101 protein-coding genes, 20 tRNA genes, 1 rRNA gene, 1 other RNA gene, 1 riboswitch and 1 other annotated feature (1 of these 125 running past the window's edge) are annotated in these 115,343 nt (G+C 34.0%); of the genes, 99 read left to right on the forward strand and 24 right to left on the reverse strand.

Annotated features, from left to right (window positions below; genetic code table 11):
* The first annotated feature begins 3 nt into the window (after positions 1-3).
* The 23 genes from rrf to HYQ40_00115 all read left to right on the forward strand — a co-directional run bounded on the left by rrf (position 4) and on the right by HYQ40_00115 (position 3,510).
* A 5S ribosomal RNA gene (rrf, locus tag HYQ40_00005) occupies positions 4-119 on the forward strand.
* Positions 120-132: 13 nt separating this feature from the next.
* Positions 133-205, forward strand: a tRNA-Val gene (locus HYQ40_00010).
* A 6-nt stretch (positions 206-211) separates the two neighbouring features.
* Positions 212-284 (forward strand) — tRNA-Lys (locus HYQ40_00015).
* A 27-nt stretch (positions 285-311) separates the two neighbouring features.
* Positions 312-393, forward strand: a tRNA-Leu gene (locus HYQ40_00020).
* Between the two features lie 14 nt (positions 394-407).
* Positions 408-480 (forward strand) — tRNA-Thr (locus tag HYQ40_00025).
* 5 nt (positions 481-485) lie between these two features.
* A tRNA-Gly gene (locus HYQ40_00030) sits at positions 486-557 on the forward strand.
* 27 nt (positions 558-584) lie between these two features.
* Positions 585-670: transfer RNA gene (locus HYQ40_00035), tRNA-Leu, on the forward strand.
* A 36-nt stretch (positions 671-706) separates the two neighbouring features.
* A tRNA-Arg gene (locus HYQ40_00040) sits at positions 707-780 on the forward strand.
* 8 nt (positions 781-788) lie between these two features.
* Positions 789-862 (forward strand) — tRNA-Pro (locus HYQ40_00045).
* A gap of 10 nt (positions 863-872) precedes the next feature.
* Positions 873-945 (forward strand) — tRNA-Ala (locus tag HYQ40_00050).
* Between the two features lie 13 nt (positions 946-958).
* A tRNA-Met gene (locus tag HYQ40_00055) sits at positions 959-1,032 on the forward strand.
* Between the two features lie 4 nt (positions 1,033-1,036).
* Positions 1,037-1,110 (forward strand) — tRNA-Ile (locus tag HYQ40_00060).
* 29 nt (positions 1,111-1,139) lie between these two features.
* Positions 1,140-1,229 (forward strand) — tRNA-Ser (locus tag HYQ40_00065).
* A 13-nt stretch (positions 1,230-1,242) separates the two neighbouring features.
* Positions 1,243-1,315, forward strand: a tRNA-Met gene (locus HYQ40_00070).
* A 38-nt stretch (positions 1,316-1,353) separates the two neighbouring features.
* A tRNA-Gly gene (locus HYQ40_00075) sits at positions 1,354-1,424 on the forward strand.
* 13 nt (positions 1,425-1,437) lie between these two features.
* A tRNA-Ile gene (locus HYQ40_00080) sits at positions 1,438-1,511 on the forward strand.
* 35 nt (positions 1,512-1,546) lie between these two features.
* Positions 1,547-1,636 (forward strand) — tRNA-Ser (locus tag HYQ40_00085).
* Between the two features lie 35 nt (positions 1,637-1,671).
* Positions 1,672-1,743 (forward strand) — tRNA-Glu (locus tag HYQ40_00090).
* A 19-nt stretch (positions 1,744-1,762) separates the two neighbouring features.
* Positions 1,763-1,852: transfer RNA gene (locus tag HYQ40_00095), tRNA-Ser, on the forward strand.
* A 28-nt stretch (positions 1,853-1,880) separates the two neighbouring features.
* Positions 1,881-1,953 (forward strand) — tRNA-Asp (locus HYQ40_00100).
* Positions 1,954-1,961: 8 nt separating this feature from the next.
* A tRNA-Gly gene (locus tag HYQ40_00105) sits at positions 1,962-2,032 on the forward strand.
* Positions 2,033-2,250: 218 nt separating this feature from the next.
* Complete coding sequence (locus HYQ40_00110) at positions 2,251-2,391, forward strand: hypothetical protein (protein MBZ6526157.1); 141 nt, start codon at positions 2,251-2,253, stop codon at positions 2,389-2,391.
* 615 nt (positions 2,392-3,006) lie between these two features.
* Positions 3,007-3,510: a CsbD family protein gene (locus HYQ40_00115; GenBank protein MBZ6526158.1), complete on the forward strand. Its 504-nt coding sequence runs from the start codon at positions 3,007-3,009 to the stop codon at positions 3,508-3,510.
* A 74-nt stretch (positions 3,511-3,584) separates the two neighbouring features.
* Here HYQ40_00115 and HYQ40_00120 read toward each other — a convergent pair whose 3' ends face one another.
* Positions 3,585-4,385: a hypothetical protein gene (locus tag HYQ40_00120; GenBank protein ID MBZ6526159.1), complete on the reverse strand. Its 801-nt coding sequence runs from the start codon at positions 4,383-4,385 to the stop codon at positions 3,585-3,587.
* 71 nt (positions 4,386-4,456) lie between these two features.
* A riboswitch (SAM riboswitch) is annotated at positions 4,457-4,548 on the forward strand.
* Here HYQ40_00120 and HYQ40_00125 point away from each other — a divergent pair.
* Positions 4,543-5,727, forward strand: a complete 1,185-nt coding sequence (locus HYQ40_00125) for a methionine adenosyltransferase (protein MBZ6526160.1) — start codon at positions 4,543-4,545, stop codon at positions 5,725-5,727. (Overlaps the previous riboswitch by 6 nt.)
* 60 nt (positions 5,728-5,787) lie before the next feature.
* Here HYQ40_00125 and HYQ40_00130 read toward each other — a convergent pair whose 3' ends face one another.
* The 3 genes from HYQ40_00130 to HYQ40_00140 all read right to left on the reverse strand — a co-directional run bounded on the left by HYQ40_00130 (position 5,788) and on the right by HYQ40_00140 (position 8,618).
* The gene (locus HYQ40_00130; GenBank protein MBZ6526161.1) at positions 5,788-6,462 is read right to left on the reverse strand and encodes an FMN-binding protein; all 675 of its coding nucleotides are present in this window, start codon (positions 6,460-6,462) and stop codon (positions 5,788-5,790) included.
* Positions 6,463-6,489: 27 nt separating this feature from the next.
* Complete coding sequence (locus HYQ40_00135) at positions 6,490-7,830, reverse strand: hypothetical protein (protein ID MBZ6526162.1); 1,341 nt, start codon at positions 7,828-7,830, stop codon at positions 6,490-6,492.
* 215 nt (positions 7,831-8,045) lie between these two features.
* Positions 8,046-8,618: a class I SAM-dependent methyltransferase gene (locus tag HYQ40_00140; GenBank protein MBZ6526163.1), complete on the reverse strand. Its 573-nt coding sequence runs from the start codon at positions 8,616-8,618 to the stop codon at positions 8,046-8,048.
* 138 nt (positions 8,619-8,756) lie between these two features.
* On the opposite strand from HYQ40_00140, the gene HYQ40_00145 reads away from it, so the two are divergent.
* The 10 genes from HYQ40_00145 (at position 8,757) to HYQ40_00190 (ending at position 24,953) form a co-directional block, all read left to right on the forward strand.
* Positions 8,757-10,367 (forward strand): LysM peptidoglycan-binding domain-containing protein, encoded by a 1,611-nt coding sequence (locus HYQ40_00145; protein MBZ6526164.1) that lies wholly within the window; start codon positions 8,757-8,759, stop codon positions 10,365-10,367.
* Between the two features lie 34 nt (positions 10,368-10,401).
* Positions 10,402-10,608: a binding site (T-box leader), on the forward strand.
* Between the two features lie 131 nt (positions 10,609-10,739).
* Positions 10,740-13,157, forward strand: coding sequence for a leucine--tRNA ligase (locus HYQ40_00150; protein ID MBZ6526165.1), 2,418 nt, complete (start codon positions 10,740-10,742; stop codon positions 13,155-13,157).
* Positions 13,158-13,175: 18 nt separating this feature from the next.
* Positions 13,176-16,037 carry an oligosaccharide flippase family protein gene (locus tag HYQ40_00155; protein MBZ6526166.1) on the forward strand — a complete coding sequence of 954 codons (2,862 nt, stop codon included), beginning with the start codon at positions 13,176-13,178 and terminating at the stop codon, positions 16,035-16,037.
* Positions 16,037-16,762, forward strand: a complete 726-nt coding sequence (locus HYQ40_00160; GenBank protein MBZ6526167.1) for an rRNA pseudouridine synthase — start codon at positions 16,037-16,039, stop codon at positions 16,760-16,762. The genes HYQ40_00155 and HYQ40_00160 overlap by 1 nt, the downstream gene beginning before the upstream one ends.
* A 210-nt stretch (positions 16,763-16,972) precedes the next feature.
* Positions 16,973-18,385: a dipeptidase PepV gene (gene pepV, locus HYQ40_00165; protein ID MBZ6526168.1), complete on the forward strand. Its 1,413-nt coding sequence runs from the start codon at positions 16,973-16,975 to the stop codon at positions 18,383-18,385.
* 1 nt (position 18,386) lies between these two features.
* Positions 18,387-19,166, forward strand: coding sequence for an RNA methyltransferase (locus tag HYQ40_00170; GenBank protein ID MBZ6526169.1), 780 nt, complete (start codon positions 18,387-18,389; stop codon positions 19,164-19,166).
* Positions 19,167-19,341: 175 nt separating this feature from the next.
* Positions 19,342-19,794, forward strand: a complete 453-nt coding sequence (locus tag HYQ40_00175; protein MBZ6526170.1) for an HD domain-containing protein — start codon at positions 19,342-19,344, stop codon at positions 19,792-19,794.
* 319 nt (positions 19,795-20,113) lie between these two features.
* Positions 20,114-21,181 (forward strand): phenylalanine--tRNA ligase subunit alpha, encoded by a 1,068-nt coding sequence (gene pheS / locus HYQ40_00180; protein ID MBZ6526171.1) that lies wholly within the window; start codon positions 20,114-20,116, stop codon positions 21,179-21,181.
* Position 21,182: 1 nt separating this feature from the next.
* Positions 21,183-23,603 carry a phenylalanine--tRNA ligase subunit beta gene (locus HYQ40_00185; protein MBZ6526172.1) on the forward strand — a complete coding sequence of 807 codons (2,421 nt, stop codon included), beginning with the start codon at positions 21,183-21,185 and terminating at the stop codon, positions 23,601-23,603.
* Between the two features lie 408 nt (positions 23,604-24,011).
* Positions 24,012-24,953, forward strand: a complete 942-nt coding sequence (locus HYQ40_00190) for a hypothetical protein (GenBank protein MBZ6526173.1) — start codon at positions 24,012-24,014, stop codon at positions 24,951-24,953.
* A 77-nt stretch (positions 24,954-25,030) separates the two neighbouring features.
* Here the strand turns inward: HYQ40_00190 and HYQ40_00195 are convergent, their stop codons facing one another.
* The gene (locus tag HYQ40_00195; protein ID MBZ6526174.1) at positions 25,031-25,978 is read right to left on the reverse strand and encodes a ribonuclease HIII; all 948 of its coding nucleotides are present in this window, start codon (positions 25,976-25,978) and stop codon (positions 25,031-25,033) included.
* Between the two features lie 156 nt (positions 25,979-26,134).
* On the opposite strand from HYQ40_00195, the gene zapA reads away from it, so the two are divergent.
* From zapA to HYQ40_00250, 11 genes are all read left to right on the forward strand, one after another.
* Positions 26,135-26,506: a cell division protein ZapA gene (zapA, locus tag HYQ40_00200; protein MBZ6526175.1), complete on the forward strand. Its 372-nt coding sequence runs from the start codon at positions 26,135-26,137 to the stop codon at positions 26,504-26,506.
* A 22-nt stretch (positions 26,507-26,528) separates the two neighbouring features.
* A complete protein-coding gene (locus HYQ40_00205; protein ID MBZ6526176.1) occupies positions 26,529-27,080 on the forward strand; it encodes a CvpA family protein in 552 nt (183 codons plus the stop codon).
* Positions 27,081-27,163: 83 nt separating this feature from the next.
* Complete coding sequence (locus tag HYQ40_00210; protein ID MBZ6526177.1) at positions 27,164-29,530, forward strand: endonuclease MutS2; 2,367 nt, start codon at positions 27,164-27,166, stop codon at positions 29,528-29,530.
* A 101-nt stretch (positions 29,531-29,631) separates the two neighbouring features.
* On the forward strand, positions 29,632-29,940 hold the full coding sequence (trxA, locus tag HYQ40_00215) for a thioredoxin (protein MBZ6526178.1): 309 nt from the start codon (positions 29,632-29,634) through the stop codon (positions 29,938-29,940).
* 256 nt (positions 29,941-30,196) lie between these two features.
* Positions 30,197-31,063: a pyridoxamine kinase gene (locus HYQ40_00220; protein ID MBZ6526179.1), complete on the forward strand. Its 867-nt coding sequence runs from the start codon at positions 30,197-30,199 to the stop codon at positions 31,061-31,063.
* A complete protein-coding gene (locus HYQ40_00225; protein ID MBZ6526180.1) occupies positions 31,064-32,746 on the forward strand; it encodes a hypothetical protein in 1,683 nt (560 codons plus the stop codon). It abuts the gene before it with no gap.
* Positions 32,747-32,906: 160 nt separating this feature from the next.
* Positions 32,907-33,815 (forward strand): ABC transporter ATP-binding protein, encoded by a 909-nt coding sequence (locus HYQ40_00230; protein ID MBZ6526181.1) that lies wholly within the window; start codon positions 32,907-32,909, stop codon positions 33,813-33,815.
* The gene (locus tag HYQ40_00235) at positions 33,808-35,085 is read left to right on the forward strand and encodes an ABC transporter permease (protein ID MBZ6526182.1); all 1,278 of its coding nucleotides are present in this window, start codon (positions 33,808-33,810) and stop codon (positions 35,083-35,085) included. The genes HYQ40_00230 and HYQ40_00235 overlap by 8 nt, the downstream gene beginning before the upstream one ends.
* A gap of 194 nt (positions 35,086-35,279) precedes the next feature.
* Positions 35,280-36,128, forward strand: coding sequence for a glutamate racemase (gene racE / locus HYQ40_00240; protein MBZ6526183.1), 849 nt, complete (start codon positions 35,280-35,282; stop codon positions 36,126-36,128).
* The gene (locus tag HYQ40_00245) at positions 36,112-36,729 is read left to right on the forward strand and encodes an XTP/dITP diphosphatase (GenBank protein MBZ6526184.1); all 618 of its coding nucleotides are present in this window, start codon (positions 36,112-36,114) and stop codon (positions 36,727-36,729) included. The genes racE and HYQ40_00245 overlap by 17 nt, the downstream gene beginning before the upstream one ends.
* On the forward strand, positions 36,707-37,222 hold the full coding sequence (locus tag HYQ40_00250) for a YfcE family phosphodiesterase (protein ID MBZ6526185.1): 516 nt from the start codon (positions 36,707-36,709) through the stop codon (positions 37,220-37,222). The genes HYQ40_00245 and HYQ40_00250 overlap by 23 nt, the downstream gene beginning before the upstream one ends.
* A 37-nt stretch (positions 37,223-37,259) precedes the next feature.
* On the opposite strand, the gene HYQ40_00255 is transcribed toward HYQ40_00250, so the two are convergent.
* The gene (locus HYQ40_00255; GenBank protein ID MBZ6526186.1) at positions 37,260-38,126 is read right to left on the reverse strand and encodes a mechanosensitive ion channel; all 867 of its coding nucleotides are present in this window, start codon (positions 38,124-38,126) and stop codon (positions 37,260-37,262) included.
* Between the two features lie 189 nt (positions 38,127-38,315).
* Between HYQ40_00255 and HYQ40_00260 the strand changes: the two genes are divergently transcribed.
* From HYQ40_00260 to ccpA, 3 genes are all read left to right on the forward strand, one after another.
* Positions 38,316-38,906, forward strand: coding sequence for a DUF948 domain-containing protein (locus tag HYQ40_00260; protein ID MBZ6526187.1), 591 nt, complete (start codon positions 38,316-38,318; stop codon positions 38,904-38,906).
* Positions 38,907-38,934: 28 nt separating this feature from the next.
* Positions 38,935-39,432 carry a YtxH domain-containing protein gene (locus tag HYQ40_00265; GenBank protein ID MBZ6526188.1) on the forward strand — a complete coding sequence of 166 codons (498 nt, stop codon included), beginning with the start codon at positions 38,935-38,937 and terminating at the stop codon, positions 39,430-39,432.
* Positions 39,433-39,660: 228 nt separating this feature from the next.
* A complete protein-coding gene (ccpA, locus tag HYQ40_00270) occupies positions 39,661-40,671 on the forward strand; it encodes a catabolite control protein A (GenBank protein ID MBZ6526189.1) in 1,011 nt (336 codons plus the stop codon).
* A gap of 301 nt (positions 40,672-40,972) precedes the next feature.
* Here ccpA and HYQ40_00275 read toward each other — a convergent pair whose 3' ends face one another.
* A complete protein-coding gene (locus HYQ40_00275; protein ID MBZ6526190.1) occupies positions 40,973-43,975 on the reverse strand; it encodes a penicillin-binding protein in 3,003 nt (1,000 codons plus the stop codon).
* Between the two features lie 774 nt (positions 43,976-44,749).
* Positions 44,750-45,724: a rhodanese-related sulfurtransferase gene (locus tag HYQ40_00280; protein ID MBZ6526191.1), complete on the reverse strand. Its 975-nt coding sequence runs from the start codon at positions 45,722-45,724 to the stop codon at positions 44,750-44,752.
* 194 nt (positions 45,725-45,918) lie between these two features.
* Between HYQ40_00280 and HYQ40_00285 the strand changes: the two genes are divergently transcribed.
* A complete protein-coding gene (locus tag HYQ40_00285) occupies positions 45,919-46,821 on the forward strand; it encodes a diacylglycerol kinase family lipid kinase (GenBank protein MBZ6526192.1) in 903 nt (300 codons plus the stop codon).
* Positions 46,822-46,906: 85 nt separating this feature from the next.
* On the forward strand, positions 46,907-47,305 hold the full coding sequence (locus tag HYQ40_00290; protein MBZ6526193.1) for a DUF2187 family protein: 399 nt from the start codon (positions 46,907-46,909) through the stop codon (positions 47,303-47,305).
* Positions 47,306-47,398: 93 nt separating this feature from the next.
* Here HYQ40_00290 and HYQ40_00295 read toward each other — a convergent pair whose 3' ends face one another.
* Positions 47,399-48,364 (reverse strand): hypothetical protein, encoded by a 966-nt coding sequence (locus HYQ40_00295; protein ID MBZ6526194.1) that lies wholly within the window; start codon positions 48,362-48,364, stop codon positions 47,399-47,401.
* Positions 48,365-48,400: 36 nt separating this feature from the next.
* On the opposite strand from HYQ40_00295, the gene HYQ40_00300 reads away from it, so the two are divergent.
* The gene (locus HYQ40_00300; protein ID MBZ6526195.1) at positions 48,401-48,847 is read left to right on the forward strand and encodes a ribonuclease HI family protein; all 447 of its coding nucleotides are present in this window, start codon (positions 48,401-48,403) and stop codon (positions 48,845-48,847) included.
* A 72-nt stretch (positions 48,848-48,919) separates the two neighbouring features.
* Here the strand turns inward: HYQ40_00300 and HYQ40_00305 are convergent, their stop codons facing one another.
* From HYQ40_00305 to gpsB, 3 genes are all read right to left on the reverse strand, one after another.
* Entirely contained in the window at positions 48,920-50,053 is a 1,134-nt protein-coding gene (locus tag HYQ40_00305) for a class I SAM-dependent RNA methyltransferase (protein MBZ6526196.1), read from the reverse strand.
* A gap of 91 nt (positions 50,054-50,144) precedes the next feature.
* An RNA gene (gene rnpB, locus HYQ40_00310) (RNase P RNA component class B) lies at positions 50,145-50,515 on the reverse strand.
* 14 nt (positions 50,516-50,529) lie between these two features.
* Positions 50,530-50,886: a cell division regulator GpsB gene (gene gpsB / locus HYQ40_00315; GenBank protein ID MBZ6526197.1), complete on the reverse strand. Its 357-nt coding sequence runs from the start codon at positions 50,884-50,886 to the stop codon at positions 50,530-50,532.
* Positions 50,887-51,242: 356 nt separating this feature from the next.
* Between gpsB and HYQ40_00320 the strand changes: the two genes are divergently transcribed.
* The 6 genes from HYQ40_00320 (at position 51,243) to HYQ40_00345 (ending at position 57,007) form a co-directional block, all read left to right on the forward strand.
* Positions 51,243-51,746, forward strand: coding sequence for a DUF3013 family protein (locus tag HYQ40_00320; GenBank protein ID MBZ6526198.1), 504 nt, complete (start codon positions 51,243-51,245; stop codon positions 51,744-51,746).
* Positions 51,747-51,759: 13 nt separating this feature from the next.
* A complete protein-coding gene (gene prmA, locus HYQ40_00325; protein ID MBZ6526199.1) occupies positions 51,760-52,719 on the forward strand; it encodes a 50S ribosomal protein L11 methyltransferase in 960 nt (319 codons plus the stop codon).
* Positions 52,719-53,468, forward strand: coding sequence for a 16S rRNA (uracil(1498)-N(3))-methyltransferase (locus tag HYQ40_00330; GenBank protein ID MBZ6526200.1), 750 nt, complete (start codon positions 52,719-52,721; stop codon positions 53,466-53,468). The genes prmA and HYQ40_00330 overlap by 1 nt, the downstream gene beginning before the upstream one ends.
* A 15-nt stretch (positions 53,469-53,483) precedes the next feature.
* Positions 53,484-54,158 carry a deoxyribose-phosphate aldolase gene (deoC, locus tag HYQ40_00335; GenBank protein ID MBZ6526201.1) on the forward strand — a complete coding sequence of 225 codons (675 nt, stop codon included), beginning with the start codon at positions 53,484-53,486 and terminating at the stop codon, positions 54,156-54,158.
* A 202-nt stretch (positions 54,159-54,360) separates the two neighbouring features.
* Entirely contained in the window at positions 54,361-56,508 is a 2,148-nt protein-coding gene (locus tag HYQ40_00340) for a bifunctional (p)ppGpp synthetase/guanosine-3',5'-bis(diphosphate) 3'-pyrophosphohydrolase (protein ID MBZ6526202.1), read from the forward strand.
* A 46-nt stretch (positions 56,509-56,554) separates the two neighbouring features.
* On the forward strand, positions 56,555-57,007 hold the full coding sequence (locus HYQ40_00345; GenBank protein ID MBZ6526203.1) for a D-tyrosyl-tRNA(Tyr) deacylase: 453 nt from the start codon (positions 56,555-56,557) through the stop codon (positions 57,005-57,007).
* Positions 57,008-57,306: 299 nt separating this feature from the next.
* Here HYQ40_00345 and HYQ40_00350 read toward each other — a convergent pair whose 3' ends face one another.
* Positions 57,307-58,590, reverse strand: a complete 1,284-nt coding sequence (locus tag HYQ40_00350) for an N-acetylmuramoyl-L-alanine amidase (GenBank protein ID MBZ6526204.1) — start codon at positions 58,588-58,590, stop codon at positions 57,307-57,309.
* Between the two features lie 645 nt (positions 58,591-59,235).
* Between HYQ40_00350 and HYQ40_00355 the strand changes: the two genes are divergently transcribed.
* From HYQ40_00355 to HYQ40_00365, 3 genes are read left to right on the forward strand one after another with little or no spacing between them, the layout of a single operon-like run.
* Positions 59,236-60,561, forward strand: a complete 1,326-nt coding sequence (locus HYQ40_00355) for a histidine--tRNA ligase (protein MBZ6526205.1) — start codon at positions 59,236-59,238, stop codon at positions 60,559-60,561.
* Entirely contained in the window at positions 60,561-62,336 is a 1,776-nt protein-coding gene (gene aspS, locus HYQ40_00360) for an aspartate--tRNA ligase (protein ID MBZ6526206.1), read from the forward strand. The genes HYQ40_00355 and aspS overlap by 1 nt, the downstream gene beginning before the upstream one ends.
* A 47-nt stretch (positions 62,337-62,383) precedes the next feature.
* Positions 62,384-63,277, forward strand: coding sequence for a deoxyribonuclease IV (locus HYQ40_00365; GenBank protein ID MBZ6526207.1), 894 nt, complete (start codon positions 62,384-62,386; stop codon positions 63,275-63,277).
* A gap of 65 nt (positions 63,278-63,342) precedes the next feature.
* Here the strand turns inward: HYQ40_00365 and HYQ40_00370 are convergent, their stop codons facing one another.
* Positions 63,343-64,164, reverse strand: coding sequence for a kinase/pyrophosphorylase (locus tag HYQ40_00370; protein MBZ6526208.1), 822 nt, complete (start codon positions 64,162-64,164; stop codon positions 63,343-63,345).
* 63 nt (positions 64,165-64,227) lie between these two features.
* Here HYQ40_00370 and HYQ40_00375 point away from each other — a divergent pair, with 63 nt between their 5' ends.
* The 18 genes from HYQ40_00375 to HYQ40_00460 all read left to right on the forward strand — a co-directional run bounded on the left by HYQ40_00375 (position 64,228) and on the right by HYQ40_00460 (position 83,097).
* Positions 64,228-64,680, forward strand: a complete 453-nt coding sequence (locus HYQ40_00375) for a transcriptional repressor (protein ID MBZ6526209.1) — start codon at positions 64,228-64,230, stop codon at positions 64,678-64,680.
* A gap of 281 nt (positions 64,681-64,961) precedes the next feature.
* Complete coding sequence (locus HYQ40_00380) at positions 64,962-65,135, forward strand: 30S ribosomal protein S21 (GenBank protein ID MBZ6526210.1); 174 nt, start codon at positions 64,962-64,964, stop codon at positions 65,133-65,135.
* A gap of 21 nt (positions 65,136-65,156) precedes the next feature.
* Complete coding sequence (locus HYQ40_00385; protein MBZ6526211.1) at positions 65,157-65,600, forward strand: GatB/YqeY domain-containing protein; 444 nt, start codon at positions 65,157-65,159, stop codon at positions 65,598-65,600.
* 123 nt (positions 65,601-65,723) lie between these two features.
* A complete protein-coding gene (locus HYQ40_00390) occupies positions 65,724-66,683 on the forward strand; it encodes a PhoH family protein (protein MBZ6526212.1) in 960 nt (319 codons plus the stop codon).
* Between the two features lie 19 nt (positions 66,684-66,702).
* Positions 66,703-68,925: an HDIG domain-containing protein gene (locus tag HYQ40_00395; protein MBZ6526213.1), complete on the forward strand. Its 2,223-nt coding sequence runs from the start codon at positions 66,703-66,705 to the stop codon at positions 68,923-68,925.
* A 17-nt stretch (positions 68,926-68,942) separates the two neighbouring features.
* Positions 68,943-69,440 carry an rRNA maturation RNase YbeY gene (gene ybeY / locus HYQ40_00400; protein MBZ6526214.1) on the forward strand — a complete coding sequence of 166 codons (498 nt, stop codon included), beginning with the start codon at positions 68,943-68,945 and terminating at the stop codon, positions 69,438-69,440.
* Positions 69,418-69,804, forward strand: coding sequence for a diacylglycerol kinase family protein (locus HYQ40_00405; GenBank protein ID MBZ6526215.1), 387 nt, complete (start codon positions 69,418-69,420; stop codon positions 69,802-69,804). The genes ybeY and HYQ40_00405 overlap by 23 nt, the downstream gene beginning before the upstream one ends.
* A 9-nt stretch (positions 69,805-69,813) precedes the next feature.
* Positions 69,814-70,719 (forward strand): GTPase Era, encoded by a 906-nt coding sequence (era, locus tag HYQ40_00410; protein ID MBZ6526216.1) that lies wholly within the window; start codon positions 69,814-69,816, stop codon positions 70,717-70,719.
* A 17-nt stretch (positions 70,720-70,736) separates the two neighbouring features.
* A complete protein-coding gene (recO, locus tag HYQ40_00415; GenBank protein MBZ6526217.1) occupies positions 70,737-71,525 on the forward strand; it encodes a DNA repair protein RecO in 789 nt (262 codons plus the stop codon).
* A gap of 256 nt (positions 71,526-71,781) precedes the next feature.
* The gene (gene glyQ, locus HYQ40_00420; protein MBZ6526218.1) at positions 71,782-72,666 is read left to right on the forward strand and encodes a glycine--tRNA ligase subunit alpha; all 885 of its coding nucleotides are present in this window, start codon (positions 71,782-71,784) and stop codon (positions 72,664-72,666) included.
* A gap of 13 nt (positions 72,667-72,679) precedes the next feature.
* Entirely contained in the window at positions 72,680-74,725 is a 2,046-nt protein-coding gene (locus HYQ40_00425) for a glycine--tRNA ligase subunit beta (GenBank protein MBZ6526219.1), read from the forward strand.
* 33 nt (positions 74,726-74,758) lie between these two features.
* Positions 74,759-76,069 (forward strand): GTPase ObgE, encoded by a 1,311-nt coding sequence (obgE, locus tag HYQ40_00430; GenBank protein ID MBZ6526220.1) that lies wholly within the window; start codon positions 74,759-74,761, stop codon positions 76,067-76,069.
* Between the two features lie 8 nt (positions 76,070-76,077).
* The gene (locus HYQ40_00435) at positions 76,078-77,925 is read left to right on the forward strand and encodes an acyltransferase (protein MBZ6526221.1); all 1,848 of its coding nucleotides are present in this window, start codon (positions 76,078-76,080) and stop codon (positions 77,923-77,925) included.
* Between the two features lie 136 nt (positions 77,926-78,061).
* The gene (gene rnz / locus HYQ40_00440) at positions 78,062-78,985 is read left to right on the forward strand and encodes a ribonuclease Z (GenBank protein ID MBZ6526222.1); all 924 of its coding nucleotides are present in this window, start codon (positions 78,062-78,064) and stop codon (positions 78,983-78,985) included.
* 16 nt (positions 78,986-79,001) lie between these two features.
* The gene (locus HYQ40_00445) at positions 79,002-79,808 is read left to right on the forward strand and encodes an SDR family oxidoreductase (GenBank protein ID MBZ6526223.1); all 807 of its coding nucleotides are present in this window, start codon (positions 79,002-79,004) and stop codon (positions 79,806-79,808) included.
* Positions 79,809-80,237, forward strand: coding sequence for a DUF1049 domain-containing protein (locus HYQ40_00450; protein MBZ6526224.1), 429 nt, complete (start codon positions 79,809-79,811; stop codon positions 80,235-80,237).
* Positions 80,238-80,242: 5 nt separating this feature from the next.
* Positions 80,243-82,576, forward strand: coding sequence for a single-stranded-DNA-specific exonuclease RecJ (recJ, locus tag HYQ40_00455; GenBank protein MBZ6526225.1), 2,334 nt, complete (start codon positions 80,243-80,245; stop codon positions 82,574-82,576).
* An 8-nt stretch (positions 82,577-82,584) separates the two neighbouring features.
* Entirely contained in the window at positions 82,585-83,097 is a 513-nt protein-coding gene (locus HYQ40_00460) for an adenine phosphoribosyltransferase (protein MBZ6526226.1), read from the forward strand.
* Between the two features lie 95 nt (positions 83,098-83,192).
* On the opposite strand, the gene lexA is transcribed toward HYQ40_00460, so the two are convergent.
* Positions 83,193-83,810 (reverse strand): transcriptional repressor LexA, encoded by a 618-nt coding sequence (lexA, locus tag HYQ40_00465; GenBank protein MBZ6526227.1) that lies wholly within the window; start codon positions 83,808-83,810, stop codon positions 83,193-83,195.
* Between the two features lie 88 nt (positions 83,811-83,898).
* Here lexA and HYQ40_00470 point away from each other — a divergent pair, with 88 nt between their 5' ends.
* From HYQ40_00470 to HYQ40_00485, 4 genes are all read left to right on the forward strand, one after another.
* Complete coding sequence (locus tag HYQ40_00470; protein MBZ6526228.1) at positions 83,899-84,147, forward strand: DUF896 domain-containing protein; 249 nt, start codon at positions 83,899-83,901, stop codon at positions 84,145-84,147.
* A gap of 72 nt (positions 84,148-84,219) precedes the next feature.
* On the forward strand, positions 84,220-84,432 hold the full coding sequence (locus HYQ40_00475; protein ID MBZ6526229.1) for a YneF family protein: 213 nt from the start codon (positions 84,220-84,222) through the stop codon (positions 84,430-84,432).
* A 376-nt stretch (positions 84,433-84,808) separates the two neighbouring features.
* Positions 84,809-86,560, forward strand: coding sequence for an ATP-binding cassette domain-containing protein (locus tag HYQ40_00480; protein ID MBZ6526230.1), 1,752 nt, complete (start codon positions 84,809-84,811; stop codon positions 86,558-86,560).
* Positions 86,561-86,562: 2 nt separating this feature from the next.
* Positions 86,563-88,350, forward strand: coding sequence for an ABC transporter ATP-binding protein (locus HYQ40_00485; GenBank protein MBZ6526231.1), 1,788 nt, complete (start codon positions 86,563-86,565; stop codon positions 88,348-88,350).
* 61 nt (positions 88,351-88,411) lie between these two features.
* Here HYQ40_00485 and HYQ40_00490 read toward each other — a convergent pair whose 3' ends face one another.
* A complete protein-coding gene (locus HYQ40_00490) occupies positions 88,412-89,038 on the reverse strand; it encodes a 1-acyl-sn-glycerol-3-phosphate acyltransferase (GenBank protein MBZ6526232.1) in 627 nt (208 codons plus the stop codon).
* 72 nt (positions 89,039-89,110) lie between these two features.
* Here HYQ40_00490 and HYQ40_00495 point away from each other — a divergent pair, with 72 nt between their 5' ends.
* From HYQ40_00495 to HYQ40_00525, 7 genes are all read left to right on the forward strand, one after another.
* Entirely contained in the window at positions 89,111-89,887 is a 777-nt protein-coding gene (locus HYQ40_00495) for a glutaminyl-peptide cyclotransferase (GenBank protein MBZ6526233.1), read from the forward strand.
* 15 nt (positions 89,888-89,902) lie between these two features.
* Positions 89,903-91,048, forward strand: a complete 1,146-nt coding sequence (gene tgt, locus HYQ40_00500) for a tRNA guanosine(34) transglycosylase Tgt (protein MBZ6526234.1) — start codon at positions 89,903-89,905, stop codon at positions 91,046-91,048.
* Positions 91,049-91,119: 71 nt separating this feature from the next.
* The gene (yajC, locus tag HYQ40_00505) at positions 91,120-91,485 is read left to right on the forward strand and encodes a preprotein translocase subunit YajC (GenBank protein ID MBZ6526235.1); all 366 of its coding nucleotides are present in this window, start codon (positions 91,120-91,122) and stop codon (positions 91,483-91,485) included.
* Positions 91,486-91,960: 475 nt separating this feature from the next.
* On the forward strand, positions 91,961-93,076 hold the full coding sequence (gene dinB / locus HYQ40_00510) for a DNA polymerase IV (GenBank protein MBZ6526236.1): 1,116 nt from the start codon (positions 91,961-91,963) through the stop codon (positions 93,074-93,076).
* A gap of 12 nt (positions 93,077-93,088) precedes the next feature.
* Positions 93,089-93,892 (forward strand): ZIP family metal transporter, encoded by an 804-nt coding sequence (locus tag HYQ40_00515; protein ID MBZ6526237.1) that lies wholly within the window; start codon positions 93,089-93,091, stop codon positions 93,890-93,892.
* Positions 93,893-93,978: 86 nt separating this feature from the next.
* The gene (locus tag HYQ40_00520) at positions 93,979-95,298 is read left to right on the forward strand and encodes a CBS domain-containing protein (GenBank protein ID MBZ6526238.1); all 1,320 of its coding nucleotides are present in this window, start codon (positions 93,979-93,981) and stop codon (positions 95,296-95,298) included.
* Positions 95,299-95,321: 23 nt separating this feature from the next.
* Positions 95,322-96,302, forward strand: coding sequence for a bifunctional oligoribonuclease/PAP phosphatase NrnA (locus tag HYQ40_00525; GenBank protein ID MBZ6526239.1), 981 nt, complete (start codon positions 95,322-95,324; stop codon positions 96,300-96,302).
* Between the two features lie 60 nt (positions 96,303-96,362).
* Here HYQ40_00525 and HYQ40_00530 read toward each other — a convergent pair whose 3' ends face one another.
* Complete coding sequence (locus HYQ40_00530) at positions 96,363-97,802, reverse strand: glucose-6-phosphate dehydrogenase (protein MBZ6526240.1); 1,440 nt, start codon at positions 97,800-97,802, stop codon at positions 96,363-96,365.
* 179 nt (positions 97,803-97,981) lie between these two features.
* Between HYQ40_00530 and HYQ40_00535 the strand changes: the two genes are divergently transcribed.
* Positions 97,982-99,298 (forward strand): DEAD/DEAH box helicase, encoded by a 1,317-nt coding sequence (locus HYQ40_00535; GenBank protein ID MBZ6526241.1) that lies wholly within the window; start codon positions 97,982-97,984, stop codon positions 99,296-99,298.
* A 57-nt stretch (positions 99,299-99,355) separates the two neighbouring features.
* On the opposite strand, the gene HYQ40_00540 is transcribed toward HYQ40_00535, so the two are convergent.
* Positions 99,356-100,261, reverse strand: coding sequence for a DUF1189 family protein (locus HYQ40_00540; GenBank protein MBZ6526242.1), 906 nt, complete (start codon positions 100,259-100,261; stop codon positions 99,356-99,358).
* A 156-nt stretch (positions 100,262-100,417) separates the two neighbouring features.
* The gene (locus tag HYQ40_00545; GenBank protein MBZ6526243.1) at positions 100,418-103,090 is read right to left on the reverse strand and encodes a YfhO family protein; all 2,673 of its coding nucleotides are present in this window, start codon (positions 103,088-103,090) and stop codon (positions 100,418-100,420) included.
* A gap of 194 nt (positions 103,091-103,284) precedes the next feature.
* Here HYQ40_00545 and HYQ40_00550 point away from each other — a divergent pair, with 194 nt between their 5' ends.
* Entirely contained in the window at positions 103,285-105,405 is a 2,121-nt protein-coding gene (locus HYQ40_00550; GenBank protein MBZ6526244.1) for a penicillin-binding protein 2, read from the forward strand.
* A gap of 100 nt (positions 105,406-105,505) precedes the next feature.
* On the opposite strand, the gene HYQ40_00555 is transcribed toward HYQ40_00550, so the two are convergent.
* On the reverse strand, positions 105,506-106,135 hold the full coding sequence (locus HYQ40_00555) for an endolytic transglycosylase MltG (protein ID MBZ6526245.1): 630 nt from the start codon (positions 106,133-106,135) through the stop codon (positions 105,506-105,508).
* A 13-nt stretch (positions 106,136-106,148) separates the two neighbouring features.
* Positions 106,149-106,547, reverse strand: a complete 399-nt coding sequence (locus HYQ40_00560) for a hypothetical protein (protein ID MBZ6526246.1) — start codon at positions 106,545-106,547, stop codon at positions 106,149-106,151.
* A gap of 254 nt (positions 106,548-106,801) precedes the next feature.
* Between HYQ40_00560 and rpmG the strand changes: the two genes are divergently transcribed.
* From rpmG to HYQ40_00585, 5 genes are all read left to right on the forward strand, one after another.
* Positions 106,802-106,954 carry a 50S ribosomal protein L33 gene (rpmG, locus tag HYQ40_00565; protein MBZ6526247.1) on the forward strand — a complete coding sequence of 51 codons (153 nt, stop codon included), beginning with the start codon at positions 106,802-106,804 and terminating at the stop codon, positions 106,952-106,954.
* Positions 106,955-107,114: 160 nt separating this feature from the next.
* Positions 107,115-107,705 carry a 5-formyltetrahydrofolate cyclo-ligase gene (locus HYQ40_00570; protein ID MBZ6526248.1) on the forward strand — a complete coding sequence of 197 codons (591 nt, stop codon included), beginning with the start codon at positions 107,115-107,117 and terminating at the stop codon, positions 107,703-107,705.
* The gene (locus HYQ40_00575; protein MBZ6526249.1) at positions 107,689-108,384 is read left to right on the forward strand and encodes a rhomboid family intramembrane serine protease; all 696 of its coding nucleotides are present in this window, start codon (positions 107,689-107,691) and stop codon (positions 108,382-108,384) included. The genes HYQ40_00570 and HYQ40_00575 overlap by 17 nt, the downstream gene beginning before the upstream one ends.
* A gap of 16 nt (positions 108,385-108,400) precedes the next feature.
* A complete protein-coding gene (locus HYQ40_00580) occupies positions 108,401-109,387 on the forward strand; it encodes an ROK family glucokinase (protein ID MBZ6526250.1) in 987 nt (328 codons plus the stop codon).
* Positions 109,387-109,782 carry a rhodanese-like domain-containing protein gene (locus HYQ40_00585; protein ID MBZ6526251.1) on the forward strand — a complete coding sequence of 132 codons (396 nt, stop codon included), beginning with the start codon at positions 109,387-109,389 and terminating at the stop codon, positions 109,780-109,782. The genes HYQ40_00580 and HYQ40_00585 overlap by 1 nt, the downstream gene beginning before the upstream one ends.
* A gap of 59 nt (positions 109,783-109,841) precedes the next feature.
* Here the strand turns inward: HYQ40_00585 and HYQ40_00590 are convergent, their stop codons facing one another.
* Positions 109,842-110,009, reverse strand: a complete 168-nt coding sequence (locus HYQ40_00590) for a DUF4044 domain-containing protein (protein ID MBZ6526252.1) — start codon at positions 110,007-110,009, stop codon at positions 109,842-109,844.
* A gap of 205 nt (positions 110,010-110,214) precedes the next feature.
* Here HYQ40_00590 and gndA point away from each other — a divergent pair, with 205 nt between their 5' ends.
* The 3 genes from gndA to HYQ40_00605 all read left to right on the forward strand — a co-directional run bounded on the left by gndA (position 110,215) and on the right by HYQ40_00605 (position 114,128).
* Positions 110,215-111,657 carry an NADP-dependent phosphogluconate dehydrogenase gene (gndA, locus tag HYQ40_00595; protein ID MBZ6526253.1) on the forward strand — a complete coding sequence of 481 codons (1,443 nt, stop codon included), beginning with the start codon at positions 110,215-110,217 and terminating at the stop codon, positions 111,655-111,657.
* 259 nt (positions 111,658-111,916) lie between these two features.
* Positions 111,917-112,618, forward strand: coding sequence for a response regulator transcription factor (locus tag HYQ40_00600; protein MBZ6526254.1), 702 nt, complete (start codon positions 111,917-111,919; stop codon positions 112,616-112,618).
* A gap of 1 nt (position 112,619) precedes the next feature.
* Positions 112,620-114,128, forward strand: coding sequence for a HAMP domain-containing histidine kinase (locus HYQ40_00605; protein MBZ6526255.1), 1,509 nt, complete (start codon positions 112,620-112,622; stop codon positions 114,126-114,128).
* Between the two features lie 90 nt (positions 114,129-114,218).
* Here HYQ40_00605 and yidC read toward each other — a convergent pair whose 3' ends face one another.
* Together yidC and HYQ40_00615 are read right to left on the reverse strand one after the other, a co-directional pair.
* Positions 114,219-115,175, reverse strand: coding sequence for a membrane protein insertase YidC (gene yidC, locus HYQ40_00610; GenBank protein ID MBZ6526256.1), 957 nt, complete (start codon positions 115,173-115,175; stop codon positions 114,219-114,221).
* 95 nt (positions 115,176-115,270) lie between these two features.
* Positions 115,271-115,343, reverse strand: the final stretch of a protein-coding gene (locus tag HYQ40_00615; protein MBZ6526257.1) for an acylphosphatase. It continues 203 nt past the right edge of the window; the window shows 73 of its 276 coding nt (coding positions 204-276); the start codon falls outside the window, past its right edge — the gene reads right to left on this strand; its stop codon occupies positions 115,271-115,273.

A 115,343-nucleotide genomic window follows, 5' to 3' on the forward strand; every position in this document is an offset into this window, starting at 1 on the left:
ATGTGTGGTGATGGTAGCAAGAAGGATACACCTGTTCCCATGCCGAACACAGCAGTTAAGCTTCTTAGCGCCGATGGTAGTTGGACTTTTGGTCCTGTGAGAGTAGGTCGTTGCCATGCATTGTTTAAACTCGGAGGATTAGCTCAGCTGGGAGAGCACCTGCCTTACAAGCAGGGGGTCGGCGGTTCGAACCCGTCATCCTCCATGTCTCGAGTCGTTAGCTCAGTAGGTAGAGCATCTGACTTTTAATCAGAGGGTCACAGGTTCGATCCCTGTACGACTCATATCTCTAAGATATATATAGAGACAATGCGGGTGTGGCGGAATTGGCAGACGCACTAGATTTAGGATCTAGCGCCTTCGGGCGTGGGGGTTCAAGTCCCTTCACCCGCATATTAATTTAATAAGCCGGCTTAGCTCAGTTGGTAGAGCATCTGATTTGTAATCAGAGGGTCGAGGGTTCAACTCCTTTAGCCGGCATCAACGCGGAAATAGCTCAGTGGTAGAGCACCACCTTGCCAAGGTGGGGGTCGCGGGTTCGAACCCCGTTTTCCGCTTTGCCAATAGAAGTAAATTCGGCTAACGCCGGGGTGGCGGAACTGGCAGACGCACAGGACTTAAAATCCTGCGGTGGGTGACTACCGTGCCGGTTCGATTCCGGCCCTCGGCATAACACATTTGTGTTAATTAATTAAATACGTGCATTGCACCCTTGGCTCAATTGGATAGAGTACCTGACTACGAATCAGGCGGTTGTAGGTTCGACTCCTACAGGGTGCGTTATATTTCGGGAAGTAGCTCAGCTTGGTAGAGCACTTGGTTTGGGACCAAGGGGTCGCAGGTTCGAATCCTGTCTTCCCGATTGATATTATGGGGAATTAGCTCAGCTGGGAGAGCGCCTGCCTTGCACGCAGGAGGTCAGCGGTTCGATCCCGCTATTCTCCATTAATATAATATTGGCGGTGTAGCTCAGCTGGCTAGAGCGTCCGGTTCATACCCGGGAGGTCATGGGTTCGATCCCCTTCGCCGCTATATAGGACCTTTAGCTCAGTTGGTTAGAGCAGACGGCTCATAACCGTCCGGTCGTAGGTTCGAGTCCTACAAGGTCCATTATAGACCGTAATATTAATATTTTTTTTGGAGGATTACCCAAGTCCGGCTGAAGGGAACGGTCTTGAAAACCGTCAGGCGTGTAAAAGCGCGCAAGGGTTCGAATCCCTTATCCTCCTTTTATAAAATTATCGCGGGGTGGAGAAGTTGGCATCTCGTCGGGCTCATAACCCGAAGGTCGTAGGTTCGAGTCCTACCCCCGCAATATATTAAATTATAAAAAAGACTTTACTACTTATTCATGCGGGTGTAGTTTAGTGGTAAAACTACAGCCTTCCAAGCTGTTGTCGCGAGTTCGATTCTCGTCACCCGCTTTTAATTTAATATGGGCCTGTAGCTCAGCTGGTTAGAGCGCACCCCTGATAAGGGTGAGGTCGGTGGTTCGAGTCCACTCAGGCCCATTAGTAATACTTAATATATAAACATTTTGGATTTTGGGGAAGTACTCAAGAGGCTGAAGAGGCGCCCCTGCTAAGGGTGTAGGTCGCTTTATCGCGGCGCGAGGGTTCAAATCCCTCCTTCTCCGTAAGTTTTATATTTGACTTATTACTATAATATTTTGGTCCGTTGGTCAAGTGGTTAAGACACCGCCCTTTCACGGCGGTATCACGGGTTCGAATCCCGTACGGATCATTAATTTTAATTTCATCACGGAGGATTACCCAAGTCCGGCTGAAGGGAACGGTCTTGAAAACCGTCAGGCGTGTAAAAGCGCGCAAGGGTTCGAATCCCTTATCCTCCTTTTGATTATAAAATTAATGTATTATCTAGGTCCGGTGGTGTAGGGGTTAACATGCCTGCCTGTCACGCAGGAGATCGCGGGTTCAAATCCCGTCCGGACCGTTTATTTTGCGGGTGTAGTTTAGTGGTAAAACTACAGCCTTCCAAGCTGTTGTCGCGAGTTCGATTCTCGTCACCCGCTTAATAGTAAAAAGAGAGTGATATTCACTCTCTTTTTTTGTACTATCTTTTTTATAATACTATTTAATGGTTCTTGAATTTTTGGTGTTGGTGAGAGAAATCTCACTGACACCTTTTTTTGTATGTACACAAAAAGCCAGTGAATTCCTACTTTTGACGAAGGCGGAGCTGAATTACTCTTTTAATTACTATCTAACTTCAATGACAGAGTTCTTTTTTATGAGCATAAACCTTACCTTTAATCGTTGGCAAGAGAGAGTTAAAGATTCGACCTTAGCTGGGACTTTAGTTGATATGCGAGGTGCTAACTACTGGATTAAGCAAACCAGCGAATGTATGAATCAGTTAAATAATGAATAAACCACCAGTAAAATGGATCATTTTTCAATAGCAAGGTAGTTAGGTAAACTATATTGGAAAAGAATTAGGAGTTGAAATAGATCAAATTCATGAGCAATGGGTCGTTATACTTACACATATAGGAAATACTTAGAAGATATAGGTGAATGTGTTATAAAGTTTAGTTTTAGGTAAAAATTCTATTTTAGAAAGTAGATACTTAAATTAAATATAAAAGAAAATAAGCTTAACATAGAAGTGTATATTGGAAACCGATGTTGTTCTAACATCTTATTAATGGTAATCTTTTTTATGTTATTTTCCTGTTACTAATTATTTTAAAAAAACATCAATTAATTTAAGTCAATTTTCTATATTCATAGTTTTTAATATTGATTTAATGATACCTCTAATGTTATAGGGATGTATTTTAATATTTAAAATATGATTTAATATAATGAAATATTGATTTAAATATTATGCTTTATTTTCTGTAACTTGTTGTTATATTGATAGTGAGGTTAACTTATATAATTTTATAAAAGCAAAATAGCTAAAAAGTGGAAGCGGTTTAATTGCCATTGAAAGTATATTTTGCTATATTTAAAATATAAATATATAGATGGAGGTATCGATATGTCTGATACATGGAAAAACTTAGAAGGACAAAAAGATGAAGTAGTTGGTAAAGTCAAAGAAGTTTTTGGCAAGGCGACAAATGATGCTGAAACTCAAGCCAAAGGTATTGCACAACAAGTCGAAGGTGAAGTGAAACAAGCAGTTGCGTCTGGGCGTGGACATGTTGATGAGATTCGAGATAATTACAAAGAACGAGCAGATTCAGCTGTAGATGATGTAAAACGTCAAGTTAGTGAAACACGTGAAAGTGTTCATACATCAGCGGATGAAAACTTAAAAGAAGCAATTGATGAAGGAAAACAGTTAAAAGAAGAGGCAGCGCGTAAAGCGGAAGAATTACGTCAGAATGCTGTCGCTGAGGGTGAACAACAACGTGAGGAAGCACGCGAAAAGTCTACTAAAGCTTATCAAGAAGCTGAAGAAATTGAAGCCCGTGTTAACCAAACAATTGATGAGACTGTAAAAAGTCGTGAAGAAACTGATAATTCTAATCAAATTTAGATTTTAAATAAAAAGAACGAATAAAATGTTAAAAGGATAACTTCCTAAGCATTTTATTCGTTCTTTTTATTATATTAGTATAAATGACTTAAACTATATAATAATGTAAAAATAACCGTCACTGCATGCATGTAATTCATTTTATTTTGTGCTTGTTTTTCTTGTTGTGTATTGACTAGCAAAGGCAACATCGTCACTGCACTTAAAACAACAAATAAGATTTGAACAATAAAAAAAGTAGAAGATGGAAGTGAAAAATAGAACCCACTCATTAAAGCTATCGCGCCAAATACTAAACTAGATTGTGGAAATCGTTTAAAGACTGTAATAGGTTGATAATTTATAATCAAATTTTTCAAATTAAACACTTCTAAAGTTAATCCTATAAATATTAATACAATAGGAATTGTATTAATTAAAAATGGTTGTGTTACTGCAAAAGTTTGTGAATTAAAAGCAATCACATTCAAAATAAAACCATTAAAGAATACAGATAGTATAAAATGATAAATCGTCCCCGTCATTTTGAATGGCATATATTGTACGTGGATGAATATAATATAAAATATAAGTAATGCATTTATAATCCAATGTGAACTTAACATGAAAATAATAGCACTAATTAATAAAATACCATCAAAAACATACAGTAAAATATTGGGAGCAACTTCAGGTGTTTCTTTATCTACTTGCAAATATAAGAAATGATCAACTAACTGAGCAAAAACTACTATTATGTATAGTAGCAACATTGGTATCCACCGTGTTGATTCGGCTTGACTAGCACCAATTATTAAACCAAAAAGAATGGATGCTAGTGGCGAAAAAAATATTTTAACGAATGGATTTTTTAAAAATCGTGTTATAAACTTCATTGACAATACCTTTCATCTATAAAAATTCGATAGTAAAACTATCATTCTTATATATATTAATGTATAATTGCATTCGTTACAATACAAAAGTCCCGATAGGGTTCACTTTATTAAAAAGTGAATATGCCTTGTAACCAAATATTAAAACGGGGGAGACATTATGAAAGAAAGAAAATTATTTACCTCAGAGTCAGTTACTGAAGGCCATCCAGATAAGATTGCCGATCAAATTAGTGATGCTATTTTAGATGCTATTTTAGCTCAAGATCCTACAGCGAGGGTTGCGTGTGAAACTGCCGTTAATACAGGATTAGTTCTTGTATTTGGAGAAATTACAACGACAGCTTATGTTGATATTCAACAAATTGTTCGTAAAAAAATAGCTGAAATTGGCTATGTTAATTTTAAATATGGATTTGATGCTGACAACGTTGCGGTTTTAGTATCGCTTGATGAACAATCACCTGATATTGCTATGGGGGTTGACGATGCATTAGAAACACGTAATGAAGATGAAAGTAGTTTAATTGGAGCTGGAGACCAAGGTATTATGTTTGGCTTTGCAACAAATGAAACTGATGAGTACATGCCATTACCAATATCATTGAGCCATAAATTAGCTCAACAATTGGCTAAAGTTAGAAAAGATGAGACTTTAGAATATTTAGGTCCAGATGGAAAGACTCAAGTTACTGTTGAATTTAATGACGATGGATCAATTAAACGTATAGACAATCTCGTGATAAGTACACAACACAGTAATGATGTGGAGCTTGAGCAAGTAAGAGAGGATGTCATCGAACATGTTATTAAACCAGTCGTTAATATAGAGTGGTTGGATGATGAAACGACTTATTTTATCAACCCTACAGGGAAATTCGTTATTGGTGGACCAGTTGGTGATTCAGGATTAACTGGACGTAAAATAATTGTGGATACTTATGGAGGGTCTGCTCATCACGGTGGTGGAGCATTTTCTGGAAAAGATGCAACAAAAGTTGACCGTTCTGCAAGCTATGCGGCACGATATGTTGCTAAGAACTTAGTCGCAGCAGGTGTAGCAAGTAAAGTTGAAATTCAACTAGCTTACGCAATTGGAGTGAGTGAACCGACATCTATCTCACTTAATACCTTTGGAACAAGTACTTATTCTGATGATAAAATCATAAAGATAATTCGTAATACGTTTGAATTAACACCATCTGGTATTATTTCTATGTTAGATCTAAGACGCCCAATTTATGCTGGAACAGCTGCATATGGACATTTTGGTCGTACAGATTTAGATTTACCATGGGAACAGTTGGATAAAGTTGAATTGATTAAATCACAATTAAACTAAATAATAAAAAAAAGCACCTAGGAAAGTTCGATTTGAATTTCTTAGGTGCTTTTTTGTTGATTAATTTTGTGCTATGGCATCTTTTACTGCTTCTATGATTGCTTCAGAAGTAAAAGAAGCGCCAGAAACAATTTCAACATCTACTGAATTTGTTTCAACAATTTGTTCTGGTATTTGTTCAATTGCTGGATCCGACAGACCATCTGTTTCACTATGGTCTGTAACTTCTACGTTAGAAATTACTCCATTCTCCATAGTCACTTCAACCGTTAAAGTATCATTATGTCCTTCAGCTGACCCCGTATATATTCCATTAGTTGTATCTCCGTCAGAAGGATCAGGGGAATCTTCTGACAAAGCATTATTAACAGCGTTAATAATTGCTTCAGAGGTAAATGTAGCTCCAGAAATAATATCAACAGCTGTTGAATTGCTTTCAACGATTTGAGTTGGAATCTGTTCAATAGCAGGATCAGAAATACCATCTGACTCTGCGTGATCTGATACGATAACTTGAGTAATTTCTTCGTTTTCAACTGTCACTTCAACTTCTAATACATCATTATGGCCCTGTGCAAAGCCATAAAATACACCATCAGAAAGTGAGTCTACTTGAGTAGTCTCACTTTCTGAATTGTTAAATACAATTTCGTTGGTGAATAGTAATGTCGTTAGAAGCCAGACAACAATTGAAACAAATATTAGTTGTAAAATAAAGGATAATTTATTGATCATATACTTCTTCCTTTCTAAATTGTGTGATTAGAAACCAAATTCGTCCAAATAAATATTATCATCAGGAACATTATGATTATCTAATAAGTTTTTAGATGCATTAAGCATTGCAGGGGGGCCACAGACAAAGAATTTTGCTGACTGATAGAGTGGACTCACTCCAATTTCTTCTAAATATTCATGTGAGATAAATCCATGTGGATATCCTTCAACTTCTTCATTGGAGAAAATAATATGATATGAGAAGTTAGGATTAGCAGATTTAATAGCTTCCAATTCATCTAACATGAACATATCTTCTTCCAGTGCAAGGCCCCATACAAGCTGAATTTTACGTTGTGAATTATTCTCATGTTGGTGTCGTAAGATACTTAAGTTTGGTGTTAAACCAATTCCTCCAGCTAGTAAAATAAATGGTGCATCAGATTCCTTTACTTTATCGGGGAAGAAATTACCGTATGGTCCCTCTAAAGTTGCAATATCACCGATATTTACATTTTTTAATGAACCAGTCCAATCACCAGCTTCTTTAATCATGAATTCAATTGAATTTGGATAATTAGATGTGATTGCACTTGATGCAGAGAATGGATGACCTTCGGTCGTTATATCTGAATTCTGGAATCGAATAAAGAAATAGTCTCCAGGCACATAGGATTTAATTGAACCTTTTTTTGGTTCAAATTCAAGAACCCAAAGAGAGGGTGTACCTTGCTTAATATTTTTTAAGACAAACTTAGGAGACATGAATATTTTGATTTTCCAGAATGAATAATAACTTAGAATTAGAACTGTATAACTAGTTAATAATGTCATAAATAGAGTATTTTCATTTAAGAACGGTAATAAGAACAGGTGAAAATAAATAGCAATAATTGCAACAATTGAGAATCTGTGTAACCACAAACTAATTTCGCGGTTAAAAACTGATTCTTTCCAACGTCTTAAAGTCGGATTTCTATCGATAAAGATACCTGATAGTGAAAAGATACCTGTAAACATGACAATAATTAATGAAAAGACTGCTAAGAAACCTGTTTGCGATACTATAGACATATCAGTAATCCATTGGAATCCATTCCATTGTATAGCAATATGAATTACTCCCATAATGGACAGAACAACACCCATTAGAGCATGTATTTCGTACATTTCAGGCATTCCAAAGTATTTTTCAATAAACCTTGGACGTGACCCCATAAATGTAACAGTTAACATCATAGTGTAAGCAAGCAAACCAGAAGAATAAGATACTAACTGAGGCACTCCCATGGAATTACTATCAATCAATATTGCGCCTAATAATGATGCGAACATAATTAAAGAAATACCTGGAAATAACCAGTCATAAATTTTTTTCGTATGCATAATTTAACCCCTTTACAAATTTATATAAAGTTTTACTTATCTCATAAATATTCAGTGATAAGTTTATTGTTATTTTAACACATAATTTTAGTGCTAAAAACCCAAAAGGTATAAAAAAATAGTCCAGGTAATAAAATAAACTTTTATTTTTGAAAGGTAAATAAACAATGGTTAGTTTTAAATTTTAAAAAAAGAATAAAAAAAGAAAGAATAATTTATTTTATTCTTTCAATTACCAATAACATTGGTGGATTATTTATTTGATTTATAAATTGATAGGAGAGAACTTGATATTTTTCCTGAGGAAGATTTTTTAAGACTTCGGTTAAGTTGTTTTTTTCAACCATCCCACTTTCATGACCAGAATATATGACAAGAATAATTTGTCCATGAAGAGCTAAGTTTAATAGTATGTCTTGCATAGATTTATATGTGCTAGAGAATACTGTTGTTAGAGTATGATCGCCTCCTGGTAGATAACCTAGATTAAAAATAGCACCTTGAATAGGTTCTTCATTGATATATTTAGCAACATGTTCATGAGATTCTAAAAGTAGTTTATAAGTTGCTTTGGTTGGGTTATTAAGTGAATTAATTCGTGAAATGGAATTCTGAATGGCTATTTCTTGTATATCAAAACCAATAAGAGTGCCGGTGAAGTCTTTTAAGGAAAGAATAAAGGCACTATCATGGCCATTACCAAGGGTTGCATCGATGAATAAACCTTTTGGATTTTTTTGAACAAGTGATTTTAATAATTGGTGACTATACTGTAAAGCGTTGTACATTTGTCAAACCTCCTCTGTTACATTCATGTTACATATATTAAGACTAAAATAAAAGAACTGAATTGTGAACTTTTTATGAATTATATTGGTTATAATAATCAAAGAAATTAATAATGTTTGATAGTGGAGGGTAATTTAGTGAAAAGTAGACATGAAATTATGAGAGCCAAGGCGAGATTAAATCAACAAAACAAAACTAAAAAGGCAATAAAACATATTAATGCTGGATTAGTGCTAATGGCTGCAGGTGCTGTCTTAAGTCACGTGTCAGCCAATGACGCTGTTGTCGTACAAGCACAAACGAGTAATCGAGTGAGTCAATCTGAATTTTTAGGATTAATTACGGATTATGCAAAACAAATTGCTGCTGAAAATGACTTGTATGCATCAGTAATGATTGCCCAAGCTGCATTAGAGTCAGGCTGGGGTAATAGTACCTTATCACAAGCACCTAATTATAATTTATTTGGTATTAAAGGTGAGTATAATGGTAATTCTGTTGTTAAGAATACATTAGAAGATAATGGGTCTGGCGATTACTACCAGATTGAAGATGCGTTTCGACGTTATGACAATTACGGTCAGTCACTGACAGATTATGCGTCACTACTAACAGGTGGTAACGATGTAAATAATTGGCGTCACAGCTTTTATGCTGGCGCACGTTATAGTAATACTAATTCATACAAAGATGCGACGGCTCATTTAACAGGGCGTTACGCAACAGATACGCGTTATGCTGACAAGTTAAACCGTATAATATCTGAAAATGACTTAACACAATATGATGTTACAGGAAATAGTACGCCTGTAGTTGCTGCACCATCAACACCTACAGCAGATAGTGAATCAACTGATGCCGGTTCGGTAGCGGGAACATACACAGTTAAAGCTGGTGACGGTTTTTGGGGCATTGCTCGTCGTTTTGGTACAACAGTCGATGCGCTTAAAGCAGTTAATGGAACGTCAAGTAATTTAATTCGTCCAGGTCAAGTAATTAAATTACCAGGAAGTTCTACAATTGTAGAATTACCAAGTACACCACCGGCAAATACAGGTAATACATCTAACAACACTGATTCGAATACTGGTGTTAGTGGGTCATATACAATTAAACGTGGAGATGGCTTATATGCTATCGCGACTAAACATGGAATGAGCTTGAACCAACTTAAATCTTTAAACGGCTTAACAAGTAATTTAATTCATCCAGGACAAGTATTAAAAGTTAGTGGAGCTTCTAATAGTAACACTGAATCTTCAAATACAGGTTCAGCAAATAATGAATCAACTGATAACTCAGCGAATAATGAAGTTTCAAATGGATCTTATTCAGTTAAAGCTGGAGACGGTTTGTACCGTATTGCTGCTAACCACGGTATGTCATTAAGTCAATTGAAATCAATAAACGGTCTAACAAGTAATTTAATCCATCCAGGACAAGTACTTAAAGTCTCTGGTAGTACTGTAAATACGCCAGTGCCATCAGTTGAAACTAATACTGAGACACAAACAAACGTTCCAGTAGAAGAAGTAACGGCACCAACTACAGTCGTTGAACAAGAGGAAACTCCTGTTATAGAGGAAGTAATAGCAGAAACGCCAGCTGCAAGTTCATCTTATTCTGTGAAAGCTGGAGATACTTTATATAGTATTGCTAGTCGTAATGGCTTAAATGTACATCAGTTAATCGAAAAAAATAATGGTTCAACAACAATCTTTGTTGGACAAACAATTGGATTGAACTAAATTAATTAATTTGATATAATTTATAAAGAAATTAAACAAAACTTTGATTAGAAATAGTAGGTATAGCAATTGTTTTAGAGAGCTTATGGGTGGTGGAAATAAGTCAAATGCTATATTGAACTCGTCTAGTTAGGTGCTTACTTGAAAAAAATTATAGAGTAAGACGTGTTGACCGCGTTAAGGTATTTAAGATGACTTGAAGTCATAAACATAGGTGGTACCGCGGTAATTCGCCCTATATTATTTAGTAAATAGCTAGATAATATAGGGCTTTTTATTTTATAGTACATAGTGTAATAAAAGCGGTATGTTCATTTTGTTATGCACATATTGTATAATAAATAAGAATTTATATTTTATTGGAGGAAGAAAATGAGTTATCAACATCGTATAATTGAAAAGAAATGGCAAGACAATTGGGACAAACATCAAACATTTAAAACAAAAGACCGTGGTGTCGACCATCCTAAGTACTATGCATTAGATATGTTTCCGTATCCATCAGGACAAGGTTTACACGTTGGGCATCCAGAAGGATATACAGCTACAGATGTCATTGCTCGTATGAAGCGTGCTCAAGGATTTGATGTGTTACATCCGATGGGATGGGATGCATTTGGGCTACCAGCTGAGCAATATGCTTTAGATACTGGGAATAACCCAGCTGATTTTACTGAGCACAATATTAAAACATTCAAACGCCAAATCAAATCGCTTGGTTTCAGTTATGATTGGGACCGTGAAATTAATACTACTGATCCGAATTACTATAAATGGACACAGTGGATTTTCACTAAATTATTCGAAAAAGGACTTGCTTACCAAGATGATGTAATGGTGAACTGGTGTCCAGCGCTTGGCACAGTGTTAGCTAACGAAGAAGTTATCGATGGTGTTTCTGAACGTGGAGGTCATCCCGTTTTTAGACGTCCAATGAAGCAGTGGGTATTAAAAATTACAGCCTATGCTGAACGATTACTTGATGACTTAAATGATGTAGACTGGCCAGATAGTGTTAAAGAAATGCAACGACACTGGGTTGGTAAGTCTGAGGGTGCGATGATAAAATTCCAGATTGTTGGGTCGGATAAAGTAATCGAATCGTACACGACAAGACCAGATACTTTATTTGGTACTTCATATGTCGTACTAGCACCGGAATTGGATATTGTTGAATCTCTAATTACACCAGAACAAGCAGATGCAGTACATGCTTATATTAGTGAAGTAGCAACGAAAAGTGAGTTAGAACGTACATCTTTAAATAAAGATAAATCAGGTGTATTCACTGGTTCTTACGTTATTAACCCAGCTACGAAGCAAGAAATCCCAATTTGGATTGCAGATTATGTCATCGCATCTTATGGTACAGGTGCTGTAATGGGATCCGCAGCACATGATGAGCGTGACTTTGCCTTTGCAACTAAGTATGAATTACCGATAGTACCTGTTATTGAAGGACCAGAAAAAGAAGTGCCATATTATGGAGAAGGTCCTCATATTAATTCCGAATTCTTAAATGATTTGAATGTTGAAGATGCGATTAAAACAATGAATAACTGGCTTGAAGAGAATAACTTCGGAGAACGTCAAATCAATTATCGATTACGTGACTGGGTATTCTCTCGTCAAAGATATTGGGGAGAGCCTATTCCTGTAATTCATTGGGAAGATGGTACTACTACTGCTGTTCCAGAAGATCAATTACCGGTTACATTACCAGTAACTGATAAGATTCAACCAAGTGGAACAGGAGAGTCGCCATTAGCTAATATTGATGAGTGGGTTAATGTGACCGATCCAGAAACTGGAATGAAAGGTCGCCGAGAAACAAATACGATGCCACAATGGGCAGGTAGTTCATGGTATTTCTTACGCTTTATGGATCCTCATAACGAAGAACAATTAGTATCTAAGGAAGCATTAGACAAGTGGGGTAACGTTGATTTATATATTGGTGGGGCAGAGCATGCTGTACTACACTTGCTATATGCAAGATTCTGGCACAAGTTCCTTTATGATTTAGGTGTAGTCCCTACTAAAGAACCTTTCCAAAAACTATACAATCAAGGTATGATTCTTGGAGAAAACAATGAAAAAATGTCTAAATCTAAAGGGAATGTTGTAAATCCAGATGATGTTGTAAATGAATACGGTGCAGATACTTTACGTGTTTACGAGATGTTCATGGGACCTTTAGATGCATCTATTGCTTGGAGTGAAAATGGACTAGAAGGTAGCCGTCGATTCCTTGATCGTGTTTGGCGTTTGATTATGAACGAAGAAACATCTGAACTAGGAGATAACATTCAAGAATCTGACAGTAAAGAATTAGAAAAGGTGTATCACCAAACAGTTAAGAAAGTTACTGAAGATTATGAACAATTGCACTTCAATACGGCAATTTCTCAGATGATGATTTTCTTAAATGAAGCAAAAGAAGTGGATATATTACCGCTTCAATATGTTGAAGGCTTTGTGAAATTACTAGCACCACTGGCACCACACTTAATGGAAGAAATTTGGAATAAATTAGGACATAAAGAAAGTATTTCGGAAGAAGCATGGCCAACATACGTTGAAGCACTGACCATCGATGAACAAGTAGAAATAGTTATTCAAGTTAATGGTAAATTAATTACAAGACTTGATATTGATGTTAACCTAGATAAGGAAGTTGTTGAAGAACTTACATTAAGTAATGATGCGGTTAAAGAAGCTATTCAAAATAAAACAATACGTAAAGTTATTGTTGTTCCGAATCGTTTAGTTAACATCGTAGCAAACTAGTTAAAAGGAGGAAGTGCTTTGAGTAAACAGCACAATGATCAAGATAATCAAAGTGATTTATCTAATCAAGAACCTTACAATAGAGATGAATTTCAGACAATTGAGTTTACAGAAGAAGAAAAGCGAATTCTACAGCGACCCAATAGACAGCCAGTAGATGCTGACTACTTTGCTCAAACTGAGATGACAAAGGAAGAATTAGAGAATCTGAATCAAGGGGAACAAGAAGTAGATTTAGATGAGCCATTGCCATCTGGAGCTCAAACAATATCTAAAGTAACTACTGACAATGAATTTAGATATAAACCGTTGCGAGAACGTAACAAAGAAAAAGAAATGCTTCAAAAGCAAAGGGAAGAAAAACAAATACCAAAACAAAAGAAAAAAATATTTGGTGATGTGTTTAAACCAACATTTGAAGAACGATACGACCTTACAGAACTTGAAGATATAACTGATTATAATCAATTCCAAGAAAGTGAAAAAGATTTATCAAATGAGTCTGAAAAGAAAGAATCAATATTTAAAAATCTATTCACGCGTAAAAAAGAAAAAAATTCGATGATTGAAGAAGAGATTGAAAATGATGTCGATTATATGAATGTGAATCTTGAAACAGATAAATCAGAAAGGAAAAATAAATCTCTTTTAGGTTCAGTTAAAAATCTATTAAGTGATGCAAATGATCGTGAAGATAATCAAGAAATATCTGACAAAGATGCTTCTGACAATCAAGAATTCGAAGAGTCAGTTAACCAAACGGATTGGTTAAATCAAGACGCTTATACTGAAGAATTAGCTACAGAAGAAGAGTTAACACCAGATTACGATGATCTTTATGAAGATGAATCCGCAGAAAACACTTTGGAATCGAATGAAAATCAAGATGTTTATCCAGAAGAAAGCGGGATAAAAGCGAGTTATCAAGCAACAAGTGATGAACCTGTTGCTATAGATGAATCTAGTCTTGAGATGAGTAATCAAGATATCCCACAAACAACAGAAGAAATTGAAACTGATGAGTCTGAAGCGAATATTGAATCTTTAATTGAAGAAGACGTTGAATCATCAGTTGATATCAATGAACAATTCAAGGATAAAAATCTTACTGATGAAGAATTGGATCAATTAAGCGAGAAAATTAGTTATGATACACAAGCAATTGAAAATCCGATTCTGACAGATCAAGTCTTAAATGAATATTATTCACAAGAAGATAGAATCGTTGAAGAGAAGTTAGAAAGTGAGACTTCTGCCGACGAGGAGAAATCGGGAATTACTAGTGGGGCATCTTGGTTAACAATTGGTAATGTGCTCTCGCGTGTTATAGGTGCACTTTATGTTATACCATGGGCAACATGGCTAGGGACAGAGTATACCCAAGCTAACGTGTTGTATAGTGCTGGTTATAAACCATATTCATTAATGCTTGCGATTGCAACTGCTGGATTCCCAAGTTCGATTGCAAAACAAATGGCATACTATCATTCTATGAAAGAGTATAAAACTGCAGATAAACTATTTAAAAATAGTATTATTATTATGTTAGCCACAGGTGTTTTATCAGCTGGATTACTATTCTTAATGGCACCGATATTAGCAGAAAATACGTCGACAACGAACGTTGAAGCAGCCACATTAGTTATTCGTTCATTGGCGCCGGCATTACTTATACTGCCAGCAATGAGCTTATTACGTGGTTATTTCCAAGGTTTTAATGATATGAAACCTACCGCAATATCTCAAATTATTGAACAGTTTGCACGAGTAGGTTACTTATTAGCTGCGACTTATGCAGTTATGATGATTTATAGCGGAGAAGTAACACAAGCAGTCGTACATTCAACTTTTGCAGCCTTCATAGGTGCTTTAGGAGCACTATTTTATCTAGTGTTTGAATATGTAAGACGATTGCCTGTTGCAAAACGTTTAATTGAGAAATCTGAAAACAATATTAATTTAGACTTTAAAGAAAGCATCAAGATAATGGTTGTTGATAGTATTCCATTCATTTTATTAGGATCTGGAATTATTATTGCTCAGTTAATTGATACTTATACGTTTGGACAAATATTAGAATCTACTTCCGCGCTTCTACTTACCGAGATTGAAGAGTTATATGGTGTGTTAAGTTTAGATGTGGATAAACTTGTAATGATTATCATTTCATTAGCAGTAGCATTGGCGTCGTCATTAGTACCGGTTATATCAAGAATGTTTGCACAACGTAACATTAAAGGTACGAGTGAATTAGTTGAGCATATTACAGTATTATTCAGTATCGTTATGATTCCAGCAGCATTAGGAATGGCAGCTATTGCTAATAATATTTACTTCTTGTTCTATCCAAATGGATCTTCAACAGGACCGAGTCTTTTAATAACTGCAGCTATTTCAAGTATAGTTTTAGGTGCATATACAGTGTTCTCGACAATATTACAATCAATGAATTTCCGTCGTTTAGCGGTTAGATTCTTATTGATAGGAATTATAATTAAAGCATTACTTCAATTCCCATCTGTTGCATTGTTTGAAGCACATGGTGCATTAATTTCAACAGCAATTGGATTCTTAGTGTCCACTATATTAATGTGGATTAAATTAAGCCGTGAGTTAAACTTTAATTATCGTCGACTTACAAGTAGCTTGATTAAGATTTTAGTTGGATCAATCTTAATGACGATATCTGCAGTAATGTGGAATGAATCACTAAACATTCTGTTTGGTCCAGTTGGTCGCGGATTAACTTTCTTAAAGATAGTAATCGTCATAATCATGGCTATATTAACTTATGGTAGTGTATTGGGAATTACAAATATGTTATCAGTATTAATAGGTAATCGATACAAAGATGTACAAGATAAGATGAGGTTAATGTAATGCGTTTGGATAAATTATTAAGTCATGCGGGATATGGATCTCGAAAAGATGTAAAAAAATTAATTGTAAGTGGAACAATTACCGTTAATGATGAAGTTATTAAAAAAGTAGGCTTTAATGTCAATCCTGAAACAGATGATGTTCGATATATGAATGAGTCAGTTTTATACCAAGAGTTTTACTATGTAATGTTGAATAAACCGGATGGTATTATTAGTGCAACAGAAGATAGAGAGTATGAAACTGTCATTGATTGGGTTGAATTGGATTTTGGTCATGCTCAATTATTTCCGGTAGGCCGTTTAGATATCGATACAACAGGATTACTTCTCTTATCTAATAATGGTCAATTAGCACACCAATTACTTTCTCCAAAAAAGAAAGTAAAAAAACGCTATGAAGCTTTAATAGAAGGTCTAGTAACAGAAGAAGATATTCAAAAATTTGAAAAGGGACTTGATTTGGGTGATTTTGTCACTCAATCAGCAAACTTAGAAATTTTAGAAGTGAATGAAGCGTATGCTCAAACGTTGATACATGTTGAAATTACTGAAGGTAAATTTCATCAAGTTAAACGAATGTTTGAGGCAGTAGATAAAGAGGTTATTCAATTACATCGTATATCGATGGGCCCATTAAAGCTAGATTCAGAATTAGCTTTAGGCGAGTATAGAGAATTGACAGAAGAAGAAATGACACTTCTAATTCCCTATGGTTTAGAGTAGTACAGAGATATGGTTTAGAGTAGTACAGAGATAAGGTTAATGATGATAGTGATTGCGTTTTATAAACGCAGTTTACTAAAATCATGAGCCTTATTTTTTTGCTTTAAGAGAATTTACTAAGTTACTTATGAATAAGTAATAAGCCTTTTTGCAAGCATCAATTAATGATAGAATAGTACTAATGTTATGAGAGAAGGAGCGATTTAATTAATGAAAAATATAAATTGGTTACAAGAAGTAGAAACACGTCAGGAAGTTTTAATTAAAGATTTATTCCGTTTACTAGAAGTAGAATCTGTCAGAGAAGATGACTTAGCTACAAAGGAAGCACCAGTAGGGCCAGGGCCAAAACGTGCTTTAGAAGAATTTTTAGCTATGGCCGAAGAAGACGGCTTTGAGACAGAACAATTTGGACCTTGGGCAGGTCATATAAAAATCGGTTCAGGTGACGAATTATTAGGCGTACTTGGACACGTTGATGTTGTGCCAGTAGGAACGGGTTGGGAAACTGATCCATTCAAACCTCAAATAATTAATGACCGTATTTATGCACGTGGTTCAAGTGATGATAAAGGACCAACAGTTGCAGCATATTTTGCAATTAAATTATTACGTGAATTGGGCGTGGAATTTAATAAGCAAATCCATTTAATTATCGGAACAGATGAAGAGAGTGGATGGCAATGTATGGATTATTACTTCCAACATGCACCAATGCCAGATTTAGGATTTTCACCTGATGCTACTTTCCCTATTATTAATGGTGAAAAAGGAAACGTTTCTGCATTATTTGATATTAAATTAGGTGAAAACATTGAAGCTGACAATCATTTGGTTAAATTAACTGCAGGATTGCGTGCGAATATGGTGCCACAAGATGCTACTGCGATTGTTCAAACAAATGATGCTGATGAAGTACTTAAAGCTTTCAATCAATTTGTTAATAAATATGATGCATTGAGTGGAGAAAGTAGTATTGAAGAAGGGCAAATAACTTTACAACTAGTAGGGAAAGCAGCACATGGTTCAACACCTGAAAAAGGTGTGAATGCAGGAACGCATTTAGCTAAGTTCTTAGAGAATTACCAATTCGATTCAAAAGGAGCTCAAGATACAATTAATTTATTAGCTCGTGAATTATTCGAAGGGTTTGATGGAAGTAAAATAGGCGTGAATTATACGCATGAAGTTATGGGCGACGTTTCTATGAACGTGGGAATTATTAATTTTGACGAATCAAAAGGTGCGAATATTGATGCTAACTTCCGATTCCCAGAAGGAACAAATCCAGACAAGATACAAGAGCAGATTAATACACATCTATTAGCATATGATGTTTTAGTTACAATGTCTGATTCGAAAGAACCTCACTATGTACCAGGTGACGATCCGTTAGTTAAAACTTTATTAGATGTATACGAAAGACAAACGGGTGAAAAAGGTGTTGAACAAACAATCGGCGGTGGTACTTACGCACGCTTAATGCCTAGAGGAGTTGCGTATGGTGCTTTATTCCCGAACTCAATTGATACAATGCATCAAGCGAATGAATTTATCTCATTAGAAGACCTTTTTAAAGCAGCGGCGATTTATGCTGAAGCTATCTATGAGTTAACTCGTTAATATGATGGATAGAGAAGTCATTAGATCTAAGCAAAATGCACATATTAAAGCTTGGAAGAAACTGCTTACACCCAAGGGGAGAAAGAAAAGCAAGAGTTTTTTGATAGAAGGAACTCATCTGGCTCAAGAAACTTTAAAATGGGATGTACCAGTAAAGCATTGGATTATTACTGAGGATTATTATAAGAATCATATCCAAGAATTAGCTCTACCAATTAATAGTCCAATCAATATTATTGATGTGGACGTTGCAAAGGAATTATCAGCCACTCAAACCCCTCAAGGTATTTTTGCAGAAGTACTAATCAATAACAAACAAACTGAGATGATAAAAGGGTCAAGGTATTTACTTGTAGATCGTGTTCAAGATCCTGGTAATTTGGGAACTATGATTCGTACAGCAGATGCAGCTGGTTATGATGCGATTATTATTGGCGAAGGTTCAGTAGATATATATAATGAGAAAGTAATCCGTTCTACACAAGGATCAATTTGGCATTTGCCTGTTCTCGAGATGCCTTTAGAAAAAGCGATTGAAGATTTGAAAGCAATGGGTGTCCAAATTCTAGCAACAGCTTTAAATAATGATGCTGTTTCATACAAAAATATTGAACAAAATACTCCAGTCGCTATAATAGTTGGTAATGAAGGACAAGGCGTTAGCGAAACTATCCAAAAATTGAGCGATCAATTAATCTTTATTCCAATGGGTGGACATGCAGAATCTTTAAATGTTGGCGTAGCAACGGGCATTTTACTGTTTCACTATGCTAAATTGTAATTATTACGGTTGTATTTCGTAGATTTTATAAAATTTTAACATTATCTTCATACTTTTTTTGAATATATAATGTATAATATATTTAATCACAATATTTGGAGGAATATATTTGACTTTAAAATGGCAAAAAGATCCGGAATATTTAGCTCTAATCGAAGATTTAATAAATAACGAAATGGTTCAAAAATTAGAAATATACAAGCATCACCATGTTACTAATCGTTTAGCCCATTCATTATCAGTATCATACCGTAGTTACCGTTGGGCAAAACGTCTAAAATTGAATACAAGAGCTATTGCAAGGGCTGGTCTATTGCATGATTTATTTTTCTACGACTGCGAAACGAAACATGAAGTCGGAGGGAAAGGTCATAACTTTGAACATCCACGTATTGCTTTAGAAAATGCGAAAAAGCTGACAGAATTATCAGAATTAGAATGTGATATCATCTTGAAACATATGGCTGGAGCAACTCGCGACATGCCTAAATATGCTGAAAGCTGGGTTGTTACATTAATGGATAAACAAAGTTGTATTGCTGAGTTAACGACAGGAGCTATGAGCTTCATATATCGTCATACTGTGAAAGCAATGGAAGTAGCATACGACCAAAATCAAATTAACTAATCAATTTGACTTTAATATAGAGACTTATTATAATAAGATAATGAAATAAAACACATAGAAGAAACTAGTAATAAACGCAACCAACAGGGATATTTAGCAAAGACTGAGACTAAATAATATAAGTCGATTTATTACGTTCAATTTCGGAGTGGATCTGTAAAGAATTCAATATATGAATTTGAAAAAGATACCTATTGCCTAGGTTACCGGCGTAAGAGCTTAGTTACTTGATAATTAAGAATTAGGGTGGTACCACGGTAGCGCGTCCCTTTTAGGGGCGTGTTTTTTTATGTATTCATTTAAAAAAAGGAGATTAATAATGACATCAACTATTAAACAATTAAAGTCTTCGATAGAATCTTTAGCTCAAGATGCTGCTTTAGAAATCCAATCGAGTGACTCAACCAATGAACTTCAATCGGTTCGAGTGAAATATACTGGAAAAAAAGGTGAATTAACTCAGCATTCAAAAGAAATGCGTAATTTATCTAACGAAGAAAAACCGGAACTAGGTAAGGCGATTCAGAACTTCCATACTATTTTTAATGAGGCGTTTGAGAAACAAATAAATTCAATTAAAACTAAAGAGTTAGAACTCCAGTTAGCGAATGAAACGATTGACGTGACTTTACCAGGGTACGATTTACCATATGGTACAAGACATATCTTAACTCAGACGCTAGAAGAAATTGAAGATTTCTTCTTAGGGATGGGTTACCAAGTTGTCGAAGGTCCGGAAGTAGAATTAGATTCATACAACTTTGAACGTATGAACTTACCAAAGAATCATCCAGCACGTGATATGCAGGATACTTTCTACGTGGATGATGAAGTTTTATTACGTACACATACTTCTCCAGTTCAGGCTCGTACTATGGAGATACATGATTTTGAAAAAGATGGGCCATTAAAAATGATTAGTCCAGGTAAAGTATTCCGTCGTGATAGCGATGACGCGACACACTCTCATCAATTCCAACAAGTTGAAGGGTTAGTTATTGCCAAAGATATTACTTTAGCAGACTTAAAAGGAACATTACTATTGTTAGTTCAACGGTTATTTGGAGAAGAGCGTGTAATCCGTCTGCGTCCTAGCTTCTTCCCATTTACTGAACCTTCAGTAGAAGTTGATGTGAGCTGTTTTAAATGTGAAGGAAAAGGCTGTTCAGTTTGTAAACAAACAGGCTGGATTGAAATATTAGGAGCAGGTATTGTTCATCCAAAAGTATTAGAAATGTCAGGAATTGATGTTAATACATATAGTGGATTTGCATTCGGATTAGGTATCGAGCGTGTTGCTATGCTTAAGTACAATATTGATGACATTCGTCATTTCTATCAGAATGATTTAAGATTCTTAAAACAATTTAAAGGAGGTCAAAACTAATATGTTAATTTCACTAGAATGGTTAAGTGACTTCCTAGATATATCGGACATAACAGGTAATGAGTTAGCTGAACGTATGTCAAGAACAGGTATCGAAGTTGAATCAGTTGAAAATATTGGTAAAGATTTAAAGAATATTGTTGTAGGTGAAGTTGTTGAACTTGCACCACATCAAGATAGCGATCACTTGAATGTAGCACAAGTAAACGTTGGTGAGAGCGAGTTAAGTCAAATTGTTTGCGGAGCTCCAAATGTTGAAAAAGGACAAAAAGTTATTGTGGCTTTGCCCGGAGCAGTGCTACCCGGAGGCTTGGAAATTTTAGCAAGTGAATTACGTGGTGTTGCTTCTAATGGAATGATTTGTGCGCTTCAAGAAATTGGGTTTAGTGATAATGTTGTAGCCAAAGAATATGCAAAAGGTATTTTTGTGTTGCCTGAGGATGCACCGATTGGCGAAGATATTGTTACATATCTTAAACTAGACGATGATGTTATTGAACTAGATATCACACCAAACCGTGCAGATGCTTTGAGTATGTATGGAACAGCTTATGAAGTAGCTGCGATTTATGATCAAACACCACAATTTAAGACAATTGAATCGACAAACTTTACGAATAATTCAAAATTAGATCAAGTAAATGTAGAAGTAGAAAGTTCAGAATTATCAACAGCTTACCAAATGCGTTTAATTGAAGATGTAGAAGTGAAAGCAAGTCCTTTATGGGTACAGCTTCGTCTAATGAAAGCTGGTATTCGTCCTGTAAACAATATTGTGGATACGACGAATTACTTCTTGCTTTTATATGGACAGCCAATGCATGCTTTTGATTTTGATACATTAGATTCAAAAACAATTAAAGTAAAATCAGCAACTGAAGGTGAAAAATTCACTACATTAGATGGTGTTGAAAGAATATTAGATACTAACGATACAATCATAGCATCAGGTGATACAGCAATTGCTTTAGCTGGTGTTATGGGTGGATTGGATTCTGAAGTCACCAGTAAAACTAAAAATGTATTATTAGAGACAGCGGTATTCAACTCACAACGAGTACGTGCAACATCGAAAAAGTTTGCACTGCGTTCAGAATCAAGTTCTAGATTTGAAAAAGGTATTAATATTGGAAGCGTAAGCGAAGCCGGAGATCAAGCAGCATTATTAATGGCAGAGTTATCTAACGGTAAAGTTGCGGAGGGAATCAAAGAGTTTAATGAACTGAACACTGAAAATATGAAAGTGACAGTTCAGAATAATTCACCTGAGAAGAAGTTAGGAATATCTTTAACAAAAGAAGATATCGCTAAAATCATTGCTCGTTTGGGCTTTAAGGTAGAGTTCGAAGAAAATCATTTTACAGTTGAAGTACCAGCGAGACGTTGGGACATTTCAATTGAGGCTGATATTTTAGAAGAGATTGCTCGTATTTATGGTTATGACAATATTCCGACGACATTGCCAGAAACACCAAGCCAACCAGGACAATTAACTGAGAAACAACAATTAATTCGTAAGACGCGTATTGTTGCTGAAGGACTTGGACTAAATCAAGCATTAACGTATGTCCTAACTTCAAAAGAACATGCAAGTTTATTGAAGTCACAAGCACATCCTTTAGTTGAGTTGGAACTTCCTATGAGCGAGGAACGCACTGTTTTACGACAAAGTATGTTCCCGGCGCTTATGGAAATTGCGCAATATAATCAAGCTCGCCAGAATAAAGACTTAGCATTCTATGAAACTGGACGCGTCTTTTTTGGTCAAGGAGCACATGTACAACCAAAAGAAGAAGAACGTTTAGCTATTCTACTTTCAGGGGAGTATAAAGGCTCTCAATGGTATGAAACTAAAAAGAACTATGATTTTTATGTATTAAAAGGAATCTTAGAGACTTATTTCGAAAGTATTAGATTGTCATCTAAAATCGAATTTAAACCAACATCAAGCATCGATGTTATGCATCCAGGTAGAACTGCTGCAATTACTTTAGACGGGAAAGAAATAGGCTTTATGGGTCAAATTCATCCATCAGTAGCAGAGCAGTTTGATTTAAACCAAGCGACATTCTTTGGTGAAGTAGATATTGATATGATTGTAAGTTATTCAAGAGATGCATTGGTTCAAAGCCCAATTGCAAAATATCCATCAACATCACGCGATTTAGCATTATTAGTTAATGATGATCAATTCCATCAAGATTTATTTACACTAATCAAAGATAATGGTGGACAGTACTTAGTTTCAATTGAATTATTTGACCGTTATATTGGAGAGAATATTCCAGAAGGTAAGCAGTCTCTTGCTTATCATATGACATTCCAAAATCCGAATGAAACATTAACGGACGAGGATATTGAAAAAGTAATGACAAATATCACGAATGCACTAACACAAATTGACGGATTAGAAATTAGATAAAAGACACAAGCAGCACTTATACATTGGGTGCTGCTTTTTTTTGTAATATTTTATACTTTTACGAAATTTTTATTGCGAATTTTAATGAATGTGTGTGAATTCAGTATAATATTAGCACTATCATATAAATATGATTTATGTAAAAATTTATCTATTAATGTCGATTTATAGTTATGTAATGCATCTAATATAATTAAATTGAAATACATATAATGCTGTATTTCTAGTTGCGCCAACAAAGTTACAAATAGGTGAAAAATATTTCGTAATGATTAAGCCTCTTATATCAATCTTTTATAGAATATTGTTATGAGGGATATCATTTGAAAAAAAGAAAAGTAATGATTATGATATAGATAACATAAATATTTTATTTATTTTTATTTATGACAATTAGGAGGATTAATTATGAAAAAACAATTGAAAAAATTAGTACTAGGTACATTAAGTGCAGGGTTAGTATTATCATTAGCACCAACTGCAATCTTTGCAAGTGAAGAAGCTGAGACTTCAGAATCAACGGAAGAAGTTGCAAGTGAAGAGGTATCTGAAGAAGTAGATTCAGAAGAGGCTACAGAATCAACTGAAGAAACATCAGAAGATGCAGAGTCTACTGATGAAGCAGAAGAAGATTTAGCACCAAGTGCTGAGAACCCTTATACAGAAGCTGAGATTACTGAGCTAATCAAACCTACTGAAGAATGGGATCCAAATTTAGTGTTAGAGAGAGAAGACTTTGAAGCTGGATACCAAGAAGTTTTAGACTCAGCTAAAGAACGTTCAACAAATGGCGAAGTTAATTTAACATTTGATGAAGTAGTTGATATTATGGGTGATGATCCTACATCTGTATCTGAAACGGATAATGGACAAATCTTTAGATATGTATCTATTCAAGATGATATTGTTCAAGTTGTTCAATACCAAACTTACTTAAACTCTGAAGAAAATGGCGAAGAGTTAACGAATATCGAGTATCAATATAAAACAGCTAAAATGTTTGAACGTTTAGAAACAACAATCGAAGACTTACAAACACTATATAATGAAGGCGATGCAGCAGCATTTACTGAGTTATTTGGACAACCACAAGTTGTAACAACATCATTATTCCCAGATCGTTTTACTGAATCATTAATGTGGTCAGTAGTAGGTAATGAAGACGTTGAAGAAGGCGAAATTGCAGCTGTTGAAGTTCAAACTGAAAATGATGAGTTAACTAACTTAGCATATTACGAACAAGAAGCTGAAGATGCAGCAGCAACTGATAGCGAAAGTGATGCTACAGAAGAAGATTCAGCAGAAGAAACTACTGAAGAAGAAACAACAGAAGAAGATAGTGCAGAGTAATAAAATATTAGAATAACTCCAATTAGTTAATAACAATAAAAAATGTGGCTCATTCTGAAATGAATGAGCCACATTTTTTATTTTAATTTTTTAGCTAAATCGATTGCTTTTGTTGTATTTTTAAAATGTAATTTAGCCGTTTCATTCAGTGAATTTTTTCCATAACGCTTAATTAATTGAGCAGCAAAAACATCACTAACTTTACCAGCTCCAGAAGGTAATACCTTGTTGAATGGCTTTCCTAATGTTTCAAGAGATTCTAAGAAAGCTGCTCGAGCTATAATAGAAGCACTAGCAACGGCTAGATGATGACTTTCACCTTTCTTCACGAAATAGACCTTATCTTTAATAGGATTCTTTTCTTTTTGTAGATACTTAAAATAATTATTTGCAGGTGTAAATTGATCAATTAGGATACCTTGCATTTCCTGGGATTGTTCCTGACTCATTTTGTTTAACAATTTAGCAATTGTAAAATTATGTAAAGATACTTTAATACTCACTGCGTTATAACCATCTTCAATAGCTTGGTTATATTTATCAGGATTACAGATTGTTAATTGATAGGGAACCGTTAATTTCAATTCTTCAGCAATTTTTATAATTTCGCTATCTTTTAAAAGCTTTGAATCCTTTACTCCAAGTAATTCAACTAATTCAAATTGATTAGGAGACAGGTATACACTACACACAGTTAAAGCACCAAAGTAACTTCCGTTACCCACTTCATCGCTACCAATGATTGCCCAATTAGCAAAGTTTTCTGGCAGTGAAGTAGAAGTAGTACTTTTTGATGTTGCTTTTATAGTTGACGTTTTGCTACTTGAACCTTGCCACTTAGTTAACTCGCCTTGTGCATCATTACCTTGAAATAATACTTTTCCACTCGTATACCCGGTAATTGTCGTTGAGCCTACTTTTGCACGGAATTCACTATACGGAACAGTCTTAACTAAATTATCTTTGTAATGATTATGCATTTTATTAAATGTTGCTTTATCTACTTTAATACTTTCTGAGGCCATTTACTTCATCCTTTTCGATTGTTATCTTATGTATTATAATGAACATTGGTTTAATTGTGAAATAGAATTGAGTATTATTAGACTATTTCAGATAAAAATGAAAAAAGACTAAAAATTTGGTAAAATAAGAATAGTAGTTGAAAAGGATGGGAAATAATGGCACATAATCTACGTTTTAAAGCAACAATAGCAGGAAAAGAGTATACTATTGTTGGGCAAAAATCACCGCAACATTTAAATACAGTTGTTGATATTGTAAATAATCAACTTGAACAATTAATGGAATTAGCACCAGAATTATCCACTGCGGATAGAAGTATTTTAATGTCAGTGAATGCAATATCAGATCAGCTAATAAAAGAACAACATATTCTCGAGTTAGAGAAGGAAATTCAAACATTAAAAACACAAATTGATTCAAAACAATCATCACGTCCAAATTATTCTAGAAGGGACCAAAGCAGTTCACAAAATGAATTATTTAGAAATAAAAATAATTCACAGCAAGTTCCTTTTGAACGTGAGTGATTAGTTAGATAGGAGAGATGCTATGTTAACAATTATTATTATTATTGCTTTACTATTTGGTTTTTATACAGGATATCGTCGAGGCTTAGTATTACAAGTAATCCGCTTAATCGGTTACATTATTACATTTGTTCTGGCGACAAGATATTTTCAGCCATTATCCGAAATAGTTGAAATGCTCATTCCATTTCCTTCTGTCCAACCAAATACAGAGTTAGCTTTCTATGATGAGGCTACGAGTTTCTTTATAGATGATGCGTTTTACCGAGTGATTACGTTTATTTTAATTGGTATAATTGGTTGGGTTATTACTAACTTTTTATCGTTATTATTTACTCGAGTGATGTATTATGATGTTATGAATCATCTTAATGCAATTGGCGGTGGAATCACTAACGTATTCATTACTTTTGTCATTATCTTTTTCTTATTGTTTGTCCTTTCTTTAATACCTATTGAGTTTATCCAACAACAGTTTGTTGATAATCCCTTTGCCTATAGAATTGTTACAAGCACACCATTTTTCTCAGATTTTGCAGTTGAGACATGGTTCAATTTTAATCCGTTTAGTTAATTTATGGCAGTGTTCCTATGAATGGCATAGGAACACTTTTTTTGTTATAATAGTTTGTTGACAGCAAGAGTTAGGAAGGGATGATGTTTTCCGTGAGTAATGAGAAGATTTTTGACACACTTGAATTCGATAAAGTACGCCAACGTATCAAACAATATACTCAAACAGAGCTTGCTCAGAATATGATAGCTAATATGAAACCGTCTAATAATTATGAAGTTATTCAACAATGGCAAGATGAGACTGAACAGTCACATAATTTATTGTTGCAAGATCGACTGATTCCGGTACCGCGGTTAAAATCATTAGATCAGCCCCTTAAGAGATTACAATTAGGTGCGAGTCTAAACGGTAAAGAACTAGCAGAGGTTGGTAAGCTATTAACTTCTATCAAGCAAGTGATTCATTTTTTTGAGAATTTGGCTGAAGATGAAAAGTATTTTCCGGCTTTACAAAGCTGGGTGGACCGTTGTATTCACTTACCAGAAGTTGAGAAGCTAATCCACAATGCGATTGATGAAGACGGCAGTGTATTATCAACTGCGTCAAGTCAACTGGGTAGTATCAGACGAAATCAATCGAATACCGAACAACAAGTTCGTAATCAACTGAATCAAATATTAAAAAGTAGAGCGTCTCAATTAACTGATACCCTCATAACAATCCGTAATGGACGTTATGTAGTGCCTGTTAAAGCTGAATACCGTAATCAGATGGGGGGAACAGTTCATGACCAAAGTAGCTCAGGTCAAACTCTATATATGGAACCCCAGAGTGTCGTTAATCTAAATAACCGCTTGGCTGAATTAAAAGTGGCTGAACGAAAAGAAATTGATCGAATTCTTGATGAAATTTCACAAAATTTAATGCCATACGCGGAAGATATTAGTACGAATCAAGAGATGCTCGCACAGTTAGATTTTATTCAATCTAGAGCAGGGTATGCTCGTGAGATAAAGGCAACGAAACCGATCTTGTCGAAGGATTTAATTGTTGCTCTTTGGCAAGCAAGACATCCACTCATTGATTCTGTAGATATCGTGGCGAATGATATTTTACTTGGAGAAGAATATAAAGCACTTATTATAACTGGACCCAATACGGGTGGTAAGACAATTTTACTTAAGACACTCGGTCTCCTACATTTAATGGGGCAATCGGGCTTACATATTCCGGCAGAAGAAGGAAGTCAGATTGGTGTATTTGATAATGTATTTGCTGATATTGGTGATGAACAATCGATTGAACAAAGTTTAAGTACTTTTTCAAGTCATATGACTAACAATGTTCGCATAATTAATGAGGCTACTTATGAATCATTAGTACTATTTGATGAATTAGGTTCAGGAACGGATCCTCAAGAAGGTGCAGCATTGGCAGTGGCGATTTTAGAACATTTCCGAAAAATTGGAACAACTATTATGGCAACAACTCACTATCCTGAATTGAAGCTTTATGCCAATGATGCTAAAGATACAATCAATGCTAGTATGGAGTTTAATTCAGAAACACTATCACCGACATATCGTTTACTAATCGGTGTTCCAGGTCGATCGAATGCATTAGAGATATCTAAACGATTGGGTCTTCCAGACTCAATACTTCAAATTGCTCAAGAAGGCGTATCTAAAGATGATCAATCAATTAATGAAATGGTTGCGAATCTTGAACACGAACGTCGATCTGCAGAACAGGACCATCTGAAAGCAGAAAGGTTCTTAGATGATGCAGAACAATTGCATAAAGATTTACGTCAGGAATATAATCGCTGGTTAGAGCAAAAGAACAAATTAGTTGAAAAAGCAAAACAAGATGCTAATGAGTTAGTTCGTGAAAAGCAAGACCAAGCCGAAAAAATATTACGTGAGATTCGTGAATTACAATTAGAACAAGGACAAAGTAACACAATTAAAGAACATGTTCTTATTGAAAAACGAACTTCATTTGATGACTTGAAGTTACCAGAGGAACTCAAGAAAAATAAAGTACTTAAGCGAGCTAAACAAAAGAAAACACTTAAACCAGGTGATGATGTTGAAGTACTTTCATATGGACAAAGAGGAACTATTGTCGAGCAATCTGGTAAAGAAGAGTATGTTGTTCAAATGGGAATTTTAAAAATGAAAATCGCAGAAAAAGATTTAGAACCGCTTAAAAAGATTGAAAAACCAACCAATATTAACGTACAGCGTAATGTTAAGTCTAAAGTCCAAACATCACTCGACTTACGTGGTGAACGATATGATGCAGGCTTATCTAGATTAGCGCAATATTTAGATTCAGCAATACTATCCAATCATCCCATGGTAACAATTATTCATGGTAAAGGAACTGGAGCGTTAAGAAGTGGTGTTCAAACTGCACTACGAGAACATTCTCAAGTAGACCGATTTGAATACTCACCGCCAAACGCAGGTGGAGATGGTTCAACGATTGTCTATTTTAAATAGGAATTCTTTTGACATTCATTACAATAAGCACTTGAGCAATTAAATAGTGTTCGTTATAATGAGATGATATAATGGTTTTATGAAAAAGGAGGTATGTAAAAATGGCACAAGCAATATCAGATGATCAATTTACAACAAAAACAAGTGAAGGGGTTACATTAACGGACTTTTGGGCACCTTGGTGTGGACCATGTCGTATGCAATCACCTATCGTGGATGAATTAGCTGAAGAAATGGATGACGTTGAATTCTATAAAATGAATGTTGATGATGAACCAAAAACAGCTCAATCATTTGGAATCATGTCTATTCCAACTCTTTTAATTAAAAAAGATGGCGAAGTAGTTGAAAAATTAGTCGGATACCACGATAAAGCACGTTTAACTGAAATTTTAAATCAATACAAATAAGATCTAAGTTATACAATTTGAAGCACTCATCATTTAATCGAGATGAGTGCTTTTTTGATTGAAGTAATAAATAGAATGACTATACTCATATTATATTTTGGGTCAATATTATCCGGATTCATAATGAATTAAAAATGAAGTTGTATAATAAAAAAGTCTGAATTTACTTTGATAGAATCTGTTGAATGGTATCACAATTCCCCCTAGTTATATAAAGAAAACTAGACTATAATTGAATTGAGAGGTGTGTGCAAGAATGTCTAAAAGAGTTTTAGTTGTAAATGATATTCCGGGTGCAGGAAAAGTAGCTGCGAATATTAATATACCAATATTATCTGCAGGTGGAATGGAAGTATCAGTTCTACCTACAATGTTCGTATCAACCCAGACAGGGGAAAGTTATTCTAACATCATCCGGCATGAAATGAATGAAGATTTTAGACGTACTTTAGATGTATGGAAAAATAATGATATACATTTCGATGTTATTTTGACAGGCTACTTTTCAACGATTGAACAACTTGAACTATTTACTGAATATTATCTTCAGGAAAAAGTACGTAATCCAGAAATGAAGTTGTTAATGGATCCTATTATGGCAGATAACGGGAAATATTATCCGGGATTTGATCATCGAATCGCAGAAAAGTTTTCTGCATTAATGAAACAAGCAGATATTGTTTTCCCAAATATTACAGAAGCTTGTTTTATCACAAATACACCTTATTCTGAATTGATGACAGTTGAAGAATTGAATCAAGTAAGCCTTAAATTAATCGAGTCTGGTGTTCAATATGTTGTAATAACTGGTGTTAGGGTGCCTGAAAGCAACCCAAATCAAATTGGATTTTATGTAAGAGGGCAAAATGATTATAATAGGTTAATCATGCATAAATATTATCCAGAGCATTTTTTTGGTACAGGAGATATTGTTGTGAGTTCCGCGACAGTTTGGTTTAGCAGAGGTTACTCAATAGAAGATACTTTATTAAAGACTGGGAAGATTATCGAGCAATCATTAGATAATACATTGGCTTTAAATAGAGATATAAAATGGGGAATTTACTTCGAACCGATACTAAATCAATTTTTCCCGATAAATGACAAAGAGAGGAGTTTTTAAATGAAAGATGTAACTAGTACATCTGCAAGCAAAAGTTGGAAAGATTTTTTTCAGAAAAATATGACGAAAAATAAATTAACAGGAGGTAAAGTACGCTATCTCTACATTTTATTAGTAGTTCTTGTATGTTTATATTATTATATTATGCTTCCACCTATACATTATGCTTCGTTAGATTTTTGGATTTTCTTGTTTATTATTGTAGCAGGAATCATCATTATTGAACTTTTAGCTGATAGCGTAAAAACTATTTCAAAACTAAAGAGCGGAGAACCGAATTTTAGCTGGCCTAAATTTTCACTTAAGTATAAATTATTGGTCTATCCTTGGCCTGTATTAGTTGTTGTTGGTGCTATAGCTTACTTAGTGTTATCACCTGTGTTTTTCTCAGAGAGTTATTCTAATATGATAACTGTAGATCAAGCAGTATTTGAAGAGGATTTTCCAGAAACAAATATTAATCAAATACCTCTAGTTGACCGGGATACAGCCGAAAGACTTGGTAATCGGCAATTAGGTAATATCACAGAGTTAGTATCACAGTTTGAGGTGGCGAATGATTATACTCAAATTACAATTGATTCAGCACCATACCGTGTGTCACCACTAGAGTATGCAGGCTTCTTCCGTTGGTTGAATAATTTCCAGACGGGAATACCACATTATATTCAAGTAGATAATGTGACTGGAGAGGTGCAATTACAAACGCCAGCACAACCAATTCGATATAGTCATTCTGAGATTCTGAACCGTGATGTTATGCGTAAATTACGTTTTTCAAATCCATTTTCATTATTCGAAAGTCCAACCTTTGAAATAGATGATGAAGGTAATCCTTACTACGTAGCATCAACGTATACACGTAATTTCTTCATCAGAGAACCAGAAGTTAATGGTGTAATTGTACTGAATGCTATGACAGGTGAAACTGAAACATATTCATTAGATAATATACCTAGTTGGGTAGATAGAGTATATGGTGCGGATTTAATTATGCATCAATTAACTATGCAAGGGCACTATCGTAATGGGTATTTTAATTCACTCTTTGCCCAAGAAGGTGTAACTGAACCAACAGCTGGTTATAATTATTTACCTATTGGTGATGATTTGTATCTTTATACTGGTATCACATCTGTGGTAGCGGATGAGTCGAATATTGGGTTTGTTTTGGTGAACCTGAGAACGAAAGATGCTCAAATGTTCCCATTAAGTGCAGCAGAAGAATTTTCAGCAATGCGTTCAGCTGAAGGTAGTGTACAAGAAACGAGTTATACTGCAACGTTCCCACTACTTATAAATATCAATGGTAAACCAATGTATATTTTAACGCTTAAAGATAATTCAGGGCTAATCAAAGAATATGCTTTAGTTGATGTTCGAAATTATCAAGATGTATATGTAGAATCAAGTGTAGCTCAATTAATGCAGTCTTATGCAGTAGATAATCCTTTAGATATTGAGGAAATTGAAACAGAGGACGATTTAGAGCAATTTACCGGAGAAGTAGACGAAGTACAAGCAGTGGTTGTAGAAGGTAACACTGTGTATTACTTTGCATTTGATGGTACAGTTTACAAAGCTGATATCTCATTAAATGACCACTTACCGTTCTTAGAAGCAGGAACTGAAGTTGATTTCACAGCAACAGAAGCTGGTGTTGTAAGAGAAATTGAATGGTAAACTAAAAAATTAAACAAAGATCACACATTGAATTGAAAAATCAATGTGTGATCTTTTGCGTCATAGTAAATATATGTTTATGAACTAAAGTTTATATGGTTTGGATTATGATTGTAAGTGCTTTATACTTAAAATATGAAATGTATTAAAGGAGGCAATTATGTTATCAGTAACAAACTTAATTAAAAGTTTTGGAGATTTACGAGCAGTAGATGGTGTCTCATTTGATATTGAGGATGGATCTATCTTAGGTATGATTGGCCAAAACGGTTCCGGGAAGACAACAATATTTCGGATGATACTTGATTTTTTAACCCCAGAAGAAGGTGGGACAGTATTTTGGAATGGTGAGAAAATTGGCAGCAATATTTATGATATTGTAGGATATCTACCTGAAGAACGTGGATTGTATGAATCTATGACAATCGAACAACAAATCACTTACTTTGCTCAACTTCGAGGAATGCAGAAGAATGATATTGACATGAAAATTGATGAGTGGATGAAAAAGTTCGATGTTAAAGGGGTGCGTACCGATAAGATAAAAACATTATCAAAAGGAAATCAACAGAAGGTACAACTTATCGCAACACTTATTCATGAGCCTAAACTCGTTATTTTGGATGAACCCTTTAGTGGATTAGATCCAGTAAACGCAGAATTATTAGAAAAAGGTATTATCGACTTGAAAGAAAAAGGAAGTGCTATTATTTTTTCGAGTCATAATATGAGTAATGTTGAAGAAATTTGTGACAAGTTAGTAATGATTCATCATGGCAAACAATTATTATATGGCGAGATCAATGAAGTAAGAGAAAGCTTTGGACGTACATTTATTTATATAGAGACTTCCGACTGGACTCAAGAGAGTTTATCTAATCTCGAAGGTGTTGAAAGTGTCATTGAAACGAGAAAGGATAATTTCACTTTAAAACTTGAAGATACATCATATGGTAAAACTTTATTTAAGACTATTTCAAAAGGTGATTATTTACCGAAATTCAGTCAGCAACCACCCACTTTAGAACAAATATTCAAGATGAAAGCAGGTGAATCAATTCATGAATAGACTGAGTATTATTATCAAAGAAGTTTATCGAAAGAATGTATTGTCTTGGTCATTTTTCTGGATGATTGTCTCACCCATTGTCATGATAGGTGTAGTCTTGTTAATTGGATATTTTATTGGTTCAAGCCAAGCAGATTCAACAGTTGGCAACATAGCTGTGATCGGTGCAGAACCAGAAGTTCAAGAAATTATTGAACAAGCGAATGAAGGTAATAATATTGCTTATAATTATGGCCTTGAAGGAGCAGAAGCTGCCCTACAAAATGATGCGATTGAAGGTTATTTTTACTTTGAGGGAGAAGAGGATACTCCTACTTATTATCGAAAAACAACAAGTAAAGATATATCATTAGCCCCTTTTGAGGAAGCATTAACCCAACATGAATTTATTAATTCGGCTGAAGAGTTAGGACTTACAAGTGAACAACTGAATGAAATTCAATCGATTAATATTTCAATTGATAGCGTAAATATTAGTTTAAGCGATGATGGAGAGGTTGTTGAACAATCCACACAAGATCCTGTTAGAATAGCTAGAATTGCGATTGCTTATGCCGTATCGATTATTGTATTCATTTTTATAATGAATTACGTTAGTATTATTTCTCAAGAAATTGCAGTAGAGAAGGGTTCAAGAATAATGGAAATTATTCTCTCAAGTGTATCACCTACGGCACATTTTTTAGGCAAATTAATAGGGATATTACTGGTAATTCTAACTCAAATTGTTATTTACTTAGTTCTTTATTTCTTAATATCATTCATTATTCAGCAATTTAATCTCCTAGCGAATTTTGAAGGTTTAAATATTGGTGAGCTCTTGCAAGGAAGCGGGAATGTAGTCATATTAGGAATTATCTATGCAATTAGCGGTATATTAATTTATACTGTTTTAGCTGGATTCCTTGGCTCGTTAGTATCTAAGACTGAAGACGTCAATAAAATGATTACACCGATTATATTCTTAGCATTAGGAGGGTTTTATATAGGAATGTTTGCTTTGAATTCCACTAATAACCCATTAGTTAGAATATCATCACAAATTCCATTATTTACCCCTTTTATTATGCCTTTTAGAGTTGCTGCTGAAACAGTTAGTTCGGTCGAAATTACGATATCGTTAATCGTATCGGCACTTTTCATGATTTTCGTTATCTGGTTTTCACTATTATTTTATAAGAGTAATGTGCTCATCTATAGTGATAAAGGTATGATTAATGCATTCAAGCGTTCATTTGCCTTGTGGAAAAGCGAAAGAGCAAGTAAGTAATGCGAATATTAAACAATCCAATTCATTTGGATTGTTTTTTTAGTTTTATAGGAACATTTTTTAGCATTATTATATAATCAGCGTTATACTATAGTTTAATAATTATTTGTTTACTTTTGGATGGATTAAACTCTATTCACAAAATATCTATTGAGTTATAATGAAGAATGAACTATTAGAAAAGAGATGAATGTATGAAAGAATTACCCATAGGATTTATTGATTCAGGATTTGGCGGTTTAACTGTAGTTAAGCAAAGTTTAAAGCAATTACCAAATGAATCGATTATCTATCTTGGCGACAGTGCAAGAGCACCTTATGGGCCGAGGTCATTACAAGAAGTAAAACGATATATATGGCAGATGACAAATTTCTTGCGTGAAAAAGGAATTAAAATGTTAGTCATTGCATGTAACACAGGAACGGCAGCTGCCTTAGAAGAGATCAGAGCGACTTTAGCAATACCTGTCGTCGGTGTTATTCATTCGGGGTGTCGAACAGCGATAAAATCGACAACGGGTGGTAAAGTAGGAGTTATCGGAACACAAGGTACGATTAATAGTAATATGTATGAGGAAGTCATGCTTGAAAAAGCCGATACATTAAATATTACAAGTATCGCGTGCCCAGAATTTGTAGAAATTGTAGAGTCCCAAAACATTAATTCAGTGGAAACTTTAAATACAATTAATGAACGCTTAAAACCTTTGAAAGAAGCTGGCGTTGATAGCTTAGTTTTAGGCTGTACACATTATCCATTACTTATTGATAAGATACAGCAAGCGATGGGACCAGATGTCTCATTAATTGATTCAGGTGTAGAAACAATTAATGAAGTGAGTACTTTATTAGATTACTTTAATTTGAGTCGAACTGCAGAAGAAGCAACAATCACACCAGCAACTCAAGTAATATATACAACAGGTAATGCATTAGAATTTGAGAGTTTCGCACGTTTATGGTTGGATCAGCCTGAACTCGAGGTTGATGAATGTGATATAAAAGGGGAGATTATCGTTGATCATAATGATAGCGAGTCATAATAAAGGAAAAATAAGAGAATTTAATGAAATGTTCAAAAATTCTGATATAGAAGTAAAATCCTTACTTGATTATCCTGAAATATCAGAAGTAGAAGAAACTGGAACGACGTTTCAAGAGAATGCACGCTTAAAGGCGGAAACGATTGCAAATGAATTAAAGGTCATAACCTTAGCAGATGATTCAGGACTTGTTGTACCAGCTTTAAATGGAGCACCAGGGGTATACAGTGCAAGGTATAGCGGTGAGCCCAAAGATGATAAAAGAAATAATGAAAAATTACTAAAAGAGATGGAACAGTTTGATGATGAGAAGCGAAAGGCTTACTTTCAATCGGTTTTAGTATTAGCTTATCCTGAAAATGAAAGTTTAGTTGTTGAAGGCAAAGTCGACGGATATATTCTAAAAGAATTAAGTGGTAGTGATGGATTCGGTTATGATCCATTATTCTACTATCCAGAAAAGAAACAATCATTTGCAGAAATGACGCTAGAAGAAAAGAATCGAATTAGTCATAGAGCTAATGCGATGAACAAATTGAAAAATAAAATAGACAATTGGATAAAGGGGCTAGATATACATGAAAATGATGCTAATAAGTGATAATCATGGACGATGGAAGCAAGTTTACAATATCGTTAAAGAAGTTAGACCTACTGTTGATTATATCTTCCATTTAGGAGATTCTGAATTTGAACACGATGATTCTATTTGGGAAATAATCGACGGCGTTGTTCAAGGAAACATGGATAGTACACATCATTATCCGATGGAACAGATTATCGAAACGCCAGAGGGTAAGGTCTGTCTAGTACATGGACATCATCAAGGTGTTAATCGTTCCAACAGTGCAGTAATCGATTTAGCTAAAGAACGTGGAGCGAAGTTTGTATTTCATGGACACACACATCAATTAAAAAGCGAAATGGTTGATGATATATTATTAGTAAATCCTGGAAGTCTAAACAATTCAAGAGGAATCCATTCATATAGAACGTATGCGATAGTTAATGTGACAAAAGATAAATATGAAGTCTCATTTTACGATGAAGATATGAAGCTATTAAACGATTTAACTCAAACATACCTAAGATAAAAAAAGTGATGAGATTAAAATCTCATCACTTTTTTTATTAAACCTCATCATATACTGAACTAGGAATCTTGATTTCCTGCTCTTGAAGGGCAAGAAGATACTCTCGGTAAAATATACTCGTATGCATATAATCTTCACCTGTTGCCACTTTAAAAGCAATTCGGTAGTTGAAGGTTTGATCAACACCACGAACAAAACCAACAATAGTAGGTTCGTCACGCATAACCTCATTGTATTTTTCATAAATCATTTGAGTAATTTGAGCCATTTCTGTTTCAAAAACATTGAATTCAGTTTCATCTGCAACAGGTATTTCTATTGTAACCTGTCTAGTACTGCGACTTTTATTATTTATAGTTGCAATTAAACTATTCGGAACATAATACTTATCGCCGCTTGCAGCTTGAAGGGTAGTTGTTCGTATACCAACATCTTCAATCGTACCAGAGATTTCTTCAGCAGGAATTTCAACGAAATCACCAACTTCAAAATAATTTTCAAAAATAATGAAAAAGCCATTAATCATATCATTAATTAAATCTTGAGCACCAAGTCCAATGGCCACACCGGCTATCCCAGCACCAGCTAATAATGTACCTACTGGAAATCCTAAAGCGGTCAATAAGTAATATACAAATAGAAAATAAAGAATATACATTGAAAAGTTTCGAAGTAATGTATTGATTGTCTTTATCCGTTGTGGAGACTGCTTACCACGGAAACTAATACGCCCAGCAGGATTAGCATCAAAAAAAGCTTCTACAATATATTTAATAATCAAAAAAATAATTGTAATAACCACTAGACGGAATAGAATAGTACCGAAATAAATGATATTTTCAGACGTTTCTTCTGGCATATAATTCCTCAGGATACTTTCTAAATTAAATTGACCAAAAATCAATTTATCACACTCCTTTATAAAAATATAACAGAGTCAGAATGATTTAGGTAGTATTTTGCATAAGTAAATCTTCGCTATAAGTATTTAAAAATAAAAATAAATAACTCAAAAAGTATCCAATTATTTGTACAACATCCTTAAAAATGATATATTTATCCTATAAGAATAGGGAAGGAGTGAGTAAGAAGTATGACATTAGGAGAACTTGCTGGAATTATTGCAGCGCTTGCATTTGTTGTTTTAGTCATTTTTATCTGTCTAAACTTGTCAAAGTTATCGCAAATATTAAAAGATGTAAATGAAACGGTGACAAAATTAAATACTACAATTGATGTAGTTACAAAAGATGTTGATAATCTATCGATTGAAGTTGAAGGTTTATTAAATAAAGCCAATACTCTAGTTGATGATGTAAATGGAAAATTAAGTAAAACTGATCCACTATTCGTCGCTATCGGAGATTTGGGAACATCTGTTTCAGATTTAAATGATTCAACTAAAAATATGACTTCAAATTTATTGAAGGGTGTAGGGAAAAAACGTCAGTCACCTATTGAAAAATTTGTTAGTTCAGCCAAAGGGGTAGCTCGTAAAAGACCTACGACTGCTGAGCCAGCACCATCACCTAGAACAGAAGCGTATAATCAACCTGTTACTAAAACGACACCATCAGTCCCACCCATTGCCCAAGTTGAACGAGATAGTAATGAATCTGAACTATTTGAAATTAAGAATAAACTGGCTTCTAAAACAGCTGGAGAAATTACAATAAAAAATTAAGAGCATAATTACAGAAAGGATGTTTTGAATGAGTAAAAATGGAGGATTTTTCCTAGGAGCATTATTTGGCGCTTCAGTAGCAGGTATCGCAGCATTACTTTATGCACCAAAATCTGGTAAAGAATTACGTCGAGATATAGCTGTTGAAGTCGATCAATTTCTTGACAGTGCAAGCGATTATACTGATTACGCTGTGGAACGTGGTGTTGAATTATATGACGCAGCATACGAAACAACTGAAGATATTAAAGTTAACTTAAAAGACTCAGCTGACCAATTTAAATCTCAATTAGGCGATATTCGTCAAGAAGCTTCCACAGAATGGGATCGTGTCAAAGAAGACATGAAACATACAAAGGATGAACTTAGCAAAGAAGCTGAGAATTTAAAAGCTGATGCAGAAGACTTAGGCGATACAATTACTGTTGAAGCCAAAGACTTTGCCAGTGATGTGAGTGACTCTGCACAACACATTCATAACTCTGCTGAAGAGTCTATGAAAAATGTAGAAAAAGAAGTAAAATAATCATATCTTTTTACTTATGCGGGTAATACATTAATTTAATGTATTATTCGCAGTTTTTTATTGACATTTTCATGAAAATATAGGAGTATATACTCTTAGGTCTCTTTAGATCATTTTCATGAAAACATTGCTTAATCCATAACCCACTGGAAATGAAACGCTTGCAATAAAAAATGAATTATGATAAATTTACAACAAGTAGATACAAACTGAAAGAAGGTTAGCCCTATGGAAAAACAAACAATTACAATATATGACGTAGCTCGTGAAGCTGGAGTTTCTATGGCAACGGTATCTCGTGTTGTCAATGGAAATCCAAATGTTAAGCCAAGTACGCGAAAAAAAGTTTCAGAGGTAATTGAAAGATTAGATTACCGACCAAATGCTGTTGCGCGTGGTTTAGCAAGTAAAAAAACAACAACGGTAGGTGTAATTTTACCGAGTATTACGAATTTATTCTTTTCATCGTTAGCTCGAGGGATTGATGATATTGCATCGATGTATAAATATAACATCATTCTTGCAAACTCAGATGAAAGCCAAGAAAAGGAAGTTCAAGTATTTAATAACTTACTTGCCAATCAAGTTGACGGTGTCATCTTTATGGGACAGAGCGTTTCTGATTCAATCAAGAAAGAAATTGATCGTACATCAACACCTGTTGTTTTTGCTGGAACATTAGTTGATAATCCAGAATATTATAGTGTTAATATTGATCACACAGTAGCAACAAAAGAAATAACTGCTGAATTATTAGATCATGGACGTCGTGTAGTGTTGGTTACAGACGAACCTGAATTATTAACATCACAACATCGCTTAGAAGGGTTCAAGGCTGCGTATGCAGAAAAAGGTCTTGAGTTTGATAATGACTTAGTGATTCAACAAGGTCTTAAATATACTGATGCTGATAAAGTATTAGAAGAATTACAAAACGTTAAAGCAGATAGTGTTATAGTAAAAGAAGATACCTTTGCTGCTGCACTAATGAATGCTGCTTTAGATGCTGGATTTAAAGTTCCAGAAGATTTAGAAGTAATCACTAGTGATAACTCAATCGTAACTGAGATTGTACGACCAAAATTAACAAGTATCCAACAACCTTTATATGATATTGGTGCCGTTGCAATGCGTTTATTAACTAAAATTATGAGTAATGAGGAAGTAGATGAGAAACAAGTTATCTTACCTTATAAGATTAAACATCGTGGCTCAACAATTCATGAAGAAAATCAATAAACTTTATCACAATTAAAAAAACCAACCCTTTGTTGATTTGACAACGGGCTGGTTTTTTTATTCTAACAAAATGTAAGGACATAAATGGAGCTATAAGGGCGAAATTTGCGGTTTTAAAACTATATTAGACAAAGAGTCACCTGACTAGTGGAGTCTTTGAATAAGGTGAATAATAGTCTGTTCATCCCTGTTGTTCGTCAAACAGGTGAGTACTATCTTAAAATTTTAACTTAGAATATTTGGCAAATTAAAAAACACTGAAGTTACCTAATAATAGCAACTTCAGTGTTTTTAATCATTATTACCCTTGAACTGATTCAGTTTGTTCTTCATCAGTATTTGATTCATCATTTTCATCTGGGTTTTCAGTTGTTTCATCTGTGTTAGATTCATCTTCAGTGCTACTATTACTTTCATCACTTTCTTGAGATGATGATTGTTGTTGCTGCTGTTGCTGTTGTCTTCTTTGTTGTTCTTGAAGCGAACGAACATTATTCCAAAATAAAGCTAAATCATCTTCAGATGCCCCTAACATAAAGTCAAACGTTAACTCAGGTGCAGGGCTAGAAACTTTGAATAACTCAGTCTTAGTAGGGCCAGTTATTTGATAAGTACTTCCATTGTGAGTGAAGTTACCTGGAAGCGTCCCAGTTTGCTCTAATACAGTCTGTTCTTGGACAGAGCTTGGTTGAACAAAGGTTTCATCAGTACCAAATATTTCAGGACGTAAAGCATATAAATCATTTACAATTCGTGCCCAGTAAATTTGACTACGAACACTTTCACGATCAAATCCATCATTTACGTCAATTGTATAATCTGCATATCTTGAATCATACCCAATCCAAGATCCAATTGTGATTGATGGGGTAGAAGCAATAAACCAAATATCTTTAGAGTTTTCACTAATACCTGATTTCGCAATCCAATCTCCAGGAACGTTCATGTTTTCATTGGCAGTTCGTCCCGTACCTTCAGTCATTGTATCACGTAACATATCTACCATAATATAGTTAGTATCCTCTGAGAATATTCTGGTAGGTGCTTCGTTTTGTTGGAATACAACATTGCCAAAAGCATCCTCGATACGATTAATGTAATAACCATCAACATATTCTCCACCATTCGCAAAAGTAGAAAATGCACGCGTTTGTTCTAATACAGTAGGGCCTGTTGAAACGCCACCCAGTGAGAAAGGTAAGCGTTGTGCATCACTTTCAGTATATGAATCGATCGTATTAAAGCCCATACGTTCTATATAATCAATAATAGGCACACCTTGACGGAGCAATTCTTCATAGATTCGAACTGCGGGTATATTATCTGACTTTAAGAGAGCCGTACGAGCAGTCATTAGGGTACCACTTACTACTTCCCCATAGTTTGTAGGTGCATAAATTTCACCATTATCTAATTCTCTAACAAAAGCTGTATCAGGAATAATTGTAGCAGGACTAATGATGTTGTTTTCAACCGCTGGTCCATAAACTGCTAAAGGTTTAATTGTAGAACCAGGGGAGCGACGCATTTGGAATGCGTGGTCAATTTGATTGTTTTCAAAATCAGTACCAGCAACAAAACCAAGTACAGCTCCAGTGTTATTATCGATTGCTACTAAACCAGTTTGTACTTCTTCAACGTAATATGTTTCAAAGCCAGTTTCTGGATCGGTATAAACACCGTCATAGACAGCACCTAATTGATCTTCATAAGCTTGTGCTGATTCTTGTAACTGATCGTAAATCTCTTTGTCGATAGTTGAGTGAACTCTATATCCACCTGTACGTAACTGATCTTCTGCTGCAAAGTAATACTCATTGTACCATTCATCATCACTATAGACTTGTTTCCAAGAGTAGCCATCATCTTGGATGTTTAATAACATCAGCTGTTCAATTGCACCATTCATAATAGCTTGATAAAGATATGATTGGCGCTCTTCCTCACGTGGCTCTGATGGTAAGAAGTCTTGTGTAATATCATAAGCAATAGCAGTTTCATACTCATTTTTTGTTATTTTCTCTTCACGGTACATACGATATAAAACTTCATTCATTCGATCAATACCAAATTGAAGAGATTCTTCGTCACGAATTTCACCATTTTGATTATATGGTGTGTAACTATAAGGATCTTGTGGTAAACCAGCTAAGAAGGCTGCTTGATTCAATGTTACATCATCAGGCGAAACACCAAAGATACCTTCAGAAGCTTTTACAATACCTGCAACATTATCGCCATTATTATTTCTTCCAAAAGGGGAAACATTTAAATAGGCTGTTAAAATTTCTTCTTTAGAGAAGTAATTTTCTAATCGAAGAGCTAAGAGAATCTCGTTTGCTTTTCTAAAGAAAGTAACATCATTCGTAAGCATTTGTTGCTTAACTAATTGTTGAGTAAGGGTAGAACCACCTGTACCTGAACCTGTTAAGAATGTTTCAAGTACAGCACGAAATAATGCTTTAGGAACTATACCGGGATGCTCTTCGAAATATTCATCTTCTGTAGCTACAAAACCATCTACGATATAATCAGATATATCGTTTAGATTAGCAACAGAACGGACAATATCTGTTCGGACATTAGCGATAGGATCTCCATTTGCATAATATAAAGTACTTTGTTGCTCAAGACGATTAATTTGTTCAGCCATTTCTCGTTGAGTAGGAGGTGGGGTGTTGGATACAAGATTAGCAAAGAATCCAATTCCTGCTCCACCAATTAAGGCACCTGCTAAAACAATAATAATAATGATGTACATAATCAGTCGTTTAATAACATTGAATGTAACATTCATGCCGAAAAATGTTTTATCTTTTAGAGAAAAGTTTTTAAGTGAATATTTTTCTTTTCTTTCTTGACGACGTTTTTCTCTCTTCGCTACTTTATCATCAATGGGTTCATCGTTTGGCTGATGATCACTAGCCAAAGCCCCGACAGTCATAGTGGGTGCAGCTAGGAATGCATTACTATCGTTATCTTCATGATCTGAGGAAGAAGATACTACATCTTGATTATCAGGACTAAACACATGAATCGAATCCATGGAAGAGGACCAGTGTTCGTCAGGAAAAACTACCTTATCACCGTTTTGATTATCATTTGATAAAGTACTTTCCTCATTTAACTTTGTTTCGTTGTTATTTGGCATTGAATAAGCTAAATCGATACCATCCAAATCATCACTGTAATTGTCAGAAACTGTATTAGTGTCTGATAAATCATGCTTTACGTCTTCTGTTTTCGAAACTGAATTTGAGGTCATAGATTTGTATGAATCTTCTATTTCTATGTTTGTACTCATACTTTCTAACTGTTTTATTCTCTCTTTACGACGTCTCTCACGCTCAGCAAACAATTGATCCGGACTAGGAAAGTCAGAATCATTAGTCTGAGAAAAATCAGCATTAACATTTGATTCTTCGAATGACTTATCTGTTTTTTTCGGAATTGGATTAGTGGTATAACTAACTTTATCTGAATATAAGCTCTCAGCATTTAATTGATTACCCTCATTTAAACGAGAAGGAGAATTGTCAGCGAGTTTACTTTGTTCTCTTACTATTTTTCTTTTACTAGCATCGTCTCTGATTGGTATATCATTCGTTTGGAGAGAAGCTCTTTTTGCTCGTTCATTTAAATTTCGACTTTTAGCCGATTTTATATTTGAATAGTCAGAAGAGGGTGCCTCATTTGTATCAGTAAATAGCTTTTGGACTCTTTTGATTGAACGATTTAACATTATTGAAGATCTATTGGGTTCAATCATATCACCTTGTGATTCACTAGGTTTATTTGCTTCGAGTTGTTTATTGAAATCCGAATCAGATGCTTCTTCCTTCTGGTTATCAGTATAGCGTTCTTTTTGTTCATCTTGAAATTTCTCATAAAAGCTATCCCACTTTGTGGAAGAAGAGTGTTTTATTGATTCTTTTGAGTTTTCAGAGTTAACTTGATGAGTAGATTGGTTATCTTCAATAGGCTCGTCAAATGAAATGTCAAAAAAATTATTATCTTTAGAATTATTTTTTGAATTTTTATCAGTCATTGATTCACCATCTTCCTGTTTATATTATTTTTAGGCAGTTTCAGTATTGTAAAGAGATTCTCCAATAGCAGTTAAACGATTTTGCCATTCTTCTGTTGATAAATTATTAGAAGTTACAAAACGATTGCGAGGATGACGACGGCATTCTGGTGAACATCCACGTACATATTTTGCTTCATTTTCTTCAGAAGTTAAAATTTGTTTGTTACATTCAGGATTACAGCAGTTTACATAACGCTCACAAGGAGTTCCGTCATAGTGATCTTTACCAACAATTGTTGGTGCTACACGATTAATTGGAACAGAGATACGTTCATCAAAAACATACATTTGACCTTCCCATAAATCACCTTGAGTTTCAGGATCTTTACCGTAAGTGTCAATACCACCTTCTAATTGGCCAACCTCTGTAGCAAGTCCTTCACGAAGCATCCAACCAGAGAATTTCTCACAGCGGACTCCACCAGTACAATAAACTACGACTTTTTTATCCATGAATTTTTCTTTGTTATTAATAACCCATTCCGGTAATTCACGGAAATTACGAATTTCAGGGCGAATAGCTCCTTTAAAATGACCTAGGTCATATTCATAGTCATTACGCGTGTCCAATACAATTGTATCTTTATCTTCAAGAGCTTCGCGGAATTCAGTTGGTTTTAAGTGTTTACCTGTAGTAGTTAATGGGTCGATATCATCTTCTAAGTCAAGAGATACAATCTCATCACGTACACGAACATACATCTTACTATGAGCATATCCTTCTGCTGGATCTTCTTTGAACCATACATCTTCAAAACCAGACTGTGAATGTAGGTACTCTTTATATTTTTCAGTTTGCTCGATTGTTCCTGATACTGTTCCGTTTATACCTTCAGTTCCAACTAATACGCGTCCTTTAAGTCCATGTCTTTTGCAAAAAGCAATATGATCTAACCTAAAAGCCTCTGGATCCTCGATTGTCTTGTACTTATAAAACAATAAAACCTTAAATTCTGTCTTCATTAAAAATTTCCTCCTTGTAGTTGCATACTACAGTTTTCTAAATACATATTATACTATTAAACGGGTATTGGTAACAAGTATTCTACAAACTTCATATAAATTTAATACAAAAATCATATTATGGATGAGAATGATTATCTAAATTGGTATAATACTAATTATATTAATAAAAAAACACAAAGATGGTGAAGCGTATGCTTAATAAAGTATTGTTAATAACAAATCCTGTCGCTGGAAAAGGCCACGGTGAAAAATATGCTGAAAAATTAAAAGATGTTCTTGAATTGAATCATAATTCAGATGTTGAAATAAAAATAACTAAAGTAGAACATGATGCTACAGAGTGGAGCAAAAATGCTACAAAAGAGGGTTTCGACACTGTAATTTGCCTTGGAGGCGATGGAACAGTCTCAGAAACAGTCAATGGGATTTTGCAAGCAGATGATAAACCGATTTTTGGTTTCATCCCAATGGGTACAGTGAATGATTTAGGGCGCGCACTAGGCTATAATATGAATGTAGAAAAAGCGATTGAAGACTTCAAAGAAGCATCATTAGACAAATTAGATGTCGGTAAAGTTAATAATCAAGTATTCGTTAATGTTATTGCATTAGGTCCTATCGCTGAAGAGGTTATGGCAACTAATTCAGACGATAAGAATAAATTTGGTGTACTGGCGTATGTTCGTGACGGCATAAAAGCTTTCTTTACAGATAAAGGTTATGAAATACGAGTAACGTCTTCAGATGGAACAGAAACGGATATTAAGACGAATCTATTATTTATTGGTTTAACGAATAGTATTGGTGGGGTAGAATTTATGGTTCCTGAAGCGAGTTATAATGATGGAAAAGGGTATCTTGCTGCTATTAAAGGACATACTCCAATCAGCACGATTAGAGCAGGGCTTGAGGTTGGTTTAGCTAATTTAGATGCTGATAATATCTTTAGATTATCTGACACGAAATTTAAGATAGAAGCATTAGATAATGAGAAAGTTATTACAAACGTTGATGGTGATAATGGACCAGAACTACCATTAGAAATTGAAATAATAAGTAATGCAATTGATGTTTTAATAACAGGAAAAAGTTAAAAAGCATATTGTGAGCAATATATTTGAAAATACGTTATAATTGTATTAGTGAGCGTTAAGGTCAACAAGGAAAGAGGGAATTAACGTGAGTACAGAAAACGTAACAGCAAGTGAACGTAAGATTATTGAACGTGAACTAAGAAGAGGTACTAGCAAATCTCGTATTGCAACGATTTTAGATGTTGATTACGAAAAAGGGCTTGTCAAAATTGAGAGTGTGAAGGACAAAATCCGTCCTGAAGTTGGTAATCAGATTGAATTTAAGTTCAGAGATAGTAAAATGAGTGGTATTATAATTAAACTATTAACGAATAGTGCTGTTGTCGAAATATATTGGAAAGAATCTGATATAACGATGCGTGATATTTGCGAAGATCGAACTATTGTGAACTTCAAAGATATAGTATCGTTTGTTTCTCTTCCAGTGCAAGATGAAGATGAAGATGTTATGTTCGAATACGAAGAAGTAACGACTACAAATTAAAAGAAACATGCCTCATTTTTAATAAGGCATGTTTTTGATTTAATTAAATTTCAAGTAAAAGCCATTCCAAGTTAATTTCGGAATGGCTTTTACTTATACTTGGAATAATTGATTTAGTTCATTTTGAGCCATTTGGTATACAGCTATTTCTTTATCATTGAGAATTTCATCATCGCCATTTTCTAATCCGAACTGAATGAGGGTATAACGTAACCAATCTTTGGGATTGGATATTGTTTCTTCGAAGAAAGGATAAAAAATCATGACATGTAAATTGAATAATTCATGTACTTGTGTTGCAAAGTGAGGATCAGTTTGAGCGAAGTAATCTTCAATTACTGTCGTTCCATCTTTGTAATAATCAGTATCTTTATATGCTTTCAATTCACTTGTATTAATGTTTTTTCGTGTATTTAACCAACAAAGTTCTAAGTTAATGTTTTCTTTACTATTTAATATGTAGTGTAATATATCATTTTTGATAAAGTTTAAAATATTCTCCTGCATTAACAATGCTTTAAGCAAGGGTAAATTTTTATTTAAATCAGTCTGATAAATTTGTTTTAATTCCGATAATAAATCAAAATGCGAGAAAGACAATAAGTGATGCACATATGCTTGGAACTTTTCTTCAGTATCCAAATTATTTATTTTTTGCCTGATCTCTAATTGAGTAGTAATCGATTTAATTGATTTATTTAGTTCAATTGTCACAGTTGAACTTTGATTTAAATCTCTTAATTGATATAATTTATTTAAACTTTCACTAGTAGGACTCATTATTGGCAATGATTGAGAATATAGACTGATTAATTGTGTTGATTCTGAGATGAAATCTAAAGTAAATCGGTCATTTCTCCATAATCGTAATAAATCATTTTGCTGATTAAATGTAATATATAATTTAATCAGTTCAGTAAATATATGGGGAGCTTCATCTAGTTTATAACTCTTTTCTAATAAATGAATTCCTTCAGTAAAATGGTTATTTTCTAAAGCATTTATTGCTTTTCTGTAATAATTTTCAGCATTATTCGGCATTGGCGTAATATCTGTCATAGTTTTTCCTTTCATAAAAAATAAAAGAGGTTAAAGATGATCAAAATAAATACAGATGCTGCTTATAATCCCAACACTCAAGAGACTGGGATTGGCATACATATAGTACATGATAATCATCGTGAGTTAATAAAAATATTCGTATCGGAGGTTACAGATAATCATATTGCTGAGTTTCTAGCATTAATTGCAGCAATAAATTATATACAAACCAATCTTGATACAAACCAGATTATCACGTATCAGTCAGATAGTAAAATAGTAATTCAATCAATTGAAAAACAGTATGTAAAAAATATAGAATACAAAAAATTATTGGATTATATATTGAGCATTATCAATGAATACCCGACATTTTTTGCTAGTTGGATTCCAGAAGCTCAAAACCGTGGAGCAGATTCATTAGCAAAACAAGCTTTGAGAAAAGAGGGGAAATTAGAAAAAACGATTACTTATTCTCAATTAGTCTTTGATAAATTATAAAAATAAGCTTTCTGGTTGGGCTACTAGGCCTAATCAGAAAGCTTAATTTTAACCATAATAATTAAATATTTTTTAGTTGCGACGACCCCAGTATTGGTAATAAGTCACTTTTAAAGGACCATTGTATAACTTTCTCTTTTTAGTCGCTTTCTTACCGTAAAACTCTTCGAATTTATCATCACTTGTGATGATGTATTTACTCCATGTAGGCATTGTCTCGTATAAGTCACCCATTTGACGGTAAATATCTTGAACAGCTTCTTCAGATAACATTCTATCTCCGTATGGAGGGTTAGATATTAGGATACCGAAATCCGTCGTAGGGCGATAATCAGCCAGTTGCATTTGTTTGAATTCGATTGAATTTCCGACACCAGCTTCACGAGCATTGTCTTGTGCAATCTCAATCATACGTCCATCTACATCCGAACCAAATATTTGTAGTTCTTTATCATAATCAGCAGCTTCCTCGGCTTCAGTGCGAGTTTCTTGCCAAACATCAGTATGTTCGTTAAGTAAGTCCCATTTTTCAGCAGCAAATTCACGTTTTAAACCTGGAGCAATATTATGTCCCATTAATGCAGCTTCAATAAGGATTGTTCCTGAACCACAAGTAGGGTCGTACAATGGACGATCATCACGCCAAGTTGTAAGCATTACTAATGCAGCAGCCATATTTTCTTTCATTGGCGCTGTCCCTTTATGTTCACGGTATCCACGTTTGAATAAGCTTGTTCCACTAGTATCTAAAGTTAACATGACGTGGTCTTTTCTAATTGCAACTTCGATAGGGAAAAGGGCACCAGTTTCAGGTAAGTCAGAACGACGGTGGTAGAAGTCCATTAATCGTTTACTAATTGCTTTTTTTACAATACGTTGAACGTTAGGTACACTATGTAATGTTGACTTAATTGATTTTCCACTTACAGGGAATTCAGCATCCATAGGAAGAATATCTTCCCAAGGAAGGTCATAAGTTTGATTAAATAAGTCATCAAATGTTTTAGTGTCAAATTCACCAAAAATAATTTTTACACGGTCCGCTGTACGTAACCATAAGTTACTATATGCAATATCTTTTGCAGTACCATCAAAACGAACAAGTCCATTTTCAGTTTGGGTCTCATAACCAAAATCTTTAAGTTCTCTAGCAACTAAAGCTTCAATTCCAGCAGCTGCAGTAGCTAATAACGAGTATTTTTTCATATTTTTCACTCCAATATTTTTCCACTTTAAGTTTACATAAAAAAAGACTCTGATTCCAGAGTCAATTAAATAAAACCTATGAATAGTAAATTTCTATAAGCCATGTCCTGTCATTATCTCTAGCATAGGGACTAGAGATAATGGATAATCATCTATCTACGATAATAATACCGTCTTCTTCTTTTGTTCATTTACTACTTGAAGAAATGCCCCTACCAATGTTTGGGTTGCTCGCTCGAGGGGTTTACCGCGTTCCAATCTTATAGTTTCCTATAAGCTTCGTCTCTGTGGCACTTTACAAAATACTGCATCATAGTCGAAACCTTAGATGGTTTTTTTGCCGTTATCCTTAAAAGGATACCTTAACTTATTTTTTCGTTAAGCACGAACACTACAAGCATCGCAGCTTGTGCGAGCATGGACTTTCCTCAGCTAAATTAATAACCGCGATTATCTGAAATTTACTAGATCATTTATTAATATTTTGTTGCTTTTGAGTAATCGATTGTATTGTCTGTATTGTCAATTTTAGAACCGAAAACATGCTTTTCTAAATTTGATAAACGCTTAAGAATATCAAAGTTTGTTACACCGCTCCCAGGAGAGTTAGGTGTGCTTTTCTTAGCTAATGCAAGTTGTTTTGTAAGCTCATCGACTTTACTAATTAGACGTTCATTTTCATTTTTTAAATAAACTACATCTTTTTGGAAAGAATCGTAATCTCTGATGATACTGTCTAAATACTCATCAACTTCAGCAGTATTGTATCCTCGCACAGATTTATTAAACTCTTTTTGTAATATATCTTTTGCAGTTAGGTTTTTTTCTGCCATTTTATTCACCTCGTATGTTATATATTTTTATAAGAATGGCACTTTAGTTGAAACTAATTAATAGTTTACTATTACTTCGAATAAAATTCAAAGTAAAACACTAAAGAAATAATTAAGTTAGTATTACAACGTTTGACTAATTTTATTATGCCATGAAATTAGTCAAATTGCTAATTCATTATAATGTGCTATGGCGTGAATAACAAGGGGGAAATTAGTTTATTGATAAATAATTATTTAATGAAGAGTGAGAAGGTATTTTGTTTTTGCTTAGTTAGGTCTAGCTAACTCTAATTAAATTGAAATATAATGCAAAATCAGTCATAATATTAGATGACTAATTAGGTGGTGTATTAATGAATAAATCAAATATATTAAACGTTTTTGAACAGCTAATTCAAGAATCTTATTTTCACTGTGAGTGGGCAATAGAATGGCGGGAACAAGAAAATGATATTGTATTAATTTTCCAAATGACTTTATCGAATCCGAATAATCATCCTTTTAGAGATACGATGAATATAACAAGTAATCACGAAACCATTTTGTACACTGTGAAAATTATTATTTATGATAATCGTCAGAAAGAATTTAGTCATGATGATTATATAGTCTCAATTCCTTTGAATTACGAGATGGGTATCGACTACGGCGAGTGCCTTTCTATTGTTAAGTATTTAAAAAATTTAACGTCGTCCGTGAATATAAAATGGCTAGAATTTCTGTCAGATACAAAAGCGGAGAAGTTCTCATTAGAGTGGAAGTGGAATGAATTTGAAGAGATTAGAAATCGATTAATTGAAAGCAATCGATATAGTAAAACGCCAATTTATTTTCCACAACAAAATGACATAAATTAAGGAGTGTTGATAAATGGTTGAAACATGGAAGGAAATAAAAATCACGTTAAATTCGTTACAAACTAACGAAATTGATTTAGTTAATTATTATTTAAACGAGGCAGGTGCGGTAGGAAATGAAATAAAATATGCACAAGGTTATTTAGAAAACCATCCCAATTTATTCGGAGAAATCCCCGTAGATTTACCAGAGGATTATTTAAATCATCCTGTAGAAGTGATTGGTTATTATGAATCTAGTATACATCTTGATGAACTTGAAGCAAACTTAAACACAATTGAAAATATTGAGTTCAAAATTGAAAGCAATGACTTAAAAACTGAAAACTGGCATAAAAACTGGATGAAATATTATAAGCCAGAACGAATTTCAAGGTTCTTATCCATTGTCCCAGAATGGGAAGAATACCATCCAGCGCCACATGAACAAGTTATATTCATGGATCCTGGTGTTGCTTTTGGAACGGGTAATCATCCAACAACTCGCCTAAGTGCTCAAGCGTTAGAGTTAGTTATGCGTGGGGGAGAAATTGTCCTAGATGTTGGAACTGGAACAGGTATTTTGAGTTTTATTGCGGCTGTCTTCGGAGCAAAGCAAGTTCTTGGGATGGATTTTGATCCTCAGGCTGTTCAAGCTGCTATTAATAATTTAGAATCTCAGAAAAATAATGCAAAGATTGTCCAATTAATCCAAACGAATCAGATTGAATTTATTGAAAATGATTTACTAAAAGGGATTGATAATAAAGCGGATATTATTGTCGCAAATATTTTGCCGCATATTTTAGTTAATCTATTCTCAGATGCTTATAAATTATTAGCAGATGACGGCTATTTAATTTTAGGTGGTATTTTAAATGATAAAGCTCACTTAATTGAAGAAGCAATAGAGAAGCATCAGTTCAAGATTTATCTTAAAACACACATGAATGAATGGGTTAACTATATTGTGATTAAGGGAGAAAAGGATTAATGCAACGTTATTTTTTGAACAAAGACTTAGAGTTAGAACAAATTATCCAACTGGAAAAGGCTGATAACCATCACGTAACAAGAGTAATGCGAGGACAAGTGAATGACGAGCTTATTATTGTAGACTCAAAAAATATTGCTTATAAAGCAAAAATTAAAGAGATTATAGATGGGGCAGCGAATTTAATTATAGTGGATGAGTTAAAGGATCAACAAAAAGAACTGCCCATTCAAGTGACTATAGCTTGTGGTTTATCAAAAAATGATAAAATTGATTTGATTGTACAAAAAGCAACAGAATGTGGAATGGCTAAGTTTATACCAGTTGCCTTAGATAGAGATGTTGTAAAATGGAAAGATAATAAACAAGCGAGTAAACTCGAAAGACTTGAGCGTATAAGTAAAGAAGCGGCAGAACAATGTCATCGAAATGTTATACCAGAAATAAGTTCTTTATCAACGATAAATAAATTAGTTCAAGAAGCCCCAAATTATGAGCATAAATTAATTGCTTACGAAGAGACTGCCAAAAATGGTCAGCACGGCCAACTCAAAAAAACATTGAATGAAATTCAGGCCGGAGAAAATTTAATTATTGTCTTTGGTTCTGAAGGTGGTTTGACAGAAATGGAAGTAGCCAAATTGAAAGAAGTAGGGTATATTGAAAGTAGTTTGGGACCCAGAATTCTAAGAGCAGAAACTGCACCTATCTACGCTTTAAGTGCAATTAGTTATCAATTAGAAGTATAAGAAAGAGGAGATAAAATGGAATTATCAAAATATATTGACCACACACTACTGAAAGCAGATGCGACAGAAAGTCAAATTGAAAAATTATGTCAAGAAGCTGCAGAGTATAACTTTAAATCAGTATGTATTAACCCAGCATGGGTATCAAAAGCGAAAGAATTATTAAATGATTCTGAAAGTTTAGTATGTACTGTAATAGGATTTCCCTTAGGAGCAAACTCGAAAGATATTAAAGTATACGAAGCAAAACAAGCTGTTAAAGATGGTGCGGATGAAATCGATATGGTTATCAATATTTCACGTGCAAAAGATGGCGATTGGGCTTATGTATTAGATGAGATTGAAGCTGTTGTAAAAGCAGTCGACGAATCAATTACGACTAAAGTAATTATCGAAACATCTTTATTAACAGATGATGAAAAACGCAAGGCATCGGAAATTGTTAAAGAATCTGGCGCAGACTTCGTTAAAACATCAACTGGATTTTCAACAGGTGGAGCGACACTTACAGACGTAAAATTAATGCGTGATGCAGTGGGGCCGGATTTAGGAGTTAAAGCAAGTGGTGGAGTAAGTAATTATGATGAAGCGATTGCTATGATAGAAGCGGGAGCTACTCGAATAGGTGCGTCAAAAGGGATCGCGATTGTTTCAGGGACTCAATCAACGTCAACTGACGACAGTTACTAATCATTACGTGTCACAAAAGAAGGCTGTGCTAAACAAAAGCACAGTCTTTTGTTATAATAAAAAATAAAGAAAAAAGCGCTGGATGTTGTTAAATAAATATAATTAGGTTATAATTGCGCTTATATTTTAAGAAGTGAGGTGAATAAATTTGCAAGGACAAGATTTATCAGCAAAAGATGTACTTGATTTGTGTGCGAAGTACATGAATGAGAGTAGTTTAGAGTTTATTCAACGTGCACTAGATTATGCAACTGAAGCTCATAAAGAACAATTTCGATTATCTGGTGAACCTTATATTATTCACCCCATTCAAGTAGCTGGGATTTTGGCTGAATTACAACTAGATCCTTCTACGGTAGCTACTGGTTTTTTACATGATGTAGTTGAAGATACGGATCGTACATTAGAAGACATCAGTAACGAATTCAGTGACGTAGTTGCTTTTTTAGTCGATGGAGTCACTAAATTAGGTAAACTAAAATTCCAAAGTAAGCAGGAAGCATTAGCAGAAAATCACCGGAAAATGTTGCTGGCAATGAGTAAAGATTTACGAGTAATTATTGTAAAACTTGCTGACAGATTACATAATATGCGGACAATGAAGTATCAACGCAAAGATAAACAAATTGAGAAATCTCAAGAAGCGATTGATATTTATGCACCACTAGCGGATCGATTAGGGATTAGCTCAATAAAATGGGAGCTTGAAGATATAGCTCTTCGTTACGTTAATTCTGAGTACTATTACTCAATCGTGAACCAGATGGACACTAAGCGTACTGAACGCGAATCTTTCATCAAAGAAACAATTGATGAGATTAAAATAGCTGTTGAAGAGTTGGAAATAGACGCAGATATTTCTGGTAGGCCAAAACACATTTATTCTATCTACCGTAAAATGGTAGATCAAAGAAAAGAATTTGATGATATTTATGACTTATTAGCTATCCGTGTTATTGTTGACTCGATTAAAGATTGTTATGCAGTATTGGGTGCTGTGCATACACAGTGGAAACCAATGCCTGGCAGATTCAAAGATTATGTAGCTATGCCTAAAGCGAATATGTACCAATCAATTCATACTACTGTCATTGGTGCGAGTGGCAAACCGGTTGAAATTCAAATCAGAACGAAACAAATGCATATGATTGCTGAGTTTGGGGTTGCAGCACATTGGGCATATAAAGAAGGCAAGACAAGTAAGGTTAACGAAGATGAAAGTATTAATAAACAAATGACATGGTTCCGTGATTTAGTCGAGCTTCAAGATGACGCTAAAGATGCAAGTGAGTTTATGGATTTTGTCAAAGAAGATTTATTCAAAGATCAAGTCTATGTGTTTACGCCTAATGGAGAAGTTATGGAATTACCAACAGGATCTGGACCCATTGATTTTGCATACCATATTCACTCAGAAATAGGGAACAAGACTATAGGTGCAAAAGTAAACGGTCGAATCGTATCTTTAGATTATAAACTTATAAATGGAGATATTGTTGAAATCCTAACAAATTCAAATTCCAATGGACCAAGTCGAGACTGGTTGAAATTTACTTCAACGAGTAAAGCTCGCAACCGAATTAAGCGTTATTTTAAACTTCAAGATAGAGAAGAAAATAGCGAATTAGGTGAAGACATCTTAGAAAAAGAATTAAAAGAATTAGGATATACGCTAAAAATATTAAGCAACAAAAAAATTGAAACAAACGTATTACAGCGATTTAATTTTAATACACTGACAGATTTATATGCTTCAATTGGGCTTGGAGAAGTGAATGTTTCGACGATTATTAATTTCTTAGATTTGCGTATTGAACGTAATGAAGAAGACAATCTTGATAATGACACAACCATTTCTAAAGAAGTTTCATCACGCAATAGCCAACGAACAGTGCATGAAAGTGGTGTGGTTGTTGAAGGTTCAGACAATCTAATGATTCGTTTAAGTAAATGTTGTAATCCTGTTCCAGGGGACGATATCATCGGTTACATCACACGTGGTCGAGGTATCTCTGTTCATCGCAAAGATTGTCCGAATTTATTAGCTGAAACAGAATTAAATGATCGATTAATTGATGTTCAATGGGATCAAGAGTTTCAACCAACCGAGGAATATGTATCCGAATTGTTTATTGTTGGTTTTGACCGTGCAGGTCTAATAAACGATGTTTTGCATGTTGTAAATCATACAGTGAAGAGTCTATTAAGTGTGAACGGGAAACGTGATAGAAATAGTACAGCTACAGTTTCATTGAAAGTAGCAATATCAAATACAAAGCAATTAGAAGATTTGATAAACAAATTAAAAAATATACCTGATGTATATGAAGTTAAGCGGGTTACTGGTTAATTGTACTTTGCTGTATTGAGATAAGGTAATTAGAAAGGTTGTTATGATGCGAGTTATTATCCAACGAAGTTTAAATAGTAATGTTAGAGTGGATGGAGAAATTATTGGTGAAATCGACCGAGGTGTAGTTCTATTAGTGGGAGTTACACATGAAGATACTCAAGATGATGTTGCCTATTTATCAAGAAAAGTGGCTAATATGCGTCTTTTCGAAGATGAAGAAAGTAAAGTGAATCTGTCTTTATCAGATGTTGGTGGAGAAATACTGTCTATTAGTCAATTTACATTATATGGTAACACCAAAAAAGGAAACCGACCTAGCTTTACAAATGCAGCGAAAGCTGACTTAGCTGACCAGTTATATGAAAAATTTAATCAAGCGCTAAGAGAATATGGATATAAAGTTGAAACCGGACAGTTTGGAGCTAACATGGAGTTAAAAATCACAAATGATGGACCAGTTACAATTTTACTCGATTCAAAAAACAGAAATTTATAAGTAAAAGGAAGTAAATGCGTTAATGGGCAATTACTTCCTTTTTTGGGGTGGCAGATTCAGTTCGGCACAAATTAGTACGCCTCTGGTCGACTAAATCAGAGATGGCTCTTTATAAATTAACAGCGGTGTCAAAGCATTTAGTGAAGAAACAAAATTTAAACCAGGCGCAATAGACGATGCAATTTATAGTTGGACTGAGTTTGTGATGAAATTAACAGAAGTGTTAGAAAATAGAATTTAATAAAAAACGACTTCATCTCATTTATTAAGAGATGAAGTCGTTTTTCATTGGATTAAACTTATTGATTATAGTAATTATATAAACCAATAATTATTAAATCAGTGATACTTTCGAGATATTCTTGAGAACGAATATAATCAATGTCTATACTATTGCTCATATAACCTAGCTCTAGAAGAAGACTTGGTTGATTATTTTCTCTTAAAACATGATAATTTCCAAACATAACATTATTGTTAGGTAATTCAAATTGCGAAAGCTGCTGATTGATACTATCAGCCAAATCGAAATCATCTTGATGGAAGTAATAAGTCGTTGTTCCATGCCAATCAGGAACAGGGGACGAATCATAATGTAGAGATAAAAATGCATCTACATTTGCTTCATTACTTAAATCCGTTCGCTCCTCTAAGTCAACAAAGCTATCATCCGAACGAGTTTGAACAACAGTAGTACCTAAAGCTTCTAATTTGGCTTGTAAAAGTTCAGCTGTTCTTAAAGTAACATCTTTTTCGTAAGTGATGTTATCTAAACTAATAGCACCAGAATCCTCACCACCATGCCCAGCATCAATCATTATTGTAGCTTCAGCTAGTGAGCCTGGATTCGTTGTACCGACATGCTCTAAAGAATCGCTTCCTAGTGCAGAGACACGAGATTCAATATAACCTCTGATGCCTGATTCATCCTCAACTAAGTAAAACTCTGTCTCGTCACTACCGTTAATAGTATCAATTAATTCAAATCGTTGATTAGAAGACGGCGTATAAATGATATCCGAATAAAGATCAGGCGCTGATAAAAATGCTTGATTTTCTTGACGTACTATCACAAGTCGATCTGCTGCTTCTAATTCTTCTGGAGTCATTTCATCCGGAAGGGTATCAGGTGAGGTCTCTTGTTCAGCTACAGTTTCTGGTATATCATCTTGATGGATTAATTCGACTGAACTAGTCGGTATATATCCATATTGGTTTTCGAATACAACTTGTAACCAACCATTGCTCTCAAAATTAACAATTAAATAAGTGCCTGCATCTACATCAGCTAATTGCTCAGAATCTGTTGACTGATCTGAATATATTGGTGATGCTACAAGTAAATGAGCAGCAAGGTTTTGATCAGTTAATAAAACTTCGCTCTCAAGTAACCATTCTGGAATCCAACCTTCAGTTGTTCCATTGTATCGAACGCGCAACCAACCGTTTCTCTCTGATATGACATTAATATTTGAATCCATATCCAAGGAAACAATAGCTTGGCTGTTTGTTGCTGGTTGACTTCTTAAAACAACAAATTCTTTATTAATAGATAGTAGTTCACCAGTCGTTAAGCTTAACACTGCAAGTGAACTAAATAATAATAGAATTAGTGTGATAAACGGTGGAAAATACTTTTTTGTGTATAGTCGTTTTAAGAATATATTGAAGGTATTGATAAAATCCCCCCACTCCTACTAAATTTTAAACATATTAAGGCTATTATATAAATTGTGTAACATAAATACAAATACGATTAACCTTTGTCACTTAATAGTAATATGTTTGTTATAAAACCGTTAAGTCCTTTTTTTATACGCTCATTATATGTCTGCTTGTATAAATTTGTGCACATTATTGCTTATAATAAAAGGATTATGTATTGCTACACTTTATCATATCAGATGAAAAAGAGTTTGAAAACGATTTAATTTTTTTCCTTTAAGAATTTAGTTGATTAAATTTTAATTAGACTCTATAATAAAGAGGTATTTTAATAGAATCGTTGAAGTAGCCAAGTAAATTTCTCGAATACAGAGACTTCTCATACGCTGAAAGTAGAAGAAGAGAAATTGAAGACACTATGGAGATGGACAATGCAAAGTTGTCCCGCTAACTACGTTACAGTTCTAAGGTAATAATATATATTGTTACAAATTTAGGTGGTACCGCGTTGAAGACGTCCTATAGCAACTTGCTGTAGGGCTTTTTTATATTTATGGAGGTAAATTATGTTAAAAAAACCAAAGGGTACAGAAGATATTCTGCCCATTAATATTGATAAATGGCACTATGTTGAAGACACTGCACGAGCAGTATTAGATTCGTATAATTTTAAAGAAATCAGAACTCCCTTGTTTGAATCTTTTGAATTATTTCATCGTTCAGTAGGGGATACGACTGATATCGTATCGAAAGAAATGTATGATTTTAAAGATAAAGGTGACCGTCATTTGGCGTTAAGACCCGAAGGAACTGCGCCAATAGCTCGTGCATATATTGAGCATAAGCTACATGGACCAGAACATCCTCAACCTTTAAAAGTATATTATATGGAACCAATGTTCCGCTATGAAAGACCACAAGCTGGTCGACAACGACAATTCCATCAATTAGGAATTGAAGTGTTCGGAAGTACAAATCCGGCTACAGATGTTGAAGGAATCGCGTTGGCAATGGATTTATTCGAAGAATTAGGATTGTCGAATCTATCACTTCATATCAATTCATTAGGTAAGCCAGAAGAACGTGATAATTATCGAACTGCATTAATAGATTATTTTACACCTCTTAAAGATCAATTGAGTGAAGATTCACAGAGACGTTTAACTGATAATCCAATGCGAATCATTGACTCAAAAGATAAAAAAGATAAGGTGTTAGTAGAAAAAGCCCCAATTATATTAGATTTTCTTGGAGAAGAAAGTCAAAAGCACTTTGAAGAAGTTCAATCTTTATTAACTGAATTAGATATTCCATTTACAGTTACACCATCAATCGTTCGTGGCTTAGATTATTATCAAGATACAATTTTTGAAATTCTGGCAACTGACGACTCAATTGGTGCGCAATCAACAGTGTGTGGTGGTGGGCGTTATGATGGACTTGTAGAACAATTAGGAGGGCCAAAAACACCAGGTTTTGGTTTTGGAATTGGTTTAGAGCGATTAATCCTTCTATTAGAAAATCAAGAAGTAGAAATACCCAAAACTGACGGTTTAGATATATTTGTTATGAGTTTAGGCGAAAAAGCTAATTCAATGTCATTAAGAGCTGTTCAAGCTGCTAGAAAAGATGGACTTGTTGCAGATAGAGACTATTTAAATCGTAGTATGAAATCTCAGTTTAAAACAGCTGATAAATTAAATACGACACTTGTGATTACTATCGGTGATCAAGAAGTAGAAACTGGAAAAGTTCAAGTTAAACATCAAGGAACAGGAAAACAGTCAGAAATTTCATTTGATGATTTAATGGAAGACTTTATTGGCGAATATCGCAAGTTAACTGTTGATACGTCAGCAATTGACAAATATTTTGGAGGTAAATACTAATGAAAAAGAGAACTACATATGCTGGATTAATTAACGAATCATTTGTTGATCAAGAAGTAACGCTAAAAGGCTGGGTTCAAAAACGTCGTGATTTAGGTGGAGTTATATTCATCGACATACGAGATAGAGAAGGATTCTGTCAAGTTGTCTTCAATGCACAATATATCCCAGAACAAATGGATGAAGCTGATCACTTAAGAAGTGAATTCGTTGTTGAAGTAACAGGAACGTTAAAACGTCGTGCTGATGAGCAAGTAAATCCTAAGATACCAACAGGCGAATTTGAATTATTAGCAACAGAATTAACTGTTCTTGCTAAAAGTAAGACACCACCTATTTATATTGAGGATTCAATTGAAACAGATGAAGAAGTTCGTTTACGTAATCGTTTTATCGATTTGCGACGTCCAAAAATGTTTAATAATATCCGTCTACGTCACCAAGTTACACAGACAATTCGTGAATTCTTAAACAACTTAGACTTTATCGATGTTGAAACACCTTATTTAACGAAATCAACACCTGAAGGTGCACGTGATTATTTAGTGCCAACACGTAACAATGCAGGGCATTTCTTTGCTTTACCACAATCACCTCAATTATTTAAACAATTATTAATGGGTGCGGGGATGGATCGTTATTACCAAATTGTTCGTTGCTTCCGTGACGAAGATTTACGTGGTGACCGTCAACCAGAATTTACTCAAGTTGATATTGAAACAAGTTTCTTAACACAAGCAGAAATTCAAAAAATTACTGAAGATATGCTAAAAGCTGTGGCGAAAGCTGCTAGAGGTATTGATATTACAGAAGATTTCCCAGTTATGTCATACCAAGAAGCTATGGATCAATATGGTTCAGACAAACCAGATATTCGTTTTGAAATGAAGTTAGTTGATCTTTCAGATTTTGCGAAAACAACTGATTTTGGGGTATTCAAAGGTGCTGTTGACAATGGTGGTCAAGTTAAAGCTATTAACCTCAAAGGCCATGCAGACGACTACACTCGTAAAACCGCGGATGAATTATTTAATATTGTAAAACCGTATGGAGCAAAAGGATTAGCGTGGACCAAAGTTTCAGAAGAAGGTTTCAATGGGCCAATCGCTAAATTCTTCTCATCAGAAGAAGACTATAAATATTTAACAAATGCATTAGGCGCATCTGTGGGAGATATTATATTCTTTATGGCTGATTCAACACAAGTTGTTGCAGACTCGCTTGGAGCATTACGATTACACTTAGGTGCCAAACATGAACTGTATGACCCATCTGAATTGGCATTCTTGTGGGTAGTGGACTGGCCATTACTTGAGTATGATGAAGACAACAAACGTTATGTTGCAATGCACCATCCATTCACATCACCACAAAATACTGATATCGAGGAATTGACTAATAATCCAGCTGAATCATTAGCAAATGCATACGATATTGTTTTAAATGGTTATGAGATTGGTGGAGGAAGTATCCGAATCCATACACGTGAAATGCAAGAGCAAATGTTTGAATTATTAGGATTCACTCAAGAAGAAGCTTATAGTCAATTTGGATTTTTATTAGATGCTTTAGAGTATGGATTCCCACCACATGGAGGAATCGCCTTAGGACTTGATCGTTTAGTAATGGTCTTAGCTCAAGAGCCAAATATTCGTGAAGTTATTGCTTTCCCTAAAACAGGGCGTGGATTAGACTTAATGTCACAAGCACCAAGTACAGTAAGTAATGATCAATTAAGAGAATTAAACATTTCAGTTAAAGAATCTAAGAAATAGTTTAAGTTTTATAGTATCTAATTTATTAGCATACAAGGAGAATTATAATGTATATAGGATCGCACGTTTCGATGAAAGGAAAAGATATGTTACTAGGTGCAGCACAAGAAGCTGCATCTTATGGTAGTAATGTCTTTATGATTTATACTGGAGCACCTCAAAATACACGGCGAAAAGATGTATCTGAGTTTAGAGTGGATGAAGCAAAGGTTTTTATGAAGGAAAATAACATAGAATTTTTTACAGTCCATGCTCCGTATATCGTAAATCTAGCGAATACGACTAAAGAAGGCTATCATGATTTTGCGATGCAATTTTTAAGAGAAGAAGTAGAGCGGGTTGAAGCAATAGGGGCTAGTCAGATTACGATGCATCCTGGTGCTCATGTAGGTGCTGGGGTAGAAGTTGGGATTAATCAGATTATCCATGGCTTAAATGGTGTTTTAACTTCGGATCAGAAACCGCAGATTGCACTTGAGACGATGGCGGGTAAAGGGACAGAAATCGGAAGAAACTTTGAAGAATTAGCGGCAATCATTGATGGTGTAACATTTAATGAGAAGCTATCAGTTACACTAGATACCTGTCATATTTATGATGCGGGCTATGACATTGTAAATGATTGGGACGGTGTATTGAATGAGTTTGATAAAATCATTGGTTTAGATAGATTGAAAGTTTTACATATCAATGACTCAAAGAATCCATTCAAAAGCCATAAAGATCGACATGCTAATATTGGTCAAGGATCAATTGGATTTGATGTTTTGAATTCAATTGTTCATCACCCTCAACTTAAAAGTGTTCCAAAAATACTTGAAACCCCATGGGTTTCGGTTCCAGAGAACGAAAAAGTTAAGGTAGCTCCATATAAATTTGAAATCGATATGTTTAAAACTAAAAGATACAACATAAGTTTAATGGAAGATATTTTAAAGTAGTCAAATAAAAACACTAGTACTTATCACTCTCTTAATGTGAGTGATAAGTGCTAGTGTTTTTTTATTTAAATTTTTTGAGGTAAGTTCATAAGTTCCATAACAATACTTGCAGATTCTTCTATGCTTCTATCTGAGACATTGATGATAGGGCAACCCAATTCTTCATATATACTATGAGCATAAATCAGTTCTTCATTAACGCGATCTTTAGAAGCGTATCTTGAACCAGCACCTAAACCATATTCTTGCATACGAGATTCTCTGTGTTTATTTATAACACCAGAACTATTAGTAAGGCCAATTATTTTCTTAGGATCGATTTCGTAGAGAATAGGTGTTACTTCTTTTTCTGGGATGAGTGGTAAATTAGCTACTTTATATCCTAAAGTACCAAGATACATACTTAAGGGTGTTTTCCCTGTTCTAGAAATACCGAGTATAACAATTTCAGCTTCTCGAAGTCCTTTTGGATCTTTACCATCATCATATGTTAAACAGAATTCCATTGCTCGAATACGGTCAAAATAACCTTCTGATAACTCGTATTGTGCGCCACTAATAGCAGAGGGCTCAGTGCCTAGCCTTCGGGCTATTTCTAACGTAAATGGCTGAATTAGGTTATAACATATTAAGCCTGTTTTTATACAGTACTTCTCTGCGAATTTAGCTAACTCAGCATCTGCGATTGTCATAAACACTAAACCATCATGTTCATTAGCATCTTCTAATATAGAATGAAGTGTGTCATGATTTGAAATAAAAGTATATTTATGTGATACTGTAGTGATAGAAGGGAACTGAGCTAAAGAAGCTTTCGCAACTTTTTGAGCAGTTTCCCCAATTGAATCTGATAAAATGTAGTAATGTAATACTGAATTGTCGTGCATATTAAATGACCCCCCCTATAAGTTCTTACATCATAGCATATTTATACAAGGAGACGTCAAGTAATGATTTATGAAACAATATCTAAAGAAGTAGAAAATAAAATACATGAAGCTATTTTAAGGTTGAAAGAAGCTGGTTTTAAAAACACCAAGAAAAGGCAAGAGATTTTGTCATTGTTTGCTTGTACTGACCGCTACTTAAGTGCTCAAACGGTCCATGAAAAATTAACTGAAAATCATCCCACAATGAGTTATAACACAACGTACAGAAATGTATACGATTTTGTTGAAGCCGGTATTTTGGAATCAACAGAGTACAATCAAGAACAACATTTTCGTATGAATTGTTTAGATCACGATCACCACCACCACCATTTTATTTGTACAAACTGTGGCATGGCTATTCCTTTAGAAACATGTCCGATGAATATCACACTTATGACGGATGATTTAAAAGATGTACAGATTAATACTCACCGATTTGAAATATTTGGATTATGTTCAATTTGTAAATAGTGAAATAATATTCAATTTATAAATTAGTTAAATAGTAAATTGACTGAAATTTGTTATTTTGATTTTCAATTTATGGCGTTAAAATAGTGATGTTATTGAAAATGAGAATAGTGAAACTCAATTTTGACAAAAGAAAATCTGTATATAATTAAATATAATCATGAAAAACTTTCATTAAGACCTTGCAAACACAACATTGTTTGATTATAATGTTACAAGAACTTTATTATTTTTTAGGAAAAGTGATAGGGTTAGAAAAGCTTGGGAGGAGGGGATTCATAATGTCTAAAACAGTAGTTCGTGATAACGAATCATTAGAAGACGCTCTTCGTCGCTTTAAGCGAGATGTTTCAAAAACAGGTACTTTAAGAGAAGCACGTAACCGTGAATTTTACGAAAAACCAAGTGTTAAACGTAAGAAAAAATCGGAAGCAGCTCGTAAAAGAAAATTCTAATTAACAGATAGGTGAGGCGAAATGTCACTAACTGAACGAATTAATCAAGACGTCAAGCAAGCGATGAAGGCTAGAGATAAAGAGACTTTAAAAGTAATACGTATGATAAAGTCGGCATTACAAATGGAGCAATTAAAACATTCTGAATCATTAAATGAGGAAGAAGAAATTACAATTATTGTTCGAGAATTAAAGCAGCGTAAGGATTCTTTAGCTGAATTCGAAAAAGCTGAACGACACGATTTAGTAGAAGAAGTAACTGCTGAGATTGAAGTTGTCGAGCGCTACTTACCAAAACAATTATCAGAAGAAGAGATAGAAGTTGAAGTTCAGAAAGTCATGGATGAACTTGGTGCGACTTCTTCAGCTGATTTTGGCAAAGTTATGGGAAAAGCTATGGCTAACCTAAAAGGTCAGGCAGATGGTAATCTTGTAAAACAAGTTACAAAAAAACTATTAGACTAATCTTTTTAAACACCCGAAAGGGTGTTTTTTCTTTTCTTTAAATATTAGGTGAGATAGTTCATTTTTAATTATATTTATGGTAATGTTAGCTTAATTACACAGAATTTTAAAGGAGCGTATTATTTGAGCGAAACAGATGCATTTTCACAAAAGGTTATTGTATCAAACCAAGATTGGCTATTGGCAATATTAGGTACACATGATAAATATGTTCAATTACTTGAAGAGAATTTTGATATTCAAGTAAGCAATCGAGGAGAAGTTATCACTATAACTGGTAAAGAATCAGACGTTGAGTTAACACGATCAATCTTTTTGAATTTAGTTGAACTTCTACAAAGAGGTATTACGCCTCGTACGATGGATATTATTACAGCAGTAAAAATGGCCAAAAATGGAACAATAGATTATTTTGTTAATTTATACGAGGAAGTTATTGGTCGTGCATACGATGGGTCAGCAGTACGTGCGAAAAATTTCGGGCAATTACAATATGTTAAAGCTGTTGAATCACACGATGTTGTCTTTGGAATTGGACCAGCTGGTACAGGTAAAACTTTTTTAGCCGTTGTCATGGCTGTTCAAGCGATGAGGGATGGTCGAGTTAAAAAGATTATCTTAACACGTCCGGCTGTAGAAGCAGGCGAAAGCCTTGGTTTTTTACCAGGGGACTTGAAAGAAAAGGTTGATCCATATTTAAGACCAGTTTACGATGCATTATATGCGATATTCGGTATGGAACACACAAACCGTTTGATGGAGAGAGGAATCATAGAAATTGCTCCGCTAGCATATATGCGTGGACGTACATTGGATGACGCTTTTGTAATATTGGATGAAGCACAAAATACGACAATTGCACAGATGAAAATGTTCTTGACACGTCTTGGATTTGGTTCAAAAATGATTATAAATGGAGACCAAACTCAAATTGATTTACCAAAAGGGGTAAAATCAGGGTTAATCGATGCAGAGCAAAAGTTAAACAAAATTAAAAAGATTAAGTTTAATTATTTTGATGAATTTGATGTGGTTCGTCATCCTGTTGTTGCTGATATTATTAGAGCTTATTCAAAAGATTAATAAATAGAGGGGGAGTGCAATGAACCAACAATTACGAAAACAGCAAACTGTTTTAGGCGTATTCTTCATTCCCTTAATTATTTTAATTATGTCAGTTTTGATATTTGTGATGGGTTTTACAGAGGTGCAACCTGAACAGTTTAATTTTCAGATAAATCAAGTTGCGGAAGAAACTGTTCAAGCACCAGTAACAATTGAAGATACAGAACAGACTGAAATTAACAGAGAACGTGCGCGCTCAAGTGTAGTAGATGCGTATGTTTTCCAGCCTGATATTCTAAATCAACAAGTTAAACAGGCTGAGGATTTTATGACTTTGATCCATTCGATTCGAGATAATGAATACTCCACACAAGATATTAATGGTATGTTGGAAAATAATAATTTAAGTGAATTAATTGATATGACTTCAATTGATGTGCAAAGAACAGAAACGCAATCAGTGCCATTCGGTCAATTAGATAGTTCAGAGCAATTGGTTATTTATTACGATGCGGTGTTAAATAGCGAGGTTGAGTCTGTGAAGGACTTAAACGAAACGTTATCGGATGAATCTATCAGCATTCTTCTGACTATTAGTAACAGCCAATTAAATGAAATGCAACAGCAAATCAACGACTTATTAACGAGTGCGTTGAGTAATGAAATTGAATCAACTGATTTGAATCAAATTATTTCTGATGTCAATATTTATATTAATGAGCTCAATATAGAAGATGAAAGCAAAGTAATTATTAGAGAGTTGATGCAAGAACTTATTGTACCAACAGTAGTTTATAGTGAAAGTGAGACAGAAAAGCGCCGACAAGAAGCTGAAAATTCTGTACAACCAAGCTATATTTTACAAGGACAAATTATTGCTCAAGAGGGACATATCATTAATCAATCTACGTATAGGCAATTAGATTTGTTGGGTTACCTAGACAGAGAATCTAATAATGATTTACTGATTGCTTTTATTGCTGTTATTATTATTCATGCTTTGGTATTGTTTTACTTTGTAAGAAAAGAGAAACCCGATGCATTACTCGATGTAGAGATAGGAACAAACATCTTAGCATACGGTCTTCTATTCACGATCAGTTTTCTCGTACTTAAAGTTCTTCATATATTGCAAATAAATGGCATTGATTATGCTATGGTTTTATTTCCAATTTATATTTTACCGATGTTATTAAAGCCGAGAACCAATATAAAACTAACATTGTTTTTCATCAGTTTTTTTAATTTATTTGCATTATTTATAACTCACGATGGCGATAGTATGACAGTTACATTTATAATTTCAATTTTTTATTTTTTTAGCTCACTAATATCAATGAGTTATCAATTATTAGTAAAAAATAAATCTTCTTTAAGACGTGGATTTTTTTATGCCTTAGCATTTCACGCTGTGTTTGCTATTCCAATTGTATTGATGATTAATGTCACGTTAATTTCTGAAACTTCAATTAATATTTTATTGTTTATATTATTTAATTTATTGATTACTTTTGGTGTCTATTTCTTTATTGAACCATATTGGCATAAATTACTTAGTAGTAAAGCTCCATTAACGTTAAACCAACTAGCCAATTTAAACCATCCATTATTGAAGATTATTGTTGAGAAAGCTCCAGGCTCTTACCACCATAGTATGATGGTGGCAAATATTGCAGCGAATGCTGCAGATTCTATCGAAGCAGATTCTTCATTAGTACGAATTGCATCGTACTATCATGATATCGGCAAAGTGTTACACCCATTATTTTTCGTTGAAAACTTATCTGATGGTATGGGCTCTCCACATAAAATGATTACGGCAGAGGAAAGTGCTGCAATTATTATTGGTCACGTTACTGAAGGAGAGAAGTTATTGCGAGAATATGATATGCCTGAAAGTATCATTAATATTTGTATGCAACACCATGGAACAACTTTAGTTAAGTATTTTTATCATCAAGCTAAACAAAATAATACCCAAGTAAACGAAGATTATTTTCGTTACCCGGGCCCAAAACCACAGAGTAAAGAAGCAATGATTATTATGATTGCTGACTCTGTTGAAGCAGCTTCCAGAACAATCAAGGATCATACACAAGAAACATTTGAAAACTTAGTTCAAAATATTATAAAAGGGAAGCTATATGAAGGGCAATTTGAAGAATGTAATATAACAGTTTCAGAGTTAGAAAAAGTAAGAAAATCGATGGTTCATACTGTTGCAAGTATGTATCACACTAGAATCGAATATCCAGATTAAAAGACGGAGGACAAGTTATGATAATTGATTTAATAGACGAAGAAGGATTGTTGACTGAATCACATACAGACATGCTTAACCATATTATTACTCAAACAGCCCAAAAACTAAAGCTATCGCAAGGGATTGAAGTTGATATTTCAATTGTTTCAAATGAAGTCATTCATGAATTGAATAAAGAATATCGTGGTATTGATCGCCCAACGGATGTACTTAGTTTTGCATTAGAAGAAGATGTAGATGAGGCTCCCAACTTCAATTTTGATTCATTTTCTGATTTAGAAGATGGAAACGTAGTTTCAAAACATTTAGGGGATATCATTATTTCATTTGAAAAAACTGTGGAACAAGCTGCAGATTATGGTCATTCTGTTGAGAGAGAGCTTGCGTTTTTAGCCGTTCATGGCTTTTTACACCTTAATGGGTATGACCACCAGACTGAAGAAGAAGAAAGAGAGATGTTCTCGTTACAAGAAGAGGTGCTAGAGGAAAATGGCTTTTCACGAGGGCAATAGCAATTTTATAGAATCTGTGTACCATGCTCTTCAGGGTGTGATAGAGACAGTTAAAGTAGAGAAAAATATCAAAACTCACTTAGTCATTACGGCGTTTGTAATTATTGCTGGATTTCTATTTAATATAAGTTTAGTCGAATGGTTGAGTATTGTAATCTGTATCGGCTTAGTTTTAGGGATGGAATTACTAAATACATCCATAGAACATACAGTTGACTTGGCAAGCCAAATGCAATATCATAATCTAGCAAAAAAAGCGAAAGATGCATCAGCCGGTGCAGTTTTAATTGTAGCAATCATGTCTGTTGTAATAGGTATGATTATATTTATACCCAAAATATGGAAGATATTATATATCGATTAAGGAGTGTTTATGAAAAATAAGAATTTTAAATCAGGTTTTATCACTATTATAGGTAGACCGAATGTAGGTAAATCTACATTACTAAATCGTTTTGTCGGACAAAAAGTTGCAATCATGTCGGATAAAGCTCAAACTACACGTAATCGAATCCAAGGTGTAGTAACAGATGACGAAAGCCAAATTGTATTCATCGATACACCAGGTATTCATAAACCTAAACATGCTCTAGGAGATTTCATGCTGAAAGCAGCATATAGCGCATTAAAAGGTGTAGATGGTATATTAGTCGTTGTGAATGCCGCTGAAAAGATTGGCCCCGGTGACCGTCTTGTAATTGAACGAGTGAAACAAGCGAACATTCCTGTTTTCTTAGTTATTAATAAGATAGATTTAGTAACTCCCGATGAATTATTACCAATTATTGAAAGTTACCGTCATGAACACGACTTTGATGAAGTTTTTCCAATTAGTGCATCTGAAGGTAATAACGTTGATGAATTAATTAAAGGAATTAAAGCAATTATACCTGAAGGGCCACAATACTATCCAGCTGATCAAGTAATGGATCATCCGGAATACTTTATCGTCGCTGAATTTATCCGAGAAAAGATATTAGAATTAACACGTGAAGAAATCCCTCATTCTGTTGCTGTACAAGTAGAAAGTATGAAACGTAATGAAGATGACAAAATTGAAATTCAAGCAGTTATTATCGTAGAGCGTAGTTCTCAAAAAGGAATCATTATTGGATCACAAGGTTCAATGATTAAGAAAGTTCGTCAACGTGCACGACGAGATATCGAAACTCTGCTAGGTGATAAAGTAGATCTGGAATTATGGGTGAAAGTTCAAAAAAATTGGCGTGATCGACGGGCTCAATTGAATGATTTTGGTTATCGACCAGACAATTATTAATTTATAGAGGTGATTAGTTGAATGAACGGTTTGAAGGCATCGTTTTGTTTCAAAGGAAGCATCGCGAAAATGATGCGCTCGTAAAGATATTTACAAAGGAATTTGGAACTAAAATGTTCTTCGTAAAAGGATTACAAAAACCAAATCATCGGCTAACAAGTCAACTTGTCCCACTCACTGTCAATTATTATATTGGAAATATTAATGATGAAGGTTTATCTTTTCTTAAAGAAGCAAATACTTTAGAATTTCATCGACAAATCCAAACTGATTATCTTAAACAAGCTTATTCTAGTTACGTGACACAATTGGTTGATGCAGCAATTAATGATAATACACCAGATCTTAAACTATATACTATGTTTGCTAAGGCATTAGAACTAATTGATAGGAACGTGTCTTACGAAGCGATTGCGACAAGCATTGAAATTAAATTATTACGTTATTTTGGCTTTGATATAAACTTCACTCACTGTCGAATATGTGCTACGACAGTGCAACCATTTGATTTTAGTATGAGATTGCAAGGTGTTCTTTGTAAAAAACATTTTCATGAAGATAATCTAAGGATGCACGTATCACCAAAAGCGATGTATATTGCAAGTCGTCTCGATCTTGCCAGTTTGCAACAAATTAAAACTATAAAGGTCAGTCAAGAAACGATTCAAGAGTTACGTCGTTTAATGGATGAAATTTATAAAGAATTTGTAGGAGTGAATTTAAAGAGTAAAAGTTATTTAAATAATTTGGATACTCTAAGTGAATCAATGCAAAATGTTATAAAAAAACGAAATAAATCTGATTGAGAAATTGTGACAATTGTAGTATGATGGTCTATGTATTAAGGTACGTAAATAAGATAGTATAGCGAATCTAGGATAGTGAAAGCTAGATCAAATCGAAGGCAACCTTAAAAATGTTTTTTTAATTTAATAATTAGACATAAGTGCAAGTTAACGCTTGAATTAGGGTGGAACCGCGAATTTACTTCGTCCCTATGATTTAGATTTTTATCTAATCATAGGGGCAGTTTTTTTATTTTACAGAAAAGAGGAATTATCAATGGCAAAGACAATTCAAGAAATGATTTTAACATTACAACAATTTTGGGCAGAGCAAGGGTGTTTAATCCTACAAAGCTATGATACAGAAAAAGGGGCAGGTACAATGAGCCCGTATACTTTTTTACGAGCAATAGGACCAGAACCGTGGAATGCTGCTTATGTTGAACCTTCAAGACGTCCAGCTGATGGACGTTACGGCGAAAACCCTAATCGTTTGTACCAACATCACCAATTTCAAGTTGTAATGAAACCTTCACCAACGAATATTCAGGAGCTGTATTTGGACAGCTTAGTTGCATTAGGAATTGATCCTTTAGCACATGATATTCGTTTTGTAGAGGATAACTGGGAGAATCCTTCATTAGGATGTGCTGGACTTGGATGGGAAGTTTGGATTGATGGGATGGAAATTACTCAATTTACATACTTTCAACAAGTAGGTGGGCTTAAAGTGGATCCAGTTACGAGTGAATTAACGTACGGTTTAGAACGTTTAGCAATGTATATTCTAGATGTAGACAACGTCTATGATTTAGAATGGGCACCAGGTGTAAAATATGGAGAGATATTTAAACAGCCGGAGCTAGAACATTCGACATACTCTTTCGATGTGAGTAATACAGAAATGTTATTCACACAATTCAATGCGTTTGAACAAGAAGCATTGAATTTAATTGAGAAAAGTCTATCACATCCAGCTTATGATTATATTCTAAAGTGCTCTCATACGTTTAATTTACTTGATGCACGTGGAGTCATTTCTCAATCTGATCGCGCTGGTTATTTAGGTAGAATTAGAAAAATGGCACGTTCAGTTGCTCAAGCTTTTGTTAATGAGCGAGAAGCACTTGGTTTTCCACTGTTGAAAAAAGATAAAGCGTAAAGGAGCAATTGATATGACAAAAGATTATTTATTAGAAGTTGGTCTGGAAGAAATTCCGGCTCGTTTTTTAACAGAGTTGAGTGATCAATTGAAAAACAAAGTTGAGCAGTTCTTAACTGATAACCGATTAACTTATGATCATGCAGTTGCTTACTCAACACCAAGAAGATTAGCTGTAATCGTTAAAGGGATTTCCGAACAACAAGAAGATATTTCTGAGAAGGTAAAAGGTCCAGCACTTCGAATTGCTCAAGACGAAACGGGCAATTGGAGTAAAGCTGCACAAGGTTTCGTTAGAGGACAAAAATTATCAGTAGATGATATTTTCGTTGAGCAAATTAAAGACGAAGACTATATCTTTGTTGAAAAACATACCAAAGGTTTAACAGCAAATGAAGTATTAGAAAACATGGCTAATGTCTTAAATGCTTTAACTTTCCCTGTAAGCATGACTTGGCACTCATTCCACAAAAACTTTATACGACCAATCCATTGGATTGTATCATTACTTGATAATGAAGTAGTTCCATTTAAATTTATTAATATTGAAGCTGGAAAAATATCATCCGGACATCGATTCTTAGGGAATGATACTGAAATCAAATCAGTTGACTCGTATGTGGAGCAATTAAAAGATGAGTTTGTAATCGTTGATACTGCTGAAAGAAAGAATACGATTAGAAAGCAGATTGAGCAAATTGCATCTGATAATAATTGGATTGTTCCAATAACTGATGATTTATTAGAAGAAGTAACTGCCTTGGTTGAATGGCCGACTGCTTTCTATGGACAGTTTGAAGACGAATACTTAGAAATTCCACAAATTGTCTCTATCACAGCAATGCGTGATCATCAAAGATACTTCTATGCATTAGACCATAAAACAGATAAATTATTACCATACTTTATTTCAGTACGAAATGGTGATGCAAATCATATTGAAAATGTTGTTAAAGGGAACAAAAAAGTTTTAAGAGCACGATTAGAAGATGCTTTATTCTTTTATCAAGAAGACATGAAACATGATCTAGCTTATTTTTCAGATAAATTGGCAACTGTTAAGGAACACTTTAAATTAGGTACGTTAGCAGAAAAGCAAGAACGTGTTGAAAAGATTGTAAGTAAATTAGCAGAAGAAATTGATGAACCTGAAGCAGGGTCAATTGCAATGGAAGCAGCTAAAATATATAAATTCGATTTAATGACACAAGTTGTCAACGAATTTGATGAGTTACAAGGTCAGATGGGTGAAATTTATGCGACAGAATTTGGTGTATCAGCTGATGTTGCACAAACGATTAGTCAACAATATATGCCAACTAGTAGCGGTGGAGAATTACCAAATACATTATCCGGTGCTATGCTTGCTTTTGCTGACAAGTTTGATACACTATTAAACTACTTTAACATTGGTTTAATCCCTACAGGATCAAATGATCCATATGCTCTTCGCCGTCAAGCAATGGGTATGGTAGAAATTAGTGAAAAGTATGGTTGGAACTTTGATATGCAAGAATTTGTAAGAGTAGCAATTAAAGATATGAATGTAACTGAAGAAGACTTAGTAGAATCATTTATTCACTTTATCAAATTACGTATGCAACAGTTTCTTGAGAAAGAATCAATTGATTATGATATCATTCAAGCAGAGCTTCACGGTCACCATGCGAACATTCATGCTGGTGTTAATTTTGCTCGTGGCGTTCAGAAGTTAAAACAAGAATCACCAGAAGATTATAGAAACTTAGTAGAATCATTAACCCGTGTTGTTAATTTAGGTGCTAAAGAAAATATTTCCGGCACTTTTGAGGAAAATAAAGCTCAAACTGATTCAGAACGTAAGCTATTATCAATGCTAAAAGTAGACTTTATTGATAATAAAGAGAAAACATTAGAAATGTTTGTTAAATTATCAGAACCAATTGAGGATTATTTTAATAACAATATGGTTAATGATGAAGATGAAGCAATTAGAGCAAACAGATTAGCTACTATGAAATTCATTACTGAAAAAGTATTGAAATTTATTGATCCGAGAGAATTAAATAGTAAATTTTAAAAAAATACACATAGAAAGAAAGGAGTGATGTCAATGTCAACATTTTTAGATCACGCTAAAGTAGAAGTAAGAGCGGGTAAAGGCGGAGATGGAATGGTCGCTTTCCGTAGAGAAAAATACGTACCAGATGGTGGACCAGCCGGCGGTGATGGAGGTCGAGGCGGGGATGTTATTTTCGTTGTAGACGAAGGATTAAGAACTCTAATGGATTTCCGTTATAATCGTCATTTTAAAGCCAAAAATGGTGAAAATGGTATGAGTAAAAGTAAGTATGGAGCAGGTGCAGACGATTTAATCGTTAAAGTTCCACCTGGAACCATTCTACGTGACGCTGAAACAGGACAATTTATAGCTGATTTAGTTGAAAATGGTCAAAAATTCACTGTTGCTAAAGGGGGTCGTGGAGGTCGTGGAAATATTCGTTTTGCGACACACAAAAACCCAGCACCTTCAATCGCAGAAAATGGTGAACCTGGTGAAGAATTTGAGTTAGAATTAGAGTTAAAAGTACTTGCTGATGTGGCATTAATCGGTTATCCAAGTGTTGGTAAATCAACATTATTATCGATAGTGAGTAATGCTAAACCCAAAATTGCAGATTATCAATTTACGACATTAGTGCCTAACTTAGGAGTTGTTCAATTAAGAAACGAACAAGAATTTGTTGTGGCTGATATGCCAGGTTTAATTGAAGGAGCATCAGAAGGGGTAGGACTTGGAATTCAGTTCTTACGTCATATAGAAAGAACAAAAATAATGTTACATGTAATTGATATGGGAGCTGTACATGGCCGAGACCCATTTGAAGATTTCACGGATATTATGGATGAACTTGAAGCATATAATGAAAGATTATTGCTAAGACCTATGTTAATTGTTGCTAATAAGATGGATGAAGTCATTGCGGATGAAAATCTACAAATATTCGAGGACAAACTAAAAGAGTATTATGAAGAACGCCAATTAGACGTTCCTGAGATACACCCTATTAGTGCTTGGCAAAATCAAGGTATAGAATCGTTATTGAAAAAAACAGCTTCACTAGTTCAAAATGAGGAATTTATTCCGCTAGAAGAAGAAGAAGAAGTTGAAGAAGCATACTATACATTGAATGCAGAAGATGAGCCATTCCAAGTTGAGAAAGTTGAAGAAGGCTTCTACCGTATTACAGGTTCTCAGATTGAAAAATTATTTGCCATGACCAATATGGCACATGATGAAAGTATCGCCCGTTTCCAAAGACAAATGCGTGGTATGGGAATTGATCAGGCTCTTCGTGATATTGGAGCTCAGACGGGAGATATTGTTGAGTTATCAACATTCCAGTTTGAGTTTATGGATTAGGTGAGAGCATGTCACAAGAATCTAAGTCAAAAAAAAGATTAGATATTTTTGATGGACTCAAGGGTCTTTCAATCATAACAATTATTGTATACTATTTTTTCCAGCATATTTTACCAGGTGGATTCTTAGCTGTAAATATGTTCTTGTTGATCGCTGGTTTTTTTAACTTTAGACATTTTGTTAGTGCCAGTCAAAAGGGCATAAAAATAAACTATTTAGACTTTTATAAAAAACGTTTAAGTAGATTATTCTTTCCGATGTTGGCTATGATTATAACAGTGAGTACTTTTATCTTGTTATTCTCAAGGGGGTCATTATTTAACCTTCGGAATATGGCTTTATCTGGTCTAGCTTTTTTCAATAATTATTACCAAATACTGAACGAACAATCTTATTTTGTTCAAGCGGCAAACCCAAGTGCTTTTACACATTTATGGTATGTCGGTATATTAGGTCAACTCATACTAATTACGCCAATATTAATTTTGTTTTTTTATTCGTGGCATAAAAAACAAAGTACAACAGTCAATATGCTTCTAATATTAACTGTTGTGTCTGCGTTTTTGATGGGTTATTTATACAAAGATGGTCAGGATCCTACACGAATTTACTATAGTGTGTTTACACGAGCATTTTCTTATACTGCTGGTGGAGTTATCGGTTTAATTCTACCGATGAATTTATCTGCCAAGCCAATTAAAGGTAAGATAAATTGGATATTTAACGGATTAGGTACGTTGTTAATCATATTGATGTTCTTCATGTGTAAATTTATGTATGGAACCCAACCTTTTGCATATCGCTTTGGAATGAGTTTATTTACTTTATTAAGTGGTTTGTTTATTTTAGTTTCGATTCATCCAAGTACTATTTGGAATAAGATATTAAGTTTATCGCCACTGACATTTATTGGAAAACGTAGCTATTCATATTACTTGTGGTTTTATCCAGTTTATTTAATTATACCTAGTATGATGCAAGGACTTGGTTTACCATCATGGTTAAGTTATACAATTCAGTTTCTAATCATAGCTTTATTGTCTGAGATTAGTTATCGATTATTTGAGCAATACACTATAAGTTTACCAATTGGACAAGATTTTAATCTAAAAAAAACACGTCATCAATTGAAATACTTAAGATCACATAAAGGCTCGTTATTGAACGTTAAAATAATAACCGGTACATATATTGTAATCTTCGTTATTGGTGTTATTGGTATTTTTGCTGCACCTGAGCAACGCGCACAGACTGCAGAAGAATTACAAACGATTATTGAAACAAATACTCAGATCGCTGAAGAGACTCAAACTGAAGATACTGAAAATGTAAAAGTGATAAATAATATTGAAGGTTTAGGCCAACAAGAAATGCTTTATGCAAATGGATTAGATGTGACTTTCGTAGGAGACTCTACATTATTAGCATCGACTAAGCAAATCCAAAATGTATTTCCTAAAGCGGTTATAAACGGAGAAGTAGGTCGACAACTATACAACAGTGTATCTGTTATTTCTAGTTTAGATCAAGGTAACTTATTGAAACCAACTGTTGTAACAATGATGGGATCAAATGGTACTTTTACACAAGGCCAAATTAATGACTATATCGAGTCAATTGGACCAGAACATGATATATTCTTTGTCACATCCGATACGAATCGTTCATGGGTACCGGATGCTAACCGACAATTGTTAGCAGCTGCTCAACGATATGGTAATGTTCATATTATTGACTGGGCAAGCTATTCTAACGACCAAGTTGGCTGGCAAAGAGAAGATGGTGCGCATCCAACAGAAGAAGGTGCACATGAATTATCAGTCTTTATTGCTAAGGAAATATATCGTCAAAGATAAGTATATTAGTTAATTCAGGAGTGTTGGTGGGGATATTAACTCACTGACACTCTTTTTATGTTTAAATTAAGTGAAATGTAAAGAAATTACCTATTAATTGTAGTAAAATATAAGGTATTAATGAAAGGTAGTGACTATGGAAATTTTATTTTTAGGAACTGGCGCTGGCGTTCCATCAAAAAGTCGTAATGTAAGTTCTTTAGTTTTAAAATTATTGAACGAATTAAATGAAACTTGGTTATTTGATTGTGGAGAGGGTACTCAACATCAAATACTAAAAACAACATTGAAACCAGGTAAGGTAAAAAATATATTTATTACTCACATGCATGGAGATCATATCTTCGGCTTACCAGGTTTTCTAAGTAGTCGATCATTCCAAGGGGGAGACAACCAACCTATAACAATTTATGGTCCTCCCGGCATTGAACAATATATTAACTCGTCATTGAAATATTCGAAATCAAATTTACTTTATAAAATTAATATAGTAGAACTAGATCCCAAAGGTGGGGAGATTAATTTAACTAAAGGCTGGAAAGTTAAATATCTACCATTGCAACATAATATTCTATCATTCGGTTATAGAGTTGAAGAACCAACGTCGGATGGTGTGTTATTAGTTGAAAAATTGAAAGAATATAATATTCCCAATGGACCATTGTTTGGTAAATTAAAAAATGGCGAACAAATCACTCTAGAAGATGGCACTCAGCTTGATGGGAAAAACTTTGTAGGTGAAGCTAAAGCTGGAAAAATCATTGCCATTATTGGGGATACAAGACCAAATGACAATATCCAAAAATTAGCACAGAATGCTGATATTTTAGTTCATGAGGGTACCCATGCAAAAGGTGAGAATAAGATGGCGAACCGCTATTTCCACTCTACAGTTGAACAGGCTGCTCAAATAGCTAAAGATTCAAACGTAAATCAATTATATCTAAACCATATTAGTTCTAGATATTTAGGTGCAGATGTGAAGCAATTAGAGAAAGATGCTCGAGAGTTATTTAAACAAACTAAGGTTGTCTATGACTTAAATGAATTTGAAATATAATTGAAAGGAAGAGATTATGTTTCTTAAAGATAAAGTTGTATTAATCACTGGCGCATCAAGTGGTATTGGAAAAGCAATAGCGATTGAAGTTGCCAAAGAAGGTGCAGATATTGTTCTAGTTTCTAGAAGAGAAAACCGGCTCAAAGAGTTAGCTTTTAAATTAACAACAGAGTATGGTATTAAAACACTTGTATTGGCAAAAGATTTAACAAATCCAAAAGAGATTGAAGAAACGGTTGAGGAAACTATAAAGGAATTTCATCATATTGATTATTTGATTAATTCAAGTGGTATAGGTATATTTAAAAGAGCGATTGAGTTTACATATAAAGAGATAGAACAATTATTTCAAATTAATACTTACGCGATGATATATCTTTCTCAACTGGTCTCAAGAGAGATGATTATTCAAAACAGACAAGGCCATATTTTATTTATATCTTCAGTAGCTGGAAAAATAGCTACGCCAAATTCAAGTGTATACTCATCGACTAAATTTGCGGTGATAGGCTATGCAAATAGTTTAAGGTTGGAATTAAAACGTTTTGGTATTGATGTTACAACAATTAATCCAGGGCCAGTTGAAACTGATTTTTTCAATCATGATCAAGGATCCAAAGATTATTATGAACGGATAAAATCTTTAGCTTTAAATCCACAAACGTTAGCTAGAGATGTGACGATTCACTTAAAACCTTCACGTCGTAAAAGGGAATTAAATCGCCCCCGTTTTTATAATTTAGTCGAAATACTTTATAAAGTATTTCCTAATATTGGAGATAAATTGGCTGGTGATATTTTAAATTTTAAGGAGGATGTATAGATGAAAGAACAATGGAAAGTCATTGCTATAATTATTTTACTTATATTTGTAGTCGTTTTTGCTTTACAAAACACTAACGTTGTCGGAATCGATTTCTTTTTTACTCAATTCGAAGTGTCTCTAGTTCTTGTTGTATTATTTAGCATTTTAGTTGGGGTTATTATTGGAATGATAGCTTCAATGTCAGCAGTACAATCCAATCGAAAAAATAATAAAGAATTGGAAAAACAATTAGCAAAAGAGAAACATAATCATTCTAATATAATAATTGAAAAAGAGGCTACGATTGCTCAATTACGTAGTAAGGTTGAAGATCAAGAGCGAGTTTCACGGAATACAATCTTAGTGGAAGCAGAAGAGAATCAAAATTTAGATGAAAATATTAAAGATGATAAATTATTAACATCTAATACTACAGAGGAAGTGTAATATTAATGAAGTTCAATATGGCCAAGTTTGATTGGCAAATTAAACCAGAGACTAATATAGATGCTTCGATTAATGAATTAAAAAAAGACGGGATTAATTTTAGTCCCGCTTTTTTGCGTCTATGTGCGATAAGAGGAATAAGCTCTTCTAAAGAATTAATTGAAAAAACAGATCAAAAACCTCAGTTATATCATGATCCATTCCTATTATATGAGATGGAAAAATCAATTAATCGTATTCAACGAGCGATTGAATTATTTGAACCAATACTAATATATGGAGATTATGATGCTGATGGTATAACCAGCACACTCATACTCTATGAGACATTAGAGTCAGTTGGAGCGAATGTGCATTACTATTTACCGAACCGCTTAACGGACGGATATGGACCAAATAAGACCCGTTGGACAGAGTTGGTTGATGAATTAGAACTTAAATTAATCATTACTGTGGATAATGGAGTAGCTGGATTTGAAGCAGTTGATGCAATGAATGAATTGGGTGTTGATTGTATCATTACTGACCATCATGAACTACAAAGTGAGTTACCGAATGCTTTTTCAATTATTCACCCTAAACATCCCCAAGGGAACTATCCTTTTGGAGAATTGAGTGGAGCAGGAGTTGCACTAAAAGTAGTGAGTGCTTTACTTGGAGAAGTTCCAACTGAAGCAGTTGAATTAGCGGCAATTGGAACAGTTGCTGATATGGTATCTTTAACAGATGAAAATCGAACAATCGTATTAAGTGGGTTGAATCTACTCAAAGATTCGATGCGTACAGGCTTACAATTATTGCTGCAAAGTGAAAAAGTGAACTTTGATAACATAACGAGCGAGACGATTGGCTTTACAATCGGTCCTCGATTGAATGCAATGGGCCGTTTAGGCGACCCAACGCCAGCTTTGGAATTGTTAAAAACTGTTGATATCACTGAAGCTGAAGCACTTTTAGACTTAGTTAATGATAAAAATAAAGAAAGACAAACACTAACGAAGCAAATTACAGCAGAGATCGAACAAAGAATTAGCCAATATGAATCAATTCCTAATATAATTATTGAATCTGACGAGAATTGGCCAGCTGGTGTATTAGGAATTGCTGCAAGTCGTTTAGTAAGGAAATATCAAAGACCTGCGATTGTTTTTCAATATTTAAAAGAAACAGATCAATACAAAGGCAGTTCACGAAGCGTTAGCAAAGTAAATATCTTTGAAGAATTGACGAAGCAAAGTGAATTACTGACTCATTTTGGTGGCCATAGTCAGGCAGCAGGGTTAACTGTTGATGGAGATAAATGGGATGAGTTTACACAAAATATTCATAAAGCTTTTGAACAACATACTAAACTGCTTAATGAACCGGAGCCTATATCAATTGATATGGAGTTAGATATCAAAGATATTACACTTGATTTTATTAATGAAGTAAATTTACTGGGGCCATTTGGAACCGATAATCCAAAACCACAATTCATGGTTAAAGACGCTCACATTAAAACAATGCGTCGGATTGGCGCAGACAAAAGTCATCTTAAACTTGCACTGAATCAGAGTAACTCAGCATCTGAATTACAAGTTATCGGGTTTGGAAAGGCTGATCAATCAATCGGACTAGATAGTGGGGGTCTAATTTCTGTAGTTGGCGAGTTAGATGTTAACGAATGGAATGGGAACCGATTACCACAATTTATGCTTGAAGACTTAGGGATTGATGGAACTCAGTGGATTGATTATCGCTCAAGTAAGATACACAAAGATTTATTGAATATAGATAAAGGATTGTATGTGTTCTCACATCAACGTATTGCAGATTATATGGCAAAACAGATTAAGGGTGAAAGCATCTTATTGTATGAGAACATAACTGAAGAAGACCTACCACAATTTAAAAAATTAATTATTATGGAACCACCCATTCAATTGAGTCAATTAAAAAATGTTTTGGGTGCTCAAAATTGGAGTGAAATATACTTAGGCTCTTTTGTACAAGAGTCAAAATACATGGCTGGAATACCATCAAGAGATGAATTTGTTGCGTTGTACAAATGGGTTTATAAAAAAGAACAATTTAATTATAAGAATGAGTTTGAGAGTTTAGCTAAATTATTTAATTTACATCCAGTTAAATTAAAAGGTATGTTTATGATGTTTTTAGAGGCAGAATTTGTTACAATTAAGGACGGTCGGTTAGAGTTTAATAAAGAGTTACAAAATAATAAAATTGATTTACTGAACTTAAAGACATTTATTCAGTACAAAGATGAATATGAGTCTGAGGCTTTATTAAATTATCAACCGTTAGACACTATTAAAGATTTTTTTGAAGGGAACTGAAAAGTTAAATGAACTTGAATGATTATATTGCTTCAATCGAAAACTATCCAAAGGAAGGTGTAACATTTAGAGATATTACACCATTAATGGCTAATGGACCTGCATTTGCGCATGCAACACAAGAAATTGTTAACTATGCTCGTGAAATGGGTGCAGAAGTAGCCGTTGGTCCTGAAGCACGTGGATTTATTGTTGGATGTCCAGTAGCTTATGCTATGGAGATTGGTTTCGCACCTGTTCGAAAAAAAGGTAAATTACCTCGGGATATTATTGAAGTAGAATACGAACTTGAATATGGGTCAGATGTTTTAACAATGCATAAAGATGCAATTAAACCAGGTCAAAAAGTTGTTATTATTGATGACTTATTGGCAACGGGTGGTACTGTAAAAGCAACAATCGACTTAGTTGAAAAACTTGGTGGAGAAGTTGTGGGAATTGCATTTTTAATTGAGTTAAAAGAATTAAATGGTAGAGAAAAAATTGAAGGTTACAACTACAAAGCTTTAATGCAGTATTAAAATCTACTATTTTTTCTTAAAGTATGATAAAACAAAAAAATCCGAACTTTTATAGAGTTCGGATTTCATTTTATTATAAGTTACTACAAAGCATTTTAAAACTCTCGATATAAGCTAACTACTTTACCTAAAATTTGGACAGAATCTAAAATGATATCATCCATTGTATCATTTTCAGGACGTAGAATGTAGTGATCAGATTGTTTATAAAAAGTCTTACATGTTGCTTCGTCATCTTCAGTTAATGCCACAACGATATCTCCGTTGCTTGCAGAAGGTTGGCGACGAACTGTAATTAAATCGCCATTAAAAATCCCGGCATTGATCATACTTTCACCATCAATTTCAAGCATGAATAAATCATCTGCATCAAAATGCTCAAGTGTTGGTGGGATTGGGTAATATTCTACTGCTTCTTCAATAGCTAAAATTGGAGCACCGGCAGCAACTCGTCCTAACAAAGGAATATCTTTTCTTGAAATACCAAGTGCTTCGAGTGCGAAAGGTGTTAGTTCTAAGGCACGAGTTTTACTTGCGTCGCGTGTCAAGTATCCTTTAGCTTCTAAGCGAGATAAGTGTCCATGAACAGTTGATGTAGAAGCTAATCCGACTTCCGCACCAATTTCTCTTACAGTTGGTGGGTATCCATTAGAGTCAATTGCTTTATATATACAACTAAGTATATTTAATTGTTTTGCTGATATTGATTTCATAATTTCAACTCTTTCGTTTTTATTGATTTCAGTATAGCACTTATAATAACGTTAAGCAAACAAACGTTCGTAGTAAAGGAGTGATAACATGTTAAGTAAAGAAAAAATAAAACGAATCAATGAACTATCTAAAAAGAACAAGGCTGGTACGATGTCTGAAGAAGAAGCACTAGAACGAAAAAATCTACATAAAGAGTATATTAAAAGTATGCGAGATAGTATCGGAACTCAAATAGAAGGTATTAAAGTTGTGGATTCTGAAGGTGGAGATGTCACACCTGATAAAGTAAAAGACATTCAAAAAGAACTTGGTTTACATAATAGAGATAATGATTAATTTTCTCTAGTCAATGTTATTAAAATTTAGTATTATTGTATTACATGATGTTTAGAAGAGAGGTGTAGTTTAATGGCAACTTGGATGTGGCTAGTTATCGTATTTATTGCATTAATTATTGGTTTTGTCGCTGGTTTCTTCCTTTCAAGAAAGTATATGATGGATTACTTTAAGGAAAATCCACCGATTGATGAAAGAATGATATCTCAAATGATGGCACAAATGGGACAAAAACCATCTAAAAAGAAAGTTCAACAAATTATGAACTCAATGAAACAGCGTTAATATAACATTTGTAAGACTTCTTACCCAGTAGGGTAGGAAGTCTTTTTTTTGCTATATTAGATCTTAGGTAACAAAAAGGTAAGATAAATACAAAGATAAGTAACTTTATCTTGTTCAGAATGACACTGTGATTAAATTATATGCAAATTAATAATAAAAATGCTATAATTAAAAGCCTATGCATATTTGAAATGATGCAAAAAAGTTGTTTCATTATATTAGCTGTGATATGTTTTACCAAATTAATAACGGTTGCAAAAGTTTTTTTATCGCAAAATTGTTATTGCATTTGAAGTTGAATATTTGTCGTTAATTTGAAAGTGGCCACGTAGGTTAATTACTCTTTTTTTTATATATTTAGGATGGGGTGGATAGTATGAACATGTTTGGAAAACTAGGGTGGTTTTTTAAACGAGAAAGAAAAGCATATATTTTTGGAATTACTATGCTAATACTCCTTAGTGGGTTGACAGCAATAATACCTATGATAATCGGTACGATTATTGATAGTATGACGGCGGGGACAATCACTGGGAGTCAATTGATTAGATGGGGTATTATTCTTGTAGTCATTGCGATTCTACAGTACATCATGCGCTATGTATGGCGTACACAAATTTTTGGGACATCAGCAAAACTCGAGAAAATCCTTAGAGCAAGGTTGTTTACCCACTTTACTCAAATGGATTCAATATTTTTTCAGAAATATCGTACAGGAGATTTAATGGCAAGGACTACCAATGATTTGAATGCCATTCGAATGGTAGCAGGTGGAGGAATCTTGACATTAGTCGATTCACTGTCACAAGGTTTGCTTACTTTGTTTATGATGTTTTTCTTTGTAGATTGGCGTTTAACTTTAGTATCAATTATACCAATACCTTTACTGACAATATTAATACGATTTGTTGGTAAAAAGCTTCATTATCACTCAAGAAAATCACAGGCAGCTTTTTCTTCAATGAATGATAAAGTTCAAGAAAGTATGACTGGGATAAAGGTTATCAAAACCTTTGGTGAAGAAGAATTAGACATTGATGATTTCAAGAAGATGACGACTAAAGTAGTAAATCGAAATCAAAAAGTATATTTGTTTGATGCAGCATTTAGACCTGCTAGTCAACTAATAATGGGGGCAGCAACGATACTTGGAGTTTTCTTTGGTGGATTTTTAGTTTCTCAAGGAGACATTACAATAGGGATGCTTGTAGCATTTATTAGCTATGTATCCCGTTTACAGTGGCCAATGATTGCGATTGGACGGTTATTTAATATTTTAGAGCGTGGGTCGGCTAGTTATGATCGAATTACTGAGATATTGGATGAAAAAAGTTCGATAATTGAAGAGCCTGATGCACTTAGTCAGTCAATTTCTGGAGATATCCATATTGACATTGATGAATTTATATATCCTAATGCTAAAGAAGTATCTCTAAGTGATATTAAGATTAATATTAAGCAAGGGAACACGCTAGGGATTGTGGGAAGAACTGGATCAGGTAAGACGTCATTATTTAAATTATTATTACGTGATTATGATCAATTTTCTGGAGATATAACATTTAATAAAACATCAATTAAGGATTATCAATTGGATAGTTTATTAGCTAATATTGGATACGTTCCACAAGACAACTTTCTGTTCTCAACGACGGTCCGTGATAATATTCGGTTTGCGAATATGGATACAACTGATTCAGAAGTTGAAGAAATTGCGAAAGTTACAAGTGTTCATGAGGATATTCTTGGATTTTCAGAAGGTTATGACACACTTGTTGGAGAACGTGGTGTTGCTTTATCTGGTGGTCAAAAACAGCGTATTTCTATGGCTAGAGCCATGTTAATTAATCCAGAACTTTTAATTTTAGATGATTCACTTTCCGCAGTGGATGCGAAGACTGAAGAAGCAATTTTAAATTCAATAAAAAGTACGCGCGAAAATAAATCAACAATAATATCTGCTCACCGACTAAGTAGTGTAATGCATGCTGATGAGATTATCGTGTTGGATGAGGGTACGATTACAGAACGGGGCACGCATGAGGAACTTATTAAAAATAATGGTTGGTACCAAGAAATGTATGAACATCAGCAATTAGAGTTAAATACTGAAATGGAAGGGGTGTAATAATGGCAAGTAAAGGTCAAAGTGAATCAGCTTGGGCAAGAAAAATGTCAATAGGAGAGCAGTTATCTGTAACGAAACGAATTTTTACATTTGCAAAACCATATTGGAAAAACTTTTTAGTCGCTATTATATTCTCTTCATTAACAGTCGCAGTGTCTGTAATTATGCCCCGAGTAATACAAACTTTTATTGATGATCATTTAACTAATTTAGATGTGACTATGCAAACTGCACTAATGTTTGTTTTAATGTATGGCTTTTTACTAATTTTACAAGGTATATCCAACTACTTGTCTACATATTTATTCAACATGGCAGCTGAGAGAACAGTAGAGAATGTTAGAGATACATTATTTACAAAAATAAATACTTTAGGTATGCGATATTTTGATCAAACTCCTGGTGGTTCAATTGTTTCACGAATCACCAACGATACTGAAACATTAAAAAACTTTTGGAATACTTTCTACGCACTATTTGAAGGTATTGTAACTGTTATATCAGTATTCATTGGGATGTTTATTATGAATCCAAATATGGCACTGATGTTCTTGATCTTTGTTCCGATTATGGTTGGAATAATATGGTATTATCAAAGCTTCAGTTCACAAGTATATCGTTCGATGCGTGAGAATCTTAGTCGATTGAATACTAAAATAAATGAGTCCATCTTAGGCATGGATGTGATTCAACATTTTCGACAAGAAAAACGTATTATAGCGGAATTTGATGAACAAAATGAAAAGCATTTTGGTGCACGTTATCAGATGGTGAAGATGAATGCATTGTTGTTAATGAGTATTATTAGTTTACTTGAAGGCTTATCTTTAGCGTTAGTTATCTATGTGCTCGGAGGACAGTATTTAAATGGAATTCTAGAGGTTGGAGTCATTTATGCATTCGTCCAGTATAGCTCGCAATTCTTCAGACCTATGGGTATGATGATGGATAGTTTAAGCTTACTACAAGATGGTGTTGTTTCGAGTTCACGTATTCTACGTGTTCTCGATCAGAAAGAAAAAGTACCAGAACAATTTATTTCTGAGGAAGCGAAAATTAAAGATGCCAAAATTGAATTTAGAAATTTAACATTTTCATATGATGGAAATCAAAATGTTTTAAATAATATAAGTTTTACTGTTAATCCTGGTGAAACTGTCGCGATTATAGGACATACCGGAAGTGGAAAAAGTTCTATCATTAATGTATTAATGAGGTTCTATGAATTTCAATCGGGAGATGTTTTAATTGATGGCCATAGTATACGAGAGTTTGATTATGAAGATTTAAGAAAAGGAATTGGTTTAGTACTTCAAGATTCATTCTTATTTTATGGAGATGTTAACCGAAATATACGCTTACTCGATCCAACAATTTCTGATCGAACAATTCGAGAAGCAGCTCAATTTGTAAATGCAGATCAATTCATTGAAAAGCATTCAGATGGTTATAAACACCGTGTAATCGAGCGTGGGGCAAGTTATTCAAGTGGTGAAAAGCAATTGATTTCATTCGCGAGAACAATGGCACGTGATCCTAAGATACTTATACTTGATGAAGCTACCGCTAACATAGATACAGAAACTGAAGAGTACATACAATCTAGTTTAGCAAAAATGCGCCAGAATCGTACGACTATTGCGATTGCGCATCGATTAAGTACAATCAGAGATGCGAATCAAATTATTGTACTTGATAAAGGAAATATTATTGAACAAGGTAATCATGATGAATTAATTGCGAAAAAAGGCACATATTATCAAATGTATCGTTTGCAAACTAAAAACTAAAATAAAAAAGCGACACTTAATATTATCTCATTATGTGAGAATGATATTAAGCATCGCTTTTTTAATCTTTTTTGGGAGGAATATAAACATAATCCGGATCTAACTGCTTGTCTAAATCATCAAATGCCTGTGCAATAGCAATGTCAATACTTTTCAATTCATCTCTAGTGTATTTCTTGGAATCATCAAAAGAAATGGGTTGTCCGATAGCTACCTTTGCTTTTTTTCGAAGGAAAAACTCTTTCCCATTTAATGGAGGTTGAACCGCCACAGGAAGAATATCTTTTTTACTCAACCGTTGGATAAAGGCAGTTCCACCTTTAACTTCAGTAGAGTACCGTGATCCAGTAGGGAAAATCCCAAGATGTTTATTTTCTTCATTCATAACTTCAACACCTCTACGGAGTGATTTAGGTGAAGGTTTTTCTCTTTTTACAGGAAAAACATTCAATCTAGGTAGTAAGTATTGGAATATTTTATTTTTAAATAAAGTATCCTTTGCCATAAAGGCTATTTCAGTAGGTTCTACTGCTATGGCTAATATAACTGGGTCTAACCAATGCCGATGTGTTGATGCTATAATGGCAGCATCTTTGGGCAAATTTTCTCTTCCAATAACAATAGGTTTTCCATTAAATAGGAATAAAATAACCTTAACAACAATTAATAAAAACGAATAGAGATTCATTACTAACGACCTTTCTATTAAAAAATATGATAATATTAATGTATTATTTGCATGAAATGAAAGTGGGTACTTATGAAGAAAATCGTTCAAAAAATAATAATATTAATATGCCTTCATCATATTATACCAATAATCCCAGTCTCTTCTCAAGATGAATATAATCTAATATCCATTCACCCAAGTGAATCAAGTGCATTCACTCAAGGATTGGAATTGAATCAAAATAATGAATTATTACTCTCTACAGGATTATATGGAGAATCAAAGATTGGTTACTTGGATTTAGCAACAGGGGAGTATGATGTTATTGATGAATTAGCTGAAGAGTTCTTTGGTGAAGGTTTGACTGTAACTTCGGATGCAGTTTGGCAACTTACTTGGCGAAGCGGTGTTGCTTTTAAACGCAACAAAGAAACACTAGAGATAATCAACACTGTCAATTATGACGGTGAAGGTTGGGGGCTCGCTTATGACGAAGAAAAAGATATAATTTGGATGTCTGATGGTACCAGTATAATCGAACAACGTGATCCTGATACATTCGAAATACTTGATAGCATTGAGGTTTCGTATAACGGGATGTTAGTTGAAGAAATTAATGAGTTGGAATATGCAAACGGATATATATATGCAAATGTATGGTATACTGATACAATCATTGCTATCAATCCAATCACTGGTATAGTTGAATATCAGTATGATTTCACAGAAATAATTGAAGATACTTTTACAGACCAAGAGTTGAAAGAAATCGATACTTTAAATGGGATAGCACATATTGAAGGTAATCGATTTTATGTTACTGGAAAACTTTATCCAGTCGTTTTTGAAGTTGAATTACAGCAATAAAAGGAAGGAATCATTATGACAGAATCAGCAATAAGATATGAATTAATTAAAGAAGAGAAAAATACAGGAGCTAGACTAGGGGTGCTGCACACGCCACATGGTAGTTTCGAAACACCTATTTATATGCCAGTGGGGACTTTAGCAACAGTAAAAGGTTTATCACCTGAAGAGTTAAAAGACATGGGAGCAGAGATTGTATTGAGTAATACATACCATCTTTGGTTAAGACCTGGAGAAGATATAGTTGAAGAAGCAGGTGGTTTACATAAATTTATGAACTGGAATCGTGGAGTGTTAACGGATTCTGGAGGATTCCAAGTGTTTTCTTTAAGCGATATGCGAAAAATTGAAGAAGAAGGGGTCCATTTTAGAAATCATATTAGTGGTGAGAAATTATTCTTATCACCTGAAAAGGCTATTCAAATCGAAAATGCATTAGGTGCAGATATCATTATGAGTTTTGACGAATGTCCTGATTTTCACCATACTCATGATTATGTTGAAAAATCGATACATCGAACAACACGTTGGGCAGAACGTGGACTTAAAGCGCACCAACGTTCAAATGATCAAGCATTATTTGGTATCGTTCAAGGGGCCGGTTATAAAGACTTACGTATCCAACATGCTAGAGATTTAGTTTCACTAGATTTTCCAGGTTATTCAATTGGTGGTTTGTCGGTTGGAGAAACTAAAGAAGAAATGAATAGTGTATTAGATTACTTAACACCTGAGCTGCCCAAGCATAAACCGCGTTATTTGATGGGTGTAGGATCACCTGATGCTTTAATTGATGGAGTTATGCGTGGCGTTGATATGTTCGATTGCGTTCTAGCTACACGTATCGCAAGAAATGGGACATGTATGACAAGTGCTGGGCGCTTAGTTGTTAAAAATGCTCAATATGCACGCGATTTCAGACCAATTGATGAGAATTGTAATTGTTATACTTGTCGTAACTATACACGTGCTTACGTAAGACATTTAATCAAGACAGATGAGCTTTTCGGTATGCGTCTAGCATCGATTCATAATGTCTATTTCTTACTTGAATTAATGCGTAATGTGAGAGAAGCGATAAAGAATGATCAATTACTTGAATTCAGAGAAGATTTCTTTGAAAGATATGGATATAATAAACCAAATGCAAAAAGCTTCTAGAATGTAGCTAAATGTGAAAATTTTTGTTACACTAATCGTATGCTTTAAAAATGAAAGGATGACAATCGTTAATGGAATTTATTCTGAGTTTTATGCCGTTTATAGTTTTATTTGGTGTAATGTACTTCATGTTAATTAGACCGCAAAAGAAACAAGCGCAGAAAAAACAAGATATGTTAAGTAATATGCAACCAGGGGATTCTGTGGTTACAATCGGAGGACTTCATGGAGTTGTTGATGAAGTTAGTCAAAGTAGTCAAACAGTAGTTCTTGATTGTGAAGGTGTGTATTTAACATTTACAACGAGTGCAATTGCAACAATTACACAAGGTGGTAACATTGAAAACCGTCAAGTTGAGGTGGCGAATGATATTGCTAGCGAAGAATACCAAGAAGATATTGCTGAAGAAAGCGATGATACAGAAGGTACTCTATAATATTTATGAAAGCTCCAAGAATTAGCCAATCTGGCAATTCTTGGAGCTTTTTCTAGATATATAAGGGAATTTTAAAACTGACATCAACTCCAGGTATGTTAATAAGATTCGAGTTTGTAGGTGTGGGAATGGGTAATCTTTTGTACGTATATAAGTGAAAAAAAGGCCATTGGTCATTACTGCATATCTTGAGTAACGTATAGAATCAGTGTATGTATTTTAAAAACTTAATGCTCATAAAAGCGACTGTTTCTGTGAAGTGACTAAAGGAAAAAGTTGATTGACTTGATTAATTTTAGTTTCAGACAACTAATTTCCTCCAATAATTGAATTTTATGAAATTCAGAGTATATAATTATATTGAAGCAGGACAGATAATCAAGCAGAATTAACATTCTGCATACAAATATACATAGTGATTGATATTGCGAACAGATGTTTGTATAATATATATATTAAAGTGAGGTGAATTGTGATGCAATATGGTCTATTGTCTTTTGATGATGTTGAACCAGATACATCTAGAAAGATTTTACATGTTGATATGGATGCTTTTTATGCAAGTGTTGAGATGAGAGATAATCCTAAATTAATGAATAAACCTGTTGTAATAGCAAAGCATCCTAAACTTACTGGAGGAAGAGGGATTGTTTCGACATGTAATTACGAAGCAAGAAAGTACGGAATACATTCAGCAATGTCCGCACAAGAAGCTTATATACGTTGTCCTAAAGCGGTATTCATTCAAGGAGATATACATTATTATAAAAAAATATCTTTACAAATAAGAGAAATATTTAGTGAATATACCGATTTGATAGAACCCGTTTCATTAGATGAAGCGTATTTGGATGTGACGATAAATAAAAAGAATATGAAGAGTGCAACAATTATGGCTAAAGAAATACAACAAGAAGTCTATCGCCGTACTCGTTTAACATGTTCTATTGGGATATCCTATAATAAATTTATTGCTAAGATTGCATCAGATTATAATAAGCCAAACGGTACAACACTAGTTGAACCGAAACATGCCATTCAATTTTTAAAAAGTTTAAGCATTGATAAATTTCATGGAGTGGGAAATAAGTCATTACCTTACTTTCATGAATTGGGTATTTTTACTGGGGAAGACTTACACGAAAGAACATTGGATGAACTGATTAAACATTTTGGGAAGATGGGGTATTCTCTGTATTTTAAAGTACGAGGCGTACACAATACGCCAGTAAATAACCAAAGAGAACGTAAATCCATCGGCAGAGAGAGAACTTTTTCGGTATTCCTTGAATTAGAGTCTGAAGTATTAGATAATATCATTAAATTGATACGTAAAGTGGATGAAAGACATGAAATTTCCAAAATGAGAGCTCATACTATAACGTTAAAGATACGGTATGATAATTTTGAAACGATAACTCGACAAATTCAATCAAATGAGACCATAGAAACAGTTGGCGAAAGTATTGAATTGGCGGAGAAAATTTGGGAAGAACACGGTCATTTAGATCGTTCGATTCGATTATTAGGTGTGACTTTTTCAAATTTTGATCATCCATTATACACATCAATTAAACTTGAGTTAGACTAGGAGAATTTTAATATGGAATTATTTAGTAATCCTGTTTTACAGGCATTTATTGCCGGTATTTTTACTTGGCTTTGTACATTATTTGGATCCTCTTTTGTTTTTCTTTTTAAAAATGTTAATGACCGATTCTTAGCTATCATGCAAGGTTTTGCTGCAGGAGTCATGATTGCTGCTTCTTTTTGGTCGTTATTAGCACCGGCTTTAGATTATGCAGAGGTGAGTACATCTTCATTACCAACTTGGCTACCAGTAGCTATTGGCTTTACTACGGGGGGATTGTTTCTGCGATTACTTGACTACATCGTACCACATACCCATTTAGCAGAGGATCATGGGGACTCTGAGAACCGAAAGTTATCAAAACCAACGATGCTTTTCTTAGCAGTGACCATTCATAATATACCTGAAGGGCTTGCTTTAGGTGTGGCCTTTGCAGCAGCAAGTATTGGAAATGCTGGGGCTACAATGTCTGGAGCAATTGCTCTAGCAATTGGTATAGGATTACAAAACATACCTGAAGGTTCTGCTTTATCTTTACCGCTATATGCGGATGGTAGAACGAAGCAAAAGGCATTCCAACTGGGACAGTTATCAGCTATTGTTGAGCCTGTAGCAGCGGTAATTGGTGCGGCTGCAGTATTAGTAGTTCAAGAACTATTGCCCTACGCATTAGCTTTTGCTGCAGGTGCAATGATTTTCGTTGTTGTTGAACAATTAATACCTGAATCACAGTCTTCCAATCATACTGATGATGCGACTTTAGCATTAATCGGTGGGTTTGTTTTAATGATGGTATTAGATGTTGCTTTAGGTTAATTAATATTTTCAATAAGCATTTAAACTGTTATACTGTAATTATCAAATTACAGTATAACAGTTTTTTACTTATCTGGAGGGATTTAGTGACTACTAAACATAATCAAATACTACAATATATTGAAACACTTCCAATTGGCGAGAAGATATCAGTGCGTGGAATTGCCAAGCATCTAAACATGAGTGAAGGTACAGCATATAGGGCTATTAAAGATGCCGAATCGCTTGGAATTGTTTCAACTATTGAACGAGTTGGAACAATACGTATCGAAAAAAAGTCAAAATTTTTACCCGAAATGTTGAGATTTAGCGAAATGGTTTCAATGATAGAAGGTACAGTATTAGGTGGTGAAGAAGGATTAAATCTTCACCTAAACAAGTTTATAATTGGCGCAATGACAGAAAATGCTGTTAAGAAATACTTTGTGCCAAATTCACTTATAATTGTAGGTAATAGAGAAGGTGTTCAGCAATTAGCACTTGAAAATGATGTGGCGGTCCTTATTACCGGAGGATTCGATGCAAGTGATAAAGTTATTAATCTTGCGAATGAAAAAAAATTACCCGTTATATCAACACCATTTGACTCGTTTACAGTTGCAACAATTATTAACCGCTCAATGGCAGATCAAGAGATAAAAAAAGAAATCATGACAATAGCTGATATATTTACACCGATAGATCAAACTCCTGCTTTAACTGCACAGGAAACAGCAAAATCTTTCTATAAATTATCGCGACAATCTGGGCTTTCACGCTTTCCGGTACATCATAATAGTCGATTAATCGGGGTTGTGACAGCAAAAGATTTAATTGGTAAATCTGACTCAGTACTTATTGAAAGAGTCATGACTAAAAATCTAGTTACAGTCCAGAAACACATGACTATAGCCAGTGTTTCGCAGTTAATGGTCCGTGAAGATATTGAAATGATACCGGTTATTGAAGATAATATGGAATTATTAGGCGTAGTGTCTCGTCAAGATATTATGCGTGGCATTCAACTTATTCAAAAACAACCTCAAATCGTCAATACATTCCAAGATGACATTATTATGCATATTGAAGAGTATTTATTACAAACACCAGAACATAAGTATGACTATCATGTGGTAGTCCAACCACAGATGTTAAATAGTTTAGGTACAATTTCATATGGGGTATTATGTGAATTAATTTCGCATTCAGCCTATCAAAAGTTTTATGACACAACAAATCAAAATCATATTATTGAAAAAATTGATTTACATTATTTTAAATTAATTCAAATGGGTAATGTTATCCAGTTTAAAGTAGATATATTCAATCAAAATAGACGCACTGCGTTGATAGAGGTTAATGTATTTCATGAGAATTCCTTAGTGGCGAAGGCAATCATCACGTCACAAGTAATAGAAACACAGTAAATTTGGCATAGAAGGAGTACAAAATGTATTTAGAAACAGATAAATTACAACAATTATTATCATATATTAAAGAAAATGACACAATTATTATCCACCGTCATGTGAGACCTGATCCAGATGCATTTGGCTCACAACTTGGATTGAAATATTTAATTGAAAATGCTTATCCAAATAAAAGGGTATTGGCTGCTGGAACAATGACTAAGGGCCTATCTTGGATGGGGAAAATGGACGATATACAAGATTCAGACTATCAAGATGCATTGGTAATTGTTGTGGATACAGCAAATCATCCTAGAATCGATGATAAACGATATAATAAGGGATCAAAACTTGTTAAAATTGACCACCATCCTGATGTGGATAGCTATGGAGATTTGGAAATGGTATATACAGAAGCAAGTTCGTGTAGTGAGATAATCGCGAACATTTCATTAGAATTAAATTCTGAATTACCATTAACTAAAGACGCTGCTTTTATGCTATATGCAGGGATTGTTGGAGATACTGGACGTTTCATGTATGATTCGACAAGTGAAACGACACTTAAAACAGCAGCGGCAATGCTTAAAATGGATATTAATCATTTTATTATTAATGACCGATTTAATACCATTACGATGGCACAAGCTAAGTTCCAGGGATTTGTATTAGATCAAATTAAGGTTGATGAGACTGGCGTTGCTCATATCCTTATTAATCAAGACGATTTGGTTCGTTATGGAATTTCAGAAGAAGAGGCTAATACTTCGGTTGGGATACCAGGAAGTATTGAAGGCGTGAAAACATGGGCATTATTCATTGAACAACAAGGAAATAATCCTTATTGGAGAGTAAGAGTAAGGTCTAAAGGACCTGAAATTAATCAAGTAGCAGCTAAATATAATGGTGGTGGCCATCCCAAAGCAAGTGGTGCATCAGTATATAGTAAAGAAGAAATGAATAATTTAATTGAAGATTTAAGTAAAGTTACAAAAGAATATTTGAGTAATATAACTGAATAAAGACAAAAAAGGACCAAGTTGGGATTTAATTCAACTTGGTCCTTTTTTTATGTTGTCATTTTAATCAAACCAACTAAAGCCTTGCTTTTCAATTAATTCATCAGCTGCTTTTGGACCAGCTGACATAGCGGGGTAATTAGGAAAATCAGGCGTTGGTGCTTGTTTCCATAATTTTTGAATATTATCGACAAACTTCCAATCATGTGCTACTTCAAGCCAGTGATTGAAGTTATTTAGATTACCTTGAATACAAGCCAAAATTAACCGCTCGTAATCTGCGGGCATAGAACTAATCTCTTCTTCACTAGGTGAGTACGATAATTCAATTTGATTCAAATCATTTGTATACCCAATAGTTTCTTGGTTTAAGTATAAACGATAAACTAGATCAGGGTTAATTTCAATCATTAATCTATTGCCTAAAATGTCCTCTCTCGTTGATTTAAATTGAACATGGATAGTCGTGAATTTACCATTTAATCGTTTTCCAGAACGAATAAAAAATGGAGTACCTTCCCATTCTGGTAAGTCAATTGAGACTTTCGCTGCGAAATAAGTTTCAGTTGTCGATTCAGGGTCCACTTTATCTTCATCACGATAAGCCTTATATTCATTTGCTGAACTGCTTCCGTATTGACCCCGAACGACATTTTCGTTCAGTTCATCAACTGTTTCATATTGGTGTAAATTTTTAAGAATATGAATTTTTTCTTGACGAATTGATTCAGGTTGGTCATCTTTTGGTTCATTCATAGCGACAAGAGAGAGCATCTGTAGAGCATGGTTTTGAATCATGTCTTTGGATACACCGCTATTTTCGTAATAGTCACCGCGGTCTTCAACGCCAACTTCTTCAGCCAATGTAATCTGAACATGATCGATGCTTTCCTTATTCCAAATAGATTTAAACATAATATTACTGAATCGTAAATTTAGGAGAGATTTAATAAAACCTTTACCTAAATAATGATCAATTCGGTATATTTCATTTTCTTCAAATGAAACTTGAAGTTGGTCTTGTAATTCATTTGCTGATTGAAAGTCATTACCGAATGGTTTTTCAATAATTAAACGGTTATAACCATTATCAGTTGCAAGACCTGAATTTTTAATGTGTTGAGTGATAATAGGGAACAAGCTAGGTGAGAGTGAAATATAGAAAATTCTATTGCCCTCTGTTTTATATTTCTCTTCTAATTCAGTAGCTAAGTCTTGTAAATGATAATATTCGTCAACATCATTTACATCATGCGATTGATAATAGAAATGAGAAATAAATTCTTCTGCATGTGCCTTATCGTCTACTTCGTCTTTAATACTATCTAGGACAACTTCACGTAAATACTCATTGGTCCAAGGTCGACGAGCAGTTCCTATCAATGCAAAATGTTCTGATATATAATTGTTTTTGTATAATCGATAAATCGCTGGATACAATTTTCGAGCAGCTAAATCACCTGTTGCTCCAAATAATGTAATTAATAAACGATGTTTTTCCATGAGATCCCTCCATCTTTAACAAACAATATTATAGCTCAAAAACGAGTAAGTTACAATTTAAGGATGCTAAAATCTAATAATTCATTCATTTTATTTTAATATTACTATGGTTTGTTTTTCTTAACTGATACTTGTATAATTTGACATGTTAGTAAAAAGCACAATGAAAGGAGTTTACTATGAAATTATTTAAAGATTTATCAATTCAAGAGTTTATTAAGAACGCGTTAACTGATATTCACTTTGAAAAATTAACACCTGTACAAGAAGAAGTAATTCCACAAGCTTTAAGTGGACAGAGCTTAATTGTACAATCACAAACAGGATCTGGAAAGACACATAGTTTTTTAGTTCCCATACTAAATCAAATTAATCCAAATGCTAATGAAGTGCAAGCAGTTGTTACAGCACCAAGTAGAGAATTGGCAGAACAGTTATATAATGTAGCTATTCAAATTGCTAGTTTTTCAGAAAAACCAATAAAAGTAGTTCGATACATTGGAGGTACTGATAAACAAAGACAAGTAGAAAAGTTACAAAATAATGATCAACCTCAATTAGTTATTGGTACTCCGGGGAGAATTTTTGACTTAATGTCTGAAAATGCACTTTGGGTTCAATCAACCAAAACGTTTGTTGTCGATGAAGCAGACATGACAATGGATTTAGGATTCTTATCAACTATCGATGAAATCGCGTCTAGAATGCCAGAAAAACTACAGATTATGGTTTTTTCAGCAACAATTCCACAAACATTAGAAGTATTCTTAAATAAATATATGACATCTCCTCAATTAATTGAAATTGATAATCAGGGTGTTATCGCTGATATGATTGATAATTATTTAATGTATACTCGCGGAAGAAATAGAGCAGACCTGGCTTATTCTTTATTAACGATGGGGGAACCTTATTTAGCGCTCGTTTTCTGTAATACCAAGCAATATGCTAACGAAGTAAGTGGTTACTTGAAAAATAAAGGTCTAAAAGTTGCGACAATTCACGGTGGTTTAACTCCAAGAGAACGTAAAAGAGTTATGCGTCAAATTCGTGATTTAGAATATCAATACGTAGTTGCAACTGATTTGGCGGCTCGTGGGATTGATATTCCAGGAACATCTATGGTAATTAATATGGAAATTCCAACTGAACTAGAATTCTTTGTTCATCGAGTGGGTAGAACAGGTCGTAATAATGTTAAAGGTGTAGCTTATACTTTAATAGAACCAGATAATGAACGTGACATTCACACATTAGAGAAAAAAGGAATCGAATTCCAGACTGTTGATATTATAAAAGGTGAGATTAAAGAAGTTAAAGCTAGAAATGAACGAGCAAAACGTGAAGACAAAAAGAAAAATGAAGATACTGTTATACATGGTATGATACAACGTAATAAAAAACGAAAAGTAAAACCAGGTTATAAAAAGAAATTAGATCAACAAATTAAGTCTCATAAGCAGACTCAAGCACGTCAAAATAGACGTAAAAAGTAATATAAAAACCAGTTTCTCACATTTAAATGTGAAAAGCTGGTTTTTTTGTCTATATATCTATTTATCAGTATTATCTGATTTTTTATCGGACTCTTCATTATCTTCATCTTTTTCTTTTTGTTCCATATCAGCTGTATCTATTTGATCCAAATTATTCATAATCGTATGAATAAATTTAGTATGGTTTTTAAAAGCAAGATAAAGTAGAAATAATGTAATTGTAGCAAGTGTAAACTGAGTCGCAACGAATCCAGGAATTATAATGGACATTGCCTCAAGTAATAATATTGGAATAAAAGAAATGACCACTGTAAGTTTTATCCTAGACTTAAAATCAATAGTTCTTGTGAGACGTACATTGAAAAATCCAGCCATAATACTAATCAGTAAGATTTGGAACCAATAAACAAAAAATGAGCTAACTAATATGATAAAGAATACCATTGCGTTCATTGAAAATGATTCCTCAGCGATATAATTTAAAAATAACTCAAATCGGTGTTGATTTGCAAATAAGTAATCATAACCTGGTATTTCTTGTACAGTTTCACCGACTGTTAAGAAAGCATAATCTTCAATAATAAAAATTCCAAAGGGCGCATTTGGCTCTAACATCGTTCGTTGTTTCTCTGAAATCTCAGATTCAAAGCCCATTTCAGAATTAATTGAATCATCTATTACAATCTGTACTGAATCTGATTGATAATAGAGTGGTTTTTCGCCATCGGCAATATTTAAAGTGCCTTCTGATAAAGTATACTCTGGAATATATTCGACTGCATTAGAGAAATCCTGTGAAATTCTAGAAAATGTCGGTATAATATTAATGAAAAGTGCTAATGTCATGACTAATATTGAACCAAAAGCAACCAAATGAATATATTTCCATGGTACATTTATCGATTCAATATAATAGCGAGGATTTTTCAATCCTAGTTTAAGTAAATTAAATATTTTCTTCATTGAACCGTCCTTTACTAATTAAATTCATTCATTCATTCATCTTATCAAAGTAGTGTGAATTATCAAGTAAATTTGTCTTCTTTGATAAGATGGAGTTTAACCTAACTATATTAAGTCAATATGTACTGATAATATGTCTAAGTTACATAAAAATAGTTATGCTTGAGTCTTCGAGTAGTTTTGCTTGTTTTTTGATTCTTTTTTTCTGTCAATATAAATTACTCCAAGTAAACTAGTAAAACCTATTATAGATAAAATACTACCGAACACAATAGAACGTGGGAAGTAATGAAGATCTATTGTATGTTGACCATTCGTTAAAGGAATAGCCATTAATGTATCATTTAGAACACTAACAGGCTGAACGTCTTGACCATCGACATTAATGTTCCATGCTGCATCATAAGGAATAGTGAATAAGAGATAGGCTTCATCTTGTTCAATATTGATGTTTCCTTTTATTCTATTGTGACTTGATTGAGTAACATTAAATTGATTATCTTGTTTAGTGTCCATCATATTTTCATAACGTTCTAAGTCAAACTCATAGAGTTCAAGTAGATTTGATTGTAATTCTTCTTCCTCTAATTCAACATCAAAGTATTGATCTTCTCTGATTGTATTATAACTAGCATTGTAAATTTGACGTCTTCTAAACGGAGAATAAAAACGATAATGATTAGAATTTAAATCTAAAGAAATATTTTTGCTTGAAAACTGACTTGGAATACTAAAGTAATATGGATTTGTACTAGTCGTATCAAAATGCCAACGAATTCTAGGTGTTTGAGCATCACTTTCAGAAGTATCTTTATAAGTATAATAGTCTCCATCCCCAGTATCTGTCACTTCTACGTTCTCATAGGTAACATCTGTAAACTCATGCTCAGTAAAGTAAGGTTCTTCTATACCATTGTAATCAATGAGGCTCAGTAATAATTCTTGGTTTTCGATTGGACGATGTGAACTAAAAGAGCTTTTTTCATTCACTATATCCGGACTCACTTCAATACCTAAGCCAAAGTATCTTTCATTTTCATAGACTTTTACTCGAGAAAACTGACTCATTACAGGGTGGAAATCAATATCTAAATCTGTTGCTTCAGGATAAAGAACGTACCCGTCCTCATCTGTATGTTCATCGGTATTGTCGGTCGAATCTAAAAAGTAACGAATATTAAAGAAATCATCTAAAAATAACGTTCCATTAGTATACGTTGCGAAACCATTACCGTCTGGTTGACCTAAGTAACCGTAAAGTTCAGGAACGTGTGCTTCAATTGTTGAACCAAAATGATCCATACCGCTATAATGAGTGTACATTGCTTCATTTTTCGTTCGCATAAATGTTTTACTAATTCGATAAAAATCAGTATCTGAATGTCTGAGACCAGATAAACTTTGATCCAATATTTCAGTATAGTCTTCAAACTTTGACTGTTGAACATAATTAATATCTGACATGATTATGTAAGCATTGATAAACATTTCAGCAAATACAAAAATGAAAAGAATTGAGTAACGAATTAATTTAGCTGGCCTCTCGAGTTGGATAATAATGACAAAAGCGAGGAAAAATGCGAGTGATATAAATATATTTATATCATTTAAAAACGTATACTCATTAATCCACAAATAATAACCAGAGAAAATCGCCATTCCAATAATAGCGGTAATTAAAACACCAAGGGAAAAACGCTTTGGTTGGTATTTGAATGCTTTAATTGCCATAATTATTATGAAAAAACTAGTAGTAAACGAGAATCTAAAGTGATACCAAATTGGAAATTGGCCGCCGTGCCAAAGTTTATTCAGTAAATCATATCTAAAAGAAAGTGCGAAAAACCCAATAATAAATACTGCTACTAATTTCTCCGAAAGTTTGATTTTTTTATTAATAAAAAACAATCCAGCAAAGAATAATACGAGCATTCCAGCATAAATATTAGGAGAGCCCGAAGACATCTCATCAAAATTAAAGCTACCAACGAATAATTTTGATGCGACATCTTGTATTGTATGGGCAACTTCCCAATCTAATTCAAGTTCTAAATAACTACCTTTATTTTGTGTTAGAGAATAATATGTAGGAACTAGGGCAATACCAGCAATTAGAGCTGCGATAATTGAGTGTAGACCAAACTTAAAGTACGAGATTACAGTATCCTTTATATTAAAAGTAGTTTGCTTTTCTATAATGACATACAGTGCATATAAAGCTAAGAAAATACAAATCATATAACCAATATAATAGTTTGCGATTAATAAAACAGCTAAAGAGAAGACATAAAGTACACGTCCTTTGCTAGATATCAATCTATCTAAGCCTAAAGCAATTAGTGGAAGTAGTATTAGTCCATCCAACCACATAATATTTAATTGATAAACGATTGTATAACTCATGAAAGTGTAAGATAAACTAAATATGTTGGCCGGAATAGTTTTTAGTGCATATTTCTGACGAGAAAAATACATGAATGTTAAACTGCTCGTTAATAGTTTTAAGTAAGTAATAAGCGTCACAGCGACCTCAAAATTTGATTCGTTAAAAAATAAAAAAATCAAGTTAAAGGGGCTTAGTAAGTAATAGGCCCACAAACCAAGCATCTCGCCACCGAGAGCTTTTTCAAAGCTATAAAGTAGCATTTCAGGCGATTGAGTAAGGGTTTCTTTATACATACTATAAAAATCAATATATTGTTGACCTAAATCAACTGTAAGCATCGTATCTTTCCCAAAGGGAGTAAATTGAAATATTATAGCTAGTCCTGTGAAGAAAATGGAAACAAATAATGCATTAAATAAATATGGTTTAAGTTTCTTTATCATTTTGTGACTCCTAACGAAATTAATAATCATTTCATATATTAACAGACAAAAATTAGGTATTCATCTATTTAGTATGTAAAAACTATGAAGATAAATTAAAGATTGATGTAAGTCTTTTGGTTTGATACAATTTTGTGTAATTGTTTGATATAATAATCAAGTGAATTTAAACTTTTTTAGAGGGGAGAAGATAAATGGCACGTTACAAAATAAAACAAAAGAAAAAACGTTCGCATATACCGGGACGACTTAATCTCTTGTTTTTTATTTCATTTTTAGTCTTTACAGTGTTGTTTATCCGATTAGGATATATTCAATTATATAGCGGAGAACGTTACTCAAATATGGTACAAAGAACGGAATCAACTTTATCAACCGGTTCAGTACCACGAGGAATGATATACGATAGTAATGGGAATATTTTAGTGGGTAATAGACCGGAGCAAGCAATTCTTTATACGCGTGACCGTGATTCAAGAGTGTCGTCACAAGATATTGTTAACGTTGCAACGCAACTAGCTTCATTAATTGAAGTGCCAACATCTACTTTAACTGAACGCGATTTAAAAGATTATTTTATAATTAAGAACGAAAATTTAGTTAATAGTCGTTTGACTGACGATGAGTTATTACTACCTGGATCAGAGTTGTATACTGTCCAACTTGATTATGTTACGTCAGAGGATATTCAATTTAGTAATGCTGAATTGAAGATAGCCGCTTTGTTCAAACAAATGAATAGTGCATATGCATTATCTACAGTAACTGTTAAAAATCAGAATGTGACAGAACAAGAAATCGCAAGGGTATCAGAACAATTAAGTCAATTACCGGGTATTAGTATTGGAACTGACTGGCAACGAGTTTACCCAATGGGTGAGATGCTAAGATCCGTATTTGGTCAAGTATCTACTGAACAGGGTGGTATTCCAAGTGAGCTTGCACCTGAGTTGCTTCGTCGTGGGTATGCGATGAATGATCGTGTTGGTATTAGTTATTTAGAACAAGAATATGAAAATGCCTTAAAAGGAACAAAGTCTTTATTTAACTTTGTAACTGATTCTTCAGATGATATCTTAGAAAACGATATGTTATATGAGGGAACAAAAGGAGATAATTTAGTTCTTACAATAAATACGGAATTCCAACGAAAATTAGATGAAATTGCTGAAAACTCTCTAATGTCGATGGAACAACAAGGATTAAATGACCGAGTATATATTGTGGCATCAAATCCTAAGAATGGTGACATACTAGGCATTTCTGGAAAACGTTTTGAATATAACGAAGACACAGATTCATATAATACCGATGAGATTATCGATGATACTCTTGGAGCTATTAATACGAGTTATGGTATGGGATCAACGGTAAAACCAGCGATGGTTGCGATGGGCTACATGGAAGAAGTTATTTCTTTAGATAATAATATTTTAGTTGATGAACCATTGAAATTCCAAGCTTCACAAGAAAAAACTTCGGTGTTCAATCCAACTGGCGAGATGCCGATTGATGATATTGAAGCCTTACAAAAATCATCCAATATATACATGATTAAACTTGCCATGATGATCGGTGGTCAAACTAATTATGAAGAAAATGGTCGATTATCTATTAATGAAAATACAATTGATATTTTACGTAGTTACTTTGCTCAATTTGGTTTAGGGACAAATACGGGTATTGACTTACCAGTTGAGTCATCTGGATTTAGTCCTCAAAGTGATCAATTAGTAAGTGCGCTTGACTTATCATATGGTCAGTTTGACTTATACACACCGTTACAAATGGGTCAATACGCAGCAACAATTGCAAATGGAGGTATACGTTACGCACCTAGATTAGTCAAAGAAATCCGTGGAACTGACTCGAATGGAGAGTTGGGTTCAGTAAAAGCATCAAATGAAACTAAAATTCTAAACGTTATTCCGATTGATGAAGCGGCTATGGATAGAATTCATGAAGGAATGAGACAAGTATCTCATACACTTGATGGAACAGCTCGTTACTTATTTATGGAATATCCAATTGAAGTTGGATCCAAGACAGGGACAACTGAGGCATTTTATTCTGGACCGATTCAATATGCACAAAATCAACCTGTAACTAATGCAACATATGTTGGTTTTGCACCATTTGATGACCCAGAAATTGCTATAACAGTTGTAATACCTTATTTAGAAGAGGAGAACTGGGGACGAGAAAGTACTCGTGTTGCTCACGAAGTTATGAATGCATACTTCGAAATGAAAGCTGAGACAAGTGACTCTATAGAAAGTTATTTAAACAGTCCAGCTTCACAAGAAATTAATTAGTTTAAAAAGCACCTTAGTTTATGAAATTTAAACTAAGGTGCTTTTTATATACAATAAAACCCTAATTGATAATTAATCAACTAGGGTCATAATGTTAAAATTAATAGTAGTAATATGCTCCATCAGTAATAATAGAAGCAATATCATGTATACTCATATCTGAATTAAGTTCGAAATCGCCAGCTTGTATAACAGCGTTTAAATCCCATTCATCTAATAAGCTTTGGAATTCTGCTGCTGAAGTAATAAAACCATCTGATTCAAGACGTGAAGCTATGTCGCTTGACGCTTCACCAGACGAAATAGTAAAACTGCCCTCTAAATCTGGCTGAGCTTCTGCTGCTTCGCCTGTTTCTTCAGTGCCTGCTGATTCTTCATTGTTATTTTCAGTATCAGATTCATCGTTATTCGTTTCTGCGCCATTATTCTCAAGACGAGCAAGAAGAGATTCATTGGCTTCAGTTAAACTACGGACTTGTTCATCAGTACTCGATTCATCTTGATTGTCTCCGGAGTTTAATGACTCATTCAATGAATCGCGTTCAGCTACTAAAGAACTAACTTGTTCTTCGTATTGACTAATCTGTTCTTGGTCTGCTGATCCTAATAAAGAGTTTACTTGTAAACCTTCAACTGGTGCTTGGCCTTGAACAAAAATAGCGAAAGCGCCAGATAAAATGCCGGCAGAAAGAAATCCGATACCTAATGAACGTAATGTATTTTTTTTCATCGAATGTTCCTTTCTAACGATTTTCAATATAATCGTCAATAACTTTTTGAATCGTTACTGAGTTTAATTGAACTTCTTGACTGATTTCATGCATTGTATAACCTTGAGAGTATAGACGGATAATCATTTCATGTTGATTATCTGAAACTTCTTCCACTTCTTGTGGTTCAGTCGGTTCATTGTCATACACTTCCTCAGTCGTGTTATAAACGACTGTATCGTTATAAGGCATATTTTGATTTTTTTCAAGTTCAGCTAATCGAGTTTTGATTGCGTATAATTCTTCTGATTGTTGAACTGAATATTCATTAATTTGCTCAGTAACATCTTGGTCATCTCCTGCGAAGAATGAAGCAACTAATAAAATAATTGCAATGACTAATAGGGCAATGACTAAAATCCAAATGTCCATAAAGCACCTCTTTCCATGAGTTTGTATTCTTACATTATCCAATTTTATCAAATCTATAACAAGTTTCAACTCTAAGCATGTTACAGATTTGTAATAATTTAAATTCATTTTACCAATATATATAAGAAAGAGCAAAATATAACGAGTTTTTTAAAAAATATATTTGTTACTTCCGTAATTTGTGATATAATATTTTGGTATTGTATTGAAGATACATAAAATATCAAAACTCAATCAAGTTTGGAGGGATAATAATGCGCATTAATATTAATTTAGAATGTACTGAGTGTGGAGAACGTAATTACTTAACAAATAAAAATCGTCGTAACAACCCTGATCGTTTAGAGAAAAATAAATATTGCCCTCGTGATCGCAAAGTTACGCTTCACAGAGAAGTAAAAAAATAAGACTTAATAGCACTATACAGAGATTAATCGAGAAATCGATAATCCCTGTATTTTTTTTGCTTAATATTAAGATTTAGTTTTCAATTAATATATTGGCTATGGTTTACTTGGGTCATACTATGGTAAAATATATTTGTGCATTGGAGGAGAGCGGATACATATGAAAGAAATTATAAGTGAAAAAGTTCAGATTAGAACAGCCACGCTAACTTCGCTTAAAGCAATTAATGAGGCTAATCGAAAAGAGCTTGAAGCCAATTTAAGCAAACAGTTGATAAATTATATACTTAAAAATAATTATGAAACAATTGGCTTTTATTATGGATTCAAACCAGAAATAAATACGCCTGTTATTATGAATGATATTTTTAAATTAACAAATAGTTCATTATATTTACCTAGAATAGAAGCAAACTATCAGTTAAGCTTTCGGGAATATAATAAAGAGACTCAACTTGAGACAGTTCAACGGAAGATTATGCAACCTAACGCTAATGCAGAAAGCATTAGCCTTGAGGACATTGATTTATTAATTGTTCCAGGAGTTGCATATCAAGAAAGTGGTTATCGCATAGGATTTGGTGGAGGTTATTATGACCGGGCTCTGGCTAATCAGAATGTAGAAACCGTGTCACTTATCTTTAATGAGCAACTGTATCCCGTAGATTCTTGGCAAATTGAAGCTCATGATATTCCGATTAAAAGGCTGATAATGCCCAAAAAAGGAGAGTTTGATGAACAATCAATTTAGAACATACAATCAACGACAGTATAAACCATTCATGACCTACATTTTTTTAGGCATTAATATTGCTGTCTATATTTTTATGCTTTTAAAGTATAATACAACTACCAATGCCACGGCATTACTTGAGATGGGTGCAAATTTTTCACCTGCTATTATTCTCTACGATGAATGGTGGCGCTTAATAACTGCTGCATTTATTCATATTGGTTTTTCACATATTTTAATGAATGGTATTACTTTATATTTTTTAGGAATCGATTTAGAGAAGACACATGGTCATGTTAAGTTTACTATTATATACTTAATATCCGCTATAGGTGGGAATCTGTTTTCGTTTGCTTTTAATATGAATGTTTCAGCCGGCGCTTCTACAGCAATTTTTGGAATGTTTACTAGTTACTTAGTATTAGCTTATTTAAATCCAGATTCACAAATATATAAACAACGAGCAAGTACATTTACAATTTTACTCGTTTTAAACTTTATGAATGGCTTGTTTTCATCAGGGATTGATAATTGGGGTCACTTTGGTGGCGCATTGTTTGGAGCTTTAATGACGTTTGCTATTGGCTTTGGTTCAAATCAAAGAATCACAAAGTCTAAACGCGTTTTAGCAATAATTGCAATTATTAGTATTTCAATTATATTAATCTTTTTAGGCAGAAATATGGTTTTAAGTTAAAATAGGAGGTTGTTTGATGAAAGAATATATTATTGCTATAGATTTAGGAGGTACTTCTGCTAAGTTGGCTTTAATTGATTTAAAGGGAAATGTATTTGAAAAGTGGAGTGTCATAACAGATAAATTAAATAATGGACAAAACATTGTACCGAATTTACTTCATTCAATTAAAGAAAAACTGTTAGATTTTAATTTAACAGTAGATAATTTATTAGGAGTAGGTATGGGAAGTCCAGGAAGTGTTGATCACATTAATCGCACGGTTATTGGCGCATACAACCTAAACTGGAAAGAAAAGCAAAATATAGGTAAAGCTTTTAAGGAAGCTTTGGATGTCCCTTTCTATATTGAGAATGATGCGAACATTGCTGCGGTTGGCGAGCAATGGAAAGGTGCCGGAGACAACGAACAAAATGTTGTCATGGTTACCCTCGGGACAGGTGTAGGTGGTGGAATTGTTGTTGGTGGTGAGTTGGTCCATGGATCAATTGGAGCAGCAGGTGAGATAGGGCATCTTACAGTTGATCCAGACAGTGTTATTGAATGTACTTGTGGAAAAACGGGGTGTCTAGAAGCCGTGGCTTCAGCTACAGGAATTGTAAATTTAGCCATACATTATTTAGGCACCTTTGATGAAGATACGACCTTAAAAACAATACTTCAAACGGAAGATCATTTGACTGCTGTTGATATCTTTAAATCAGCACAGGAAGGCGATGTGTTTTCTGAGATGATTGTAGAGAAATTTGCGAAGTATTTAGGTTTAGCATGTTCTCATATCGCAAATACGTTGAATCCGAGTAAAATCGTCTTAGGTGGAGGGGTATCTCAAGCTGGGGAATACCTTCGATCAAAAGTAGATAAATATTGTTATAAATATACATTCCCACCAATCAGAAAATCAACTAATATTGCGATTGCGAATTTAGGTAACGATGCTGGTATATTGGGAGCAGCGAAAATTGTAATAAATGAACAAAGAATAGAGGAGTCAGTTAATTAATGAATATTTTATTATTTCTTTTAGCGTTAATCGCTATCGCTTTACTTGGTTATGGAATTTATATGTTAGTTTTATGGGTGATGCGTAAACGTTCTGCTGAGCTAGTTGATAGTAGTGTAATTAGAGAGAATATCCGCAAAGTTCAAATTATTGATGTAAGAGAAACACCAGAATTTGACGCAAATCATATTTTAGGTGCACGTAGTATTCCAATGTCTCAATTTAAAACTAGATTTAGAGAAATTCGTAAAGATAAACCTGTTTATTTATATGATGATGCGCTAAATTATGCATCTCGCTCAGCGAATATCTTGAAAAAAGATGGATACGAACATATCTATATTCTTAAAGGTGGATTTTCTAGTTGGACTGGTAAAGTTAAATCTGAATTGTAATATATACAAAAAAAGACTCGCTTTTATTTGCTTGATCAAGCAAATAAAAGCGAGTCTTTTTAGTTTAATGTAGATAAGCTAACCATTAAACTAATAACAACAGATGCCAACATAATAAACACCATTGCAATTGCAACTAACTTGACCATACGGTCCATTTTTGTTTTCTTTTTATTATTTGACGCAGCAGCTAGTTTTCTCCAGTTTTTCTTTTTTGTTTTAGCCATTTTTGCATATCCCTCACTTTTGTAGCCATAATTATAAAGGTAAATAAAAGTTACGTCAAATCCTAAAATTATTATAAACACATACTATGTTTATAATAGAAGAATGATTTGTTTCTCATCAAATATTTAAATTTGTATCTTAAACCTTTAATAATCTTACTAACTTTGCTAGAATAGTAGGGTAATCATAAGGAGGCAAATTAATATGACAAAACAACAAATAGGTGTAGTAGGCATGGCCGTTATGGGTCGTAATATCGCATTAAATATTGAAAGTCGTGGCTATTCTGTCGCACTATACAATCGTACTGATTGGAAAACAACTGAAGTTATAGATGAAAATCCTGATAAAAATTTAAAAGCAACATATGATATTGAAGAATTCATAAATTCATTAGAGAAACCTCGTAAAATTTTATTAATGGTTCAAGCTGGTAAGGGAACAGATGCAACAATTGATAATTTATTACCTCATTTAGATAAAGGGGATATTTTAATTGACGGAGGAAATACGTTCTTTAAAGATACAATTCGTCGTAATGAATATTTAGCTGACTCTGGAATTAACTTTATTGGTGCTGGTATTTCTGGTGGAGAAGAAGGAGCTCGTTTCGGTCCATCAATCATGCCAGGAGGTCAAGAAGACGCCTATGAATTAGTTAAAGATATCTTAGAAGCTATTTCTGCTAAAGCTGAAGATGGTCAACCATGTGTGACTTATATCGGAGAAGATGGAGCAGGACATTACGTAAAAATGGTACATAATGGTATTGAATATGGAGATATGCAATTAATTGCTGAATCTTACGATATTATGCACCGTGGTTTAGGTATGACTGCCCAAGAAATTGGCGATATCTTTACAGAGTGGAATAATGGTGAATTAGATAGTTTCTTAATGGAAATTACTGCACAAATCTTAAAAACGACTGATCCTGATACTGGAAAAGCAATGGTAGAAGTCATTATGGACCGTGCCGGTAATAAAGGTACAGGTAAATGGACATCACAAAGTGCTTTAGACTTAGGTGAACCATTATCGTTAATTACTGAGTCAGTATTTGCTCGTTTTATTTCAGCTCAGAAAGAAGAACGTGTGAATGCAAGTAAAATTATTCCTTCAATCGAAGCAGAAATGCAAGTGACGGATGAAGAGAAAAAAGAATTTATCGAAATGATTCGCAAAGCATTGTACTTCAGTAAAATCATGAGCTATGCTCAAGGATTTGCTCAATTACGTGCTTCTAGTGAAGAGAATGAATGGAACTTACCTTATGGTGAGATTGCTAAAATTTGGCGTGAAGGATGTATTATTCGTGCTAAATTTTTACAAAACATTACTGATGCATATGAAAAAGAAGCTGATTTACAAAACTTAATGTTAGACGATTATTTCTTAGATATCGTTTCTACAAATAATAGCGCTGTAAGAGATGTTGTATCTAAAGCAATTTCTGCTGGTATTCCAGTACCAACATTCGCAGCTGCAATTGCATATTATGATTCTTACCGCTCAGCAGTATTACCAGCGAATATCATTCAAGCGCAACGTGACTTCTTTGGTGCACATACGTATAACCGTGTTGACAAAGAGGGGACATTCCACTTCTTATGGAACGAAGGTAAAGAAGAAGAAATCGATTGGTAATCAGTCATTTCTAAAATTAAGATTAAATGAGATATGGACCGTAAGCATTAGCTTTTACGGTCCTTTTCGCTGCTAAAATTTGTGGAAAAATAAATTGTATGACCAAACGAACCAACTCATCACTTATTAATCTTTATGGGAGTGAATCGATAAAATATTCTAATTATATTAGAATATTTTAGTTAATTAGTAGCAATACACAAAAATATTGTGTAGAATTGATAAGGAAGATATTAGAATATGTTAAGGAGGATAATGAATGAGTGAAGATAATAAACAACGTGTACTAATTATAGAAGATGAAAAAAACTTAGCTCGATTCGTTGATTTAGAATTAAAACACGAAGGATATGAAACAGAGATACGATATGATGGTCGTAGTGGACTGGATGCAGCATTAAATGAGGATTGGGATGTTATTCTATTAGATTTAATGTTACCAGAGTTAAACGGGCTAGAAGTTTGCCGTCGTATTCGTCCTGTTAAAGATACGCCAATCATTATTATGACAGCAAGAGATTCAGTCATTGACCGTGTTTCTGGATTAGACCAAGGTGCTGACGATTATATTGTTAAGCCATTCGCGATTGAAGAGTTATTAGCACGTTTACGTGCATTATTCCGTCGTTTAGATCATGAAGATGAGCAACGTGCACAACAACAACCAACTGTTAAATATCGTGATTTAACGGTAGAGAAAGCCAACCGAATTGTTAAACGTGGCGAAGAAGTGATTGATTTAACGAAACGTGAATATGAACTACTGTTATATTTAATGGAAAATATCAATATGGTAATGTCTCGTGATGTACTTTTAGATAAAGTATGGGGATATAAATCTGAAGTTGAGACTAACGTAGTGGATGTTTATATTCGTTATTTACGCAATAAAATCGACGTTCTAGGGCAAGATAGTTATATTCAAACTGTTCGAGGAACTGGATATGTTATGAGAAACTAAGATGACAATATTTAAAGAGACAATAAAACAGCCCCTTTCCCTTAAGTGGAAATGGGGAATTTTATTATTCACATTTTTTGCCCCAGTGATTATCATAAGTTTAACTTGGTACCACCAGGATGTGAATAATAATTTAAGCGATCAAGTTTATGGAACCTATCAGAATAAGTATGAATCAATTGATGATTATTTACAGCAATTCTCTTTTCCATTTCTAGTGTATAATCAATCAGATACAGCAGCTAGACCGCTTTTGGATGAACAATATTTTGTCCAAAGAGATGTCGTCGATACTTTACAATATTTTGAAGATGAGAATACAACGATCCGACTATTTAGTGAATCAAATCAACTTATTTATGAGACTGCAACTTTGAATTTACCTTCAATAAATCATTCTGATCAATTAAAAGAAGTACAACATAATAATGAAACAATATTGATGGGATATAATTCAGTCGTTTCGAAACAAACAAATGAAAAAATCGGTTCTTTTCAATTAATTGTGAAACCGGAATATTATACTAGTATTATTCAACACCAAAATCAATTGTTTTGGCGAGTCTTATTATTGGTTGTTTTAATTGTGGGTGTATTGTCATTTATATTAAGTCATCGATTCCTTAGACCACTAACATATCTTAATAATTCACTTGATTTAGTTGAGGAAGAGAATTTGTCTGACATTCGTGTAAGAAAACCGGAAACGGATGATGAGTGGAGTGATTTAAGCTTACACGTTAATAAATTACTAGATAAAATTGATAAGTATGTCACCAATCAAAAACAATTCGTAGAAGATGTGTCTCATGAACTAAGAACACCTGTAGCTATTGTTGAGGGTCATTTGAAGCTTTTGAATCGATGGGGGAAAGATGACCCTGAAGTTTTGGAGGAATCAATTGCATCATCTTTACAAGAAATAACAAGGATGAAGGGCTTAGTTCAAGAAATGTTAGATTTATCGCGAGCTGAAAACGTGGATGTAGATTATAAAGATGAGATAACAGAAGTGTATTCTACAACAGAGCAAGTATTCAATAATTTTAAAATTATCCGTGAAGATTTTGATTTTTATCTTGATTCAGATGATGATGGGGAAAACTTGTATATTCAAGCGTTTCGAAATCATATTGAACAAATATTAATTATTTTGCTTGATAATGCAGTTAAATATAGCCGTGAACGCAAAGAAATTCATGTGTCAATCAGTAAAAGTTTTACAAAAGTTGAAATTGCTATACAAGACTTTGGTGAAGGTATGACTGACGATGATAAGGAAAAAGTATTTGGGCGCTTTTATAGAATTGATAAAGCAAGGTCTCGTGATAAAGGTGGGAACGGTTTGGGCTTAAGTATCGCTAAAGAATTAGTTGAAGGATACAAAGGTACAATTCGAGTTGATAGTGTTATTAATCATGGATCAATTTTTTATATTGAGTTCCCTATATTGAATGATGCGCGACAAATCTATAAGAGTAAACAAATTGCTGAGCGTAAGCAATTATAGATTGACTTAATTAAATCATAATCATTAAAAAAACGGATAGGCCATCAAGGCTTATCCGTTTTTTATGTATAAATTTATGTTTTTAAAATCTTAACGATTTTGTTTACCTTCGTTACGACGTTTGCTGTTAGAAGTGTTTACATTGTTCTTAGTAGGAACTAGCCTATTCGAATCCGCTTTGTTAACATTTTTAACTTTATTAGTCTTTTTACGAGGTGTGCGTTTCATACTTGCATACTTTTCTTGTTCAGATTCCATCTGTTTTTCAATACGCGGTTTAACAACACTATTCATGTATAGTTGTTGGAAAATAGCGAATACTCCACCAGTTAAGAAGTAAATACCTAAACCAGCTGCAGAAGCATAAGTAATCCAACCGATCATTAATGGATTCATCAACATCATTGTACGTGATGTTTGCTTCGCTTGTGGATTATCAGATTGTGGTGTGTTTTTCTGCATCATCCAACCTTGTAAAGCGTAAAGTAGAACAACACCAATAACAAGAGGAATACTTTGTTCACCTAAGTTGATTCCTAAGAAACTACTATTTAAAATCTGATCTGAAGAACGAATGGCAGTATATACAGCAGAAATAATTGGCATTTGAATGATTAATGGCAAACAACCTGCTACGCCACCAAACATATTGATGTCATACTTCTTGTAAACTTGCATTAATTCTTGTTGTAATGCTGCTTTCTCTTGTTGATCATTTGTGTCTTCCATCTCAGCATTAATTTCATCAATTTCTGGCTGAGCAATCTTCATTTTAGCTTGACTAATCATAGAGTTTTTAGTCATATTCACTGATGACGGCATCATAAGTAATCGCGTGATGATTGTAATAATTATGATTGCAATACCGTAGCTTCCACCGAATATGCCAGCAAGCCAGTCCATCATGTTTGTTGCTGGCCGTCCAATGTATTCGTAAACCCATCCAGAAGGGTTACCCGCACTATCATAAGAGACACAGCCGGACATGACTAGTATAACAACAGCTAGTAATCCGATAATTTTTATCCATTTTTGCTTATTTTTCATCTAAGTTATCACTCCATTAAAATTCATACTATTACATGATATAGAAAAGAGAGTAAGATTTCAATGGGATTTTAACTATATTTAATTAACAAAAGTTAATATACCACACTAAAAGCGTCATAAACCTTTTCAATTTGTACATCTTTGATATCAATATTATTAATCTTC

This window comes from Aerococcaceae bacterium DSM 111021 (assembly GCA_020112395.1).
Lineage (GTDB): Bacteria > Bacillota > Bacilli > Lactobacillales > Aerococcaceae > Ruoffia.

Excerpts from the sequence above, each read along its gene's own strand:
- HYQ40_00110 (MBZ6526157.1), top strand. The coding sequence starts at position 2,251 with ATGAGCATAAACCTTACCTTTAATCGTTGGCAAGAGAGAGTTAAAGAT.
- HYQ40_00115 (MBZ6526158.1), top strand. The coding sequence starts at position 3,007 with ATGTCTGATACATGGAAAAACTTAGAAGGACAAAAAGATGAAGTAGTT.
- HYQ40_00120 (MBZ6526159.1), bottom strand. The coding sequence starts at position 4,385 with ATGAAGTTTATAACACGATTTTTAAAAAATCCATTCGTTAAAATATTT.
- HYQ40_00130 (MBZ6526161.1), bottom strand. The coding sequence starts at position 6,462 with ATGATCAATAAATTATCCTTTATTTTACAACTAATATTTGTTTCAATT.
- HYQ40_00135 (MBZ6526162.1), bottom strand. The coding sequence starts at position 7,830 with ATGCATACGAAAAAAATTTATGACTGGTTATTTCCAGGTATTTCTTTA.
- HYQ40_00140 (MBZ6526163.1), bottom strand. The coding sequence starts at position 8,618 with ATGTACAACGCTTTACAGTATAGTCACCAATTATTAAAATCACTTGTT.
- HYQ40_00150 (MBZ6526165.1), top strand. The coding sequence starts at position 10,740 with ATGAGTTATCAACATCGTATAATTGAAAAGAAATGGCAAGACAATTGG.
- HYQ40_00160 (MBZ6526167.1), top strand. The coding sequence starts at position 16,037 with ATGCGTTTGGATAAATTATTAAGTCATGCGGGATATGGATCTCGAAAA.
- pepV (MBZ6526168.1), top strand. The coding sequence starts at position 16,973 with ATGAAAAATATAAATTGGTTACAAGAAGTAGAAACACGTCAGGAAGTT.
- HYQ40_00170 (MBZ6526169.1), top strand. The coding sequence starts at position 18,387 with ATGATGGATAGAGAAGTCATTAGATCTAAGCAAAATGCACATATTAAA.
- HYQ40_00175 (MBZ6526170.1), top strand. The coding sequence starts at position 19,342 with ATGGTTCAAAAATTAGAAATATACAAGCATCACCATGTTACTAATCGT.
- pheS (MBZ6526171.1), top strand. The coding sequence starts at position 20,114 with ATGACATCAACTATTAAACAATTAAAGTCTTCGATAGAATCTTTAGCT.
- HYQ40_00185 (MBZ6526172.1), top strand. The coding sequence starts at position 21,183 with ATGTTAATTTCACTAGAATGGTTAAGTGACTTCCTAGATATATCGGAC.
- HYQ40_00190 (MBZ6526173.1), top strand. The coding sequence starts at position 24,012 with ATGAAAAAACAATTGAAAAAATTAGTACTAGGTACATTAAGTGCAGGG.
- HYQ40_00195 (MBZ6526174.1), bottom strand. The coding sequence starts at position 25,978 with ATGGCCTCAGAAAGTATTAAAGTAGATAAAGCAACATTTAATAAAATG.
- zapA (MBZ6526175.1), top strand. The coding sequence starts at position 26,135 with ATGGCACATAATCTACGTTTTAAAGCAACAATAGCAGGAAAAGAGTAT.
- HYQ40_00205 (MBZ6526176.1), top strand. The coding sequence starts at position 26,529 with ATGTTAACAATTATTATTATTATTGCTTTACTATTTGGTTTTTATACA.
- HYQ40_00210 (MBZ6526177.1), top strand. The coding sequence starts at position 27,164 with ATGTTTTCCGTGAGTAATGAGAAGATTTTTGACACACTTGAATTCGAT.
- trxA (MBZ6526178.1), top strand. The coding sequence starts at position 29,632 with ATGGCACAAGCAATATCAGATGATCAATTTACAACAAAAACAAGTGAA.
- HYQ40_00220 (MBZ6526179.1), top strand. The coding sequence starts at position 30,197 with ATGTCTAAAAGAGTTTTAGTTGTAAATGATATTCCGGGTGCAGGAAAA.
- HYQ40_00225 (MBZ6526180.1), top strand. The coding sequence starts at position 31,064 with ATGAAAGATGTAACTAGTACATCTGCAAGCAAAAGTTGGAAAGATTTT.
- HYQ40_00230 (MBZ6526181.1), top strand. The coding sequence starts at position 32,907 with ATGTTATCAGTAACAAACTTAATTAAAAGTTTTGGAGATTTACGAGCA.
- HYQ40_00235 (MBZ6526182.1), top strand. The coding sequence starts at position 33,808 with ATGAATAGACTGAGTATTATTATCAAAGAAGTTTATCGAAAGAATGTA.
- racE (MBZ6526183.1), top strand. The coding sequence starts at position 35,280 with ATGAAAGAATTACCCATAGGATTTATTGATTCAGGATTTGGCGGTTTA.
- HYQ40_00245 (MBZ6526184.1), top strand. The coding sequence starts at position 36,112 with ATGATAGCGAGTCATAATAAAGGAAAAATAAGAGAATTTAATGAAATG.
- HYQ40_00250 (MBZ6526185.1), top strand. The coding sequence starts at position 36,707 with ATGAAAATGATGCTAATAAGTGATAATCATGGACGATGGAAGCAAGTT.
- HYQ40_00260 (MBZ6526187.1), top strand. The coding sequence starts at position 38,316 with ATGACATTAGGAGAACTTGCTGGAATTATTGCAGCGCTTGCATTTGTT.
- HYQ40_00265 (MBZ6526188.1), top strand. The coding sequence starts at position 38,935 with ATGAGTAAAAATGGAGGATTTTTCCTAGGAGCATTATTTGGCGCTTCA.
- ccpA (MBZ6526189.1), top strand. The coding sequence starts at position 39,661 with ATGGAAAAACAAACAATTACAATATATGACGTAGCTCGTGAAGCTGGA.
- HYQ40_00275 (MBZ6526190.1), bottom strand. The coding sequence starts at position 43,975 with ATGAGTACAAACATAGAAATAGAAGATTCATACAAATCTATGACCTCA.
- HYQ40_00280 (MBZ6526191.1), bottom strand. The coding sequence starts at position 45,724 with ATGAAGACAGAATTTAAGGTTTTATTGTTTTATAAGTACAAGACAATC.
- HYQ40_00285 (MBZ6526192.1), top strand. The coding sequence starts at position 45,919 with ATGCTTAATAAAGTATTGTTAATAACAAATCCTGTCGCTGGAAAAGGC.
- HYQ40_00295 (MBZ6526194.1), bottom strand. The coding sequence starts at position 48,364 with ATGACAGATATTACGCCAATGCCGAATAATGCTGAAAATTATTACAGA.
- HYQ40_00300 (MBZ6526195.1), top strand. The coding sequence starts at position 48,401 with ATGATCAAAATAAATACAGATGCTGCTTATAATCCCAACACTCAAGAG.
- HYQ40_00305 (MBZ6526196.1), bottom strand. The coding sequence starts at position 50,053 with ATGAAAAAATACTCGTTATTAGCTACTGCAGCTGCTGGAATTGAAGCT.
- gpsB (MBZ6526197.1), bottom strand. The coding sequence starts at position 50,886 with ATGGCAGAAAAAAACCTAACTGCAAAAGATATATTACAAAAAGAGTTT.
- HYQ40_00320 (MBZ6526198.1), top strand. The coding sequence starts at position 51,243 with ATGAATAAATCAAATATATTAAACGTTTTTGAACAGCTAATTCAAGAA.
- prmA (MBZ6526199.1), top strand. The coding sequence starts at position 51,760 with ATGGTTGAAACATGGAAGGAAATAAAAATCACGTTAAATTCGTTACAA.
- HYQ40_00330 (MBZ6526200.1), top strand. The coding sequence starts at position 52,719 with ATGCAACGTTATTTTTTGAACAAAGACTTAGAGTTAGAACAAATTATC.
- deoC (MBZ6526201.1), top strand. The coding sequence starts at position 53,484 with ATGGAATTATCAAAATATATTGACCACACACTACTGAAAGCAGATGCG.
- HYQ40_00340 (MBZ6526202.1), top strand. The coding sequence starts at position 54,361 with ATGAATGAGAGTAGTTTAGAGTTTATTCAACGTGCACTAGATTATGCA.
- HYQ40_00345 (MBZ6526203.1), top strand. The coding sequence starts at position 56,555 with ATGCGAGTTATTATCCAACGAAGTTTAAATAGTAATGTTAGAGTGGAT.
- aspS (MBZ6526206.1), top strand. The coding sequence starts at position 60,561 with ATGAAAAAGAGAACTACATATGCTGGATTAATTAACGAATCATTTGTT.
- HYQ40_00365 (MBZ6526207.1), top strand. The coding sequence starts at position 62,384 with ATGTATATAGGATCGCACGTTTCGATGAAAGGAAAAGATATGTTACTA.
- HYQ40_00370 (MBZ6526208.1), bottom strand. The coding sequence starts at position 64,164 with ATGCACGACAATTCAGTATTACATTACTACATTTTATCAGATTCAATT.
- HYQ40_00375 (MBZ6526209.1), top strand. The coding sequence starts at position 64,228 with ATGATTTATGAAACAATATCTAAAGAAGTAGAAAATAAAATACATGAA.
- HYQ40_00380 (MBZ6526210.1), top strand. The coding sequence starts at position 64,962 with ATGTCTAAAACAGTAGTTCGTGATAACGAATCATTAGAAGACGCTCTT.
- HYQ40_00385 (MBZ6526211.1), top strand. The coding sequence starts at position 65,157 with ATGTCACTAACTGAACGAATTAATCAAGACGTCAAGCAAGCGATGAAG.
- HYQ40_00395 (MBZ6526213.1), top strand. The coding sequence starts at position 66,703 with ATGAACCAACAATTACGAAAACAGCAAACTGTTTTAGGCGTATTCTTC.
- ybeY (MBZ6526214.1), top strand. The coding sequence starts at position 68,943 with ATGATAATTGATTTAATAGACGAAGAAGGATTGTTGACTGAATCACAT.
- HYQ40_00405 (MBZ6526215.1), top strand. The coding sequence starts at position 69,418 with ATGGCTTTTCACGAGGGCAATAGCAATTTTATAGAATCTGTGTACCAT.
- era (MBZ6526216.1), top strand. The coding sequence starts at position 69,814 with ATGAAAAATAAGAATTTTAAATCAGGTTTTATCACTATTATAGGTAGA.
- glyQ (MBZ6526218.1), top strand. The coding sequence starts at position 71,782 with ATGGCAAAGACAATTCAAGAAATGATTTTAACATTACAACAATTTTGG.
- HYQ40_00425 (MBZ6526219.1), top strand. The coding sequence starts at position 72,680 with ATGACAAAAGATTATTTATTAGAAGTTGGTCTGGAAGAAATTCCGGCT.
- obgE (MBZ6526220.1), top strand. The coding sequence starts at position 74,759 with ATGTCAACATTTTTAGATCACGCTAAAGTAGAAGTAAGAGCGGGTAAA.
- HYQ40_00435 (MBZ6526221.1), top strand. The coding sequence starts at position 76,078 with ATGTCACAAGAATCTAAGTCAAAAAAAAGATTAGATATTTTTGATGGA.
- rnz (MBZ6526222.1), top strand. The coding sequence starts at position 78,062 with ATGGAAATTTTATTTTTAGGAACTGGCGCTGGCGTTCCATCAAAAAGT.
- HYQ40_00445 (MBZ6526223.1), top strand. The coding sequence starts at position 79,002 with ATGTTTCTTAAAGATAAAGTTGTATTAATCACTGGCGCATCAAGTGGT.
- HYQ40_00450 (MBZ6526224.1), top strand. The coding sequence starts at position 79,809 with ATGAAAGAACAATGGAAAGTCATTGCTATAATTATTTTACTTATATTT.
- recJ (MBZ6526225.1), top strand. The coding sequence starts at position 80,243 with ATGAAGTTCAATATGGCCAAGTTTGATTGGCAAATTAAACCAGAGACT.
- HYQ40_00460 (MBZ6526226.1), top strand. The coding sequence starts at position 82,585 with ATGAACTTGAATGATTATATTGCTTCAATCGAAAACTATCCAAAGGAA.
- lexA (MBZ6526227.1), bottom strand. The coding sequence starts at position 83,810 with ATGAAATCAATATCAGCAAAACAATTAAATATACTTAGTTGTATATAT.
- HYQ40_00470 (MBZ6526228.1), top strand. The coding sequence starts at position 83,899 with ATGTTAAGTAAAGAAAAAATAAAACGAATCAATGAACTATCTAAAAAG.
- HYQ40_00475 (MBZ6526229.1), top strand. The coding sequence starts at position 84,220 with ATGGCAACTTGGATGTGGCTAGTTATCGTATTTATTGCATTAATTATT.
- HYQ40_00480 (MBZ6526230.1), top strand. The coding sequence starts at position 84,809 with ATGAACATGTTTGGAAAACTAGGGTGGTTTTTTAAACGAGAAAGAAAA.
- HYQ40_00485 (MBZ6526231.1), top strand. The coding sequence starts at position 86,563 with ATGGCAAGTAAAGGTCAAAGTGAATCAGCTTGGGCAAGAAAAATGTCA.
- HYQ40_00490 (MBZ6526232.1), bottom strand. The coding sequence starts at position 89,038 with ATGAATCTCTATTCGTTTTTATTAATTGTTGTTAAGGTTATTTTATTC.
- HYQ40_00495 (MBZ6526233.1), top strand. The coding sequence starts at position 89,111 with ATGAAGAAAATCGTTCAAAAAATAATAATATTAATATGCCTTCATCAT.
- tgt (MBZ6526234.1), top strand. The coding sequence starts at position 89,903 with ATGACAGAATCAGCAATAAGATATGAATTAATTAAAGAAGAGAAAAAT.
- yajC (MBZ6526235.1), top strand. The coding sequence starts at position 91,120 with ATGGAATTTATTCTGAGTTTTATGCCGTTTATAGTTTTATTTGGTGTA.
- dinB (MBZ6526236.1), top strand. The coding sequence starts at position 91,961 with ATGCAATATGGTCTATTGTCTTTTGATGATGTTGAACCAGATACATCT.
- HYQ40_00515 (MBZ6526237.1), top strand. The coding sequence starts at position 93,089 with ATGGAATTATTTAGTAATCCTGTTTTACAGGCATTTATTGCCGGTATT.
- HYQ40_00525 (MBZ6526239.1), top strand. The coding sequence starts at position 95,322 with ATGTATTTAGAAACAGATAAATTACAACAATTATTATCATATATTAAA.
- HYQ40_00530 (MBZ6526240.1), bottom strand. The coding sequence starts at position 97,802 with ATGGAAAAACATCGTTTATTAATTACATTATTTGGAGCAACAGGTGAT.
- HYQ40_00535 (MBZ6526241.1), top strand. The coding sequence starts at position 97,982 with ATGAAATTATTTAAAGATTTATCAATTCAAGAGTTTATTAAGAACGCG.
- HYQ40_00540 (MBZ6526242.1), bottom strand. The coding sequence starts at position 100,261 with ATGAAGAAAATATTTAATTTACTTAAACTAGGATTGAAAAATCCTCGC.
- HYQ40_00545 (MBZ6526243.1), bottom strand. The coding sequence starts at position 103,090 with ATGATAAAGAAACTTAAACCATATTTATTTAATGCATTATTTGTTTCC.
- HYQ40_00550 (MBZ6526244.1), top strand. The coding sequence starts at position 103,285 with ATGGCACGTTACAAAATAAAACAAAAGAAAAAACGTTCGCATATACCG.
- HYQ40_00555 (MBZ6526245.1), bottom strand. The coding sequence starts at position 106,135 with ATGAAAAAAAATACATTACGTTCATTAGGTATCGGATTTCTTTCTGCC.
- HYQ40_00560 (MBZ6526246.1), bottom strand. The coding sequence starts at position 106,547 with ATGGACATTTGGATTTTAGTCATTGCCCTATTAGTCATTGCAATTATT.
- rpmG (MBZ6526247.1), top strand. The coding sequence starts at position 106,802 with ATGCGCATTAATATTAATTTAGAATGTACTGAGTGTGGAGAACGTAAT.
- HYQ40_00570 (MBZ6526248.1), top strand. The coding sequence starts at position 107,115 with ATGAAAGAAATTATAAGTGAAAAAGTTCAGATTAGAACAGCCACGCTA.
- HYQ40_00575 (MBZ6526249.1), top strand. The coding sequence starts at position 107,689 with ATGAACAATCAATTTAGAACATACAATCAACGACAGTATAAACCATTC.
- HYQ40_00580 (MBZ6526250.1), top strand. The coding sequence starts at position 108,401 with ATGAAAGAATATATTATTGCTATAGATTTAGGAGGTACTTCTGCTAAG.
- HYQ40_00585 (MBZ6526251.1), top strand. The coding sequence starts at position 109,387 with ATGAATATTTTATTATTTCTTTTAGCGTTAATCGCTATCGCTTTACTT.
- HYQ40_00590 (MBZ6526252.1), bottom strand. The coding sequence starts at position 110,009 with ATGGCTAAAACAAAAAAGAAAAACTGGAGAAAACTAGCTGCTGCGTCA.
- gndA (MBZ6526253.1), top strand. The coding sequence starts at position 110,215 with ATGACAAAACAACAAATAGGTGTAGTAGGCATGGCCGTTATGGGTCGT.
- HYQ40_00600 (MBZ6526254.1), top strand. The coding sequence starts at position 111,917 with ATGAGTGAAGATAATAAACAACGTGTACTAATTATAGAAGATGAAAAA.
- HYQ40_00605 (MBZ6526255.1), top strand. The coding sequence starts at position 112,620 with ATGACAATATTTAAAGAGACAATAAAACAGCCCCTTTCCCTTAAGTGG.
- yidC (MBZ6526256.1), bottom strand. The coding sequence starts at position 115,175 with ATGAAAAATAAGCAAAAATGGATAAAAATTATCGGATTACTAGCTGTT.